We start from the raw sequence: 109395 nt of genomic DNA, 5'->3' as shown, positions 1-109395 counted from the left end.
CGTGAAGAAGCTGTACCAGGGCCAGCGCTGACCCCCATCCAGGAAAGCTTCCGCTCATGATCGAGATCCCGTCCGACCTGCACAAGGACCTCGTCCCCCTCGCCTTTCTGCTCGGCACATGGGCCGGCGCGGGCGTGCACGACTTCCCCGGCTCGGAGAAGTGCAACTTCGGACAGGAGGTCACCTTCGGCCACGACGGCCGGGACTTCCTGGAGTACCACTCCCGCACCTGGGTGCTGGACAAAGACGGCAACAAGGTCCGCCCACTGGAGACGGAGTCCGGTTTCTGGCGGATCGACGCCGACCGCAAGGTCGAGGTCACGATGACCCGCGACGACGGTGTCATCGAGATCTGGTACGGCGAGATGGCCGACAAGAAGCCGCAGATCGACCTGGTGACGGACGCCGTCGCCCGCACCGCCGCCTCCCAGCCGTACAGCGGCGGCAAGCGGCTGTACGGGTACGTGAAGAGCGACCTGATGTGGGTCGGCGAGAAGCAGACCCCCGAGGTCCCGCTGCGCCCCTACATGTCGGCCCAGCTGAAGAAGGTCGTCACCCCGGAGGACGTCGAGCGCTGGGCCAAGGCCCTGCCGGACGATATGCCGGACGACGGCATCGCCTTCTTCAAGTAGTCCTAGACTCGGCGGTGTGGTGACCACCGATTGGAAGAGCGACCTCAGGCAGCGCGGCTACCGGCTGACGCCGCAGCGACAGCTTGTCCTCGAAGCCGTCGACACCCTTGAACACGCGACCCCCGACGACATCCTCGTGGAAGTGAGGAAGACGGCGTCGGGGGTCAACATTTCCACCGTCTACCGGACGCTGGAGCTGCTGGAGGAGCTGGGCCTGGTCAGCCACGCCCACCTCGGGCACGGTGCGCCCACCTATCACCTCGCCGACCGTCACCACCACCTGCACCTGGTCTGCCGGGACTGCGAGGACGTCATCGAGGCGGACGTGGAGGTGGCCGCGGAGTTCACGGCCAAGCTGCGGGAGCAGTTCGGGTTCGACACGGACATGAAGCACTTCGCGATCTTCGGCCGGTGCCAGGACTGCTCCCGGAAGGGTTCAAGTACCACGTCGTAGGCTTGCCATATGAAGAGCCCCCTGCTGTCCCTGCCCGGCGCCGTCCCCGCCGAGGGCGTGGACGAAGGTGTCGCCGCCCATTACGGCGACTTGTTCCGTGAGCAGCGCGCACTCGCCGACGGCAACGGTTTCGTCGACCTCTCGCACCGCGGTGTCGTCACCGTCACCGGCGAGGACCGGCTGAGCTGGCTGCACCTGCTGCTCACCCAGCACGTCAGCGAACTGCCCGTGGGAGAGGCCGCCGAGGCCCTGATCCTCTCCGCGCACGGGCACATCGAGCACGCGCTGTATCTCGTGGACGACGGTACGACCGTATGGGCGCACGTGGAGCCCGACACCCAGGACGCACTGATCGCGTACCTGGAGTCGATGAAGTTCTTCTACCGGGTGGAGGTGGCCGACCGGACCGCCGAGTACGCGGTCGTCCAGCTGCCCGCCGGGTCCATCGCCGAGGTGCCGGAGGGCGTCGTCGTACGCGAGACGGCGTACGGCCGGGACCTGTTCCTGCCGCGCGCCGGCCTGGAGTCCTTCGCCGCGAGCCACGGTCCCGCGGCCGGGCTCCTCGCGCACGAGGCACTGCGGGTGGAGCACCACCGCCCCCGCCTCGGCTTCGAGACCGACCACCGCACCATCCCGCACGAGCTGGGCTGGATCGGCACGGCGGTGCACCTCCAGAAGGGCTGCTACCGGGGTCAGGAGACGGTCGCCCGGGTGCAGAACCTGGGCAAGCCGCCGCGCCGGCTGGTCTTCCTGCACCTGGACGGCAGCGACGTCCATCTGCCGGTGGCCGGTACCGGGATCCGGCTCGCGGACGAGGGCCCGGAAGGCCGCAAGATCGGCTTCGTGACGACGTCGGTACGGCACCACGAGCTGGGCCCGGTGGCGCTGGCGCTGATCAAGCGGAACGTGCCGGTCGACGCCAGGCTCCTGGCCGGCGAGACGGCAGCCGCGCAGGAGGTCGTGGTCGAGCCGTAGCGCTGCGCCGCGCGGGCCGTCCCGCGGCGCCGTCGCGGTCCGGCGGGTCGCCCGGCCGGCGGGTCCGTCATGGCCGGCCGCGCGGTTCCTGAGTGGCCCCTGGGGGCGCTCAGATCTCCAGCAGCACGGTGAACGGGCCGTCGTTTGTCAGGGACACCCTCATCTGCGCGCCGAACCGGCCCGTCGCCACTGTCGCGCCCAGGGCGCGCAGCTGGGCCACCACCTCGTCGACCAGCGGCTCGGCGATGTCCGCGGGGGCCGCCGCGTTCCAGGTCGGACGGCGGCCCTTGCGGGCGTCGCCGTAGAGGGTGAACTGGCTGATCACCAGCAGCGGGGCGGCGATGTCACTGCACGACCTCTCGTCGTGCAGCATGCGGACCGACCACAGCTTGCGGGCCAGCTGGGCCGCCTTCTCCTTGGTGTCCTCATGGGTCACACCGACGAGGACGCACAGCCCCTCGCCCTCGATCGCGCCCACCGTCTCGCCGTCCACGACGACGCTCGCGCCGTCCACCCTCTGCACCACCGCACGCATGCGGACCATCATGCCCGGTGCTCGGCGCCCGTCCGCAGGGGGCCCAATATGGCTCCGTTACCCCCCATCTAGGGCCGTTCGGGGGGACTCGGTCACATTGCGGCCAGTTGGGGTGGCACCATGCTTCCACACGCCGGTCGAGGGGACGGTCACAAGCAGATGAGCACACCGAGTACCAGCGGGCGGCCGGGAACGCAGGGGACGCACCGGCCGCCCGCGCAGCGCGCCGACGGCCCCGCGGGCGCGGCGCTGCGGGCCGAGCCGCCCGAGCACGACCTGGCCCGGCTGAGCCTGCCCGAGCTGCGCGCCCTGCGCCGGGACGCCCAGCGTGACGAGGCGGACCTCAGTTATGTGCGGCGCCTGTTGCAGGGGCGGATCGACATCCTGCGCGCGGAGTTGGGCCGGCGCGGCCGGACGTCCCTGCCGGCGCCGGCCGACGGCTCGGTGGTCGACCGGCTCCCGGAGATCCTCCAGGACGCCCCGGCCAGACAGCGCTCCTCGGCCCGCCATGTCACGCTGGGCACCCCGCACAACGAGGAGTACCGGCGGCTGGCCGCCGAGATGCTCGGCGAGGTCGAGCTGTCCGACCTGACGGCGCGCACCGATCCCGAACTGACCGCCGGGATGGGGAGACTGGTGTGTTACGAGCAGGAGGTCTCGCGGTGCCGGCAGCGGTTGCAGCGTACGGCCGACGACTGCAGCGGGGAGATCGCGCGGCGGTACCGGGTCGGCGAGGCACAGGTGGACGACCTGCTGACGTGACGTGACGCGACCGGCCGCGGACGGGGCGAGCGTGGGCGCACGAGAGGGCGCCGCCTCCGAGGAGGCCGACGCCCCGGTGTGCCCGTCCGGGCGGCTGTGCTGCCCGGACCCTCGCCGCAGCTCTCCCTTCCGGCGACACTGACGGTGTATCCGTAGCGAGCTGTTCAGTTGTGGCTGTGCGATGGTGCCCGTCTTCAGTTGTGGCTGTGCCGTGCCGGGCGTCCGGCTCCCCTCCGGAGAGGACCCCCGGCCAACCGTCGCTGACTCCGACCACGTCGGAGGACTTGGTCACCAAGTTAGGCAACACGGCGCCCGGTTGGAAGTGTCCGGTAACCATCTGACGCACAACTATAGGAACCTGGCGAAAAGTTGTACGGTTCGCTCGTGGACCCGAAGCACGTCTTGGCCAGTGGACGTACGAGGTCGCAGCGGCCCCGCTCGTCCCACCGCGAGATAGCCGACGAACTGCGCAGCCGGATCAGGTCCGGGGTGCTGCGGCCGGGTGCGCGCATGCCCACGCAGGCCGCGCTGGCCGACGAGTTCGGTGTCGAGCGGGGCGCCGTGCGGCAGGCGTTGCGCATCCTCCAGTCGGAGCACCTGCTCACCAACGTCTCCAAGGGCAGTCCCGCCACCGTGGCGGCGGCGCCGGGGCCGACGCGCCCCCGGGCCGGTCCCGCGGCGCCGCCGGAGCCCACCATGGTGGGTCTCGCCCCGCGCATCGCCGCCGCCTTCGCCGCCCCGCACGTGCGGATCGACGCGCTCTGTCTGACCTCGGTCTCCCTCACGCTGGCGATCGGCGAGCCGCTGCGGCGGATTCACGCGGGGCAGTTGCAGCCGGCCCGGATCGACGTCCGGTTGCTGCTGCCGAGCCGGGACATCGACCTCGCCTTCCCGGCGCCGGTGGACGCCGACGACGGCGGCCTGCTGCACCGGCGCTGGCTGGCCCAGCGCAACGCCCAGGGCATGGTGCTGCGACAGAACCTGCTGGCGTTGCGCGGCTCGCACGACATCGACGTACGGGTCTGCTTCCGGGCCCTGCCGTTCACCCCGCCGGTGAAGCTGTACCTGCTCAACGGCGCGGAGGCGCTGTTCGCGTACTACACGCTGGGGCGCAGCGAGCGGGAGATCGAACACGAGCACGTGGAGCTGTACGACGCCGACGGCACCCGGTCCATGCTGTTCGCCTTCGAGCAGCCCGCCGGGCAGCGGGACGTGGCGTTCGTGGAGCAGTCGCAGAAGTGGTTCGACGCGCTGTGGCAGACGATCAGCTCGGATCTGGTATTCACTCCGTGACCGCCCGCACGGCGCGGAGTCGTGGTTTGTCCACCTGACCCAGGAGCGTGCGGCAGTGACGGACAGCAGAAGGCTCACCCCCCAGGAGATCACCGGCACCCTGCGGGAACGCATCCGCACCGGTGAACTGAAGGCGGGCGAGCGCCTGCCGACCCAGGCCGAGCTGGCCGAGGAGTTCGGCGTGGAGCGCGGTGCCGTACGGCAGGCGCTGCGGACGCTGCGAGAGGACGGCCTGCTCAGCGTCGTCAGCAAGGGCAGCCCACCGCGGGTCGCCGCGCCGGCTCCCGCGCACGAGGAGCCGCAGCCGACCATGGTGGCCCTCGCCCCCCGGCTGGCCGAGGCGTTCTCCGCGCCCCACGTGCGCATCGACGCCCTCTGCCTGACCGCGCAGAGCCTGCTCCCCGCCCTCGGCGAGCCGCTGCGCCTGATCCACGAGGGGCGCCTCCGCCCCGAGCGGGTCGACGTCCGGATCCTGCTCCCGTCCCGGGACATCGACCTCGCCTTCCCGGTCCCGGTCGACGCCGGCCCCGGCGGCGATGCCGTCCACCAGCGCTGGCTGCAGATGCGCAACGCCCAGGGCCAGGTGCTCCAGTACAACATCCAGGCCCTGCGCAGCACCCACGACATCGACACGCACGTCTGCTTCCGGGCCCTGCCGTTCACCCCGCCGGTGAAGCTGTACCTGCTCAACGGCACGGAGGCGCTGTACGCGTACTACCTGGTCACGCGCCGCGAGGAGGCCACCGAGTGCGGAACGCTGGAGATGTACGACACGCTCGGCTCCACATCCCTCCTCTTCTCCTTCGACCAGCGGACCGGGCAGCGGGACGCGGCGTTCGTGGAGCAGTCGCAGAAGTGGTTCGACGCCCTCTGGGAAACCATCACCACGGACCTGACACTTTCCTAGTGACGTCAGACGCGCCTTCCGCCGCGAGAGAGATCGAGCAACTCCGGGAACTGGTCGCCCCCGCCCGGGTCGTGCTGTGGGACTTCGACGGGCCGATCTGCCGCCTCTTCGCCGCGCACAGGGCCGAACAGGTGGCCGTCGACCTCGTGGAATGGCTGGAGCGGCAGGGACCGCGCGGGCTGCTCACCGAGTCCGAACGCGAGACGCCGGACCCACAGGTCGTCCTGCGCGCCCTGGCACGCCGGCAGCCGGGCGGCGGCCTCGTCGCCGCTCTGGAGGAACGGCTCACCCGGGAGGAGCTGCGGGCCGTCGCCTGCGCGCTGCCGACCCCCTACGCCGACCCGCTGATCCGCACCTGGACGGCCGTCGGTGTCCGGCTGGCCGTCACGACCAACAACTCGCCCTGCGCCGTCCGCGCCTATCTGGAGTCCCGGGGCCTCGTCGGCTGCTTCGCCCCTCATCTGTACGGCCGCACGCGGCACCTGGACCACCTCAAGCCGCACCCGCACTGCCTGCACCGCGCCCTGAACGCGATGGGCGCCGCCCCCGCCACGGCCCTGATGCTCGGCGACGCCCCCTCGGACCTGGCCGCCGCCCGCGCGGCCGGAGTGCCGTTCCTGGGGTACGCGCGTCATGAAGGCAAGGCGAGAGCGCTGCGCGCGGCGGGCGCTGGGCACGTCGTACGGTCGCTGGAGCCGTTGCTGCACGTTCTCCGCGGTGACCGGCCCGTACGGTAGGCCGTACGCGGCCGGCCGGGTGTGTCGGGGCTTGCCCCCGGCACCGCGGACGCCGAGGCTGTTCGGGGTCCCCGGCGCGGGCGACCCGTCCGAGGAGTGGATGGAACGGCATGGCTGGTGCGTACGACGACGTCAGGGAGGCGTGGGAACTCCTGAGCGCCGGGTCCGGCCCGGGTTGTGTGCTCTTCGACTTCGACGGGCCGCTGTGCCGGTTGTTCCCGTACGACCGCTCCATGCCGCTGGCGAAGGCCCTGCGGAGCACCGTCGAGGCCGCCGGCCTGCTGGACGTCCTCTCCGCGGACGAACTCACCGACAAGGACCCGCACGTGGTGCTGCGCGCCGTCCACCGCGCGCGGCGGGACCGGGACCTGGGCGACCTGGTGGCGCGGCTGGACCGGCAGGTCGGCGAGGGCGAGCGGATCGCGGCCCGGAGCGCGTTGCCCACCCCCGGCGCGGACGGGCTCGTCGCACGGCTGGCCGAGCGCGGCATCCGGCTGGCCGTGGTCACCAACAACGCCGCGGTCGCGGCCGACGACTACCTGCGCGCCAGGAACCTGCGGACGAGTTTCGCGGCCGTCCACGGCCGCGCCGCCGACCCCGACCTGATGAAGCCGCACCCGGACGTCCTGCACCGCGCCCTGCGGGGCCTGGGCCTGCCGCCGGAGGAGGCGGTGATGATCGGGGACACCCCGACGGACTTCGTGGCGGCGGAGCAGGCGGGTGTCCGGTTCATCGGCATCGGGCGCAATGCCCTCAAGCGGCGGCGGATGCGCGACGGCGGGGCGAAAGTGGTGCTGGGGTCGTACCAGCCGCTGCTGGAACTGATCTCGCGCTGAGCGGGGTCCGGTGCGCCCCTCTTCCTGAGCGGACCTGCGAGCGGGCACCATGAACGGTACGGTTGCAACGCGCCTGCCGGCGGGGGGATTTGGTGGCGGAGAGAACTCTGCGGAACAGGGTGGCGGCCGGCTGGGCGCGGGCCGAGGGCACGGTGTCGAAGATCGTGCTGCTGGCCGTGTTCGGCGTGAACCTGATCGCTCAGTTCGTGAAGCCGGTGGGCGACGCGCTCCAGGACAACGTCTACATCGGTGGGGCGCTGCTCAGCCTGGTGGGTTTCCTGCTGTACAGCGAGGTGCAGCGGCTGAACGCGGCGCATGAGACCCAGCGGGAGACCACGGAGAGCCTGCGGGACTCCCTCCGGGCCCTGACCGAGCAGCTCTCCCGGCTCGGTGACGCCCAGAGCGCGGTGGCCGGGGTGCCGATCCTGCAGAGCCAGGTGCTGGAGGAGTTCCACAGCGCGCTCCAGGACAAGGAGAAGGTCAAGTTCCGCATCATGTGTTTCACCGGGGAGACCGTCGTCACCAGCCTCAAGGAGTCCCTCCAGGCCCTGCCCGCCAACGAGCGGCGCGAGGTGACCGTGCGGTTCCTCGTCCCCGACTTCCTCCAGCGGATGGACGTGCCCGGTCAGGTGGTCGACGGTCACGCCTGCGACTCGCCCGCTTTCCGCGCCAGTCTGGACGATCAGGTCCGCCGCTACGAGAGGGACCTGAAGCAGGCGCGGTTCCGGATGCGCGACCGCCGGCAGGGGACCCTGGCGGTCGAGTTCCGGGTACTGCACTTCACGCCGGGGGAGAAGCTGTATCTGATCGACGACAGCTTCATGAGCCGGGGCTCCTACGACAAGGTCGTGCTGTGGCCCGACGGCAACGGCACGACCGTGGTCGACCTCATCGGCAACGAGGTGATGCTCACCTGCTGGCGCTGGGGCGACGGGCGGCGGGCGCGGGACACCATCAGCCGCAAGCGGGAGTTCTTCGACCTTCTGTGGAGCACGGCCCGGTCACTGACGGAATCCGCGCCGCTCCCCGCACCCCGCACCGGCCGGACCGGCGACTGACCCGGTTCTCTCCCGGCTGCGTAGGCTCCCCCCATGGGTGAGATGGGCCTGCGCGAGCGCAAGAAGCGGCAGATGTACCAGGACGTGTCGGACATCGCCGTACGGCTGTTCCTGGAGCGGGGCTTCGACGCGGTGTCCGTGGCGGAGATCGCCGCCGCGGCCGGGATCTCCAAGCCGACCCTGTTCCGGTACTTCCCGGCCAAGGAGGACCTGGTCCTGCACCGGATCGCCGACCACGAGACGGAGGCCGCGCGGGTGGTCGCCCAAGTGGCCGACCCGGTGGACGCGCTGCGCCGGAACTTCCTGGCCGGCCTGGAGCGGCGCGATCCGGTCACCGGGCTGAACGACCACCCGCAGGTGCTGGCCTTCCACACCCTGCTCTACGGCACCCCGTCCCTGGTGGCGCGGGCGTACGCCCATCAGGAGCGGTCGGAGGCGGCGCTCGCCGGGGCGCTCGGGGGCGGGCTGGACGCGCGGCTGGCCGCCGGGCAGATCATCGCCGTCCAGCGCATCCTCGCCCAGGAGAACTGGCGGCGGATCGCGGCGGGGGAGCCGGTCGAGGAGGTGGCGCCGGACGCGGTGCGGGACGCCGAGCGGGCGTTCCGGCGGCTGGCGGAGGGGCTTCCGGGACTGAGGCCGACGGTATGAGACTCGGTTAAAAATGTAACTCGGTAACGTTTCGCCGGTAAGCTGGCGCCATGACGTCACTCGAGCCCGCCCTCACGGACACCCTGCACACCGAGCGCGCCTACCACGACACCTGCCGTACGGCCCTCACCGCGATGGTCGAGGGAGCCGCCGAACAGGTCGTCGTCGGCGAGGACGTCTCCGCCTCCGGAGCCGACGCCGAAGTCCTCGGCCACCGCCTGCGCAGCCAGGCCAAGGCCATGCGCGAACTCCCCGCCGGGCCGCTGTTCTTCGGCCGCCTGGACTTCGCCGGCGGCGACCCCGAGCACGGCGGGCAGAGCTACCACGTGGGCCGGCTCAGGATCACCGAGGACCCCACCGCCCCGCCCCTGGTGGTCGACTGGCGGGCCCCGGTCTCCCGTGCCTTCTACCAGGCGAGCGCCCGCGACCCCCGGGGCGTCGAGGTGCGGCGCCGGTTCGGCTGGGCACCGGGCAGCCGCGGCGAGTCCGCCGACCTCACCGGGCTGGAGGACGAGCACCTGGGCCGGGGCGAGTCACGGACCAGCGACATCGTGGCCCGCGAGATCGAGCGGCCCCGCGTCGGGCCCATGCGGGACATCGCCGCCACCATCCAGCCCGAGCAGGACGACCTCGTACGCGCCGCCCTCGGCGCATCGGTGTGCGTCCAGGGCGCGCCCGGCACCGGCAAGACCGCCGTCGGCCTGCACCGCGCCGCCTACCTCCTGTACACCCACCCCAAGCGGCTCCAGCGCACCGGACTGCTCATCCTCGGCCCCAACCGCACCTTCCTCCACTACATCGCCGAGGTGCTGCCCGCACTCGGCGAGACCGGCGTACGCCAGTCGACCCTGCTGGACGAGATCGCCCGGCACCCGGCGACCGGCTCCGACCCCGTCGCCACGGCCACCGTCAAACACGATCCGCGCATGGCCGAGGTGCTGCGCCGGGCGCTGTACGCGCGCGTGACCACCGACGGCGTGACCGACCTCGCCGTACCGGACGGCTCCTACCGGTGGCGGGTGCCCGCCGGTGAACTGGCGGCGATCGTCGCGGAGGTCCGCGCCGAGGAACCGCCGTACGCCGTCGGCCGCGAGCGGGTGCGCACCCGGGTGGTACGGCGGCTGCGCGAGCGGGCCGAACGGCGCTCCGGGACGCTGCCCGCCTCCTGGGTGCGCCGCATCGAACGGGCCCGGCCGCTCACCGCCCAGCTCGACGCGGTCTGGCCGAAGGCCCGCCCCGAGGAGGTCCTCGCCGAACTCCTCACCAACGGCGCGGTGCTGGCCCGGGCCGCCGACGGCCTGCTGGACCCCGAGGAGCAGGCGGCGCTGCGCCGGCCGCGCCCGCCGCGCTCGGACAAGTCGGCCCGCTGGTCGGCGGCCGACCTGGTCCTGCTCGACGAACTCGCCGGGCTGATCGAACACCCCGAGGGCCACGGTCACATCGTCGTGGACGAGGCGCAGGACCTGTCACCGATGGAGTGCCGGGCCATCGCCCGCCGGGCGGTCTTCGGCTCGCTGACCGTCCTCGGCGACCTCGCCCAGGGCACCACCCCGTGGGCCGCCCGGGACTGGTCCGTACAGCTGCGCCACCTCGGCCGGCCGGACGCGGCGGTGGTGCCGCTGACCACCGGGTTCCGGGTACCGGCGGCCGTCGTGGAGCTGGCCAACCGGCTGCTCCCCCGCCTCGGCGTCGCCGTACCCGCCGCCACCTCCCTGCGCACGGACGGGGAGCTGACCCTCCGGCCCGCCGAGGACGTGCTCGGCACCACCGTCGTCGCCGTACGCGCCGCCCTCGCCCGGGAGGGCTCCGTCGGGGTGGTCACGGCGGACGCGGACACGGACCGGGTCCGGGCGGCCCTCACCGGGGCCGGCCTCGACCCGGCCGGACCGGACACGCTCGGCGCCCGGCTGACCGTCGTACCCGCGAGCATGGTCAAGGGCCTGGAGTACGACCATGTCGTCGCCGTGGAACCGGCCGCCGTCGTGGAGGCGGAGGAGCGGGGCGCGCACCGGCTGTACGTCGTGCTGACGCGGGCGGTCTCCCGGCTGGACGTCGTCCATGCCCGACCGCTGCCGTTCTGACGGCTGCGGCATGCGGCCGGCGGAGCCGTGCAGCCGACGGCGCCGCGAAACCCCGCCCGCCGGACGGCTCGCGCCCCGGACGGCTCACGCCCCGACGTACGCCGCCAGGTGCTCACCCGTGAGGGTGGAGCGGGCTGCGACGAGGTCGGCCGGGGTGCCCTCGAAGACGACGCGACCGCCGTCGTGGCCGGCACCCGGACCGAGGTCGACGATCCAGTCGGCATGGGCCATGACCGCCTGGTGGTGCTCCACGACGATCACCGACTTGCCGGAGTCGACCAGACGGTCGAGGAGGCCGAGGAGCTGCTCGACGTCGGCCAGGTGCAGGCCCGTGGTCGGCTCGTCCAGAACGTAGACGCCGCCCTTGTCGGCCATGTGCGTGGCCAGCTTGAGGCGCTGGCGCTCACCGCCGGAGAGGGTGGTGAGCGGCTGGCCCAGGGTGAGGTAGCCGAGGCCCACGTCGGACATCCGCTGGAGGATCCTGTGGGCGGCCGGGGTGCGCGCCTCCCCGGTGCCGAAGAACTCCTCGGCCTCGGTCACCGACATCGCCAGCACCTCCGCGATGTTCCGCCCGCCGAAGGTGTACTCCAGCACCGAGGTCTGGAAGCGCCTGCCCTCGCACTCCTCGCAGGTCGTCGTGACACCGGCCATCATCGCCAGGTCGGTGTAGACGACACCGGCGCCGTTGCAGGTGGGGCAGGCGCCCTCGGAGTTGGCGCTGAACAGGGCGGGCTTCACGTCGTTGGCCTTGGCGAACGCCTTGCGGATCGGTTCCAGCAGCCCGGTGTACGTCGCCGGGTTGCTGCGCCGTGAGCCGCGGATCGGGGCCTGGTCGACGGACACCACCTCCGCGCCGGCCGGGATCGACCCGTGCACGAGCGAGCTCTTGCCGGAGCCGGCGACCCCGGTGACGACACACAGCACGCCCAGGGGGATGTCGACGTCGACGTTCCGCAGGTTGTGCGCCGTCGCCCCGCGGATCTCCAGGGAGCCCGTCGGCTTGCGCACCGTGTCCTTCACCGCGGCCCGGTCGTCGAGGTGACGGCCGGTCAGGGTGCCGCTCGCCCGCAGCTCCTGCACGGTGCCCTCGAAACAGACTGTGCCGCCCGCCGTACCGGCGCCGGGGCCGAGGTCGACGACGTGGTCGGCGATCGCGATGGCCTCCGGTTTGTGCTCCACGACCAGCACCGTGTTGCCCTTGTCGCGCAGCCGCAGCAGCAGCTCGTTCATCCGCTGGATGTCGTGCGGGTGCAGCCCGATGGTGGGCTCGTCGAAGACGTACGTCACATCGGTGAGCGAGGAGCCGAGGTGGCGGATCATCTTCACGCGCTGCGCCTCACCGCCCGACAGCGTGCCCGCCGGCCGGTCCAGGGAGAGATAGCCGAGCCCGATCTCCACGAACGAGTCGAGGGTGTGCCGCAGCGACGCGAGCAGTGGCGCCACCGACGGTTCGGCCAGGGACCGCACCCACTCGGCCAGGTCGCTGATCTGCATGGCGCAGGCGTCGGCGATGCTGACGCCCTCGATCTTCGAGGACCGGGCCGCCTCGGTGAGCCGGGTGCCCTCGCACTCCGGGCACACGGCGAAGGTGACCGCACGGTCCACGAACGCCCGGATGTGGGGCTGCATGCCCTCCCGGTCCTTGGCGAGCATCGACTTCTGGATCCGCGGGACCAGCCCCTCGTAGGTCATGTTGATGCCCGCGATCTTCATCCGGGTCGGCGCGCGGTACAGGAAGTCGTCCAGCTGCCGCTTGGTGAACGTGCGGATCGGCTTGTCCGGGTCGTACAGCCCGCACTCGGTGTAGAGGCGGTGGTTCCAGCCGCCCGTCTTGTAGCCGGGGACGGTGAGCGCGCCCTCGTTGAGGGACAGCGAGTCGTCGAACAGCTGGGTGAGGTCCAGGTCGGAGACCGTGCCCCGGCCCTCGCAGCGCGGGCACATCCCGCCGGTGACGCTGAACTCGCGGCGCTCCTTCACCGTCTTCCCGCCGCGTTCCACGCTGACCGCGCCGGCTCCGCTGATCGAGGCGACGTTGAAGGAGAACGCCTTGGGCGAGCCGATGTGCGGGGTGCCGAGCCGGCTGAAGAGGATGCGCAGCATCGCGTGGGCGTCGGTGGCGGTGCCGACCGTGGAGCGCGGGTCGGCGCCCATCCGCTGCTGGTCGACGATGATCGCGGTGGTCAGCCCGTCGAGCACGTCGACGTCGGGCCGGCCCAGCGTGGGCATGAAGCCCTGGACGAACGCGCTGTACGTCTCGTTGATCATCCGCTGCGACTCCGCGGCGATGGTGTCGAACACCAGCGAGCTCTTGCCCGAGCCGGACACGCCCGTGAACACGGTCAGCCGCCGCTTGGGGATCTCGACGCTGACGTCCCTGAGGTTGTTCTCGCGCGCGCCGTGCACGCGGATCAGCTCGTGGCTGTCGGCGACGTGCGGGTCGTTCGCCGGTGCGTCGGTCCTCATGGTCATGTTCATCGTCTCTCCGTCCGGGGGCCGCCTCCGCCACGCTAACCGCGACGGCCCGATCGGGGCTTCTCGATTCCTGACCGGATCGCCGATTGCGGCCGGGGAGGGGCCGGGAGAGGCCGGGTGCGGCCGGGGCCGGCTCCGCGAGGCCGCGTCGGGCCCGGATCTCCGGCAGACGCCGTACAGGGATCCGCGCCTACATCCTGAGCGCGAGTTCTCGTGCGTGGTCGGCTGCCGCCGGTCCACGGCTCGGGTCCGGCGCCTCGCAGAGGAAGACGAGCGCCAGCATCAGCGCGGCGTCCAGCCGGCACACGGACAGGCACGGATCACTGTCGGGCGGAACCGGTGCCGTCCTCGCGTATCCGCTGCGGATCGCTTCCACGTCGAGCTCGTTCTCCGGGTACCGGGCGTACTCGACCAGGCGCCCGAACTCCAACGAGGGAGCCCCGAGCAGGGCGTTCGACCAGTCCAGCAGGGCGACGGGCCGCCCCTGCCGGCACCGGACGTTGTCGCTGCGGACGTCGAGGTGGACGAGGCTGTTCTCGGTGAGGCCGGCGAGTCGTCCGGCGATCAGGGACGCGTCCGGCGGTTCGGGCCAGTCGTCGACGACGCGCCCGATCCGGGCCCAACGGCGCCCGATCCGTTCGGTGATCGCACGCGCCGTGGAGACGCCCTCCGACGCGACGGGCGTCAGCGGCGGCGGCGGCACCCGATGGAGCCGGGCGAGGAGTCGCCCGAGCGCGTAGGAGTCAAGGCCCGTCCCGTCATCAGGGACGTAGGCGGACAGCAGCACGTCAGGGGAGGCCGGCTCGTCCGCCAGGAAGAGTTCCCTCGCCTCCGCCACCGGCAGCCCGTGGGCGGCCAGGTGCCTCGCGATCTCGTACTCCTGACGGAGCAGGGCCCGGGTGTCCACCTGGGCGTCATTGGCGTTCGAGTCGAATCGCCGGTGCGCCAGACGTAGCGCGACGGGCCGCCCGTCGCGCCCCCGGGCCCGGTAGACGGAGAATTCCAGCCCCTGGCCGACCAGTTCCAGGCCGCTCAGGCCCCACCGTCCGGCCAGACTCTCCAACCTGGCGAAGCGCTCACTCATCACGGGTCACCATCGTGCTCGCACTCCCCTCGTCCCGTCTCAGTGAAGGTGGATCACGTCGAGGCCGTCACCAGCGGTGGGCCGTCTTGAGTGAGACGCGGTGCGGCCCGGCGTCTTCGGTCAGTCCGAGAAGGGCGCGCCCTGCGCCGTCTCGCGCTCGGCGGCGAACTCGTGGGGGGAGCTCGAACAGGACCTGGTGCCGACGAACAGTACTTCGCCGCTGCCGCATGCGCCTTGGTATCCGGCATGTCCCTCATCGATCACGATGCGGGCGGTTCGTGAGGGTCACTGCGGAAGAGCCGCGCCGGTTTCACCAGAGACTGCCTTAACTCCGCAGAGACGGGACACCAGCGCACAGGAGCCTTCGCGACCCCGGGCGACACACTCTTGCAAGCGGGTGCTTGCAATTGTTAGCGAGGGTGGGGCAAGGTGGAGGCATGGCATCGCTGAACGTCGGCAACCTCGGTGAGTACCTGCGCGAGCAGCGGCGGAACGCCCAGCTGTCGCTGCGGCAACTCGCCGACGCCGCCGGGGTGTCCAATCCGTACCTGAGCCAGATCGAGCGCGGGCTGCGCAAGCCCAGCGCGGAGGTGCTCCAGCAGGTCGCCAAGGCCCTGCGCATCTCCGCCGAGACGTTGTACGTCCGCGCCGGCATCCTCGACGCCGAGCGGGACCGTGACGAGGTGGAGACGCGCGCCGTCGTCCTCGCCGATCCCTCGCTCAACGAGCGGCAGAAGCAGGTGCTGCTCCAGATCTACGAGTCCTTCCGCAAGGAGAACGGATTCGGGATCGGCGAGAGCACCGCGGGCGAGGCGGACGGGGACGGAGCCGTGCACCAGGGGACCGGCGGCGCCGGCCGTACGGCCGGCGGAGGCGATGCCGCCGTGAATGACACGGACGCCGGTCCGCGGCGGACGGCCGGGTAACGCCGGACCAGGGCTCCGGACGCCCGCCGCGGACCACACCAACCCAGTCGAACGCGAATCCGATCCGGGAGGACCCTCACCATGGCCATCACCGACGACCTGCGCAAGACCCTCAGCGACCCGACCCCGTTCTACTTCGCCGCCGGCACCGCCGACCTGGCGCTTCAGCAGGCCAAGAAGGTGCCGGCCCTGGTCGAGCAGCTGCGTGTCGAGGCCCCGGCCCGCATCGAGGCCGTGCGCAACACCGACCCGAAGGCCGTGCAGGAGAAGGCCGCCGCACGTGCCAAGGAGGCCCAGGAGAGCCTCCAGACCAAGGTCAACGAGTTCATCGGCGCCCTCGACGTCGACCTGAAGAAGCTCGGCGAGACCGCCCAGGACCTCGCCCTGCGCAGTGTCGGCGTCGCCGCCGAGTACGCCGTCCGGGCCCGCGAGACCTACGAGAAGGTCGCCGAGCACGGCGAGCAGGCCGTGAAGACCTGGCGCGGCGAGGCCGCCGAGGAGATCGAGGACCTGGCGATCGTCGTCGAGGGCAAGCCCGAGCCGGTCGAGCTCAAGGACGACGAGCCGAAGCCGGGCGAGGTCAGGGCCGAGTCGGCCGCGGACAAGAAGCCCGTGGCGAAGAAGGCGCCGACCACCCGCAAGACCACCGCCACCACGAAGAAGCCCACCCCGCCGGCCATGTGACCGGGACCGGCGAGACGCGTGCGGGCCGGGCACCTTTGGGGTGTCCGGCCCGTTCTATGGGTACGGTGGCGGCGTATCAGGGATCGGGATTCAACGGGCGGTGGGCAGCATGCTGATGTTGGGCTTCGCGGGGTTCATGGGCATCCTGAAGATCATTTTGATGGCCCTGGCCGCGTTCGGGCTGTTCGACGCCGCGTTCCGGCGTGAGGACGCCTTTCGCGCGGCCGGCAAGCAGAACAAGGTCTTCTGGCTGATCATCCTCGGCATCGCGCTCGTGGTCAGCTATCTGTTCTCGCTCCTGTCCATCCTGCCGATCGCCGGCGCGGTCGCGAGCATCGTGTACATCGTGGACGTACGCCCCGCGCTCACGCAGGTCGGCGGAGGCCGTGGCTGGGGCCGCCGCGGAAGGGGCAGCAGCAGTGACGGTCCCTATGGGCCGTGGAACGGTGGCCGTTAGCGGCCTCCCGCCGAGGGGGTGCTTCGCCGTCGCCGGCCGCGGGCCGTCCGTGGCTTGTCGCGCCGTTACCCACGCCCCTGAGGCGAGCCGCCGCTCGCCTGCCCGAGGGGCGTGGGCGCGGGGCCCGGGGAACGCGCGCAGAGCCCCGCTCACCGGCGCCCCGGGTGAGTCCCGCTCGCCGGTACCTCGGGGCGCTCGCCCGTGTCCCGGGTGAGTCCCGCTCGCCGGTACCCCGGGCGACTCCCGCTCACCGGCGACCGGTGAGGGTGGGGCTCCCCTAGGGCTCGACCCCGCTCACGCCGCCCGGTCCAGCAGTACGACCGCCACGTCGTCGGTCAGCTCGCCGCCGTTGAGATCGCGGACCTCACTGACCGCCGCCCGCAGCAGCTCCTCCCCGCGCAGCCCCTCGGAGAGCTGGCGGCGGATCATCGCCAGCATGCCGTCCTGGCCGAGCCGCTCGCCGTCCGTGCCGACCCGGCCCTCGATCAGGCCGTCGGTGTAGAGCATCAGGCTCCACTCGGCGCCCAGCTCCACCTGCATCCGCGGCCAGCGGGCACCGGGCAGCAGACCCAGGGCGGGGCCGTTGTTGTCGTACGGGAGCAGCCGCGCCGGCCGGCCCGGGCGGGCGATCAGCGGAGCCGGATGGCCGGCCAGGCACAGGCCCGCGCGGCGGCCGTCGGGGGCGATGTCCACCGTGCACAGCGTCGCGAAGATCTCGTCGTCGGCGCGCTCGTGCTCCAGCACCTGCTGGAGGGTGTTCAGCAGCTCGTCCCCGCACAGCCCGGCCAGGGTCAGCGCCCGCCACGCGATGCGCAGCTCCACCCCGAGCGCGGCCTCGTCCGGGCCGTGCCCGCAGACGTCGCCGATCATGGCGTGCACGGTGCCGTCCGGGGTGCGGACGGCGTCGTAGAAGTCGCCGCCGAGCAGGGCCCGGGAGCGGCCCGGGCGGTAGCGGGCGGCGAACCGCAGCGCGGAGCCCTCCAGCAGCGGGGTGGGCAGCAGGCCACGCTCCAGGCGACGGTTCTCCTGCGCACGCAGCTTGCCCTCGGCGAGCCGCCGCTCGGCCGTGTCGGAACGCTTCCGCTCCACCGCGTAGCGAATGGCGCGGCTGAGCAGCCTGCCGTCCAGCTCGTCCCGGAACAGGTAGTCCTGGGCGCCGACGCGCACGGCCTCGGCGCCGCGCTCGGCGTCGCCGGAGGCGGTCAGCGCGAGCACGGCATGCCGGGGCGCGAGCTGGAGGACGTGCTTGAGCACGGCCAGCTCGTCGTCGGTGTCCCTGCCACCCGGCGCCGGGAGCGCCAGGTCCAGCAGGATGCAGTGGACGTCGTCGGTGAGCAGCCGCTCGGCCTCGGTGAGGTTGCGGGCGGTGCGCACGCGGATCGGCTTGCCGGCCGGGTCCAGCAGTTCGGGCACGATCGGCGAGCCGGCCGGATCGTCCTCGATCAGCAACAGGGTGAGAGTGGCGCCGGTGCCGTTCACGGCCGCGGCGTCGCGGTGGGCCTCTTCCTTGAGGGGGCCGCCTGCTGTGTGGGCGGCCTGCGCCTGACCACTCTCCACGGCCGGGATCGCTCTCTGCCGCGGTACGGGTACGGGCATCGTCTTGGGTTCCTTCCCTCCCCCCGAGGGCACGGCGGTGTCGAGGGGTCTCGACCCACCGACCGGGACCATAGCGGCTACGACCGCCCCGATGGAATGGTGTGAGCCGCGTCGCTCCGGCGCCCGCCGCTGTCATATGCCGCGTTCCATACCGCAGTTGGACACGTCGACGGCCCGAAGGGGATGACGAAGCTCACGTCCGGGGGGAGTTTGGGTGAGAAGGGCCGTGCGGTGGGTCACATGACGTGCGTCACCGGGCACATGGGCGAACGCCCACGCCGTGCCGCGCCGCCGCACGGCACGCACGGTCAGGTCACACCTCACGCCTCATGCGTCCGGTCACGCCTCACGCGTCACGCCTCATACGTCCGGTCACGCCTCACGCGTCCGGTCGTACGACCCCCAGGATGGGCATCGAGCCGGCGCCCGCGATCGTCACCGTGCGCCCGGGGCGGGGAGCGTGGATGATCGCGCCGTCACCGATGTACATCGCGACATGGCTGGCGTCGCCGAAGTAGATGATGAGGTCACCGGGGCGCATGTCCTTGACGTCGACGTGCGGGAGCTGCTTCCACTGCTCCTGCGAGGTGCGCGGGACGGCGTGGCCGGCCGTCGCCCAGGCTTGGGAGGTCAGGCCCGAGCAGTCGAAGGAGTCCGGCCCCTCGGCGCCCCACACGTACGGCTTGCCGAGCTGCTCGGTGGCGTACTTCACGGCCTTCTCGCCCTGCACGGACGCCTTGCCGCCGACGTCCTTGAGGGCGCCGGTGTCCAGCCAGGCGGTCTGCGCCTTGTCCGCGGCCTCCCGCTCCAGTTGGGCGAGCCGCTCCTTCTCCTTCTTCTCCAGCTGGGATTCCAGCTTCTCCGCCGCGTCGATCTGCTTCTCGATCTTCTTCTTGGCGGCGGCCTTGGCCTTGCGGTTGGCGTCCAGCTTCTTCCACCGGGCGGAGGCGTCGGCGGCGTACTCCCGCAACTCCTTCTGCGTGCGGTTCATTTCGGCCATCAGTTTGGTCGCCGCCTGCTGGCCCTGGAGCACCCGGCCGGCGCCGTCCAGGAACTGCCCCGGGTCGTCGCTGAGCAGGAACTGGGCGGTGGACGACAGGCCGCCGGTGCGGTACTGGTCCCGGGCCGCGGCGCCCGCCTGGTTCGTGAGCCTGTCCAGGTGCTGCCGGCCCTGGTCGATCTTCTTCGCCAGCGCCACGATCTCGGTGGACTGCTTCTCGGCCTTCTCCTCGGCCGCGTTGTAGGCGTCGGTGGCCACGGCGGCGTCGTGGTAGAGGGTGTCGAGCTTCTCGCGGATCTCCTCAAGGTCCTTGCCGGGCCGCGGAGTCGGTGCGGGCGTCGGCGAACCGCCGGTCGTCGGTGTGGGGGTGGGAGCGGGGGCCGCGAACGCCGTGCCCGGTGCCGCGAGGACGGTCACCGCGCACACCACGGTCAGGGCGGCCGTGAGGAGGCCGCGCTTGCCCGAACCCATACCTCTTCCCCCAAACTGATTTACCGTCAGTAACTTGGTCGTCCGAGGGATCGTGCCATGGCCGCGCGCAAAGCGACAGAGGCCGTCGGAAACCGGAATTCCCCCACCGACCGCCGGATATGACGATCTCTCTTCGGTGTGACGAACGACGCACGCGGAGCGTTCCCCGGGTCCGCCGGCGGGCGCGGGGCGCCGACGCGTCCGCGGGGCACCCCGCGCGCCGGCGCCGGGCGGTCAGCGGGCCGGCGCCAACGCCTCCCAGGCCACGGTGACTTCGCCCTGCCGCCAGCGGGCCGGGGAGTCCGTCACCGGCCAGTCGGCCGTCAGGTCCCGTACCGCGCGGATCCAGCGCTGCCGGGCGCCGTAGGAGGCGTAGGGGGCGGCGGCGGCCCAGGCGCGGTCGAAGTCGCGGAGGAAGGCGTGCACCGGCTCACCCGGGACGTTGCGGTGGATCAGCGCCTTCGGCAGGCGCTCGGCGAGGTCGGAGGGGCGGCCCAGCGAGCCCAGCCGGGTGGCGAAGGTGACCGTGCGGGGGCCTTCGGGGCCGAGCGCCACCCACACGTGGCGGCGGCCGATCTCGTCGCAGGTGCCCTCCACCAGCAGGCCGCCGCGCGAGCCGCCGCCCGCCGGGGCGAGCCGCGCGCACAGCCGCTCCCACACCGCGGCGACCTCGGCCTCGTCGTACTGCCGCAGCACGTTGGCGGCCCGGATGAGCGGCGGGCGCCCGGGCACCGGTATCTCGAAGCCGCCGTGCCGGAAGGTGAGCCCCTCCCGCTCGTACGGTCGCGCCGCCGCCACCCGTTCCGGTTCGATCTCGATGCCGACCACGCGCGCGCGGGGAGCGGCGGTGCGCAGCCGGCCGAGCAGTTCCACGGCGGTCCAGGGCGCGGCGCCGTAACCGAGGTCGATCGCCACCGGGTCGGCGGCGCGCCGCAGCTCGGCGCCGTGCACGGCCGCGATCCAGCGGTCCATGCGGCGCAGCCGGTTGGGGTTGGTCGTCCCGCGCGTCACCGTTCCCACGATGGGGGTCCCCCCGGCCGAGCGAAGCCGGGAGTGACGGAGGGTCGCTGCGCGGGCTGTCATACGTACGAGGGTAGGCGGGGCGCGGGCCCCTGACGCCCGGACCGATGGCGGCCCCGGCGGGGCGGTTGAGCCCCGCCTGGTAATGGTTCGGTAAAGACGCTTGATCGGGAAATGGCAGGGCACCCCCTCGCTGTTGCACCCCCTTGGAGGGCGCGGTGGGCCCTCCCGAGGCATGCCCGCAGCAAGGAGGACCGCCACGTGAGCCAGTACGTCAGCAGGCTCGGGCGCCGCTCCCCGTCGGCCGCCGGGCGGCTCCGGCTGTACCGCAGGCCCCGGCGGGTCGCCATGCTCTCCGTGCACACCTCGCCGCTCCACCAGCCCGGCACGGGCGACGCGGGCGGCATGAACGTCTACATCGTGGAGCTGGCCCAGCGGCTGGCCGCGATCAACATCGAGGTCGAGATCTTCACCCGGGCCACGGCCGGCGGCCTGCCCCCGGTCGTGGAGCTGGCTCCCGGCGTCCTCGTCCGGCACGTCGACGCGGGGCCCTACGAGGGCCTCGCCAAGGAGGACCTCCCGGCCCAGCTGTGCGCCTTCACACACGGCGTCATGCAGGCGTGGGCCGGCCACCGCCCCGGCTACTACGACCTCGTCCATTCCCACTACTGGCTCTCCGGCCACGTCGGCTGGCTGGCCGCCCAGCGCTGGGGAGTCCCCCTGGTGCACGCCATGCACACCATGGCCAAGGTCAAGAACGCCAACCTCGCCGACGGCGACACCCCCGAACCGGCCGCCCGGGTCATCGGCGAGACCCAGATCGTGGCCGCCGCCGACCGGCTCATCGCCAACACCGCCGAGGAAGCCGACGAGCTGGTCCGGCACTACGCGGCCGACCCCGCCAAGGTGGCCGTCGTCCACCCCGGGGTGAACCTGGAGCGCTTCCGCCCCCTCCCCGGAGCCGGCCCGCAGGGCTCCACCGCGCCCGGCTCCCGCGCCGCCGCCCGCGCCCGCCTCGGGCTCCCGCAGGACGCCCTCATCCCGCTCTTCGCGGGCCGCATACAGCCCCTGAAGGCGCCGGACGTCCTGCTGCGCGCCGTGGCCGTCCTGCTGGAGGAGCGCCCCGAACTGCGCTCCCGTATCCAGGTCCCGGTCGTCGGCGGTCCCAGCGGCAGCGGGCTCGCCAAGCCGGAGGGCCTGCAGAAGCTCGCGGCCCGGCTGGGCGTCGCGGACGTCGTGCGGTTCCGTCCGCCGGTCGGCCAGGAGCAGCTGGCGGACTGGTTCCGGGCCGCGTCCGTCCTCGTCATGCCGTCGTACAGCGAGTCCTTCGGTCTGGTCGCCATAGAGGCGCAGGCGGCGGGGACCCCGGTGCTCGCCGCCTCGGTCGGCGGTCTGCCGGTGGCCGTGCGCGACGGTGAGACCGGCTTCCTCGTCGAGGGTCACGATCCGGCCGACTACGCGCGCGTGCTGGCCCGTTTCGCCGACGAGCCGGCTCTCTCGGCGCGCATGGGGCAGGCCGCCGCCCGGCACGCCCAGTCCTTCGGCTGGGACACGGCCGCCGGTGCCACCGCCGACGTCTACACGGCCGCGACCCAGTCCCACCGTCGTCGCGTACGCTCCCACCATGGGTGATGTCGAGAAGGCCGGACAGGTCCTGGAGGGCGTCCTGGAGGACGCCGAACTGGAGTGGGAGAGCTCCGGGCCCGGGAACTACGTGGTCAAGCTCCCCGGTACCCGCAAGCTGTCCACGACGGTGTCCTTCCTCGTCGGACGGCACTCCTTGTCGCTGAACGCCTTCGTCATCCGCCACCCCGACGAGAACGAGCCGGGCGTCCACCGCTGGCTGCTGGAGCGCAACCTCAAGCTGTACGGCGTGAGCTACGCCGTCGACCGCCTCGGTGATATCTACGTCACCGCCCGCCTGCCCCTCGCCTCCGTCACCCCCGACGAGATCGACCGCATCCTCGGCCAGGTCCTGGAGGCGGCCGACGGCGCCTTCAACACCCTGCTGGAACTGGGCTTCGCCTCCTCGATCCGCCGGGAGTACGAGTGGCGGGTGTCCCGGGGCGAGTCGACACGGAACCTGGACGCGTTCGCGCATCTGACGCGGCGTCCGGCCGACTGACCCCGGGCCGGCGGGACGGTCAGGAGGGGTCCGGCTCGGGCTGCGCGCTGCCGCCGCTCTTGTCGAGTGCGTCGGCGAAGGCCCTGAGGGCGTCGGCCAGTTCCTTCTTGGTCGGCAGCTGATCGACCTTCTTGTCGAGTTCCGTGATGCGCCGGTTCAGCTCGGCCAGATCGCCGGAAGAGGTGGGCGCCGGGCTCGGCCCGGTGCCTCCGGTGCCGTCGCCGTCAGTGCCACCGCTGCCGGCGGAGCCCCCGCCGACGGTGGAGCCGTCGCCGTCGGTCCCGCCGCTGCCGGTGGAGCCCCCGCCGATGGTGGTGCCCCCGTCGTCGGTCCCGCCGTCGCTGCCGTTCACGCCGACGGTGCCCCCGTCGTCGGTGCCCGCGGAGTCCCCGTCCGGCGGGACGGTGCTCGTGACCCCGTGCCGGGGGCGGGAGTCGTCGCCCGACGTCGCCGCCAGGGCCACCCCGACGCTCAGGCCGACCAGGGCCACGGCACCCGCGACGGCGGTCGTGAGCCGTCTCAGCGGCAGGGGACGGGACTTGATGGATGGATCGCGAGGAGTCTGCGCTTCCTGTGCTTTCTGTAGGTCATCCATGGCGGGGACGCTAACCCGTCGCGATCACCGGACGGAGGACTTCCGCGCGACTCTTCCCCGCCGAGGCCCGCTGATGGCATGCTCACCGCCAACGCACTCCTGAACCGCATTCACATCCATGAATTGAGGCGGGTGGACATGAGCAACGCGCACCTCCCCAGACGGGCCCTGCTCGCGGGCGCGACCGCGGTGGCGCTGGGCGCCGCGACCGGCACCGCCCGGGCAGCGCGACCGCCGAGCCTCTGGCGGGAGTTCACCCGCACCCCGCTCACCCACCCGCAGATCCCCTACATCGGCCGGGCGGGCTACCGGGGCGGAGCCACCCGCTTCACCCGGCCCCGGACCGTCGCCGACGTCACCGAGTACGGCGCCGTACCCGACGGCACCACGGACTGCGCCCCCGCCATCAACCGTGCCATCGCCGCAGCCGGAAGGGCCGGCGGTGGCACGGTCACCATCCCGCCCGGCACCTTCCGGATCGACGACGTCATCCGCATCGGCGACTCGAACGTGGTCCTGCGCGGTGCCGGCAGCGGCCGTACGACGCTGTACGCGACGAAGAACCTCACCGAGCTGATCGGCGCCTACGGCTCCCGCTACGGCGGCGACAAGTCCTCCTGGTCCTGGGCGGGCGGCCTCCTCTGGCTGGCCCCGCGCGCCCGCTACGACTCCCTGACCGCCGCCATCAAGGCCCGGGCCTGGCCCTTCGAGGGCTGGACCGGCAACCGGCGGGACGAGTGGACCACCCTGACGACCGTCGCACCGGCCAGGCAGGGCTCATGGACGGTCACGGTCGCCGACGCCTCCGCGCTGCGCCCGGGCCGGCTCGTCCTGCTCCGCCTCGCCGACGACCCCGCCCACACCCTCCTCCAGCACATGGCGGGCGGCGGCCCCGGTCCGGCGTCGTACGTCTGGGACGACAAGACGAAACTGACGTCCTACGTCCCCTACGAATGGCCCGTCCGCGTCACCCGCGTCCACGGCCGCCGCGTCACCTTGGAACGCCCCCTCCCGCTGGACCTCCGCCCGGCATGGGACCCCCGGCTGACCACGCACGCGGGGGAGTTGACCGGGTCGGGCGTCGAGGGCCTGACCCTGGAGGCGGTCGAGACCCCGCAGTCGCCCCACCTGCTCGACAAGGGCTACAACGGCGTCGTCCTGCAGTGCGCCTACGACTGCTGGGTGGACGACGTCACGGTCCGCCACGTCGACAACGGCTTCGGCCTGGTCGCCGCCTCCGCCTGCACCCTGCGCCGCACCCGGGTCGCCGGTCGCGGCTCGCATCACCCGTACTTCTGCCGCGAGGGCTCCCACGACAACCTGATCGAGGACTTCACCATCGAGGAGCGCACGGTCCCCGCACCCGCGGGCACCCAGCTGCACGGCATCAACGTCGAGGGCCTGTCCTCCTACAACGTCTGGTCGCGCGGCGACATGCGGATGGGCACCTTCGACAGCCACCGGGGTCTGCCCTTCGCCGACGTCCGCACCGACATCACGGTGAACAACGACGGCCGGCACGGCGGGGACGCCAGCGCCGGACCGCTGTTCGGCGCACGCTTCACCCACTGGAACATCCGGGTCACCAACGGCCGGGCCGGACTGATGAGGATCGACGGTCTCGCCCCGTACTCGGCGACGGTGGGACTGAACGAGGTCCGGGAGTTCGACCAGATCGACGTCCCCGACTTCACCGGCGACCTGCACTCCCGCCTGGAGCTGTACGGCACCACGGACGCCGTGCGCCCGCGCAACCTCCACGAAGCTCAGCGGGCCCTGCTCCGGTAGCGCCCCGGGGTGACCCCGACCAGTTTCTTGAAGTGCCGGGTGAGATGGGCCTGGTCGTAGAACCCGGTCAGCGACGCCACCTCGCCCGGGGGCACCCCGTCCAGGAGCAGCCGCCGGGCGCGGCCGACCCGCCGTGACATGAGGTACTGATGCGGGGCTATGCCGTACGCCCCGCTGAACGCCCGGACCAGATGCGCCGGATGGGCGTGCAGCAGGGCGGCGGCCTCCTCCAGCGCCACCCCTTCGACGACCCGCGTGTCCAGCAACTCCCGCAGCTCCCGGGCGACGACCGGGTCCTGGGACCGGCGCGGTGGACCGGTGCGGCGCCGCAGATGCCCGCGCAGCCGCTCCGCGACGAGGGTGAGCCTGCTCTCCGCCTCCAGTTCGTCACCGGGCCGGGCGAGGGCGGCGTGCAGCCGGCCGACGCGCAGCCGGAGCAGGGGATCGCGCAGATCGGGCGTGTCCACGGCCGGGCCGATCAGCTCGTCCCCGAGCCGGCTGCCGTCCAGGTAGACGACCCGTTTCCGGAAGCCGCCGGGAGTGGCCGGCGAGCCGTTGTGCGGAACGTGCGGTGGCAGCAGGGACACGGTGTCGTGCGGGGTGCCGTGCTCGTGCCGGTCCAGGTCGTACCGTACGGCCCCGTCGTCCACGATGAGCAGCGTCCAGGCGTCGTGGACGTGCATCGGATAGGCGTACTCGGTGAAGCGGGCGTGAAAGACCTCGGTGACGCCCGGGACCCGGGGACGCCACGCGGTGACTTCCTGCCCGGTGGCCATGCAAAGAACGTACAAGACGCCACCGCACGCCGACCGGCAGTCTCAGTCCATGAACGAGCCCCTGCACGAGTCGGTGAGCGCGCCCATGAGCACGGAACCCGTCCGCTTCGACACCAAGATCGCCGTACTGCTGCGTGCGGACCTGGAGTCCTGGCAGCGCCTGAACGTCACCGCGTTCCTGGTCAGCGGCCTGGGTACGACGGTCCCCGAGGTGATCGGGGAGCGGTACGAGGACGCGGACGGCGTCTCCTACCAGCCGATGTTCCGGCAGCCGGTGCTGGTCTTCGAGGGCACGAAGGAGACCCTGAAGGCGGCCCACGGCAGGGCACTGACCCGCGCCCTGCCGTGTGCGGTGTTCACGTCGGACCTGTTCGCCACGGGCAACGACCGCGACAACCGCGCGGCGGTCCGGGCCGTCCCGACGGCCGACCTGGACCTGGTGGGGCTGGCGGTGTACGGCCCCCGGAACGGCGTGGACAAGGTGCTGAAGGGCGCGCGGATGCATCCGTGAGTCCGGCTGACCCGTGAGTCCGGGTGCGTCCGGCGCCGGGGTGCGTCCGTGAGTCGGGGTGCGTCCGGCGCCGGGGTGCATCCGCGCGTCCGGCTGCACCCGTGAGCGCCGCTGTCCTTCCTCAGCCGAACATGCCGGGCACGTAGTCGCCCGCGGGCTGCTGGACCATGACGTTCACCCGGTTGTAGGCGTTGATCAGGGCGATGATGCCCACCAGGGCGGCGAGTTGCTCCTCGTCGTAGTGCTTGGCGGCGTTCGCCCACGCCTCGTCCGTGACCCCGCCGGCCGCGTCGGCGATGCGGGTGCCCTGCTCGGCCAGCTCCAGGGCGGCCCGCTCGGCGTCGGTGAAGACGGTGGCCTCGCGCCAGGCCGCGACCAGGTGCAGCCGCGTGGCCGTCTCACCGGCCGCGACGGCGTCCTTGGTGTGCATGTCGGTGCAGAACCCGCAGCCGTTGATCTGGCTGGCCCGGAGCTTGACCAGCTCCTGGGTGGCGGCCGGCAGCGGGGAATCGGCGATGGCCTTGCCCGCCGCGTTGAAGTGCTTGAAGACCTTGCCGACGACGGGGCTGGCGAAGAGGTTGAGGCGAGCGTCCATGACCTGCTCCTGGGTGGGTGCGGCTGCTTGCACCTCTCTGACGGACAGGCGCGGCCGGATGTGACACGGCCGGGAGTGAGCTGGATCACTGCCGCCCGGGTGACGCTGCCCCCCCGGGCGGTACGGACCGCCGCTCCCGTGCCGTTCAAGCGGTCCGGGCCGCCGCTCCCGTGCCGTTCAGGCGGTACGGACCTCCACCCCCGTGTCCGCCGGCACCGGCGCCGGGGCGGGGTGCTCCGGGGGCAGGCGCCGCATGAGGAGGCCGTAGCCGACCGCGGCCGCCGTGCCGACCGCCGCGCACATCCCCCACAGCCACTCCGCGCCGAGGCGGTCGATGACCGTGCCCGACATCAGCGGGGCGACCAGGGCGGCGACGGACCAGGACAGGGTGTACATGCCCTGGTAGCGCCCGCGGCCGTGCACGGGGGAGAGGCGGACGACGAGGCCGGTCTGGATCGGGGCGTTGACGATCTCGGCCAGGGTCCACACGCACACGGTCAGCATGAAGACACCGACCGACCCGGCGAACGCGGTCAGTCCGAAGCCGTACCCGGCCAGGAGCGAGGAGGCGACCAGCAGCGTGCGCGGGTCGCGGTGCTCGATGAAGCGGGTGACGGGGAGCTGGAGCGCGACGATCAGGATGCCGTTGACGGCGATGGCCAGGCCGTAGTCGGCGGGGGAGAACCCGGCCCGCCCCATGGCCACCGGCAGCCCGACCGAGCCCTGCTGGAAGACCAGGGCGGCCAGGAAGGACAGTCCGACGACGGCCATGTACCGCCTGTCCCGCAGCACCGTGCCCAGCCTGACGTCCCCCTCCGCCTGCCGGGCCGTGGCCGTGGGCCGGGACTCCGGCAGCTTGGCGAAGACGACGAGCGCGCAGGCCAGGGTCATCCCGGCCTCGATCAGGAACCCGGCGAGATAGCTGAACTCGGCGATGAACCCGGCGGCCGCGGAAGAGACGGCGAAGCCCAGGTTGATGGCCCAGTAGTTGAGCGAGAAGGCGCGCACCCGGTCCTCGGGGCGGACGATGTCGGCCATCATCGCCTGCACGGCCGGCCGGGAGGCGTTGGAGGCCATGCCGACGACGAAGGCGACGGCGGCGATGGCGACCGGGGTGGTCATGAACCCCAGCAGGGCGACGGAGCCGGCGGTGGCGGTCTGGGCGATGAGCAGGGTGGGCCGCCTGCCGAGCCGGTCGGCCATCACCCCGGCGCCCAGCGAGGAGACGACCCCGCCGAGCCCGTGCAGGGAGGCGACGAGCCCGGCGTACGAGGCGGAGTAGCCGCGGTCGAGCGTGAGGTAGAGGGCCATGAACGTGGCCACGAAGGCACCCAGCCGGTTGACGAGGGTGCTGGTCCACAGCCACCAGAACTCCCGGGGGAGTCCGGAGACGGACTCCCGGACGGCACTTCTCACACGGGCTGGTGACATCGACGATCCCCCACGTCTGTAAGCGGCTCAAGCGGCAGCCACAACTTACAAACGGCGGTCTCCGCGCCGCCAGTCAATTAGCGGGTCGCGTCAATCGACCCGCTGCGCCTCCTCCAGCCCGGCCGGCCGTGCCTGCCTCCTGGGCCGCCCCACGCGACGTGCGGCCGGCCGTCGCCGGGACACCTCGCGCGGCTCGGCCGGGTACGAGGCGGTCGGCGGCACCCGCTCGAAGCGGCTCTGGAACGGGAACCTCCGCTCCAGGAAGGCGTGGATGGCCGCCTGGGCCGGTGCCCGGTCCTTCGGGTCGGTGTCCACGTCGTTGAGGCAGAAGAAGTCCACGTCCTCGCCGGCCGCGAGCCGCGCCAGCCGCCGCCGCATGTCCGGCGTGCCCAGCTGCACGTACCGGAAGCTGTAGTCGGCCGGCACGGCACGGCCCGTCGCGATCGCCCAGTGGTGGTGCAGCGTCGACGCCGGAGCGACGTCGGCGGTGGACCGGAAGCGGGAGTACGACGTCCGCTCCAGCTCCTCGATGCCGATGCCCTCCATCTCCCGCATGACCGACAGCAGTTGCGGGTGCGGGGTGTGCAGCGACTTGTGCGTGATGTACCTGCCGTGGAAGCGCCGGATCACCTCGCGGGTGTTCTTCCCGGCGGAGTTCGGCGCCGGCTCCAGCGGGTGCGGGGCGCCGACCCCGAGCTTGAGCGGGGACAGCGGGATGCGGGCTATGCCGCTGCCGTGGAAGAAGTGCTCGGCGCGCACCGGGCGGTTGATGAAGACGTCGTCGTTGAAGTAGAGGTAGTGCTCGGACAGGCCCGGTATGTGGTGCAGCCGGCTCTCGATCGCGTGCGAGTTGAAGACGGGCAGCGCGTCCTTCGGGAGGATGTCCCGGTGGTCGATCACGGTCAGGCCCGCCACGTCCGGATCCAGCCAGGCCGGTGTCTGGGAATCGGTCACGAGGTAGACGTGCCGGACGAATCCGGCGTACATCTCCAGCGACCGCAGCGCGTACTTCAGCTCGTCGTGGCTGGTGTAGCGGGAGGCGCCGGTCTCGCGCGGGGCGATGACGTTGTCGGAGGCCGCCTGATGGGCACGGCGCTTCGCGGCCAGCACCGGGTCGTCCCCGTCGACCCAGGTGTACACGGCGTCGACGGGGAAGCACACCTGGTCGATACCGGGCTCGGCGAACGCCGCGAAGGTCGGCACACCGCGCCGGGGCCCCGCGAACGTCGCCGGCCGCTGCTCGGCCGACGTGACCGGCTGCTGCTCTGGCGCCGTGTCCGGACGCTCACCCGCCACCGCGGCGGGTTCCCCCGCCACGGCCACCACGACCGGCTCTCCGGCCACCACGACCGACTCTCCGGCCACCGATGACGGCTCTCCCGGCACCGCGGCCGGCTGCCAGGCCGTCGCCGGGAGCACCTCGGAGACGGCGTTGCGGCGCGGAGCGACCAGCGCCGGACCGAAGTCGTCCTGGAGCCGGGTGCCGGGCACGGTGAGGTACGCGGGTTCCGCGCCCAGGTCCCGGCCGTACCGCCAGAACTCGATGTCGCAGCCCGTCTCCAGGCCGCCGAGCACCTGCCCCGCGGGCCCCAGCCGCACCACACCGGTCCGCAGGACCGGCGCCCCGCGCAGCGCCCGCGGCAGCCTCCCGTCGGCCCACAGCACCGCCCGCGTCACGGCACCGTCCGCGCCCACCGCACCGACGTACCCGGCACTGCGGGCGAGGTCCTGCCGGGCCCGGGCGAGGACCGCGCCCCGGTACGACTCCTCCACGCCGACCACCGGCCGCGGTACCCCGGGCCCCCGCTCGGCGGGGACCAGGAAGTACGGGACGCCGGCCGCCTCCAGCACCGCGCACACCTGCTCGAGGTCGGCGGCGGCGGCATCCGCGGCGGTGTACCCGGTGACCGTACGCCCGTACAGCCGCACCGGTCCGTGGCCGACGCGGCGCAGCCCCGGGACGGCGGCGCGCAGCCGGCGACGGGCCGGGGCCACGCGCAGCGCCCAGAGCCGGGCCGCCAGCCACAGCCGCAGGCCCACCAGGAGGCCACGGGCGGCCCGCAGACCGGGCGGCGTCGCCGCGAACCTGTGCCGGATGTCGATGGCCATGACCGGGCCCGTCAGTTCTGCGACTCGGAGGAACCGGAGGTGGGGTCCTGCTTCTCGAAGGGGCTCGGGAAGGGGAAGTAGTTCTCCAGGAACTCGTGCATCCGGACGCTGACCTGCTCCCGCTCCTCCGGCGGCACGTCGACGTCGTTGAGGCAGAAGAAGTCGAAGCGGCGGTTGCGGCGCAGGTCCGCCAGGCGCCGCTCGGCGTCCGGCCGGCTGATGTTCACGTACCGGAAGCTGAACTTGCCGGGCACGCCACGGCCGGTCATCAGCGCGTACTGGTACAGCAGCGGGGCCGTCATGGCGATGTCCTGCGGCGAGCGGAACCGGGACGCGGTGGTGCGGCGGACGTCCTCGGGGAACAGCTCCTCCAGCGCCTGGAGCGCCCCGCGCTGCTGCGGCAGCGGGGTGTGCATGAAGTTGTTCGTCGTCATCCGCCCGAACTTCTCCAGCAGCAGCCCCCGGACGTTCTTGCTGGCGGAGTTGGTCGCCGTCTCCTCGGCGTGCGGCTTGCCGATGCCGATCTTGAGCGGGGACACCGGCACCTTCATCAGACCGCTGCCGAAGAAGAAGTGCTCCGGGGTGACCCGGCGGCCGACGAACACGTCGTCGTTGAAGTACAGGTAGTGCTCGGACAGGCCCGGTATGTGGTGCAGCCGGGTCTCGATCGCGTGCGAGTTGAACACGGGCAGCACGTCCGCCGGGAAGATGTCACGGTGGTCGACGACCGTGATCCCCGGGGCGCTGTCGTCGAGCCAGTGCGGCTTCTGGCCGTCGGTCACGATGTAGATGTGCCGCACGAAGTCGGCGTACATCGCGAGCGAGCGCAGCGAGTACTTCAGCTCGTCGTGGCTGGTGTAGCGGGAGGCGTTGGTCTCCTTGTCCAGGATCTCGGCGATGCCGTTCTCCTGGTAGCGGGCCCGCTTGGCCCGCATCGCCGGCTCCTCGCCGTCGACCCACGTGTAGACGATGTCGACGGGGAAGGTGACCTGGTTCACGGTCGGCAGGGTGAGCGGGAGGAAGCTCGGCAGCTCGCGGTCGCCGACCCGCACGGTGGCGGGCTTCTGCTCGCTCGCCGGCAGCACGTCCGTCACCCCGTTGTTACGGGGGGTGATCAGCGACTCCGCGAAGACGTCCTCCGACGCCTGCGGCTGTACCTTGGCCAGCCGCCGGGGGCCGTCGGCGGAGGCGAGCAGCGCCGCGCCGTCCTCCCAGAACTCGATGTCGCAGGCCAGCTCGGGCCCGGCGAGCAGCTGGCCGGCGGGGCCGAGCAGGTTCTCGCCGACGCGCAGCACCGGGGCCGTGCGCAGCTGGGCGGGCAGCAGGCCGTCCAGGAACAGCGCGGGGTGCTTGAGCTGACCGCCGGGCAGGGGGCGGCCGATGAACACGGCCGTACCCGCGTTCCGCGCCTCCAGGGCGGTGAGGAAACGCTCACGGTCGACGATGTTCACACCGACCGTGTAGCGGGTCCGGGACGGCGGGACCAGGAAGTACGAAATGCCCTCCTGCTCCAGCGCGGCGACCACGATGTCCAGGTTGGACGCGGCTGCCTCGGCCGCGGTGAACCGGTCCACGACACGGCCGTAGAACCGCTGGCCACGCACGGCCACCGGGCGCAGCACCGGATCCGTGACCGCCGCCTTCCGGCGTCGCCGCATGGTACGCAGCTGCCACACCCGCTCGGCGGCCTTCCGCTCGACTCGCGGTCGTATCCGCCGCGCAAAGGAACGCACGGTCACGTTCTGTGCTCCTCTTCCTGCTGCCTGAACCCTCTGGCGATTACCAGACAGATGAATGTTCTGAAAGGTTGTACACGAGTTAACCCGATTTTGGTGAGGGGCCGACCAGCCAACAGGGCTTATGCGGCCCGGTGTGTCAGGGCCCACACGCGCGGGGCGGCTCTCAGGCCCCTTAGGTAGGCTCAAGGCCATGGCCGACGCACCGTACAAGCTGATCCTCCTCCGTCACGGCGAGAGCGAGTGGAACGCGAAGAACCTGTTCACCGGTTGGGTGGACGTGAACCTGAACGAGAAGGGCGAGAAGGAGGCAGTCCGCGGCGGCGAGCTCCTGAAGGACGCCGACCTCCTCCCGGACGTGGTGCACACGTCCCTCCAGAAGCGCGCGATCCGCACGGCTCAGCTGGCCCTGGAGTCCGCTGACCGGCACTGGATCCCGGTGCACCGCTCCTGGCGTCTGAACGAGCGCCACTACGGCGCTCTCCAGGGCAAGGACAAGGCGGCGACGCTCGCCGAGTTCGGCGAGGAGCAGTTCATGCTCTGGCGCCGCTCGTACGACACCCCGCCCCCGCCGCTGCCGGACGACTCCGAGTTCTCCCAGGCCCACGACGCGCGCTACGCGACGATCCCGCCGGAGCTGCGCCCGGACACCGAGTGCCTCAAGGACGTCGTCGTCCGCATGCTCCCGTACTGGTACGACGGCATCGTCCCCGACCTGCTGGCCGGCCGCACGGTCCTGGTCGCCGCCCACGGCAACAGCCTGCGCGCCCTGGTCAAGCACCTCGACGGCATCTCCGACGCCGACATCGCGGGCCTGAACATCCCGACGGGCATCCCCCTCTACTACGAGCTGGACGCCGACTTCAAGCCGCTCACCCCCGGCGGCAAGTACCTCGACCCCGAGGCGGCGGCAGCCGCGATCGAGGCGGTCAAGAACCAGGGCAAGAAGAAGTAGCCTGCATGATCATGCCCCCGACCTGCGCATACGGCGCGAGGCGGGGGCATTTTCACGGCCTGGGCCCCAGTGGGACCTCAGCGCGGAGGGTCCTGCGCCGGCCGGAGTGCCTGGCGGAGAGCCTTCCGGGACGGACGCGGCTGCTCGGCATGAGGTGTGCGTACACCTTCAACGTGAGTCCCGGGTCGGAGTGCCCGAGGTACTCGGTGACGGCCTTGATGCTCTCGCCCGCGTCCGGCAGCACCGACGCGTAGAAGTGCCGCAGGGCGTGCATGCCGTGCTCGCGCGCGGCGGAGTGGTCGTGTCGTCACCGTTCCGTCACAAGTAGTCGCCGCACGGAACCCTGCCGCTCTCCCGCCCTGTCTGCACTCACGTACCACGACCACGCGTACCGCGGGGCACAACCGACGACCGAAACCCGCGGACGAGACGACTCAGGGGGACGACAGCATGCGTCACAGCAACGGCATTCGCAGGGCGGCTCTGGCGACGACGGCGGTCACGGCCGTCGCGGCGGCGGTGACCGGCATCCTGCCCGGCACCGCCATGGCGGCGAGCACCACCACCTCCACCCCGCCGCCCGCCTGCCCGGCCTCCGCCCTCCAGGTCAGCGCCTGGGAGGCCGTCCACCGGCCCGTCGGGACCGGGACCGGGGCGGCGGTCGTGCAGTTCACCAACGTCTCCCGGAAGACGTGCGTCCTGAAGGGCCATCCGACGGTCGCGGGCGCCGGCAACGGCTCCCCCGCCCACAACACCCCGCTCAAGGTCACCCCCACCGGCAGGGCGGCCACCGTGACGGTCCGGCCGCACGGCAAGGCGTGGGTGAAGCTGACCTTCGTCCAGGTCCAGGGGGAGGCCGACGGCTACTGCGTGTCGGGCAAGGACCCGGTGACCTATCCGACGATGGTCATCGGGCTGCCGCACTCCGGGAAGCACCAGGTCGCCCTGAACGAAGGGGTGTGGGCCGAGTGCGACAACAAGGTGACCGTCACCCCGGTCTCGGCGGTCAAGCCTTCCTGACCCCACCGTCCCCACAAATCGACCAGCCTGCACGACGATCGGCTGAGGTTCAGACAGGGCGCATCGAGGGTGCTGGCCGTCAGCCGAGCGCGCCGAAGCTGGGCCGTCTCAGGGCCGTCCGAGGCCGCTCGGCAGTGGCCAATGACGACCAAGGACGACCACCAGGCGCACATGCCCACCGCCTCTGAGCAGCGAAAACGCAGGTCGCCGAGATCCCCGGCAAGACCCAGGGCAAGAAGAAGTAAGCCCTACTGATCAAGCCCTCCACCTGCGAGTTGTCCGCTGGTGGAGGGCTTGGTGCTGTCCTGAGACCGTGAGCTGCCGTCTCAGGCACCGGGCGTTGCGCTGCCGAAGACGGCGGCCACGGCCTTGCCGCGGCGGGGCTGCCGTTCTCAACCGGCGGAAGCCGGCCTTCAGTTGGCTCGGAAATTGACGCTCCGTCGACCCCCGCGAGTCTGCTCGACCGGGTGCCGCTGTCAGGAGGTGAGGATCGAGACGCCGTCTCCGAGCAGCTTCAGTCCGAGCACGAAGAACAGGACCGCCATCACCGCGACGTTGTGCTGGGCTGCCCAGTCCTTCCAGTTGCCGAGCGTGTTCCTGGCTCGCTCTCCGCCGAGCAGGAAGACCCCCAGTGGCGTGAGCAGACCGAGGGTGGCGATCACGACGAAGATCGCCAGGGACCCGATCTGCTGCCCGACCGGCAGTCCGGCTGAGCCGATCGCGGCGCCCGCGGCGATGGTCAGCGGGGCGTTCTTGGCGTTGAGTGCGGCCAGGGCCACTCCGAGACCGAAGATCTTGACCGGCGTGAGGCGGTCGATGGCGCTCATCCACTTCGGCAGCTGCGCCTGCGAGGGATCCTTCGGACGCCGGTGCCACTGCCGGGCACCGAAGGCGACCAGGAGCACACCCAGAGCGAGCTTGAGCGCTCCCACCCAGGTGGCCGGGTGGTTGTGAGTGGTGGCACCCGCGGGGGAGGAGATCGCCAGCATCACCGCGCCCAGTGCCGAGAGCCCCAGCAGCCAGCCGACGGTGAAGAGGACTCCGTTGAGGCGTCCGCGGGGCGTGGCGAGGATGAGGATGACGGCGATGATCGGGAGCGGGCTGATGGCCACGGCGGCCGCGAAGCCCAATATGTCACCGAGGACTTTGCCCATGGTTGCCTCTGCATCCGGGGGAAAAGGGGTTGGCGCAAGCCGGTACGCCGGCCGCCTCGTTGGCGCAACGGGTTGTCGGTGCGTTCGGCTGCGCCGCTGTCTTCTCGTCTTCTCGGCCGCGCGGACGCCGTTGCACGAGAGGGCCGCACTCATGGCCAGCCCGAGAAGGATGACGACGACGTACTCGGTACGTCGCAGCTTCCATCTTCCTGCGCCTGACTGGATCTGTCCTCGGGAGCCGCTCAGGCCGGCGGAAGCGGCACAGTACGTGATCGGCCCTGGTGCGGGGCGATGCGACGTGGTGGGGCCGGGCTCCACGGTGCGCTGAATTCCCGGGCGTTCACCCCGGTCGCCCCGAGGTCCGGGGGCCGAGATGCGTGGCAGCACGTCCCCGGTCAGGATTGAGTGGTGAGGGCGATGGCGCCCCATACGGAGGCGCCTGGCGACCCTCGCACTGATCCGTGGCAGGAGAAATCTCACGATGACTGCGACGACAGGTGCGACTCAATCAGCTCACCCCGAGCGTCCGGGCAAGTCGGACGGGGTGTCCCACGAGTTCACCGTCTTCACCAAGATCAAGCCGGGTGAGGCCGATGCGCTGCGTGAAGATCTCACCATGCTCGGCGACGCCACGAACAACGAGAGGGTCCATGAGGCGGTGCGCCAGATCGGCACGCTGCACGACGCACGGCACGTGATCTTCGACAACGACACCCGGTTCATGTTCGCCAGCGTCTTCGACGGCTCCTGGGACGCCTACATCGACGACTTCGCCCAGACGGTGGTCGGAGAGCGCTTCGACAAGGTCTTCTCGCACAGCGAAGGGTTCCCCGGCGTCAAGGATCCGGGCGTGAAGGACTGGTTCGTCGCCCACCAGGAGCCCGCGCGGGTCTTCGTCAGCGCCTACCCCGACCTGACGGTCCAGCAGATATGGAAGGACCAGCGCGTGGACGAGGCGTTCCAGCAGGTACTGGACACCCCCGAGTTCCGGGCGGCACTGGACAATCCGGCCAACGCGGAGCTGGTGGCCACGCCCGCCTTCCAGAAGCTGCTGGAAGAAGCCTCGGCCTAGAACCCGGACGCGGCCACCCGCGGGCCACCCGCAGAGCCGACCGACATCGGTGGACCGCGACGGTGGGTGCGAGCCGGCCGTTGCGGCGCTGCTCAGGCGGTAACCGACGTGGAGGCATGAACGATCATGAACGCGGTGGACAGCGGCAGTGCGGCCGACGTGCGCATCGAGATCGACGACATCCAGAGCGGGGCACTGCGGCCGCGACCCGTGCCCTACCAGGGGAAGTACGTCTTCCTGCGCGTCGACGACCGTCGGGCCGGCCGGGAGCTGGTGCGGCGGCTGCTCCCGTTGGCCTCGGGTGGTCTGCCCGACGTGGACCTGACCCAGGATGCCTGGGTGGCCGTGGCGTTCACGTACCAGGGACTGAAGGCCCTGGGAGTGCCTCAGGAGTCGCTGGACAGCTTTCCGCAGGCGTTTCGTGAGGGCATGGCCGCCCGGGCGGAGCGCATCGGTGACGTGGGCGAGAGCGCGCCGGACCACTGGGAAGCACCGTTCGGAACGGGCGACGTCCACATCGCGTTGAGCGCACTCTCCTCCGACGCGGCACAACTGAACGAGGAGCTGGAGCGGGCCCGTGTCGCCTGCGAGGAGACGCCCGGTGTCCAGGTGATCTGGCAGCAGGACGTCCACCAGCTCCCGACCGGGCGCACCACCCTCGGCTTCCGCGACGGCATCAGCCACCCGAACATCGAGGGCGTCGGCCTGCCCTGCTCCAACCCCCAGGAACCGCCCCTGAAGGCCGGCGAGTTCATCCTCGGCTACCCCGACGAGACCGGCAATCTGCCCCCCATGCCCCGTCCTGATGTGCTGGGACGCAACGGAACGTACGCGGCCGTTCGCAAGGTCCGTACCGACGTCGCGGCCTGGCGGCGGTACCTGCGCGCGAACAGTGCCGGCGCCGAGGAGGAGGCACTCCTGGCGGCGAAGATGATCGGGCGCTGGCCCAGCGGGGCACCGCTGGCGCTGGCGCCGGAGCACGATGATCCGGAGCTGGCGGCCGATCCGCACCGCGTCAACAACTTCCAGTACCGGGAGAACGACGACCGCGGGTACCGGTGTCCCGCCGGTGCGCACATCCGGCGTACCAACCCCCGCGATGCCACCATCATCGGCGACGCGCGGATGCACCGCCTCATCCGCCGCGGCACCACCTACGGCCCGCCGCTGCCCGAGGGTGTGCTGGAGGACGACGGTGCCGACCGGGGCCTGGTCGGAGTCTTCCTCGGGGCCCACCTGGAGCGGCAGTTCGAGTTCATCAAGGCCGAGTGGGTCAACGACGGCAACTTCATCGGCTACCCCGGCGAGAAGGACCCGGTGGCGGGGCACCACGGCGGGACCGGCAGCGTCACCATCCCGGCCAAGCCGGTCCGCCGTCGCCTTCAGGACCTGCCCAGCTTCGTGGTCACCCGCGGTGGCGAGTACTGCTTCGTGCCGGGTCTGCGTGCCCTGCGCTGGCTCGCCGAACTGGAGGACTGAGGGGAGATCCGGCCGCCGAGGAGGTCCGTTTCACGCTCTCCGAGGCCCGTTTCACGCTCTCGGAGGAGAGGTCGAAGTCATGGCAGCACAGTTCGTCCCCTACACGCCTGACGTCGAGGTCGAGGACCCGGACTTCGAGAAGAACGTGCAGACGGTGATCGAGAAGACCGAGAACTACATCGCCGAGTCGGTCGAGGGCGGCGGCACCGGACGGGCCCTGCGCGACGCCCACGCCAAGGGCTACGGGCTGGTCAGGGGTGAAGTGGAGATCCTGGACGGGCTGCCCCCCGAGTACGCCCAGGGCATCTACGCGACTCCGGGCATTCACGATGCGCTCATCCGCTTCTCCAACGGCTCGCCGCACGCCGGAGCCGACGCGCGACTGGGCGCCGCCACCGGACTGGCGCTGAAGATGTTCGACATCCCCGGCCCCACCCTGCTGGAGGACGAACCGGACACGGGCACGTTCGACTACGCCAACATCAACGGACCGATCTTCTTCTGCAACACGGTCGAGCACTACCTGTTCATCCAGGAACTCTTCCTGAACGCACCGGCCTACTTCTCCCAGGGCCGACCCGGCGCACACCGCTTCTTCACCGAGTTCGTGACCGGAAAGGGAACGCTGGACCAGGACAACTGGGCGTGGGACGAGTTCCTGGCCTTCCTGCGTCTGGCGAAGACCCCGCCGGCGAACGTGCTGCTGTCCAGCTACTGGACCATGGGCGCGGTCAGGCACGGGGACTACATCGCCAAGGTGCGCTTCACCCCCGATCCACGATCCGCCGCCTCGGTGGTCCGGCGCGTCATCGACCCGGCCTCGGCGGCGGAGGTCTTCCGGCCGGCCCTGGAAGGTGAACTGCAGGAGCGGCCCTACGCCTTCGACATCCAGGTCCAGCTCTGCACCGACCTGGAGCGCATGCCGGTGGAGGACACCACCGTGGAGTGGCCCGAAAAGCTCTCGCCACCGGTCACCGTGGCCCGGCTGCGGCTGCCACAGCAGGACATCTCCAGCCCGGAGAACCTGGAGAAGATGGACGCGCTGTCCTTCACGCCCTGGCGGGTGACCGCCGAGCACGCGCCCCTCGGTAACATCATGCGGGCCCGCAAAGAGGTCTACCGGCACTCGTCCATCCATCGCCACAAGCTCAACCAGCAACCGCGCACAGAGCCGCGCAGCGTCGACGAGGTGCTCGGCCCGGGCCGATGAAGCCGTCCGGTACGGCGGCGAGTGCCCACCCCGCTCACCGGTCAGCGGCGTCCCGGTCGGGGCTGCGTCCGGTGATCGAGCGGTGGCCGTCCGCTGAGCGATTCCGGCTTCCGTCCCCTCCGGCCTGCTGACGCCGGAGGCCGCGGAAAACGCGCAGATACTTTCCGCGCCCTGGGAACTCGGATGCCGGCGGGATGCCGGCGGAGCATCCCGGCCGAGCGTCTGCCGCACCGGGGGTGATCTCCATGCCGCCCGAGGGATCCGGGTCGTCGGGACTGCCGTCCGAGGCCGAGGCCGAGGCCCGAACGCGGGTCAGCGAGACCCTGGCCGCCGCCGCGCGGGGAGCCGAGGAGCCCCGTGCGGTACCGGGCGCGCTGTGCGCCGCGTGTGTGCGACTGCTGCCGGTCACCGCGGCCTCGGTGTCGATCTCCGGCGGCAAGGGCGTCCGCGTGACCTGGTGTGCCAGTGACCGGGTCGCCGCCCGGATGGCGGAACTTCAGTACACCGTGGGTGACGGCCCCTGCCAGAGCGCGCTGGACGAGGGCGCCCCCGTCCTCGCCGCCGACCTGACGCAGGGCCCCGCCGCCCGTCGCTGGCCGATCTTCGCGCACGAGGCGGTCGGCCTGGGGGTCCGCGCGGTGTTCTCGCTGCCGCTCGGCCCCGGCGGCGCCGCCGTCGGCACCCTCGACCTGTACAGCGACCGGGTGGGCGGGCTCGCGGACCTGGACCTGCGGACCGCGCTGTTCGTGCGGGACGCGGTCACCTTCGCGCTGATGGATTTCCAGTCCGCCGACCGAGCCGCGCACGGCGGCAGCGGAGAGGACACCGACGCGGACACGGAGGACAGGGTGGCGTCCTGGGTGGCGGCCTCCGAGGCCGACCACACCGAGGTCTACCAGGCGGTCGGCATGGTGATGGTGCAGCTGGACGTGGACCCCGAACAGGCCCTGGACCGGTTGCGGGGCCGCGCGTACGCCGACGGCCGCACGGTCAGTCAGCTGGCCCGGGAGGTCCTGGCCCACCGGCTGAGCTTCCGGCCGGAGGCGTACGGCGGCGATACCGGACGCTGACAGCAGCGGCTCCGGACGACACGCCCCGCCGGCTCCCGTACGCCGGGACACCCAACCCGTCCCGTACGCCGGGGCACGACCCGACCCCTGCCGTACGCCGGGGAACGCCCCGACCGGTGCCTGGCCACGCCCTGCCCGCGGGTCCGGCGCCTCACGCCTCCAGCGACACCGGATGCACCTCGTCCGCCCGGTGCCCCGCCCGTTCGTGGACGCGCTGGACGGCCTCCGCCGAGGGCGCCTCGGACAGGCAGTAGACGATGCCGGACTCCGGGTCCGCCCAGGCGTGCTCGAAGTGCACGGACTCGTCCCGCTCGATGGCGAGGTCGGCCTGGTGCGCCTCCATCAGCTGGTCGGCCGTGATGCCCTGCATACCGCGGTGGACGTCCATGAACTTGGCCATGGCCACAGCTCCTTCCCGCACGTCTTCCCCCATGTCCATGCTGCGCCCGGCGGGATGGATGGGCATCCGGTACGGCGAAGGGCCGGTGCGAACCGTGTTCGCACCGGCCCCGGGGTGGCGTTCAGCCGCACTGGCAGGGGTTGCCCGACTGGCACCCGCAGCCGCAGCCCGAGCCGCAGCCGCACGCGCCGAACAGCGGCAGGCTCCTGATCTCGGTGGGCTGCTCGGTCTCGCGCTCCTGTGTGGGGTCGGACGTGGTGCCGGGGGATTCGGCCATGGGTCCCTCCTAGACCTAGGGGCAGGGGTGCCCTCGCCCATTTCATGCCCGCCCGGCCGGGCGCATCAACGGCGCACGGAGGCGCCCGGCCGGAAAGCCCCCCGCTCCGCCGGGCGGTTACGCGCCCTCGATGCCCGTCACCGGCTGGATGTCCTGCTGAAGATCGTCCGCGTGCTCACCGGTGACCAGGTAGACCACGCGCTTGGCGACGGCCACGGCGTGGTCGGCGTACCGCTCGTAGTAGCGGCCCAGCAGGGTGACGTCCACGGCCGTCTCGATGCCGTGCTTCCAGCGCTCGTCGATCAGGTGCTGGAAGAGCGTGCGGTGCAGGAGGTCCATCTCGTCGTCGTCCTGCTCCAGCTGGAGGGCGAGGTCGACGTCCTTCGTGATGATGACCTCGGCCGCCTTGGCCATCAGGCGCTGGGCGAGCTGGCCCATCTCCAGGATGGTGGCGTGCAGGTCCTGCGGGACCGCCCGCGAGGGGAAGCGCAGCCGCGCAAGCTTCGCCACGTGCTGGGCGAGGTCGCCGGAGCGCTCCAGGTCGGCGGACATCCGCAGCGAGGTGACGACTATGCGCAGGTCCGTCGCCACCGGCTGCTGCCGGGCCAGCAGGGCTATCGCCCGGGCCTCCAGGTCGTGCTGGAGCTGGTCGACCTTCTGGTCGGCCTCGATCACGCTCTCGGCCAGCTTCAGATCGGCGTCGAGGATGGCGGTCGTGGCGCGTCCGATCGCCGATCCGACCAGCCGGGCCATCTCCACCAGTCCGTCGCCGATCGAGTCCAGTTCCTCGTGGTACGCGTCCCGCATCAGGGTTCCCTCTCGTGCGTCATCGTTCGGGGGTCGTTCGGGGGTCGTGGGGGGCCGTCACGTCACGCGTGCGCCCCCTGGCGAAACCGGCGGTACGAACCCCACGCTGCCACGCTGTGCCCCGTACGCGTCTGTTTCCGCCACCCCAAATGAACCAATGCTGGCTCCAAGGTGAACTCTGGGCGACGAGTGTTCGAGGTCGCCCTCGGACGGCTGTGGGCATCTCGCACGGCATGCCTAACCTTGAGGCATGGACGTGAACGCGGCGGTCGCCGCAGCGGCAGCGATCGCCGGGGTGCTCACCGGTGTCATCGCCGTGCTGGCGTTCCGCTGGAGCGAACGCGACCAGAAGCGACCGACCAGGACTTCTTTGCATACCGATCCCGTACTCCCGCCCGGCGTGGACACCGTGCTGTCGGTGCTGCGCTCCTCCGCTGTCGTCCTCGACGAGGCCGACGCCGTGGTCAAGGCCAGCTCCGCCGCCTACGCCCTGGGGCTGGTGCGCGGCGGCACACTCTCCGTGGAGCCGATGCTCCAGATGGCCCGGGACACCAGGAGGGACGGGGAGATACGCCAGGTCGAGCTGGACCTGCCCCGGCGCGGCACCGGACGGGGCGAGGCCCTCGCCGTCTCCGCGCGCGTGGCCCCGCTCGGCTCCCGCCTGGTCCTGCTGCTGGTCGAGGATCTGACCGAGGCCCGCAGGATCGAGGCGGTACGACGCGACTTCGTGGCGAACGTCAGCCATGAGCTGAAGACGCCCGTCGGCGCGCTCTCCCTCCTCTCCGAGGCCGTCATGGACGCCTCCGACGACCCCGAGGCGGTACAGCGCTTCGCCGGCCGTATGCAGATCGAGGCCACCCGCCTGACCAATCTGGTCCAGGAGCTGATCGACCTCTCCCGGGTGCAGAACGACGACCCGCTGGAGGACGCCGAGCCCGTCCGGGTGGACGAGCTGGTCGCCGAGGCCATGGACCGCTGTCGCCACCAGGCGGGTACGAAGCAGATCACCATGGCCGCCGGTGGCACGGCCGATCTGCATGTCTGGGGAAACCGGGGCCAGCTGGCCGCGGCCCTCGGAAACCTCGTCGAGAACGCCGTCAACTACTCCCCGGCCCGCACCCGCGTCGGCATAGCCGCCCGCCGGATCAACGCCCCAGGCGGCGACATGATCGAACTCGCCGTCACCGACCAGGGCATCGGCATCTCCGAGAGGGACAAGGAGCGCGTCTTCGAGCGCTTCTACCGCGTCGACCCCGCCCGCTCCCGGGCCACCGGCGGCACCGGTCTGGGTCTCGCGATCGTCAAGCACGTGGTCGCCTCGCACGGCGGGGAGGTCACGGTCTGGAGCGCCGAGGGTCAGGGCTCCACTTTCACCCTCAGACTGCCGGAGGCGGGCGCGGCACGCGACCGCGCGCAACAGCACCCCGATCTCGAAGACGAGGCCGGGGCCTCCGACTCATCCCCGTACGAACCGCTTCCCGCCCCGGAGGTCCTTCCGTGACCCGAGTGCTCGTCGTCGAGGACGAGGAGTCCTTCTCCGACGCCCTGTCGTACATGCTCCGCAAGGAGGGCTTCGAGGTCGCCGTCGCGGCGACCGGCCCCGACGGCCTGGACGAGTTCGAGCGCAACGGCGCCGATCTGGTCCTGCTCGACCTGATGCTGCCGGGCCTGCCCGGCACCGAGGTCTGCCGCCAGCTGCGCGGCCGCTCCAACGTCCCCGTGATCATGGTGACCGCGAAGGACAGTGAGATCGACAAGGTCGTCGGTCTCGAAATAGGAGCGGATGACTACGTCACCAAGCCCTTCTCCTCCCGCGAGCTGGTCGCCCGCATCCGGGCGGTGCTGCGCCGCCGCGGCGAGCCGGAGGAGGTCACCCCGGCCGCACTGGAGGCGGGCCCGGTCCGCATGGACGTCGACCGCCACGTGGTGACGGTGGCCGGCTCCAAGGTCGACCTGCCGCTGAAGGAGTTCGACCTGCTGGAGATGCTCCTGCGCAACGCGGGCCGCGTGCTCACCCGCATGCAGCTCATCGACCGGGTCTGGGGCGCCGACTACGTGGGCGACACCAAGACCCTCGACGTCCACGTCAAGCGCCTGCGCGCCAAGATCGAGCCGGACCCGGGCGCGCCGCGGTACCTGGTGACGGTGCGGGGGCTGGGTTACAAGTTCGAGCCGTAGACCGACCGTGTCGGCCGTGCGGTGAAGCGCTTGCGCCGGTAGCGCCGTCAACCGTCCGGTCGGCGGAGCGGCGGCGGACGCGTACGACGAAGGGCGGCACCCCGCTGCGGGGTGCCGCCCTTCGTCGTACGGCTGGTCAGTGGCCGGCGGCCGACTGCGAGGCCGAGCCGCCCGGGGTGACGGGGGAGCCGGAGGCGGAGCCGGACGGGGTCGGCTTGCCGCTCTTGCCCGGCTTGCCGCTGCTGGAGGCGCTCGCGCCCGGGGCGCCGGTGCCGGACGCCGAGGCCGACGCCGAGGCGGAGGCGGACGGGATCTGGGACGGCCCCCACTTGTCGAAGTAGCTGGTGGCCGGAACCACGAAGGCGCTCAGGCTGACCTTGCCGGTCTTGCTGAAGGTGAAGGTGATCTTCTGTGCGTTGCCGTCCTGGACGGACTCACGGCCGCTGGGCAGCGCCGCGGAGGCGTTGCCCTGGCCGCCGAGGATCAGAGAGCCGCCCGCCGGGACGGACAGGCTCTGGCCCTTGGGCGCCTTCAGCTCGGCGGACGTGCCGCTGCCCTCCAGGACGACCGACTGGAGGGTCTCGGGGCTGCTGCCGGAGTTGAACACGGTCGCGGAGATCACCGCGGGGCCCGTCGACTTCAGGTCGGGCTGGGTGATGACCAGGGCATTCTGGATCTTGATGTCGCCCACGCTGGTCGCCGCGTTGTCCGGCTTGATCTCCAGGGTCTGCGCGTCGTTGCCGGCGCCACAGGCGGCGAGCGAGGCGATCGAGAAGACGATGGCGGAGGCGGCGAGGGCGCCGCGTCGAAGGCTGCTGCTCACGGCGGCGGCAACTCCTTGAACGCACGGGCGGCTCCCTGATAAAGCCACCCTGAGTGTCTGTCAGCGGCCTTAGGTTACCGAGCCGTCCCCACGCCACCGCACCCGACCCTCCCCCAAGACCTGCCCTTCCCTCCAGGTGGGGGTACCCGCCGGGGCTCATGTGACTCCCCGGTCACATTGCTGAACCGCTCGTCTGTCATTCACATAACGCGACGGTGCGCCCTCTCATCACCCCTTGCGAAATTTCCGTGGAGGAATGCGCGGACCCCCCCCGATATCGATCACGGAGCACCCCTTCGGCAGCCGTTGATCAATTCTGGATTCGTCTCACATCCCCCTCCGGTCACCGAACGGAGTAGCGGAAGTCGTACGCTTGGGATCAGACAAATCGGGACGTTCCGCCACTTGGAACGGGCTCGCGGGGTGTGTAACGTACGCGTTTCCCCCTGCCTGGAGAGCCCCTCCGACCTGCGAATACCCGCTTCCGCAGGCTCCTCGCAGCACGTTCCGGTTGCTGTTGTCAAGCCCCGAGATATGCCCTGACCTGCGAAAACGCCATTCAGAAGACGCCGTATCCGTGTTACTCTGGATAGCCACGGAAGGGGTACCTGTCACATGACGTTCAAGGTTGGCGACACCGTGGTCTATCCCCATCACGGGGCCGCGCTGATCGAGGCTATCGAAACTCGCCAGATCAAAGGCGTGGACAAGACCTACTTGGTGCTGAAGGTCGCCCAGGGTGACCTGACGGTACGTGTGCCAGCGGACAATGCGGAGTTCGTCGGCGTGCGTGATGTGGTCGGTCAGGATGGACTGGACCGGGTCTTCGAGGTGCTGCGCGCGCCGTACGCCGAGGAGCCCACGAACTGGTCCCGTCGTTACAAGGCAAACCTGGAGAAGCTCGCCTCCGGCGATGTCATCAAGGTCGCGGAGGTCGTGCGCGACCTGTGGCGTCGCGAGCGCGAGCGCGGACTGTCCGCCGGTGAGAAGCGCATGCTCGCCAAGGCTCGCCAGATTCTGGTGAGCGAGCTGGCTCTCGCGGAGAACACGAACGAGGACAAGGCCGAGGCCCTGCTCGACGAGGTGCTCGCCTCCTGACGCGCAGCGGCAGCGAACCCTCGCTTCCGGCACGCTCAGCACAGTGAAATGCCGCGGTGCCCGATGACACTGATCCTGTCGCCGGGCGCTGCGGCATGTTCGTCCCCGCAGCGGGTGTTCTCCGGGGAACTCTTTGGATCAACCCCCTGGCACGTGACGTGCCGGGCCCGGGCGGAAGGCTCGACCAGGGTCACGGAAAGGGTCCGGTCAAGGCATCGCGCCCGGCACTCCTCAGGCCATACCCACGTAGGTCGAGCACACAAACCTGACAGGATCCGATGTCTGACGAATCACGCCCCACGCCCGTGCAGACCCCCGTCGCCGCCGTGATTCCCGCCGCCGGCCGGGGCGTGCGCCTCGGTCCGGGCGCCCCCAAGGCGCTCCGCGCGCTCAACGGAACGCCCATGCTCATCCACGCGGTCCGCGCCCTCGCCGCGTCCCGCCGTGTCTCGCTGGTGATCGTCGTGGCCCCGCCGGACGGCGCCGCCGAGGTCAGGTCCCTGCTCGACGCGCACGCGCTGCCCGAGCGCACGGACTTCCTGGTCGTGCCCGGCGGTGAGTCGCGCCAGGAGTCGGTCCGCCTCGGCCTGGACGCGCTGCCGCCGGAGCACAGGATCGTCCTCGTGCACGACGCGGCCCGCCCGCTCGTCCCGGTCGACACGGTCGACGCGGTCATCGAGGCCGTACGCGACGGCGCCCCTGCCGTGGTGCCCGCGCTGCCGCTGGCCGACACGGTCAAGGAGGTCGAGCCCGCGGCCGTCGCCGGTGACCCGGAACCGGTCGTCGCCACCCCGGCGCGGGCCCGGCTGCGTGCCGTCCAGACGCCGCAGGGTTTCGACCGGGCGACCCTGGTCCGCGCCCACGAGACGGTCACCGGCGACGTCACCGACGACGCGAGCATGGTCGAGCAGCTGGGCCTGACGGTCGTGGTCGTTCCCGGCCACGAGGAGGCGTTCAAGGTCACCCGCCCCCTGGACCTGGTCCTCGCCGAGGCGGTCCTGGCCCGCAGGAGGCTGAACGATGGCTTCTGAGCTTCCCTTCGCGCTTCCCCAGGTCGGCATCGGCACCGACATCCACGCCTTCGAGGAGGGCCGCGAGCTGTGGTGCGCGGGCCTGAAGTGGGAAGGGGAGGGGGCCGGTCTGGCCGGGCACTCCGACGCCGACGTCGTCGCCCACGCGGCCTGCAACGCGCTCTTCTCCGCCGCCGGGCTCGGTGACCTCGGGCAGCACTTCGGCACCGGCCGCCCGGAGTGGTCCGGCGCCTCCGGGGTCGCCCTGCTCACCGAGGCCGCCCGGATCGTGCGCGAGGCGGGCTTCGTCATCGGCAACATCGCCGTCCAGGTGGTCGGCCCCCGCCCGAAGATCGGCAAGCGCCGTGACGAGGCGCAGAAGATCCTCTCCGAGGCGGCCGGCGCACCGGTGTCCGTCTCCGGAGCGACGACCGACGGCCTCGGCTTCCCGGGCCGCGGGGAGGGACTGATGGCGGTGGCGACGGCACTTGTCGTGCGGGTGAGCTGACGGCGTGCGAGGGTACCCACACGACCACCAGTCATCCCTGCACTCCGGAGGGTGCCCATGTCCGCCGCTCTGTCCGACCGCCTGAAGTCCGTGCTCGACGACAAGGTGTTCATCGTCGTCGGCACCATCCAGCCCGACGGCAGCCCGCAGATGTCCCCGGTCTGGGTGAAGCGCGACGGCGACGACGTCCTCTTCTCCACCACGGTCGACCGGCGCAAGTATCTGAACCTGGAGCGCGACTCCCGGGTGACGGTCGTCGTGATGAACCCCGAGGAGCCGTACGAGTACGCCGAGATCCGCGGCATCGCCGAGCTGACGACGGACGGCGGCCCGGAACTCATCGACGAACTGAGCCGCAAGTACACCGGCAAGGACTACGCGGACTTCAACCCGGCCTCGGCCCGGGACGCTCAGCGGGTGGTCGTACGCGTCCGGCCGCGCAAGGTCGTCGGGAGTATGTGAGGGGGACGCCTCCGGGCCGGCGCGCCTCCCCCGGGACGTGAAACGCCTTCCCGCCGGGGAGGCGCATGGCACTGCCCGGCGCCCACTACCCTGGAGTGGTGACTATTCGCCTGTACGACACCAGCGCCCGGCAGATCCGTGACTTCACCCCGCTCAAGCCGGGCTGTGTCTCGATCTACCTGTGTGGCGCCACCGTGCAGGCGGCACCCCATATCGGCCACATCCGCTCGGGCCTCAACTTCGACATCATGCGCCGCTGGTTCGAGTACCGCGGCTACGAGGTGACGTTCGTCCGCAACGTCACCGACATCGACGACAAGATCATCGCCAAGAGCCGCGAGCAGAACCGGCCCTGGTGGTCGATCGGGTACGAGAACGAGCGCGCGTTCAACGAGGGCTACAGCGCCCTCGGTTGCCTGCCGCCGACGTACGAGCCGCGCGCCACCGGTCACATCACCGAGATGATCGAGATGATGCAGGGCCTCATCGAGCGCGGGCACGCCTACGAGGCCGACGGCAACGTCTACTTCGACGTGCGGTCCTTTCCCGGTTACCTCCAGCTGTCCCGGCAGGAGCTGGACAACCTGCTCCAGCCGTCCGGCGAGGGCGAGACCGGCAAGCGGGACCCACGCGACTTCGCCATGTGGAAGGCGGCGAAGCCGGGCGAGCCGACCTGGCCGACCCCCTGGGGCCCCGGCCGCCCCGGCTGGCACCTGGAGTGCTCGGCGATGGCCCACAAGTACCTGGGCACCGCCTTCGACGTCCACGGCGGCGGCCTCGACCTGATCTTCCCGCACCACGAGAACGAGATCGCCCAGGCCAGGGCCTTCGGCGACGACTTCGCCCAGTACTGGGTGCACAACGCCTGGGTCACCATGGCCGGCGACAAGATGTCCAAGTCGCTCGGCAACAGCGTCCTGGTCAGCGAGATGGTCAAGCGGTGGCGCCCGGTCGTCCTGCGCTACTACCTCGGCACCCCGCACTACCGCTCGATGATCGAGTACAGCGAGGAGTCGCTGCGCGAGGCCGAGTCCGCGTTCGCGCGGATCGAGGGCTTCGTCCAGCGGGTCACCGAGCTGACCGGGAAGACCGTCGACCCGGCCGCCGAGGTCCCCCCCGCCTTCGCCGAGGCGATGGACGACGACCTGGGCGTCCCGCAGGCCCTCGCCGTCGTGCACACCACCGTCCGGCAGGGCAACAGCGCACTGGCCGCCGACGACAAGGAAGCCGCCGTCGCCCGGCTCGCAGAGGTGCGTGCCATGCTCGGCGTCCTCGGTCTCGACCCGCTCGACCCGCACTGGGTCGGCGAGGGCGGCGACCGGGGCGAGGACCTGCACGGCGTGGTCGACAGCCTCGTCCGCCTGGTGCTGGACCAGCGCGAATCGGCCCGCGCCCGCAAGGACTGGGCCACCGCCGACGCCATCCGCGACCAGCTGGGCCAGGCGGGACTCGTCATCGAGGACGGCCCCCAGGGACCCCGCTGGAGTCTCGGCCCGCGCTGAGCTCCGGCGCTTGATCGATTGTGCCGCCCGGCCCTCCGGGCGGCACACTGCAAAGACGTACGCATCCGCACGCACCACAGAGACAGGTAGGTCATGGCCGCGAACAACCGTCGCATGTCCGGCAAGAAGGGCGCGCAGGTCGGCAGTGGCGGCCAGCGACGCAAGGGCCTGGAGGGCAGGGGGCCGACCCCGCCGGCCGAGATGCGCAAGGGCCACAAGAAGAACCGCATCGCCAACGCCAAGGCCAAGCAGGCCGTACGCCGCCCCACGGCCCGCGGGCGCGGCGGCAAGTCCGCCTCCGAGCTGGTCGTCGGCCGCAACCCCGTGGTCGAGGCGCTCCGCGAGGGCGTGCCCGCCTCGACCCTCTACGTCCAGCAGTTCATCGACAGCGACGAGCGCGTCCGCGAGGCCCTCCAGCTCACCGCCGAGCGGGGCGGCATCAACCTCATGGAGGCGCCGCGCCCCGAGCTGGACCGCATGACGAACGGCCTCAACCACCAGGGCCTGGTCCTGCAGGTCCCGCCGTACGAGTACGCGCATGCGGAGGACCTGCTCGACGCCGCGGCCGACGGGGGCGAGGACCCGCTGGTGGTCGCCCTCGACGGCGTGACCGACCCGCGCAACCTGGGCGCCGTCGTCCGCTCGGTCTCCGCCTTCGGCGGCCACGGCGTGATCGTCCCCGAGCGCCGCTCGGCCGGCATGACCGCCGGCGCCTGGAAGTCCTCCGCCGGTACGGCCGCCCGCACGCCGGTCGCCCGCGCCACCAACCTCACCAGGACTCTGGAGGCGTACAAGAAGGCCGGTCTCACGGTGGTCGGTCTGGCGGCGGACGGCGAGGTCGAACTCGGTGACCTGGAGGCCCTGGGCGGCCCGGTCGCCATCGTCGTCGGCAGCGAGGGCAAGGGCCTGTCCCGCCTGGTCGGCGAGACCTGCGACTACCGGGTCCGGATCGCGATGCCGGGCGGCGCCGAGTCGCTCAACGCCGGTGTGGCCGCGGGCATCGTGCTGTACGAGGCGGCGCGCAGGCGGAGCTGAACAAGGATCCGGACGGGACTGAACACCCGTCCGGAACTTCACCCTCACGGGGTAATTGAGGCGCCCATATGGCGCTCGGAGTGGGCTTGACGGAGCCCGGACACATCCGGCCGGTCAAAGCAGTGTCCTAACGTCACGTCACTCGGTTAGATGAGTGTGGACACCAGAACACCCCGCACACCCACGGGGGACCGCTCGTCGGGATTCGACGACGCTCCCGCGCTGAGCATGGTGAAGGTGCCGAGCGATCCGGCGCAGGTCATCGTCAATCACGCCAGCTTCCGCGTGCAGCTGGGCGCGACGGCGAGGGGCACCCAATCCCCGCGGATCTCCCGGCACCTGAGCGCCGGCCAGGAAGCCGCCCGGATGCCCGTCGTGGGCACGGCGGGCCGGGCAGCCGCCACCGGCCGCCGCCGCCCCGTCGTGTGGAGCGGCAAGTCCGCCCCCGACGACACCGGCGCCCACCGGCTTCTCCAGGCCGTGCGAGGCAGCAGCGTCCGCCACGCCGACGAGCCCGAGGCCGGCGCCACCCAGGTCATCCCGCGCGTCCAGACGGGGTACGCCGACACCTACGACGGATTCGACCAGACCGTCGAGACGCCGGTCATGGGCCACCAGCGCACCGCCCCGGACGGCACCCGCCTGCTGCCGCACATGCGCACGGTCACCGGCGCCTACGACGACCCGTCCTACACCGACGCCGGCTACGAGCCGTACGACACCTACCCGGCCGACACCGACTCCGACTCCGGCACCGACCCGGACGCCGACGACCCGCGGCCCGTCAGGCGCCAGGGCGACGACCCGGCCCGGCACGCCTACTACCCGGGCCGCCGGATGAACCTCGGCGTCGTCCTCCTGCCGCTGCGCATCTTCCTCGGCTTCATCTCCATCTACGCCGGCATGGGCAAGCTGTGCGACCCCGTCTACTTCGACGGCGGCAAGCGCGGCTCCATGGTCAAGTGGCTCAACACCCTGCACCCCTGGGACGTCGCCGAGCCGCTGCGCCAGTTCGCCCTGCAACACCCGGTCGGCTCCGGTCTGGTCATCGCCTTCCTCCAGGTCGTCGTCGGTGTCCTGACCATCCTGGGCTGCTGGCAGCGCGTGGCCGCGGTCGTGGGCGCCCTGCTCTCGGCCGCCCTGATCGTCACCGTCAGCTGGAAGACGGTCCCGGTCTACGACGCCCCCGACATCATCTACCTCGCCGCCTGGTCGCCGCTGGTCATCGCCGGCGCCCCCGTCTACTCCGTGGACGGCCGCCTCGCGGGCGGCGCCTGGCGCCGGCTCGGTCCCCGGTCCGACCTGTGGGAGCTGCGCCGCTACGTGCTGCGCCGTGGCGCGCTGATCACCGCCGTCACGGTCGGCCTCACCCTGCTCGTCGGCTCCCTGCTGGGCGGCGCGGTCCGTGACTCCAGCCGCGTGGTCGTCCCTGGCCCCGGCGAGGCGCCCCGCAACCAGCTCCCCGGCTCCCCGCTCCCGCAGAAGCCCGGAAAGCGGCACAAGGAGACCCCGGCGGCCTCCTCCTCGCCGACGGACGACGCCACGGCCGGCGCGAGCCCCTCCGGAACGGCGACGACCCCGGGGACGAGCCGTAGCACCGGCACCACCACCACGACGCCCAGCCAGACACAGGGCACCACGGGCCAGGTCCCGCCCCGCCAGACCTCTCCCACGGGGGGCGTCCCGAGCACGACGGCGGGTCCGACGAGCACGGGTGGCACGAGCACCTCCGGCGGCGGCACGACGTCGACGGGCGGCACCACCGGCTCGGGCGGCACCTCCTCCTCCGGTCAGCAGGGCCTGGTGGGCGGGCTGCTGGGCTAGTGCTGTGACCGGAAAGGTTCACCGGCTCGCGGCGCCCGGCACGGCACCTCGCCGCGTTGTCGCATCACCCGAGTACATCCAGTACGCGGGTGATGCTCCGCCTTGCGATGCACCGCACCGGACGCCGCGAGCTTTCGGCAAACCTTTCCGGCCACAGCACTAGGCGGTCGGATCGCGAAGGGCCCCGTACCGGGTAGGTACGGGGCCCTTTCGCTGCGTGATTCCCGAGAGGCGCGGGCGCTGTGCCGACAGCACCCGCGACGCGCCCGGGCTACCGTCCCAGAGCCGCCAATTCCCTGGCCGCTTCCGTCAGGTCCTTGGCCGTGTCGATGGCCCGCCAGTACGCCCCCTGCGGAATGGGGAACCCGGCCAGCTTCTTCTCCCGGGCCAGCCGCGGGAACGTCGTCCGCTCGTGATCCCCCCGCTCGGGCAGCAGGGAGGCGAACTCGGGCGAGAACACGTACACACCCGCGTTGATCTCGAACGCCGACGGCGGCGCCTCGATGAAGTCGGTGATGTGCCCGAACCCGTCGGTCTGCACCGCTCCCCACGGGATCCGCGGACGAGCCAGCGCCAAGGTCGCGAGCGCGTCCCGCTCGGCGTGGAAGTCGGCCATGTCCCGCAGGGAGAACCGCGTCCAGATGTCGCCGTTCGTGGCGTACCAGGCCCGGTCGGGATGGGGCAGATGCGCTGCCGCGTACCGCAGGCCACCGCCGCGGCCGAGGGGCTCGCTCTCCACCACGGTGGTCACGGAGACGGGCAGGTCGGCCGAGTCGAGCCACTTCTGCAGGACGTCGGCGAGGTGGCCGCAGGAGACCACCACGTCCGTCACACCCTCCTCGGCGAGCCAGGTCAGCTGGTGGCCGATGATCGGAGTGCCCGTGCCGGGGATCTCGACCATCGGCTTGGGCCGGTCGTCGGTGTACGGACGCAGCCGAGAGCCCTGGCCACCGGCCAGGACCACGGCTTGAGTGGGGCGCGACGTGGCGTTCGGATGGGTCATGACCGCACTGTACGTGGCGCCCCAGCGCTGTGCGTCGGCGGCAGCGTGCTCCGCGGGGAGCCGCTGCCGGCCTGCCGGCCGCTGCCGACCTCTCAGCCCGGCCGACCTCCCGGCCCGGTCGGCCTCTCGGCCCGGCCGGGCTCAGCTGTGCGCGGCGAGGACGCCCGAGGCGAAGGCCGTGTCGCACACCGGGCGGGCGTACGACTGGGCGCGCGAGGCGCCGTAGATGCGCACCGCGGCCGTGCCGAGGGCACGGGCGATGGAGGAGCAGTGCCGGGCCAGCGCGGGGTGCCCGTTGACGGCGCGCTGGAGGTGGGTGAGGACCACGCCGGGGTCCTTGTCCTGGAGCTCGGTCATCAGCTGGTCGCGGAGCACGTCCTGCGGGGCACGGGCGGCCGTCTTGGCGGGGAGCTCCGCCGACGAGACGTCGGAGGCGGTCAGCACCGAGCCGGCGGGGTTTCCCGTCCAGTTGACCCGGGTGACCGCGAGAGTCCCGGAGAGCACCAGGACGACGGGCAGGACGAGGGCGAGAGTGCGGCCGATCCGGCGGGCAGGGCCGCCCCGGTGGCCGCGTCGCGTCTGTGGGGTGGTGGAGTGCTTCACGCGTGTGAGGGTAGCGCCCGGTGACGACGCGAAGACCCTGTGTCACCCTTATGGGGGATGAGATCGCGCCGCTTTCTGGGTAACGGGTTGACGACCGCCGCCCGAAATGGTTGCTGTGCCGGGGTATCCGCACCCCACGCCGCGCCCCATGCGAAGGGCCCCGCGGTCCGGCCGCGGGGCCCTGTCGTCCGTCGTGGCGCGGGTCAGTCGGACAGCCGCTCGCCCGTGGTCGTGGAGAACACGTGGATCTCGCCGGGCCGCGGCACGACGTGCAGCGTGGAGCCCTTCTCCGGTACCTGGCGGCCGTTGACGCGGACGACCAGGTCCTTGACCTCGCCGCTGACCTCGGCGGTGCCGTAGACGTAGCCGTCGGCGCCCAGCTCCTCGACGACGTTCACCGAGACGGCGAGGCCCGCCGGGGCGTCCGCGCTGTCCTTCGTCAGGGACGCGGCGGCACCGCCGCCCAGCTCGACCACGTCGAAGTGCTCGGGACGGACGCCCACGGTCACCGTGCGGTCACCCTTGTCGGCGGCGGTCTTCAGGGCCTCCCGGTTGACGGGGACCACGCTGTTGCCGAACTTCACGCCGCCGTCGGTGATCGGGACCTCGACCAGGTTCATGGCGGGGGAGCCGATGAAGCCGGCGACGAAGAGGTTCGCGGGCTTGTCGTACATGTTGCGCGGCGAGTCGACCTGCTGGAGCAGACCGTCCTTCAGCACGGCCACCCGGTCGCCCATCGTCATGGCCTCGACCTGGTCGTGGGTGACGTAGACGGTGGTGATGCCGAGACGGCGCTGGAGGGACGCGATCTGGGTGCGCGTCGACACACGGAGCTTGGCGTCCAGGTTGGACAGCGGCTCGTCCATGAGGAAGACCTGCGGCTCACGGACGATCGCGCGGCCCATGGCGACACGCTGACGCTGACCACCGGAGAGCGCCTTCGGCTTGCGGTCGAGGTACTCGGTGAGGTCGAGGATCTTCGCGGCCTCCTCGACCTTCTGCCGGATCTCCGCCTTGTTGACACCGGCGATCTTGAGCGCGAAGCCCATGTTGTCCGCGACCGACATGTGCGGGTAGAGCGCGTAGTTCTGGAACACCATGGCGATGTCCCGGTCCTTGGGCGGCAGGTGCGTGACGTCGCGGTCACCGATGCGGATGGCGCCGCCGTTGACGTCCTCCAGGCCCGCGAGCATCCGCAGGGAGGTGGACTTTCCGCAACCCGACGGGCCGACCAGGACGAGGAACTCGCCGTCCTCGATCGCGATGTCGAGACCGTCGACGGCGGGCTTGGTGGAACCCGGGTAGATCCGGGTCGCCTTGTCGAACGTGACAGTGGCCATGGTGAATGGGCCCCCTTCTACCGGCAGGAACGTGCCGGACGATCCGTTGTAGGAAGGTGGTTGGTGTAGTCCACACAGGTGAACTGGGTCAGGACGGTACCTGCCGTTCACTCGCTCTGTCAGTACTTCCACCCCTGTGAACTTCGCCGAAATTTTCGACGAGGCCGCGCCGGGACGTGGGTACACTGCACAGGCACGGACGCGCCACACGCGCGTACGGGCCTCCTTAGCTCAGCTGGTCAGAGCGCCGCTCTTGTAAAGCGAAGGTCGTCGGTTCGAATCCGACAGGGGGCTCTTGGGTTGAACAGCGCGAACGCCCCGGCCGATGATCGGTCCGGGGCGTTCGACATCCACGGGTGACATCAACCGGGGCGGTCACTCACGATCGACACGGCGCCTGAGCAGGCGGTCCATGTGGCTGATGGCCTCGCGCTGCGTGTCCGAGGTGACGTGCGTGTAGACGTCCATCGTGATGCTGATCTGGCTGTGGCCCAGGATCTCCATCACGACGCGGGGCGCGACACCGGCCGCCGTGAGGAGCGTGGCGCAGCCGTGCCGGGCGTCGTGCAGACGGATGCGGCGAAGGCCGGCGGCGTCGGTGATGCGGAAGAACGACCGGTTGACGTTCTGCGGGTCGATCGGGCGGCCGGTGCGGGTCGTGAAGACGTACGCGGACGGGGACAGCTCGACCCCCTTGAGCCGCGCGGCCTCCCTCTGCCGCATCCGGTGCCAGCGGAGCGCCGCCAGGCAGATCAGGGGGAGGGGTACGGGACGCGCCCGGCCGCTCTTGGTGGTGTCCTCGTAGAGCTCCCCGCCCACGCGCTGCACCTGATTACTGATCCGCAGCACCCGATGGTCGAGGTCCACGTCCGACCAGCGGAGCCCCAGGATCTCGCCGCGCCGTAGGCCCATGGAGACCGCCAGGACGAAGGCGGCGTACAGCGGATCGCGGCGGGCCTCTTCCAGGAACCTCAGCGTTTCGTCCAGCGTCCAGGGAGTCAGCTCCCGGCGGGGCACCTTCGGGGCCTCTACGAGCGATGCGGCGTTCCGCGTCACCAGCTCCTCACGGCAGGCCGCGGTGAGGGCGGTCCGCAGCACGCGGTGCGCCTCTTTGGCCGTGGCCGGGGAGGCCCGGCGCGACACCTCGGCGACGAACGTCCGCACGTGGCGGGGGCCCAGGGCTTCCAGGCTCTTGGAGCCGAGCAGCGGCACGAGGTAGAGGCGCACGTGCATCGCGTACTTGCTGTACGTCGTCCGCTTGCGGTTGGGCTTGATGAAGTGCTCCAGCCAGTACGGCAGCCACTCGGCGAGCTTGGCCGACCGGGTGGGCACAGGCACGCCCTGGTCGACCTTAGCGAGCAGTTCCCGACGTTTGGTGTCGCACTCGGCCCAGGTCTTGCCGTAGGCGAACTTGCGGGCACGGGTGCCGTCGGGCTGGAGCACGTACACCGCGCACTGGTAACGGCCGTCCTTGCGCTTGGTGATGGTGCCGGCGCCGTTCGGGTTGCGCTTGCGCTCGCCGGCCATCAGGCGGCCTCCTCGATCTGGCCGAGGATGAAGTCCTGGACGGCGCCGGCGGGGATGCGGCGAGCACCGTCGATCTTGATCGAGGTCAGGCGGCGCGAGCGGATCAGGTCGTAGACCTTGGAGCGGCCGATCTTAAGCCGGGCCATGACCTCCGGCACGGTCAGCAGTTCCGGGACAGCGGTGGTCATTCTGCGGCTCCTTCCAAGGCGTGCAAGGCGTGTAGCTCTTCGCGGGCGATCTCGCGGTTGTGTTGGATGTCGCGGCGGATATTGGCGGCGAGCCAGGATTCGCCGGGAGTGTGGCCGTGGCCGGCGTAGGTCCAGTGGGCGAGGGTGAGGGTGGTGGCTTCCTCGTCGTCGGGGCCGGGCAGGCCGAGGGCGGCGCGTTGCTGGGCGGCGCGGTAGTCGGCGCGGACCTGGCGCAGTGCGCCGAGGGTGGTGGAGTAGCGGCGGGACTTGGTGGAGAAGTGGCCGCGGAAGCCGAGCATGTGCGCCCAGTCGCGTAACTTCCGGTCGGGGTAGAGCGGGTGGAGGTCGAGGCAGGCGGCGATGAGCCGGGCCGGGTGCTCGGGCACCTCGAGGAGGGCCAGGGCCTCTTTGTTGCCGATGCGGCGGTCCACGGTGCCGGTGGTCTCGGCGGCCTTGGTGGCGTACTTGGCGACATAGGAGGCGACGGCCTGTTCGGTGATCTCCTCACCGTGGCCGAAGGCACCGATCGGCTGGACGTCGAGCTGGGTGCCCCACCGCAGCGTGCGGGCCGGCTGAGTGCGCGCCGGCTGCTCGGGGTCGGGCTGGTAGGTGGCCGGGGGTACGTCGACGGCGACGCGGGCGGCGGCGGCATGGATGGCGTCGGTGAGCAGGTTGAGGGTTGCCCAGGCCGGGGGCGGGCTGTCGGGTCCTTCGGGGCCGTCGAAGCGGATCACGGCGTGAAAGTGGACGGCCCCGCGCTTCTGGTATTCGGCGACCTTGCCGAAGGAGACCCGCGACTGTTCGCGAGCGGCCTTCTGCGTGAGTCCCGCTCGCTTGGCGATCTCGCGGCGCAGGTAGATCGTGAAGTAGCGCCACAGATCGGAGGCGTGGTTGTTCCAGAGCACGGCGCCCGCGTAGTCGTACGTGTCGGGGTCGAGAGGGGTGCCGAGTTCGGGGGCGTCCTCCTGGTGGTGGGTGCCGCAGCGGCAGGGCCGGTTGCCGGGCCGGTTGTGGACCGGGCCGAACGAGGGCGCGGTGAGGGTGGCGAAGACCCGCGGGTGGTCCCGGATCGTTTCAGGGGTGCCCTTGGCGGGGTCGCCGACGAGGCCGGCGCGGATGAGGTGGTAGGTGTCCCCGGCGTAGGTCCAGGCGCAGGCGGGGCAGCGGGAGGCCCGCCGGTTGCCGCAGGCGACGCGGAGGATGCCGCCGGGTTCGGTGTCGGTCGAGTACGAGTGCAGGACCTGGCCGGTGGCCGCGTCGCGGGTGACGGTCGAGCCCATCAGGCGGATGGGGTCGGTGCAGCCGCCGGTGCGGCGGATCTGCTCTTGGAGAAGGTCGAAGCCGTATGACCCGGCCAGCCTCAGCACGTCGGCGAGGGTGGCCGGGTCCAGGCCCGCCATGGTGGCGGCGTCGGTCACGCGGCACCGTCCGCGGTTTCGGCGATCCGGTCGAGGACCGAGGCGGCTTCCTCGGCGACGCGAGCCAGGGCGCGCAGGGCGTCGGCAGTGCCCGGACGGGCGATCAGGGCAAGGTCGACGAACTCGCCTCCGACACGGAGGCTGATGAAGCCTTCGTCCTCGGGCGTGGGGGCGAACACGCTCAGGCGGGCGGTGGTGTCCGGCTCCAGGTGGGCGGAGGTGGTGATGGTCCTCATGGCTGCGGTCACCTCCCGACGCGGGCGAGGCAGGCGGCAGGCGCGGTGTCCGAACCCTTGCAGGCCGGGCAGGCCACGCGGAGGGTGACGCGGGTGCCGTCACGGTGGCGGCTGCCGGTGGTGATGTGGGCGGCGGCGAAGCCGTCGCAGTCGCGGCAGATCCGCGCGGGCGGCGTGTGCTGGGGCATCATGAGGTTTCCCTTTCGGGTCCGGTGGATCTGGAAGTGGTGCAGGCGCCCGGAGCGGCGGAAGTTTGGCGACCGAGGCCGCTCCGGGGGCCGTCATGGGCGGGTGTTGCGCCTGCCGTGGCCCTTGACCGCGTACATCGCCGCGTCGGCGGCGGCCAAGGCGTCGGTGAGGGTCCGCACCGGCAGGTGGGAGCAGTAGCAGCGGCCGACCGATGCCGAGACCGGCAGGGTGTGGCCGTCGTGTTCGAGGGGCCCGTTCAGGGCGAGTTGCAGGGCCTGGAGGCCGGGGGTGCGGCCGGGGTCGGTGATGATCGCAGCGAACTCGTCTCCGCCGAGGCGGCCGGCGATGCCGTAGCGGCCACACCAGGTGTTCAGCCTGCGGGCGGTGGCGGTGAGGACCGCGTCTCCGGCGGCGTGGCCGTGGGTGTCGTTGGTGGCCTTGAAGTCGTCCAGGTCGATCAGGAGGACCAGGGCTGCGGGGTGCTTGGCGAGCAGCTGTTCGGCGCGGGTGGTCCATCCGGCGCGGGTGTGCAGGCCGGTCAGCGGATCACGGCGGGCAGTGGCCAGGCGGCGGACGAGGAGACCGCCGTGGACGGCCCAGCCCAGGGTGGGTAACGCGGCGGCGATCACGTGGGTGTCCATCGTTCAGCGTCCCTTCCGCAGGTCGGTGATGAGGAAGCGGAGCACGACGGCGGTCACGGCGACCGACACAGCGGTGATGGCGACCGCCAGGAGCATCGAGACGAGGACGGCGCCGACGACCAGGACCACGGCGGTGCCGCCGCCGACGAGGGCCAGCACGGTGCCGGGGGTGAGCTGGACGGCCGGCCGCTGAGAGACCGGCGCGGGGACGGCCGGGGCCGGGGCCTGAACCGCGGGGACCTGAGCGACCATCTGCGCCGGGGTGGTGGTCGGAGCGGGGGCGGTGTCCGGGGGCGGGTACTTCGGTGTGAACACGGGGGTCTTCCTCCTGTCAGGCGGTGCAGCGGTGGGTGCGGGCGGCGAGTTCGGCGGCGGAGCGGTCGCGGTGTTCGGTAGAGAAGCCACAGCCGGGGGCGGTGCAGGCGGCGGTGTGGCGGGTCTGGCCACGGCCGTTGTTGTAGGTGCCGACCTTGACCGGCCCGATGCGGATCACGTCGTAGAAGCGGTTCGGGCGCACGGGTGGACCTCCCTGGGTCTCAGGCGAGTTGGAGTTGGGCGGCGATGGCTTGGCAGGTTGAGGCGGGCAGGCCGAGCCGGGCGGTGAGCGCGTCGGCGGTGATCTGCTCGCCCGTGCTGTTGCGGTGTGCGTCGGCGATCGAGCGGGCGTGGTCGAGCAGTGCCGGCGGAACAGCCGGGGCGACGGGAGGCTTCACAGGCGCCGGGGTCAGTTCCGGAGCCGGGGTCGGGGCTTGGACCGCCGGTTCGGGGGTGTCGCGGTGCACCTCGATTTCCGGGGCGGCCGGTTCTTCGTCCGGCTCCGGTTCCACGGCGGCCGGGGCGGGGGCGTGGACGAGGAGGGTTCCTCCGAGGAAGGCGAGGGCGGGCCATCCGGCGACGAGGATGCGCAGCCAGGCGGGCACCTGGTGCAGGTTGAGCAGTCCGGCGGTGGCGACGTTGGCGCCGAGCGAGGCCGCCAGGGCGATGGCGAACCAGGTCCAGGACGAGCGGTCCCGGCCGGCGCGGAGCCGACGCCAGGCGGCGACCAGCAGCAGGTCGACCGAGACCGGGTACGCCCACGCCTTCCATCCGGACTGCCCGGCCGCCGCAGCCAGGTCATGCAGGTGCGCGAAGGACAGGGCACCGGCGATCACGGCTTGGATGAGGACGGCATCAGGGCGCAGCGAGCGGTTCACGACGATCCCCCTACTCCGTGACCGGCAGCGGCTTGACCAGCGACGGACCTGTCTCCGGGGCGTCGGCGGGCACGTGCGGCCGGAACCGGTCCAGGGCAGGCAGGTCCGGGACGAGGTGGGCGAAGTCCCGGCACGCCGCCTTCGCCTCATCCCGGGACGTATGAGGGGTGCGGATCTTCGCCCAGCCACCGGAGGTATCGGCCGCCACAGCGGTGCCGGGGCGTTCGGCGGGGATCAGGGAGGCGGCCGCGACGGCATCCGGAGCGACGTCGGCGAGGCCCATTTCGGCGGTCTGCTTGTCGTTGACCCGGTGCACCACCCGGCCGGTGAGCTGGGCGCGGAGCATGGTCGCGCCCCTGCCCAGCTCGGAGCCGAAGCGCTGGCCGCACACCTCCAGGTAGATGCCGACCGCGCGGGCCATCTGCGCCAGCCGGATCAACGCGGTGACGATCCGCTCCCGCCGCTCCTCATCCTTCTTCGAGGAGATCAGGAACAGTTCCGCCACCTCGTCGACCAGGACGACGACGGGCACCGGCCGTAACCGCTCGGGCAGGTCCCACATGTCCGAGACGCCGTGCGCGCTCAGCAGGTCGAAGCGGGACTCCATCTCCCCCACCAGCACATCCAGCAGAGAGGCCGAGTCGTCCGGGGTGGTGACCAGGGCCGACAGCCGAGGCGCGTAGGCGGAGTGTTCGACCCCGCGCTTGCAGTCGATCCCGACCAGCGCCACCGGCAACCGGGCCAAGCCCTTGATCAGGTTGCGCTGATAGACGGACTTGCCCGAGCTGTTCGCGCCGAGCGTCAGCGCCATGGGCACCTGGCGGTAGTCCCGGACGAACGCAGTGCCGTCCTCCCGCAGCGCCACCGGCACCGCCAGCCCCTCAGGGCGAGCCCCGCGCGGCAGCCGGACCTGACGCAGCACGTCATAGCCGGTCATCCGCAGCTCGACGTACCCCGGCTTGGTTTCGGCGATGGTCACCGAGTGCACGCCCCAGGCATGCCGCAGCCGCTCCGAGGCGGCCATCAGGTCGGCAGGTTCCAGGCCGGCGGGAAGCCGCAGCGTCACCCGCAGCCCGGTTGAGGTGCCCCGGACGCGGCGCACCTTCGGCGGGACCGGCAGCACCTCACGCCGGGCCACGTTCCGGGCGAGGAAGGCCCGCATGCGCGACGGCTGCACCGTCAGCCCGCACACGTCCATCGTGGAGCGGTAGGTGAAGGTGAACCGGCCCCAGGTGACCGGCAGCCCGACCAGCGACCAGTACACGCGCGGCGCGCGGACCCTCGCGTAGCCCAGACCGCCGGCCCCTGCGAGGACTCCAGTGGTCTCCAGGACCGTGGACACGTCGGTCATAGTCAGGCCATCGGGGTGATCGCGACCGCGCGGAACGAGATGCCGTGCCGCTTCTGGCCGTTGAACTCGTTTTCCCAGTCCCGGGCCTTCAGGCCGACCACCTTCACCGGCATGCCCGGCGCCAGGCCCTCCGGGTAGCCGTTCTCGGGGACGGTGACCTGGTAGAGGTTGCCCTCCCCCTCGTCCGAGACCAGCAGGCCCACCGTCGACAGGGCGGCACCGGTCTCCCGGTCCATCGCCCGCTCACCGGTTTTGGCGTTGGCCAGCTTCGGCGTCGGCGCGGTCGCCACGAACACCACAGCGGTCGACGTGTCGATCTTGAAAGACGGCATGCAGCACTCCTTGAGTCGAGGTCTGTGGGCAGCACGAAAAAGGCCCATAGTCGTCGCTGTCCTAGGACTGCGAGCGACTTGTGGAGACTTTGGCACGCAGTCCTGGGACTGTCAACAGTCCTGGGACTGTGCTTGACTTGGTGTGTCGAGAGGAGTCGGACGATGACGCCCAAGTGGCGCGAGCTGGCGGACAAGCTGGCTGAGCAGATCAAGCGGGGTGACTACGCGCCGGGCAAGCAACTCCCGCAGATCAGGGAGCTAGTTGCAAAGGGCGAGGGCTCAAAGTCCACCGTCCACCAGGCCTACAAGGCTCTTGAGGCCGAGGGCCTGGTGACGTCCTCTCGCGGACACGGCACCGTCGTACGCGAGCGGGTACCGCTAAAGCGACTCGGCATTGCCAGGTACGACAAGGCCAAGTGGCGTGACGGCGACGAGGTGGCGTTCATCGCCGACCGCGTGGCCTCTGGCCGCAGCTACCGCCGGAACGAGCAGACGCAGACGGTCAGCCTGGTGGAAGCCCCACCAGCGGTAGCAGCTGCGCACGGCCTCCCGGAAGGCGCCGAGGTATACGCGCGAGCGAGGCTGGTGAAGGAAGGTGACCAGCCAACCCATACCATGACCAGCTACTACCGGCCCGAGCACGTCGAAGGCACACGGCTGGTGGACCCGACCCCCGGACCGGCCGGCCGAGGCGGCGGCTTCCGGGTGCTGTACGACGCGGGCTACGAGATCGACCACATGAAGGAAGAGCTGTTCGCCAGAGCTCCCACGCCCGATGAAGTGAAGCTCCTGCAGCTCCCGCCGGGCGAACCCGTCGTCGAGTTGCATCGGACGACCTACACGGCCTCTGGCACAGTGGTCGAGTTCGCGATCGGTGTGCACGCGGCTTCGCGCTTCGCCTGGGAGTACGACTTCAAGGTCCCCGACTCGGCGAAGGAGAAGGGGCAGTGATGATCTCTGCACAGGCATGGGCCGACACTCGACGCCTGTGGGACTACCACCAGATGGGCCACACCCTGCGGCCGTGCTCAGTCGCCATCGGCCTGGGCAGTCACGACCTGGGTGTGGCCGAGACCGCGGTAGACCTGTACAAGCGCGGCATGGCTCCACTGCTTGTGTTCACGGGAGCCACCAGCCCCACGACGCGGGACCGCATGCCCCGAGGTGAAGCCGTGCACTACCGAGAACGCGCGCTTGAGCTTGGCGTCCCCGACTCAGCCGTCCTTGTGGAGCCGCGTGCACGGAACACGGGGGAGAACATCCGCTTCTCCCGAGAACTGTTGGAAGAGGCCGGCGTCGACGTGTCCTCCGTCCTGCTGATCAGCAAGCCGTACGAGGAGAGGCGGGCCTACGCCACTGCGCGCAAGCTGTGGCCCGGAGTCGAGGTCGTCAGCGCTTCCAGCCCGATGACGCTGGACGAGTACGTCGACTCCATCGGGGACGCCCGGTTGGTCATCGACATGCTTGTAGGAGCGCTACAGCGACTGCTGATCTACCCGGCGCAGGGCTTCATGATTGGCCAGCCCGTGCCGGACGACGTACTCGAGGCATACGACCGACTGTGCCACGACGGCTTCACCAGTCGACTCCTGGCTACCGGCCAGCCCTCTGCCTGAGCGATCCTGCCTGTGACCGCAGCTTGATGTCGGATCCCAGCTGATGCCTGACGTTCTGGTCCCAGGTGATGCTTGACGGTGGGCCTAGACAACGTAGGGAGCCCCGTGGGGCTTGTTCGCTTTCACGTTACGGACCGGGACGTCGGTCGTGCGCCGGACCACCCGGATCTGGCCGTCCAGCTCGACGCTGATCGTCGTGTCGGACACGTGGACGGTCACGGTCTGCCCTGCGTACGGACGGCCGAGGGAGACGACCTGGCGGCAGATCATGACGGTGCCGACCGCGCTGACCCGCCGCTGCACCCGCACGGGCTCGGTGCCCGGACGCGGCGGCGGTCCGGCCGGACGCAGGCCCCGCAGCCTGCGGACTTCCTCACCGGTCAGCGGGTTGGTCCGCACCCGCAGCAGTTCCCGCGAGGACGGATCGAAGAACGACAGCGTCTCCTCGTCGATACGGATACCCACCCGGCGGCCTCCGAGGATCTCCGCCGCCAGCATCTGGTGCCCGCCCAGGCCCACCAGGCCGCTGTTGTTCACCACCCGGTCCACCTCGAACGCCGCCCCGTCGCTGGCAGGCAGCGGGGCCGGCCCCGCCGGACGTCCGCCCCGGACCGCCAGCCGTCCCAGATCCGCCACCGACAAGTGCGACCGCACGGTCTTGATCCGCGCCCCGGCGATCAGCAGATGGATCACCTGCGTGTCGGCCCAGAACGTCACCGTCAGCCCTGAGCGGGCCGGTCCCAGCCAGAACTGCTTGCCCGCGACCTGCAGATTCCCACTCGCAGGCACCACCCGCTCGAACTCCACCGGCCCACCGGGCTCCACCGGAACCGTCGCCGGGACCAGCTCAGGAAGGCTGGCCGGCTCGGGCGACACTTCAACCCGATCCAGCTCCGCAGGAGGTGTCCGCTGCTGCGGCACCAGCGCAAGCACTCCGGGGATCTTCAGGCCCAGTACGTCCCGCTCCTGCTCAGCAACCGGTGTGAACCGGTCACCCGGAGACTGCATGTCCAGCGCCTGATGCGGACGCATGGAGTTGTACTCCTCCACCCACGCATCCAGTGCCGCCTGAGCCGCCCCGATGCTCTCGAATGCACCGCAGTCGTCAAGGAGTTCACGCCGCAGCGTCTGATGGAACCGCTCGACCTTGCCCGTCGTGGTCGGCGAGGCCGGCTGGGTGAGACGGTGCGCGATCCCGTTCTCCCGGCAGATCCGGTCAAACAGCACCTCACCACCCTGCCCGAACCGGTCGGTGAACTGCTTGCCGTTGTCGGTCAGCACCTCCTCCGGCACCCCGAACGCCTGCAAGGCCCGGGCGAAAGCGGCACACACCGCCCTCCCGGTCGCCCGCTCGACCACCGACGCGATCACGCAGTACCGGGAATGGTCATCCACCCCGGTCACGACCTTGGCCTCGGTCAACTCCCCGGTCACCGGGTCGACCAGCATCACACCACCGACGATGTCCATCTGCCACAACTGCATCGGCCGATCCCGCTGCCAGCGCTTGTAATCCGACCGCTTCCGACGCCGCACCCCCGGCTCCACCAGCCCATGACGGACCAGGATCCGATACACCGTCATCCGCGACGGCGCCGGACTCACCGTCCCGGACCGCTCCAGCACATGAGCGATCCGCCGCGGACCCCAGCGAGGATGCTTGCGCCGCAACTCGCACACGGCCGCCTCGACCTCGGCGGACGCCTGATGCGGACACGACGCCGGCCTACGTGACCGGTCCGCCAGACCCGCCAGGCCCGCGGCGGCATACCGGGACTTCCACCCGCTGACCGTCTGCCGCGACACCCCGAGCTGGGCGGCGACCTCGGTCACCGTCGCACCCGCCAATACGGCCAGGACAGCCCGGTATCTCTGCTCGACAACCGACAACTCCACCAGCGCCAATCCCGGCCTCCTGCCACACGCCGCAACGACGCGCACCAGAAAAGCCGATCACGGCCACTGTCAACCATCAGCTGGGACCGAAGTGTCAAGCATCTACCGGGACCGGACATGACCGCAGCTTGAGAGCTGTTACAGGTTTCTCTACCTCATCAAGGCCCGCGCACGGCGCGGGCGCGCGCCGCCTTGTCGGCGGGGCCGCCGCCCTGTCTTCGCCAGCGGCGGCCCCGCCCGGCGGCGCGCTGCGTGCATGCGGGCGGAGGTAGGAAAACCCTCTATGGCTGGGGCCGGTCGGCTCCACGGCTTTAGGCAGCCAATTTGGCGCGAGCCTCGAAGATCATGGCCCCAACGTCGTGCTTTACCGGGCAGGTCCACAGACTGCCCGACGCGCCGGAAGCTTACGGGGCCATGATCACTCGCGCCAAATCAGCTCCAGCCCAAAGCCGCTCCACCGACCTAATCCGTTCGCCTGCTATACGGACTGACGAACTAGGTCCAGCGCTTCTTTGAACCCGGCGTGAACTCTGAATACTTCCGACGACGCGTTGAAGCGAGCCCGTGGGTCTCGGTAGCGCCACACATATTCCGACCCGCCACCCCGGCCACCCGGCTTCAAGTAGCCAACCACCGAGAATTCAAAAAGCTGTCCCAAGGCGAAGATTGGATCTACGTCTGAGAGGCTTGCGCGTCGCGCCCAAGTTGATCTGAAATCCTCTAAGGCGAACTGAAGAGAGCCCAGCTCTTTGACTACCTCCAAGTATTCCTTGTACTGAGGTACATGTTTGGCTATCTCGTCATCTAGCTCATTGAGGAGGTAGTCCGAGTAGCCCGATCGGGCCTCGTGGACAACTTGATTGTCAAATTGCTCGCCAGTGGCGAAAATTGGTTGCTTATACTGCGCCAACACTTCATTGCAGAATTTGATTATGTCTCGAGGTCGCAGAAAAGTGCGGTCGCAGATATGTTTGTACTTGGTCTGCCTGCTAGGCATCTCTCGCGTCTCATCGAAAACCATTTCCCAAGAGATCGCCTCGCTGCCGTCCCCTCCCAGGACGCGGCCGAAGCGACTCTCCATCAGGCGCTTGAGGGTCAGGCCGCCAATGCTTTCGTGCCATTGAACCAGTTCAGAGAAGTTTTCCGTGATTTTGTTCTTGTCTTCGAACTGAAGATCTTGGTAGATGTCATCGCGAAGGAAGACCACCACGTTCAGCTTCTTGCCCCGGTCTCGGGCCGCCAAGAACAGATCCCGAGCCGCAAGGATAAGGCCGATAAGTCGCTGAGAGTAGGCCGGGTCCGACTTGACGAAACCCAGGTCGAGTTGATCAAAGCAGATGTAATACGCGTTTTCGGGATTTAGTGCGCGGAGGATGTGCTCCTGGATTGCGCGATTCACCTCCTGAATATGTGGGGGGAGTTCCTTGACTCTGACTCGCTCCCCGCTTATATCAATGAAAGGAAGCTTGAACGTCCCCTTGAACCGGAGTTCCCTATCCGGGCTGAAGAGTTGCCGCACATCCGGATCGCGCGATCCGTAAGAGTCCACGACGAAGTCTTCGAGCGCCTGTACGGAATCGAAGGACTCGTCGCTCCAGGGCTGGCTTTGGTCGGAATTCAGGAGGAGCTTCGCCAATCCCATTAGAGTTAGGTACTTCCAGCTATGGAAATAGCGGCGCTCCTCGGGGACGCCAGTCTGCGCCTGAAGGTCGTGATGATGCCACGGGTAGTCGTCGAATGAGTGACCGTAGGAGAATTCGCAAGGAGAGTGTTCGGTGAGTATCCTCTTGAAAATTGCCGTTTTACCTGACCCTTTTCTGCCCAGAATCAGGAACCTCTTGTTTTGCTTAGCGGCAAGGTAAGCGGGATGATCCTGAAAGCACTCCCGTAGTAGCTCGTCGGCGTCCGCGTCGACAGCTCCGAAGTTTTCGACGTCTGCAATATTACGCACAAGCCACCCCGTAGCCGTCTCAGTAGCCTTGATCGTCGGGTCAGCTTATCTCCGCACATGGCGATATAGGGAGTGTTTCATCCATCTGGCTGCTAGGGCTCACAGCAACCGGACGCTGGCCAGCAGCCGTTTTGGCTGAATCACTCCCTTGTGTGCGGTTTTGGCGCGTGTCACACAGTTGAGAGGCGGGGTGATCGGGCGGAGGGGGACGCTGCATGTCCGTGTCGAGTGACGAGCCAGTAATGCCGTCGGCCTGGACGATCGAGAGGTTCGGGCGGCATGCCGGCGCGCTCGCGGCTGCCGTGCCGGTGCAGCTGGCCAACGCCCACGCGAAGGCTCATGCCGCACATCTTGCGGTGGGGTTGAAGAAGCGGAGTCCCTACGGTGTCGCCCTCGCAGGACTGGTGCGCGAGTACCTGGCGCAGACGGCGCGTGAGCTGGGGGAGTCCGTGCGCGACGTGCGAGGGTACGAGTACGCAGTGATCAACGATCACGCACTCTTCCCCTACAGGTACGCAGACAAGCCGAGGCCGCTTGATCGTGCACGGTTGCCTTCGAACGCGTCGCCCACCCGACGTCGACTGTTCCGGGCGCACGGGCCTCAGCCGCCAGAGGCGCTGTTCGACCTCGATGACGGGCTGGCGACGGAGGAGCACCTGGGGCTGCACGAAGCCTTCGAGGAGCTGGGGGCTTCTACCAAGCTGATCTGTGTCTTCTTCACGGCCGATGCGGAGAGCGGCATCCATGCCATTCACTGGGGAGAAGCCCACCTCGAACCGGACCGAACGTTCACGTGGCTCTATAAGGAACAGCTCCCCGTCGCTCCTGTGCCGCTTGAGTGACCTGCGAGACCCGCCGCTGTCGGCAGAAGGTCCGGCTGACATCACCAGCTGACATCAACGCTGCCGGACCAGGGCGGACGACTACGGCCTCAGCTGGAGTGCTGGGCAGCCGCGAGGGCCCGTTCCGGGAGGTGGCCTCACCCAGCGAGCGAACTTGTAAAGCGAAGGTCGTCGGTTCGAATCCGACAGGGGGCTCTGTCGGCCCAGGCGGGACACCTCCCACCTGGGCTTTTTCTTGGCCGTCGGCGGGCGGTTCCCTATGGGCGTTCCCCGGTCGGGCGGCCGTCCCCCGCGTCCCACGCCCGCCGGGGATGTCAATCACGAACCGGACGACACCGGCGTGCGTGAATCGGCTCATGGGAATCAACCGGGGCCTGAACGGGGTGTGGGCGTACGTCCGCAGTGCTCCCGGCACCTATGTGTGGCTGGGGATCCTGTTCGTCACGACCGTGGCGCTGCACCACATGCCGCCGGAGTTCGAGGAGCACTTCCTGCGGCACCGGTCGACGAACATCCATGAGCTGTCGCGCAGCCCCGTGCGGGTCCTGGTGACGAGCGCGATGTGGATCGAGAGCGGGCACTGGGTGCCGTACGCCTTCCTGTACACGGTGTTCCACGCACCGGCCGAGCGCTGGCTGGGGTCCGCCCGCTGGCTGGCGGTGTGCGCGCTCGCCCATGTGCTGGCCTCGCTGATCAGCGAGGCCATGCTGCTGGCGGCGATCCGGCAGGGCATGGCTCCGCCGGCGGCGGTCTACACGCTCGACATCGGGGTGAGCTACGCCTTGGCCGGGGTGAGCGCGGTGCTCGTGTACCGGATCGCCGCGCCCTGGCGGTACGCGTACCTGTTGGCGGTGCTGGCCGTGTGCGTGCTGCCGCTCGCCGCCGGGCCGAGCTTCACCGACGTCGGTCATTTCCTCGCGGTGCTGCTCGGTCTGGCCTGCTGTCCGCTGGTCAGGGGGCGCGGAAAAGCATGGAATCCGAAGGAGACACTGGCCGCTCTCAGGGGTTAACGTCCCGGCCATGAGCAGCTGGTCTAGCAGTGTCGTCAACGGTGGCATCTCGTTCTGGTACGCGGACGACGGCCTTCCGGCGGTGCGGGAGCCGCTGTCCGGGGACGCGTCGGCCGATGTCGTCATCGTCGGCGGCGGATACACGGGCCTGTGGACGGCGTACTACCTGAAGAAGGCGGCGCCTTTCCTGCGGATCACCGTGCTGGAGCAGAAGTTCTGCGGGTACGGCGCCTCAGGCCGCAACGGCGGCTGGCTGTACAACGGGATCGCGGGCCGCGACCGGTACGCGCGGCTGCACGGCCGTGAGGCCGCCGTGCGGTTGCAGAAGGCGATGAACGACACGGTGGCCGAGGTGATCGCGGTCGCCCGGGCGGAGGGTGTCGACGCCGACGCGCACCAGGGCGGTGTCCTGGAAGTCGCCACCACCCCGGCGCAGTTGGCGCGGCTGAAGGCGTTCCACGAGCACGAGCTGGCGTACGGCGAGAAGGACCGGGAGCTGTACGGCGCCCGGGAGACCGCCGAGCGGGTCCGGATCGCGGATGCGGTCGGCTCCACCTGGACCCCGCACGGTGCCCGGCTGCACCCGGTGAAGCTGGTCAAGGGGCTCGCGGCGGCCGTGGAGGCGCTCGGCGTCACGATCCACGAGTCGACGCCGGTGACGGAGATCCGCCCCAAGCACGCGGTCACCCCCTACGGCACCGTCCGCGCCCCTTACGTCCTGCGCTGCACCGAGGGCTTCACGGCCTCTCTCAAGGGCCAGAAGCGGACCTGGCTGCCGATGAACTCCTCGATGATCGCGACCGAGCCGCTCACCGAGGAGCAGTGGGCGGGCATCGGCTGGGCGGGCCGCGAGACCCTCGGCGACATGGCGCACGCCTACATGTACGCCCAGCGCACGGCCGACGGTCGTATCGCGCTCGGCGGCCGCGGGGTGCCGTACCGCTTCGGTTCCCGCACGGACAACGACGGCCGGACGCAGGCGTCGACCGTCGAGGCGCTTCGCGAGATCCTGACCCGCTTCTTCCCGTCCCTGGTGGGGGTGCGGATCGAGCACGCCTGGTCCGGTGTCCTCGGCGTCCCGCGCGACTGGTGCGCGACCGTCACGCTGGACCGCTCCACGGGCCTCGGCTGGGCGGGCGGCTACGTCGGCTCGGGCGTCGCCACCGCCAACCTGGCCGCCCGTACCCTGCGTGACCTGGTGCAGCAGGACTCCGGGCAGGGCGGCCGGACCGAGCTGACGGATCTGCCCTGGGTGAACCACAAGGTCCGCAAGTGGGAGCCGGAGCCCTTCCGCTGGCTGGGTGTCCAGGGCATGTACGCCACCTACCGCACGGCCGACCAGCGTGAGCGGCTGCACCCGGGCGCGGAGTCCTCGCGGCTGGCGAAGCTGGCGGACCGGGTGGCGGGGCGGCACTGACCCGTCGTGGCGGCACCGGCCCGTCGTGGCGGCGCTGGCCGGTCGTGGCGGTACTGGCCGGTCGTGGCGGTACTGGCCGGTCGTGGCGGCGCTGGCCGGTCGTGGCGGCACCGGCCCGGCGTGGCGGCAGGCGGCCGGGACGCGGCGGCCTTGCGCTTGCGGGCTCCGCACCCCGCTCCCCTCAGGGTTCCAGCACGACCTTCCCGACGGTGCCGCGCCGCTCCAGCGCGCGGTGCGCGGCGGCGGCCTCGGCGAGCGGGAAGCGGGTGACGGCCGGGCGCAGCCGGCCGTGGGCGGCCTCGGCGAGGGCGCGCAGTTCCAGCGCACGCAGGCCGCCGGCGCGTTGGAGCATCGCCGGGCCGAGCACCGACTGCGAGACGCCGTCGACGAAGTGGCCCCGGCCCTGTGCGATGCCCTCAGCCGTCCAACCGAAGACCAGGTGGCGGCCGTCGGGGCCGAGCAGGGCGACGGCCTCGCGGGCGACCTGGCCGCCGACGCCGTCGTACACGATCGTGGCGGGCGTGCCACCCAGGTGGGCGCGGACCTTGGCGGGCCAGTCGGGGTCGGTGTAGTCGACGGCGAGGTCGGCGCCGTTCGCCCGGACCCGGGCGGTCTTCTCGGGACCGCCGGCGAGCCCGATCACGACCGCGCCGGCGTTCTTGGCGTGCTGCACGAGCAGGGTGCCGATACCGCCCGCGGCGGCCGGTACGACCACCACGTCGTCCGGCCCGGGCTCGGCGAACTGCGCGATGCCCAGTGCCGTACGGCCCGTGCCGATCATGGCGACGGCCTCGGCGGGGTCCAGGTTGTCCGGGATGTCGTGCAGCCGCTCGACCTCGGTGACGGCGAGTTCGGCGTACCCGCCGGGTGCGAAGCCGAGGTGGGCCACGACCCTTCTGCCGAGCCAGATCCCGTCCACGCCCTCGCCGAGCGCGTCCACGACACCGGCGACCTCCCGGCCGGGCACGGTCGGCAGGGCGGGCAGCTCGGGCGCCGGACCCCGGTTCCCTTCCCGCAGGGCCGCGTCGAGCAGATGCACTCCGGCGGCGGCGACCGCGATGCGGACCTGGCCGGGGCCCGGTACCGGGTCGTCGGTCTCCTCGTAGGTCAGATGGTCGGCGGGCCCGAAGGCGTGCAGGCGTACGGCGTGCATGGGATCCCCCGTGATCGAGGCTCTGCGTGCCGGCCCGTGACCGGCCGGCACTCGGTGGCCCCAGCCTCCGACCTCAAGCGCACTTGAGGTCAAGGGCGGGATTGTCAGTGGCGGGGTGCAGCATGGGCGCATGGTGAGGCGAGCGACGGGAAGCCGGCCCGGGGGCCGGGCGGCGGTGCGGGGCGCGCGGCGGCCGGAGGTGCGGTTGCCGGCTCTGGAGGCGTGGGCCGGGGACGAGCTGGAGCCGGACGGCGACTACGACGGGCTGGAGTTCCGGGAGCGGGACCTGGCCGGGCAGGACGGCGTGGGCGCCCGGTTCATGGACTGTGCGCTGACGGGCTGCGCGGTGGACGAGACGGCGCTGGGCCGGGCCCGGATCCTGGACTCGGTCCTGACCGGGCTGCGGGGCGTCGGCACGCAGCTCGCGGAGTCCACGTTCCGCGATGTCGAGCTGGTCGACGCGCGGCTGGGCGGTACCCAGCTGCACGGCGCCGTGCTGGAGCGGGTCGTGATCCGGGGCGGCAAGATCGACTACCTGAACCTCCGTGAGGCCCGGCTGAAGGATGTCGTTTTCGAGTCCTGTGTGCTGGTCGAGCCGGACTTCTCGGGTGCGCGCCTGGAGCGGGTGGAGTTCGCGGACTGTGCCCTGAGGGGGGCCGACTTCGGCAATGCGACGCTGAAGGACGTGGACCTGCGCGGTGCCGTGCCGCTGGAGCTCACCCGTGGCCTGGACCGCCTGTCCGGCGCGGTGGTCAGTACGGGACAGCTGCTGGATCTGGCGCCCGCGCTGGCGGCGGAGCTGGGGATCCGGGTGGAGTAGGGGAGCGAGCCTGTCCGGCGGACGGCGGACGGCGGACGAGGGCCGGGGACGGGGGCCGCCGGGCCCGACTGTGGGGGCCGGGGGCGCCCTCCCGGACGGAGGCGCGGGCCTACGGCACCGTCCGTCGCGGGCCGCGCGGAGTCACGGCACGCGCGGAAAGCGGGCCTGGAGTGTCCACAGGGCCGGGTTCTCCGCCAGGTCCTCATGGAGGTCGGTGAGGTCCGCGATGAGGTCGTGCAGGAAGTCACGGGCCTCGCGGCGCAGTTCGGCGTGGGAGAAGGACAGGGGGGACTCCTCGGCCGGCACCCAGTCGGCGGTGACGTCCACCCAGCCGAAGCGGCGCTCGAAGAGCATCCGGTCGGTGGACTCGGTGAAGTCCAGCTCCGCCCGCTGCGGCCGGGCGGCGCGGGAGCCCATCGGGTCCCGGTCCAGTCGCTCCACGATGTCGCACAGCGCCCACGCGAAGTCCAGCACCGGTACCCATCCCCAGGCTGTGGACAGCTCCCGGTCCGTCTTCGTGTCCGCGAGATACACGTCACCGCAGAACAGGTCGTGCCGCAGCGCGTGGACGTCCGCGCGGCGGTAGTCGGTCTGCGGGGGGTCCGGGAACCGGTTGGAGAGGGCGTAGCCGATGTCGAGCACGGAAGAGATGGTGTCACGCCCGGGTGCCGGCCCCGGCACATAAGATCACTGTCATGTCCAGATCCGTACGCCGTGTACCGGCTGTCGCGGCCCTGCTCGCCCTCGCCCTCACCGGCACCGCATGCGACGGCGGAGTCCACGGCACCCCGGGCGGCTCCGGCGTACGCGACCCGTACTTCCCGAAGGCCGGCAACGGCGGCTACGACGTCGGGCACTACGACCTCACCCTGGACTACACCCCCGCCACCCGCCGTCTCACCGGCACCGCCGTCATCACCGCCCGGGCCACCCAGGACATGTCCGCCTTCGACCTCGACCTCGCCGGGCTGCGCGTCGACTCGGTCACCGTCGAGGGCAGGAAGGCCCGCTTCAACCGCGCGGGCCAGGAACTCACCGTCCGCCCGCACGACGACCTGAGCGAGGGCGAGACCTTCCGCACGACCGTCCGCTACTCCGGCGTCCCGCGCACCCTCACCGACCCCGACGGCTCCGAGGAAGGCTGGCTGCCCACCGCCGACGGTGCCCTCGGCCTCGGCGAACCCGTCGGCTCCATGGCCTGGTTCCCGGGCAACCACCACCCCGGCGACAAGGCCGCCTACGACCTCACCGTCACCGTCCCCGAGGGCCTCCAGGCCGTCTCCAACGGTGAGTTGACCGGCCGGTCCACCAAGGGCGGCCGTACGACCTACCACTGGCACACCGCCCAGCCCATGGCCGGCTACGTCGCCACGGTCGCCATCGGCCATTACGACCTCGTCCGCTCCACCGGACCGCACGGGCTGCCGGTCCTCGTCGCCGTCGACCCCAGCCAGGCGAAGGCGAGCAAGAAGGTGCTCGCGAAGCTGCCCGCGGTCATCGAGTGGGAGGAGACCAACTTCGGCCCGTACCCCTTCTCCTCCACCGGCGCGATCGTCGACCGGCCGGGCGACGCCGGATACGCCCTGGAGACCCAGAACCGGCCCGTTTTCCCCGGCGACCAGCTCGACACCGAGACGCTCGTGCACGAACTCGCCCACCAGTGGTACGGCGACTCGGTCACCCCGAGGTCCTGGCGGGACATGTGGCTCAACGAGGGCTTCGCCACCTACGCGTGGTGGCTGTACCAGGAGGACTACGGCGACAAGAGCGCCCAGCAGACCTTCATGGACCTCTATGACAGCGACGACGAGGCCATCTGGGCCTACCCGCCCGCCAGGCCGTCGAGCGCCGCCCACATCTCCGACAGTCCCGTATACGAGCGCGGCGCGATGGTCCTGCAGAAGATCCGGCAGACGGTCGGCGACGACACGTTCTACGACATCATCCAGGGCTGGGCCGCCACCCACCGGCACGGCAACGCGAGCACCGCCGACTTCACCGCGTACGTGGAGAAGAAGGCCCCGCACGAGGACTTCACCGCGATCTGGAGGGACTGGCTGTACGGGGACCGCAAACCGGACCGCCCCTGAGGACGACGCGTCGCCCGGGCGCACCGGGAACCCGGGCCGCGGTGATGCCGCGGCCCCACCTCGGGCCTTCAGCGTCGGGCCTTGAGCCCCGGGTCTTGAGCCCCGGGTCGTGACCCTCGGGCCATGAGCCTCCGGCCGTGGCCTGCCGCTCACCACAACCAGAGGCTTCCGCCGTACGGCGGCCGAACCCCGGTACGGCGTCCGTCAGACGTTCACGCCGAAGTCCTGGGCGATGCCCACCAGGCCGGAGGCGTAGCCCTGGCCCACGGCGCGGAACTTCCACTCCGCGCCGTTGCGGTACAGCTCGCCGAAGACCATGGCCGTCTCGGTGGCCGCGTCTTCGGAGAGGTCGTAGCGCGCGATCTCGGCGCCGCCGGCCTGGTTGACGATGCGGATGTAGGCGTTGCGGACCTGGCCGAAGTTCTGGCCGCGGTTCTCGGCGTCGTAGATGGAGACCGGGAAGACGATCTTGTCGATGTCGGCCGGGAGCGCGGCCAGGTTGACGTTGATCGCCTCGTCGTCGCCCGAGCCCTCGCCGGTGCGGTTGTCACCGGTGTGGACGATCGAGTTGTCCGGGGTCTGCTTGTTGTTGAAGAACACGAAGTGGGCGTCCGAGTAGACCTTGCCCTGCGTGTTCACCGCGATGGCGGAGGCGTCCAGGTCGAAGTCCGTGCCGGTGGTGGTGCGGACGTCCCAGCCGAGGCCCACGGTGACGGCGGTCAGGCCCGGAGCCTCCTTGGTGAGCGAGACGTTGCCACCCTTGGACAGGCTTACAGCCATGTTGGGAGTCCCTTCCCTTGGATATCTGTGTATCTGTGCCGACGAAGCTACCGTCACCGGGTTGAACGTCGAGGGGGGTCCCGGTGGTTCCGGATGCCTTTACCTTTTTTACCGAATCGGAAATCCGGATGACGTGCACCGTGCCGACCCGGGAACATGGGATGCATGTCCGGGCCTTACTTCATCCGTGGCTCCGTCTCGCTTCCCGAGGCCGAGCTGATGTGGCGTTTCTCCAGGTCGTCCGGGCCCGGCGGACAGCACGTCAACACCAGCGACTCGCAGGTCGAGCTGCGCTTCGACCTCGCCCGCACGGAGGCGCTGCCCCAGGTGTGGAAGGAGCGGGCGCTGCACCGGCTGGCCGGCCGCCTCGTCGACGGGGTGGTGTCCGTACGGGCCTCCGAGCACCGCTCGCAGTGGCGCAACCGGGAGGCCGCCGCCGTACGCCTCGCCGCGCTCCTCGCGGAGGCCACCGCGCCGCCGCCCAAGCCCCGCAGACCGACCCGCATCCCGCGCGGCATCAACGAGCGCCGGCTGCGGGAGAAGAAACAGCACTCGGACAGGAAGCGGGGCCGCTCCGGGCGGGACTGGACCTAGGGTCAGCGCCGTGTCACATCGGTGGGCCCTGCGGCGTCAGTGTGGTGCGGGAGCACCGCGGACGACGACGGAGAGGCCGGATCCCCGATGACCGACAACGACTTTCTCGCCGAGCGGTTCGAGGCGTACCGCGGGCATCTGCGGGCCGTCGCCTACCGGATGCTCGGCTCCGCCGCCGAGGCCGAGGACGCCGTACAGGAGGCGTGGTTCCGGCTCAGCCGGTCCGACACCCGGCAGGTGGAGAACCTCGGCGGCTGGCTGACGACCGTCGTCGGCCGGGTCTGCCTCGACATGCTCCGCTCCCGCCGCTCCCGGGGCGAGGAGCCCCTGGACAGCTGGCAGCCCGCGCCGTCCGCCGAGCCGGACCCCGCGCAGAGCGCCCTGCTCGCCGACTCCGTGGGGCTTGCCCTCCTGGTCGTCCTCGACACGCTCTCGCCGGCCGAGCGGCTGGCGTTCGTGCTGCACGACCTGTTCGGAGTGCCTTTCGAGGAGATCGGGGGCATCCTCGGGCGCGCTCCGGCCGCGGCGCGGCAGCTCGCCAGCCGGGCCCGGCGCCGGGTGCGGGGCGTCGAGGCGCCGGAGGCCGACCTCGCCCGCCGGCGGGAGGTGGTGGACGCCTTCCTGGCCGCCGCCCGGGACGGCGACTTCGACGGGCTGCTCGCGGTGCTCGACCCGGACGTGGTGGCCCGCAGTGAGAGCGGTGTGAACAGCGGTGCGGAACGGGTCGCCGCCGGTGCCACGAGCTTCGCCCATCTGGCGCGCGTCGCGCGGCCGGTGCTGGTCGACGGCGCGGCCGGCCTCGCCGTGTTCGCCGACGGCCGCCCGGAGCGGGTCCTGGCCTTCACCTTCGTCGCCGACCGCATCTCGGTCATCGACATCATCTCCGAGCCGTCCCGCCTGGCGGGCCTCACCGTCGAGGAGGTCTGAGGGGGTGAACCCGCTGGTCCGCGGCGGCAGGCAGGGCTCCCGGCTGGACCCGACCGTCGGTGTCCGCCGCGGATCCGGCCGGTCGGTGCGAGCGCCGGTGTCCGCCGCGGATCCGGCCGGTCGGTGCGAGCGCCGGTGTCCGCCGCGGAATCGGCCGGTCAGCCCAACTGCCGGTACCTGCCGCGGAAATAGAGCAGCGGTCCGCCCTCGGTGCTGGGCACGCGCGCGCTGAGGACGCGGCCGATGACCAGCGTGTGGTCCCCGGCGTTCACCCGCTGCTCGGTGCGGCACTCCAGGGTGGCCAGCGCCCCCCCGACCAGCGGGGCGCCGGTGACCTCGCCGCGAATGTAGGGGATGTCCTCGAAGAGCAGCCGGTCGCTGATCCGGCCCTTCATGGCGAAGCGGCCCGCGATGTGCCGCTGGCTCTCGGCGAGGACCGACACCGCCCACAGCGGCTGCTCGTCCAGCAGGTCGTCCATGCGGGCGCCCTCGCGCAGGCTGACCAGCACCAGCGGCGGGTCGAGGGAGACCGACATGAAGGAGGTGGCGGTCATGCCGACGTCCTCCACGCCCGGCGCCTCGGGGTCGTCCGGGTCCAGCGGCGGCTCCTGCGCGGTGACCAGGACCACGCCGGCGGCCAGCCGGGACAGCGCGGCCCGGAACTCGTCGTTGCTCACCCCCTCAGCATGCCCGGTGGGCAGGGGGGTGATGGAGGAGGGAGTCTTCAGCACGCCGGAAACGCTAGTCTCCGCCCGGTGCGGGCCGCATCGGCCCTTCGCCGGAGCCGGGTCCTAGGACCAGAGGCGCATTCATGCGTGCATCATGTGCTCACGTATGCACGCTTTGTCCTTGGTGAACGCACAGGGCAAACTCAGAAACTCCACTCAATAGTTCACGTTCTTCTGTGACTTGAGTCACAAGAGGCAGGAATTGTTGACCCTGTGTACCGAGTGGGCAGCGCGCTGTGATTCAGTGGCGGGAAGCCGCGAAGAGCACCGAAATGAGCCGCCGCGAAAGACGCGGGAGAAGCGCCGAAGACAACCCTTGATTCGCTGCGAGGTCTCGGGGGGAGGGCGAGCATGGAGACCGAGTCGGAGCCGTATGTCCGCCTTGCGTCCCTGCGACAGCTGCACCAGGTCATGGCCGACATGAACACGGCACGCAGCCTGGCGGACACACTGCAGACCGTCGCCGACGGCGTCGTGGGCGCCCTCGGGTACGAGATGGCGGCCGTCAACCTCGTACGCCCCGACGGCGACCTCGTGGTCGCCGCCTTCTCCGGCAACTCCGCCGCCGAGGCCCTGATCACCGGCCGGGCCGGCTCCCGGGAGTCCTGGGACCGGCGGCTGAACATGGGCGAGCGCTGGGGCGACCTCGTCTTCATACCGCACACCGAGGGCTGGGTCCTCGACGACGACGACGTCCCGCAGTGGTACACCGACGGGCCCGCGCCGCGCTTCGAGGACGAGTGGCACCCCTCCGACCGGCTCTTCGCGCCCATGTACACCCCGGGCGTGCAGGGCGGCTCCTCCGGCGAGCTGCTCGGCGTCATATCCGTCGACCGGCCGCGCAACGGCCGCCACCCCGGAGCCTGGGGCCGCGAGGCCCTCCAGATGTACGCCTTCCAGGCCGCCATCGCGATCAGCAACGCGCGCCTGCGCGCCAACATGCAGCGCGCCCTGGTCCGCCTGGAGCGTGAGCAGCAGGCCCTGCGCGCCAGCGAGGAATCCTTCCGACAGGCTTTCGAGTACGCCCCCTCCGGCATGGCCATCGCCGAGATGGGCGGCGACCAGCACGGTCGCATACTGCGCACCAACGACGCCCTGTGCCGCCTGCTGGGCAGGCCGGCCTCCGCGATGCGCCGCTACTCCTTCTCCGACCTCGTCCACCCCGAGGACATCGGCACCCTGCTGCGCACGTCGGCGGAGGGCGGCCGCGCGGAGCTGCGGCTCGGCCGCCGGGACGGCACGTACGTGTGGGTGTCGCTGCGCAACTCGGTCGTCGCGGACGCCGCCGACGGCCCCCGCTTCCTGCTCACCCACGTCGAGGACATAGAGGAGCGCAAGCGGCGTGAGCTTCAGCTCGCCCACCGCGCCTCCCACGACTCGCTGACCGGCCTGCCGAACTCCGCCGAGCTGCGCTCGCGCCTGTCGGCCCGGCTCTGCCAGCGTCCCGCCCACGCCGACGCCCTGGCCTCCCTGGACGCGGCCTACGGTCACCCGGCCTTCGACGCCCCCGCCGGCCACGGCTTCGACTTCGCGCCGGGCGCGGAGGCCTACGAGGCGTACGACCACCATGTGCACACCATCGCCCCCGAGGACGGCCGCGACGACGGCACCAAGGGCCTCGCGGTCCTCTTCTGCGACCTCGACGGCTTCAAGTCGATCAACGACCGCTTCGGGCACAACGCGGGCGACGCGGTCCTCATCGAGGTCGCCCGACGGCTCTCGAACGGCGTCCGCGACGGCGACACGGTGGCCCGCCTCGGCGGCGACGAGTTCGTGATCCTCGCCGACGGCCTCGGCCGGGCCGACGCGCAGGACCTCGCCGTACGGCTGCGCAACGAGATCATCCAGCCGATCCGGGCCGAGGGCCGGGCCGTGCGGGTGGGCGCGAGCTTCGGTATCGGGTGGGCGCACTGCGGCATGACGGCGGACGAAGTGCTGAAGTCCGCTGACGAGCGGATGTACATAGAGAAACGATCTCGTCCCAAACAGCACCGACGCGCCGGATGATCCGCAGGTCAGCGAGCTGATGCGGTCTGAGTCACCCGTTTGGGCGAGAGAGAGCGGGTAGGCTCGCCCTTCACTACCTGTACCGCATCCGCCCGCACCTGTTGAGGAGTACCAAGGGATGACGCCCGGCAACAACGGCGCGAGCACGCCCGAGGACGACGACCCGTTCGGCTACCTGTACGCAGACGGCCAGGCCAGAGGAGCCCAGCCGCCGTCCGGTGCCGGTGGCTACGGCTACCCGAACGCGGTCAGCAGGGTGCGCGCGGTCGGCGAGCGCTCGTACGGCCAGCAGCAGGCGCCGTACGGCCAGCCGCCGCAGGCCGCGTACGGCCAGGGCGTGCCCCAGCAGGGCGCCTACGGCCAGCCGAACGCCCACTATCAGGCGCCCGAGACCCTTCCCGGCGGCCCCCCGACCGGCCGCCAGTCCATGCCGTCGGCCGGCGGCGGCCGGCGCGGCCCGAACACCAAGGGCCTGCTGATCGGCGCGATCGCGGTGGTCGCCGCGGTCGTCATCGGCATCGGCGTCGCGATGATCAACGGCAACACGGACGACGACAAGTCCGGCGACCAGGTCGGCACGGACCCGACCCAGTCCCAGGCACACTCCCCGAGCCCGTCGGCGAGCAAGGCGGGGGACGGCGAACTGCCCAAGACGGACGCCACCGCCCTCCAGTTGGTCGGCGGCGCGACGAAGGCATCGGACGTGAAGGGCGCCCAGTCCGCGGACGGCGGCTACGTGACGGGCCTGAATCAGGCAGGCGCCTCGATGACGTGGTCGATCGACAACATCCCGGAGGAGGGGCCCTACACCCTCTTCGCGCACTTCAGCGTGGTCGGTGAGGACCAGGAGATGTCGGTCACCGTCAACGGCAAGCTGTTCGGCACGAAGCTGCCTCTGAAGAACTACACGCACACCGCCGACGGCGACCTGAGCAAGGGCTGGACCACGACCTACATCTGGCCGACCTTGGCCAAGGGCTCCAACACGATCTCCGTCTCGTGTCAGTCCGGCGACAAGTGCAATGCGTTGATCGACCAGTTCTGGATCAAGAAGGGCCAAGTCAAGCACTGAGGCAGGGCCCGAACGGAGGAGGCACCGTTCAAGGCCGTGGTCACAGGGACGCGGGGTCCGTGACAGGCTCTACGCCGCGCTGGACTCCCCGGACACCGACACCCGGTCCAGCAGTTCCTCGTAGGCCGACCGGTCGAACTCGCCCGCGGCCGTGGTCCGGACGGTCGCCGCTGACAGTGCGACCGCTCGGGTCAGCCGGTCCGGCCACGGCAGGTGTTCCACCAGGCCCGACAGCAGGCCCGCCACCGCCGAGTCGCCCGCACCGGTCGGGTTGCCGTGGACGCGGGCCGGTGGGGTGGCGCGCCAGCGGCCCTCGGGGGTGACCGCGAGCAGGCCGTCGGCGCCGAGGGAGGCGACGACCGCGTGGGCCCCGCGTCGGCGGGCGTCCTGCGTGGCGCGCAACGGCTCATGGGAGCCGGTGAGTTCGGCCAGTTCGTCGCTGTTCGGCTTGATGATGTCCGGGCGGGCGGCGACCCCCCGGCGCAGCGGTTCCCCGCTGGTGTCCAGCAGAACCGGCACGTGGGCCGACCGGGCGGTGCGGATCAGGTTGCCGTAGGCCCCCACCGGCACCCCGGGCGGCAGACTGCCGCACAGCGCCACCGCCGAGGCCCCGGCCACCAGTTCCTCGTACCGGTCGAGGAAGGCGCCCCACTCGGCCGGTGCGATCTGCGGGCCCGGCTCGTTCAGCTGGGTGGTGTCGCCGGAGAGTACGTCGGCGACGGCTATGGTGCGCCGGGTCGCGCCCGCGACGGAGACCAGCGCGTCCGTCACCCCGGGCACGGCTGACAGACGTTCGCGTACCACCTCGCCGGTGGCGCCGCCGGCGTACCCGGTGACCGTCACCTCGTGCCCGAGGGCGGCCAGCACCCGGGCCACGTTCACGCCCTTGCCGCCGGGCCGCTCGACGACCTCGGAGACGCGGTGCGTGGTGTGCGCTCGCAGCGACCGCACCCGATAGGTGATGTCGAGAGCGGTGTTCAGCGTGACCGTGAGGATCACCCGGGCCGACCTCCCTCGAAGTCCATGCGCCTGTCTCGGTTTCCGGGGTCCCGATCATGCCAAAGAGACGGCGGCGGGCCCAGTGCGCGGGCCGGCCACCGTCTTCCGGACGCCGGTACGGATCAGGGCAGTTGGGGCGCTACCACCCATTCGCCCTGCCGCATCACGCCCTTCAGCGCGAAGTTCGCGTCCAGCAGAACCAGGTCGGCGTCCTTGCCGGGCTCCAGGGTGCCGATGCGGTCGGAGAGGCCGAGGAGGCGGGCCGGGTTGGTGGAGAGAGCGGTCACGGCGTCCTCCACCGACAGCTTGTCGACGGTCACCGCCCGCTGGAACGCGCGGTCCAGGGTGAGCGTGGAGCCCGCGATCGAGCCGCCCTCCACCAGCCGTGCCACGCCCTCGCTGACCTCGACCTCCAGTGGGCCGAGCATGTAGCGGCCGTCGCCGATGCCGGCCGCGTCCATCGCGTCGGTGATGAACGCGACCCGGTCCGGGCCCGCGTGATGGAACGCCAGCTCCAGCGCGGCGGGGTGCAGATGGGTGCCGTCGTTGATCAGCTCGACCGTGACCCGCTCGTCCTCCAGCAGCGCGGCGACGGGGCCGGGGGAGCGGTGGCCCAGGGCGGGCATCGCGTTGAAGAGGTGCGTGGCGACCGTGGCGCCCGCGTCGATGGCCTGCACCGTCTGCTCGTACGTCGCGTCCGTGTGCCCGATCGCCGCGATCACGCCGTGCTCGGCGAGCAGCCGCACGGAGTCGATGCCGCCGGGCAGCTCGGTGGCGAGGGTGACCATCTTCGCCTTGCCGCGTGCCGCGTCGATCAGCTTGCGGACCTCGGCCGGTTCCGGGTCGCGCAGCAGCTTCTCGGAGTGCGCGCCCTTGCGGCACGGCGAGATGAACGGCCCCTCGAAGTGGATGCCCGCGAGGTCGCCCTGCTCGGCCAGCTCGCTGAGCAGCCCGGCCTGGCGGACCAGCAGGTCCATCTCGTCGGTGACGGTGGAGGCGACGAGCGTGGTGGTGCCGTGCGCGCGGTGCGTGTGGATGGCCTTGAGGATGTCGTCCGGCGTGCCGGAGAAGGAGGCTCCGCCGCCTCCGTGGTTGTGGATGTCGACGAAGCCGGGGACCAGCCAGTGGCCGGTCACGTCGACGAGCTGGGCGTGGGCCGGCGGTTCGGCGACGATGCGCTTGCCGTCGACGGCCACTTCCCCGTCCCGCACGGTGCCGGTGGGGAGGACCACCTTCGCGCCGGTGAGTACCAGCGGGTTCGCCGTGGCCGCTCGCGCGGTTCCCCGCGCCCCTGACGGGGCGCTGCCCGGACCCGGAGTATGACTGTCCCGCTCGCTGGCCATCAGGTGCTTACCTCCGGAGTCGTGGGGTGGGTGGTTGTCAGCAGGTCCCGTGCGAGCAGCCCCGCGCCCAGGCAGCCCGCGGTGTCGCCGAGGGCGGCGGGGACGATGGCGGGCAGTTTCTGGAAGGTCACCCGGCGCCGGACGGCGTCCCGCAGCGGCTGGAACAACACTTCCCCCGCCTCGGCCAGCCCGCCACCGATGATCAGCGTGCGGGGGTCCAGCAGGGTGAGGGCGGTGACCAGTCCGTCGGCGAGCGCGTCCACCGCCTCCTGCCAGACCCGGACGGCGTTCGGGTCACCGGACGCGACGGCCTTGGCACAGTCGGCGGCGTCCGCGTCCGGGTCCCCGCAGACCGCCGCCCAGGTCTCGCTGACGGCGGACGCCGAGGCGTACCGCTCCAGGCAGCCGTGCTGTCCGCACGGGCAGGTGGTGCCGCCGGGCCGTACGACGATGTGGCCGATCTCGCCCGCGAAGCCGTGCGCGCCCGCCTCCACCCGGCCGTCGATGCCGATGGCGCCCGCGATCCCGGTGCCGAGCGGCACGAACAGGAACCGGTCGGCGCCCTTGCCCGCGCCGATGCGGCCCTCGGCGAGCCCGCCGGTGCGCACGTCGTGGCCGAGGGCGACGGGGATGCCGAGCCGCTCGGTGAGCAGCGCGCGCAGCGGTACGTCCCGCCAGCCGAGGTTGGCCGCATAGGAGGCGATGCCGCGCTCCTCGTCGACGATGCCGGGGACCGCGATGCCGGCGGCGACGGCCGGGGCGCCGTAGTGCTCGGCGCCGTACGCGCGCAGCTCGGCGGCGAAGTCGAGGATCGTCCCGACCACCGTGCCCGGGCCGCGCTCGCGTCCGGTGGCGCGGCGGGCGCGGTGGAGCAGCTCGCCGTCGTCGCCGACGAGGGCGGCCTTCATCCCGGTACCGCCCACGTCCAGGGCGATGACATGTCTCACCACGGAGCCTAGTGTGGCCCTCCCACCCGGGAGAGGTCTAGTCCACTCGCGTGGTGTAGACCTTATGTGTCCATATATTGAACGGCCAGACAGCAGGGTTGGGGCTTTGAGCGTGCGTCGGCGTACGGCAGGAACGATCGCGGTGGTGTCCGCACTGGGCATGACGGCGGTCCTCGGCGGCTGCGGGAGTACGGGCTCCTCCGACGTGACGCTCAGACTCGTCGCCGCCGACTACGGCGACTCCGCCGCCAACAGCTCCAAGAAGTACTGGGACGCCCTGGCCAAGGACTACGAGTCGCAGCACCCCGGCGTGAACGTCGAGGTCAGCGTCTACTCCTGGAACGACGTCGACCGCAAGGTCAAGGAGATGGTCGACGCCGGCGACGCCCCCGACATGGCCCAGATCGGCGCCTACGCCGACTACGCCGCCGCCGGCAAGCTCTACCCCGTCTCGGACCTGCTCTCCATCCGTACCCAGGCCGACTTCCTCTCCCAGCTCTCCGACGCCGGCGCCTGGCGGCACACGCAGTACGGCGTCCCGTTCGCCGCCTCCACGCGCGTGCTCTTCTACAACAAGACCCTGTTCGCCCAGGCCGGCATCACCCCGCCCACCACCTGGGACGACCTGGCCGCCGATGCCGAGGCGCTCAAGAACAAGGGCGTGAAGTACCCCATCGCGCTGCCGCTCGGTCCCGAGGAGGCGCAGGCCGAGACGATGCAGTGGCTGCTCAGCGGCGGCAACGGCGGCAGCGGCTACACCGACGACATCGGCACCTACACGATCGACTCCCAGGCGAACGTCTCGACCTTCACCTGGCTCAAGGACGAACTGGTCGACAAGGACCTGACCGGCCCGGTCGCTCCCGGCAAGCTCAACCGCGCCGCCGCCTTCGCCGCCTTCGCGGACGGCCAGGTCGGCATGGTCAACGGGCACCCGACGCTGATCCAGCAGGCCGCCAAGAAGGGCGTGAAGTTCGGCATGGTGCCGATGCCGGGCCGCACCGGCACGGCCAGGGCCTCGATGGGCGTCACCGACTGGATGATGGGCTTCAGGCAGCACGGGCACGCCGAGCAGATCGGTGACTTCCTCGACTTCGTCTACTCGAAGAAGAACGTCCTCGAGTTCTCCCGGACGTACGGGCTGCTGCCGGTCACCGGCTCCGCCTCCAACGCCATGAGCGCGTCGGACACGGGCGCGGACAAGGCCCTGCGCCCCTTCCTTGAGCAGCTGCCCACCTCCGAGCTGTACCCCGTCGGCAAGACCTCCTGGGCGGCGGTCAGCGCTGCCGTGAAGCAGAACATCGGCCAGGCGGTGGCCCCCGGCGGCAGCCCCTCCGGCGTACTGACCCGGTTGCAGTCGACGGCCACGGCGGCCGACAGCAGCAGCGCCAACTAGGGACTGTCGGTGCCCGGCGCTACGGTGGCCCGCATGGAACTGGGCAGCCGAGAGAAGGCCATCCTCGCGCTGGAGCGCCGGGGTTTCCCCGGCGCCGGCGCGAAGGAACGGGCGATCCGCGAGGAGCTGGGCCTGGCCCCGATCCGCTACTACCAGCTCCTCAACGCCCTGCTGGACGACGAGCGGGCCCTGGCCCACGACCCGGTGACGGTCAACCGCCTACGCCGGATCCGGGAATCCCACCGCACCGAACGCTGACCGATCCACCCGAACGGATGCGTGCTTGCGGCTACCGAGCCGAACGCCAGGCGCGTCCTTCGGCTCACCGAGCCGAGCGTAGGCCACGTGTTCATGCCGACCGAGCCGACCGGAGGGCGTCTTCTTCAGCCGGCCGAGCCGACCGGAGAGCGTCTTCTTCAGCCGGCCGAGCCGACCGGAGGGCGTCTTCTTCGGCTGGCCGAGCCGACCGGAGCGTGCGTGCTTGTGTCGGTCGAGGCGGGCGGAGGGTGTCTTCTCCGGCCGGCCGAGGCGGTTGGCGGGTGCCTTTTCGGTCGGCCGAGTCGGGTGGTGGGTGGGCGGGGCGGGGTCCAGGGGCGGAGCCCCTGGCGGGGTCTGGGGCGGAGCCCCAGGCGTATCCCGGCCCGAGCCGGATAGTGTCCCGGTATGGACCCTCTGCCCACTCCGCAGACCCACCCCGGCCGAGAAGGACTCGCCGCCCTGCTCGCGCAGCCCCGCACCGCACTGATCGGCCTCGACTTCGACGGCACACTGGCCCCCATCGTCCCCGACCCCGAACAGGCCCGCGCCCACCCCGAGGCCGTACCGGCGCTCGCCGCGCTCGCCCCGAAGATCGCCTCCGTCGCGGTGATCACCGGCCGTCCGGCCGAGGTCGCGGTCCGCTACGGCGGCTTCGACGGCGTCCCCGGCCTGGAGCACCTGACCGTCCTCGGGCACTACGGCGCCGAACGCTGGGACGCGGCCACCCGCACCGTCACCGCCCCCGCCCCGCACCCCGGCGTCGCCGCCGTCCGCGCGGAGCTGCCGGGCCTGCTGGAGCGTACCGGCGCCGGTGCGGGCACGTGGATCGAGGAGAAGGGCCGGGCCGTCGCGGTCCACACCCGCCGCGCCGCCGACCCGCAGGCCACGTTCGAGTCCCTGCGGGCCCCCCTCGCCGCCCTCGCCGCCCGGCACGGCCTGATCGTCGAACCCGGCCGCATGGTCCTGGAGCTGCGCCCGCCGGGCATGGACAAGGGCGTGGCCCTGCTCGACCACGCCCGCACCACCGGCGCCGGCTGTGTCGTCTACGCCGGCGACGACCTGGGCGACCTCCCCGCCTTCACCGCGATCGAGGAACTCCGCAAGAACGGCACTCCCGGCCTGCTGGTCTGCAGCGGCAGCACCGAGGTCACCGAGCTGGCGGAACGGGCCGACCTGGTGGTGAACGGCCCGGAGGGAGTCGTGGATCTGCTGCGCCGGCTGGCCGCTCATCTCGGCTGACCGGCCCCCGCACCCGGCTCGTCCGAACGGCCGTGGCGGCCGGCGGCTCGGCTGACCGGTACCCGCACCCGGCTCGTCCGATCCTGCCGCGCCGGTCGGCCGCTCAGCTCGGTCGGCCGGTCAGCTCGGCTGGCCGGTCAGCGCGTCCAGCTGGTCCAGGAACCACCGGGCCGGCGGCAGCGCGGTCGCGGCGGCGGCCAGCCGCTTGCAGCGCGCCGCCCGCTCCTCCGTCGGCAGGCTCAGCGCCTCGTGCAGCGCCTCCGCCGTCCCGCCGATGTCGTACGGGTTCACCGTGAACGCGTCCGCGCCCAGTTCCTCGTACGCCCCGGCCTCGCGCGACAGCACCAGCGCGCAGCCCTCGTCGGAGACGACCGGGACCTCCTTGGCGACCAGGTTCATGCCGTCCCGGATGGGGTTCACCAGCGCCACGTCGGCCAGCCGGTACGCGGCCAGAGAGCGCGCGAAGTCGTCCTTCACGTGCAGCACCACCGGCGTCCAGCCCGGCGTGCCGTAGTGCTGGTTGATCTCGTCCGCGACCCGCTGCACCTCGGCGGTGTACTCGCGGTACACGGCGAGGTCCTGGCGGGAGGGGTAGGCGAACGCCACGTGGACGACCCGCTCACGCCACTCGGGGTGGTCCTCCAGCAGCTGCCGGTACGCCAGCAGTCCGCGCACGATGTTCTTCGACAGCTCCGTGCGGTCGACCCGGACGATGGTCTTGCGGTCCGCCCCGATCTCCTCCCGCAGCGCCGCCATCCGCTCGGCCACGTCCTCCTGGTGCGCCCGCTCGCGCAGGAAGTCCGCGTCCGCGCCCAGCCCGTGCACCCCGATCCGGGTGCCGGAGGGGATGCCGGGTCCGAGCACCGCGTGACAGCAGTCCCGGAACGCGCCCGCCCACCGCTCGGTGAGGAAGGCCGCCCGGTCCGCGCCCAGGATGCCGGTCAGCAGCTCGGCCGCGATGTCGTCGGGCAGCAGCCGGAAGTAGTCCGGCGGGGCCCACGGGGTGTGCGAGAAGTGGCCGATGCGCAGGTCGGGGCGGAGCCGGCGAAGCATGCGGGGGGCCAGGGCCAGGTGGTAGTCCTGGATCAGCACCGCCGCACCCTCGGCCGCCTCCTCGGCCAGCGCCTCGGCGAACGCCCGGTTGTAGGTCTCGTACGACGCCCACTGCCGCCGGAACTCCGCGTCGAAGACCGGCTCCAGCGGGGTCTGGTACAGCATGTGGTGGACGAACCAGAGCACCGAGTTGGCGATGCCGTTGTACGCCTCGGCGTGCACGGCCGCGTCGATGTCGAGCATCCGCACCCGCTGCCCGCCCGTGTCCCCGGCCGGCAGCAGCCCGCCGTCCGCGCGCCGGACGGCCGCCCGGTCGCCGTCACCCAGCGCGGCGCACACCCACACCGAGTCCGCGTCCGAGCCGATGGCGGACAGCCCCGAGACCAGCCCGCCGCCGCCCCGCCTGGAGTGCAGCGAGCCGTCCTCGCGTACCTGATAGGAGACCGGGCCGCGATTCGACGCGACCAGCACCTGAGCTTTTTCGGCAGCAGCGCGGGTGGAAGCCATACGCCTCAACCTAGCCCGGCCCGCAAACGCTCAAACGTACGTTCCGGCCGGGAAGCCGACCGTATACGGCCCGTTCACGCCACCTTCCGGTCGGCGTACTCCGCGATCTCCACCATGGGCGGCCGTTCCTCGGTGTCCACCGAGTAGGTGCGCGGCTCGAAGCCGTCCTCGCCCCGCTCGAACTGGGTCAGCGAGGGCCGGATCAGATGACCGCGGGCCAGCCGGAGCTGGGCCGTGCGGTAGATGGCGGCGGCCATCCGGCCGAGGGCCTGGCCGTCCTGGTGGCGGTGCTTGCGCACCCCCACGTCCACCTGGGCCAGCGCGTCCAGGCCGACCAGGTGCAGCGCGTCCACCAGCATGCCCAGCTCCACGCCGTAGCCGACGGGGAAGGGCAGCTGCTCCAGCAGGGAGCGACGGGCCGCGTACTCGCCGCCCAGCGGCTGCACGAAGCCGGCCAACTGCGGCCAGTGCATGTTCAGCAGCGGGCGGGCCATCAGCTCGGTGACCCGGCCGCCCTGCCCGGCGGTCCCGCCGGGGGCGAGCGGACCGGACCCGGCGGCGAGCGGACGGTCGTACATCGCCTTGACCAGGTCCACGCCCGGCTCGGTGAGCAGCGGGCCGACGATCCCCAGGACGAAGTCGGAGGAGAACTCCTTCAGATCGGCGTCGATGAAACAGAGGATGTCCCCGCCGGTGACCAGCAGGGAGCGCCACAGCACTTCACCCTTTCCGGGGACGGCCGGGAGGCGGGGCAGTATCTCGTCGCGGTGCACGACCCGGGCGCCCGCGGCGGCGGCGACCTCGGAGGTGCGGTCGGTGGATCCGGAGTCCACGACGACGATCTCGTCGACCAGCGGAGCCCGCTCCACGAGGTCGTGACGGATGGCGGTGACGATGTCGCCGACCGTCTCCTCCTCGTTGAGCGCGGGCAGCACGACGCTGATCGTCTGGCCGGTGCGCTGCTTGGCGGACAGGATCCGGTGGAGAGGGCGATCGGCCACGGACCAGGAGCGGGTGGCCAGCCAGCGCTCGACTTCTTCCAGCACGGTCTGCGGCTCCTCACTGTTCGTGACCACACGGGTGGGCCGTGTGATCCATCTCGCGGTTCGGACGACTATCTCAACTGTCCTGGCCTTCGGTTACAGTCTTGAACAACGCCGATGACCATCGCATGTCGGGGGTCGCGCGCGTTCACAACCGAATACCGCTCATCCAGAGGGGCAGAGGGACACGGCCCGATGAAGCCCCGGCAACCCTCCAGCCGGTTCTCGTAGATCATTCCTGATCATCTCCGCGAGGCTCCCGGCTAGGGAAGGTGCCAAATCCGTCTCACGGCGAGATGCGTCGTGAGGAAGATGAGGAGAAAGGGCCTCGCCTCCATGGCTGTGCAGACAGTTGCAAGCACCAGTGACTCCACCGTAGACCTCGGTCCCGCCGCCGCCCTGAGCTGTCGCGAGTGCGGTCATCGGGTGCCGCTCGGCCCGGTCTTCGCCTGCGAAGAGTGTTTCGGCCCGCTGGAGATCGCCTACGACTTCTCCGCTCACGACACCGAGGAACTGCGCCGCCGCATCGAGGCGGGCCCCGCGAACATCTGGCGGTACGCGCCCCTGCTGCCGGTCCCGGCGGACGTCGCGGAGAAGCCCAACCTCAACCCGGGCTGGACCAAGCTCGTCAAGGCCGACAACCTCGCCCGCGAGCTGGGCGTGACCGGCGGCCTGTACGTGAAGGACGACTCCGGCAACCCCACACACTCGTTCAAGGACCGGGTGGTCGCCCAGGCCCTGGAGGCCGCCCGCGCCTTCGGCTTCACCACGCTCTCCTGCTCCTCGACGGGCAACCTGGCCGGTGCCGTCGGCGCCGCCGCCGCCCGCGCCGGCTTCCGCTCGTGCGTGTTCATCCCGCACGACCTGGAGCAGGGCAAGGTCGTCATGGCCGCCGTCTACGGCGGTGAGCTCATCGGCATCGAGGGCAACTACGACGACGTGAACCGCTTCTGCTCCGAGCTGATCGGCGACCCGGCCGGCGAGGGCTGGGGCTTCGTCAACGTCAACCTGCGCCCGTACTACGCGGAGGGCTCCAAGACCCTCGCGTACGAGATCTGCGAGCAGCTCGGCTGGCAGCTGCCTGACCAGATCGTGATCCCGATCGCCTCCGGCTCCCAGCTCACGAAGATCGACAAGGGTCTCCAGGAGCTGATCAAACTGGGACTGGTCGAGGACAGGCCGTACAAGATCTTCGGCGCGCAGGCCGAGGGCTGCTCCCCGGTGTCCACGGCCTTCAAGGCCGGGCACGACGTGGTGCGCCCGCAGAAGCCGAACACCATCGCCAAGTCCCTGGCCATCGGCAACCCGGCCGACGGCCCCTACGTCCTGGACATCGCGCGCCGCACCGGCGGTGCCGTGGAGGACGTCACGGACGCGGAGGTCGTGGACGCCATCAAGCTGCTGGCCCGCACGGAGGGCATCTTCGCCGAGACGGCGGGCGGGGTGACCGTCGGCGTCACCCGCAAGCTGCTCAAGGACGGCGTGCTGGACCCGGCGAAGACCACGGTCGTCCTCAACACCGGCGACGGCCTGAAGACCCTGGACGCGGTGGCCGGGACCGGCCTCACCGCCACCATCCGCCCGACCCTGGACTCCTTCCGAGAGGCTGGCCTCGCATGAGCGTGACCGTTCGCATCCCCACCATCCTGCGCACCTACACCGGCGGCCGGGCCGAGGTCGCCGCCGAGGGCGCGAACCTCGGCGAGGTCATCGCCGACCTGGAGAAGAACCACACCGGTATCGCCGCCCGGGTCCTGGACGACCAGGGCAAGCTGCGCCGCTTCGTGAACGTGTACGTCAACGACGACGACGTCCGTTTCGAGCAGGGCCTGGAGACGGCGACCCCCGAGGGCGCCGGTGTCTCGATCATTCCGGCCGTGGCCGGAGGCTGATTATTACCTTCGGTAACCTCGGTTACCGGCTGTACATCGAATTGCCCCCTCCGTGAGAGAAGCGGAGGGGGCAATTCTGCGTGATTGAGCGCGGTAGAGTTGGGGAACGCGGTCGTGACCTTCGGGTCGCGGGCCCTGGAATCATGCCGCCCGCCCGACAAGAAGTAGCCAAAGTGTGCGGGTTATCTGCGGCTTTTGTGCCTTTCGCGGGGCCCGACTTGCCCTGACGTCGGGTGAATTCTCCCCACTTCCCGGACCGTGCGCGTCCAGAATTCTCGTCCGATTGACCTGTTGCAGACGGCAGTTGGACAGATACATTCAGCCGCGGTCGACGCGTTCCGGCGCACGCCCCCGGCCAATGGGGGGTGAGGTCTGACCCGGGTCCGCGAAGTGTGGATCTGTGCAAGGGCCAGTAATAGGGGAGTTAGGCATGGCTCAGGGCACCGTCAAGTGGTTCAACGCGGAGAAGGGGTACGGCTTCATCGCGGTCGACGGTGGTGCGGACGTCTTCGTCCACTACAGCGCCATTCAGATGGACGGCTACCGCACCCTGGAGGAGGGCCAGCGGGTGGAGTTCGAGATCTCGCAGGGCCAGAAGGGCCCGCAGGCCGACATGGTCCGCCTCAGCGCCTGAACGTTTCTTGTCCGAAGGGCCCGCACCTCGCAGAGGGTGCGGGCCCTTCGCCGTCCCCGGTCCGGTGTTCGCGGGTGGCTGACGGCGGCCCCGTTCCCGGGTGAGGCGCTTGCACTCGACCATGCCGAGTGCTAATCATTGCGTTAGCACTCTGAAGGTGAGAGTGACAACGAAGGACCGGGTCGGTGAGGCCCGCAGGCCAGGTGGGGCAAGGAACCACGCGGCCGGCGAGCCGTCCGTCGCGGGCGCGGGCGCGGTCCGAAGGAATCACCCCCAGTCCTGGAGGGACCACTTCACATGGCCAAGATCATCGCGTTCGACGAGGAGGCGCGGCGCGGCCTCGAGCGCGGCATGAACCAGCTCGCGGACGCCGTGAAGGTGACGCTCGGCCCCAAGGGCCGCAACGTCGTCCTCGAGAAGAAGTGGGGCGCCCCCACGATCACCAACGATGGTGTCTCCATCGCCAAGGAGATCGAGCTCGAGGACCCGTACGAGAAGATCGGCGCCGAGCTGGTCAAGGAAGTCGCCAAGAAGACGGACGACGTCGCCGGTGACGGTACGACCACCGCGACCGTGCTCGCCCAGGCCCTGGTCAAGGAGGGCCTGCGCAACGTCGCCGCCGGTGCCAACCCGATGGCTCTGAAGCGCGGTATCGAGAAGGCCGTCGAGGCCGTCTCCGCCGCCCTGCTGGAGCAGGCGAAGGACGTCGAGACCAAGGAGCAGATCGCCTCCACCGCGTCCATCTCCGCCGCCGACACCCAGATCGGCGAGCTGATCGCCGAGGCGATGGACAAGGTCGGCAAGGAAGGCGTCATCACCGTCGAGGAGTCCCAGACCTTCGGTCTGGAGCTGGAGCTCACCGAGGGTATGCGCTTCGACAAGGGCTACATCTCGGCGTACTTCGCCACCGACATGGAGCGGATGGAGGCGTCGCTCGACGACCCGTACATCCTGATCGCCAACTCCAAGATCTCCTCGGTCAAGGACCTGCTCCCGCTGCTGGAGAAGGTCATGCAGTCGGGCAAGCCGCTGCTGATCATCGCCGAGGACGTCGAGGGCGAGGCCCTGTCGACCCTGGTCGTCAACAAGATCCGCGGCACCTTCAAGTCCGTCGCCGTCAAGGCCCCGGGCTTCGGTGACCGCCGCAAGGCCATGCTCGGCGACATCGCCATCCTCACGGGCGGCGAGGTCATCTCCGAGGAGGTCGGCCTCAAGCTGGAGAACGCGACCCTGGACCTCCTGGGCCGCGCCCGCAAGGTCGTCATCACCAAGGACGAGACCACCATCGTCGACGGCGCCGGCTCCTCGGAGCAGGTGGGCGGCCGCGTGAACCAGATCCGCGCCGAGATCGAGAACAGCGACTCCGACTACGACCGCGAGAAGCTGCAGGAGCGCCTGGCGAAGCTCGCCGGCGGTGTCGCGGTCATCAAGGCCGGTGCCGCCACCGAGGTGGAGCTCAAGGAGCGCAAGCACCGCATCGAGGACGCCGTCCGCAATGCGAAGGCCGCCGTCGAGGAGGGCATCGTCGCCGGTGGTGGCGTGGCCCTGCTCCAGGCTTCCCAGGTCTTCGAGAAGCTGGAGCTGGAGGGTGACGAGGCGACCGGCGCCAACGCCGTGCGCATCGCCCTGGAGGCCCCGCTGAAGCAGATCGCCGTCAACGCCGGCCTCGAGGGCGGTGTCGTGGTGGAGAAGGTGCGCAACCTGACCCCGGGCCACGGCCTGAACGCCGCGACCGGTGAGTACGTCGACCTGGTCGCCGAGGGCATCATCGACCCGGCGAAGGTGACCCGTTCCGCGCTGCAGAACGCCGCCTCCATCGCCGCGCTGTTCCTCACCACCGAGGCCGTCATCGCCGACAAGCCGGAGAAGGCCGCCGCGCCGGCCGGCGGCGGCATGCCGGGCGGTGACATGGACTTCTGATCGACCCCGGTCGATCACCCGTCCTACGGACCGAGGGCGGTACCCCCAGCTTCCGGCTGGAGGTACCGCCCTCGGGCGTTCCCGTGTTCCGGTGCGTGCTCGCTCAGGGGGCGATGCGCAGGGCGGTGAACCGCGGCCGGGCGAGATCCTCCGCCTCGTCGCGGACGGCCAGCGACACGCCGCCGCTGGTGCGCGCCGACACCGGCTTGGTGGTGGCGCGGGCCGTCAGCGAGGTCCGGCCGTTGGCGGGGTGCGGGTTGATGTCGTGGTAGGCGAGGACGATCGGCGCGCTCGTGCGCGACACGGCTGCCATGGGCCGGGTGTCCGAGCCGGTGGCGGGCGGCGCGACCTGGTCGGTCACCGTGCGCCGCGTGGCGTCGTAGTGCCAGGCGGTGAGGAACGGGGGGCCCGGTCGATTCACCCGGTTGCCGGTCGGCTCGCCATATGTCGGGAGTCACACGCCACCCGCCCGGGAGGGGGAATGCGGGGGCCGCTCACCGGCATTACTTAAGGAGTTGCAACAATGCGCACGCACATACCAGCTGGTAACCCCGTCATTCGCGAGGAGCCCCCACATGACCGTCACCACGCCCCCCGTCTCCCGGGCGGCCCGTCTCCTCTCCCGCCCGATCGCGCTGAACGGCCTGACCGTCCCGAACCGGATCGTGATGGCGCCGATGACCCGCATGTTCTCCCCGGGCGGCATCCCCGGCGAGGACGTGCGCTCGTACTACGCGCGCCGGGCCGCCGCCGGCGTCGGCCTGCTCGTCACCGAGGGCACCTACGTGGGGCATGAGTCGGCGGGCCAGAGCGACCGCGTACCGCGGTTCCACGGCGAGGAGCAGCTGGCGGGCTGGGCGAAGGTCGCCGAGGACGTGCACGCGGCCGGGGGCACGATCGTCCCGCAGCTGTGGCACATCGGCATGGTTCGCAAGCAGGGCGAGCCGCCCTTCGCCGACGCCCCGGCCGTCGGCCCCTCCGGTCTGGTCACCGCGGGCGCCGAGCCGACCGGCAAGATCATGACGCAGGCGGACCTGGACGCCGTCATCGGCGCGTTCGCCCAGGCCGCGGCCGACGCCGAGCGCATCGGCTTCGACGGCGTGGAGATCCACGGCGCCCACGGCTACCTGCTCGACCAGTTCCTGTGGGAGGGCACCAACCGCCGTACCGACGCGTACGGCGGCGACCCGGTGGCCCGCACCCGGTTCGCGGCGGAGATCATCGCCGCGGTCCGCGAGGCGGTGTCCCCCGAGTTCCCGGTCATCTTCCGCTACTCGCAGTGGAAGCAGCAGGACTACACCGCCCGCCTCGCCGAGACCCCCGAGGAGCTGGAGGCCCTCCTCACCCCGCTCGCGGCGGCCGGCGTCGACGTCTTCCACGCCTCCACCCGCCGCTACTGGCTCCCCGAGTTCGAGGGATCCGACCTGAACCTGGCCGGCTGGACGAAGAAGCTCACCGGCAAGCAGGTCATCACCGTGGGCTCGGTCGGCCTGGACGGCGACTTCATCAACGCCTTCCAGGGCGAGGGCTCCCCGGTCAAGGGCATCGAGAACCTCCTGGACCGCCTGGAGGCCGACGAGTTCGACATGGTGGCCATCGGCCGGGCGCTGCTCCAGGACCCCGAGTGGGCGGCCAAGGTCCTCTCCGACCGCTTCGACGAGCTGAAGCCGTACGACGCGGCGGCGCTGAAGAGCCTGAGCTGACCGGGCCTTCCCCCGCGCCCGGCCGGCCGGCGGCCGGGCGCTAGAGGTTGCCCATGGGCTCGATGTCGACCCGCACCGGCGTCCCCCACACCCGCAGCACCTCGTAGTCCGTGAACTCGTGGACGAGCCGGTACGCCATGGCGGGCCGGGAACCGCGGCGCTGGGCCGCGAGATACGCCTCCGCCTCGTGCCGGTCCCGGCGGGGTGTACCGCACAGCTGCCACTCCTGTCCGTTCCACAGCTCCGGCAGCCATCGCTGCTGGGGCTGCGGGCGGTCGCCGCGGACGCCGTACCGGGAGGGCGCGGTGGGGACCGGCTCGTCCGGGCGGGGCCTGTTGCCCTGGAACTCCGACCGGCGCGCGGCCCGGCGCCGGGTCTCGCACAACAGGCACCGGTCGGGGGCGCTCTCGTCCACGGGCCCTTGCGGGTGCTCGGGACAGCGGGTGGCGGGAGCACCGGTGGTGACGCTGTCGTCCAGCAGATCGAGGGCCCGGCGCAGGTCGTTCCTGATCTCGTGCAGCCGGGCCTCCGGCGTGTCGGTGGTCAGGGCCTCCCCGTGCTCGCCGAGCAGCCGGAGAGCCCGTCCGAGGGCGGTGAGCTGGGCGTGGTTCATATCGGTCGGTCGCCTCCTCCCCTCCATGGTGCCCTGCCCCGCTCCGCACCGGCCGCCGAGCCTCGCACCGGCGAACCCTGGGCGGAGTCGTGAGCACGTCGACGACCCGCACGGCCCGTCCCCGTGCCGCCCTTCACCGCTTCGACGCCGGCCACCCCGGGACGACAACGCCCACCACCCATGGCCGCCACGGCAGTTGCCCCGCCGCTTCGCGGGGTCCGGCCGCCCGGGGAGGGCAAGCGAAGCCGAACAGGTACGCCGGCCGTGGTGGAGGCGCGGCCATGGCACCCGCCCCCCCGCCCCCGGCCCCCGGGCCCCGGGTCAGCGGGGCGCCTGCGCCAGCGCCGCACGCAGGTGGCCGCCGGACTCCTCCAGAAGACGGGCGGCCGTCGGGCCGTCGACGCCCGCGAGCAGGGCCAGGATCGCCTGCTTCACCTCGCCGCCGGTCTCCGTGAGGGCCTTCTCGATCTCGGCGTCAGCCGCGCCCGTGGCCTGGGAGACGATCCGGTGCGAGCGGGCGCGGAGCTTGGCGTTGGAGGCGCGCACGTCGACCATCAGGTTCCCGTACGTTTTGCCGAGCCGGATCATCGTGATCGTCGACAGCATGTTCAGCACCAGTTTCTGGGCCGTGCCCGCCTTCAGCCGGGTGGAGCCGGTGATCAGCTCCGGGCCCACGACGACCTCGATGCCGTGCTCGGCGGCGGCGCCGAGCGCGCTGTGCTCGTTGCAGGCCAGACCGATGGTCAGGGCGCCCAGGGCGCGGGCGTGTTCCACGGCGCCGACGGCGTAGGGGGTGCGGCCGGAGGCGGAGACACCGACCACGGTGTCGTCGGGTGTGAGCTTCAGCGCGTCGAGGTCCCGGCGGGCCAGCTCCGCGGAGTCCTCCGCGCCCTCGACGGAGGTGACCATGGCCGCGGGGCCGCCCGCGATCAGGCCGACGACCTGCTCGGGGTCGGTGTTGAAGGTCGGCGGGCACTCGGAGGCGTCCAGCACTCCCAGCCGCCCGGCGGTACCGGCACCGGCGTAGACGAGCCGTCCGCCGCGGGTCATGCGCTCGGCCACCGCGTCGATGGCGGCGGCGATCCGCGGCAACTGGGCCGCCACGGCGGCGGGTACGCCCGCGTCCTCGCCGTTCATCAGCCGGGCGAGGTCGAGGGTGGGCAACCGGTCGATGTCGGCGAGCTCGGGCCGGAAGGCCTCGGTGGTCAGGGAAGCCAACTGGCTGCGCAGGTCAGAGGAGGTCATTGGGGGCGGCTCTCTCCGTGACTTTCCGATCGGGGGGCGGTGAACCTACCTGAAGGCGCGGGGCTGTGTCCGGCACGCGGCTCCGATCCCGCAGACACCCACAGCACTCACTCCTGTGGTCTAGCGCGAGGCACTCCGGTGCCGGTGGGCCAACGCCTCGTACGACGCGGCCAGCGCCGGGGCCGCGGTCTCGTACGTCTGCTGCGCCACGCCCACGAACAGACAGTCCACGACCAGCAGCTGGCTCGTCCGGGAGGACATCGCGGCGGGCCGCAGCTCCGTCTCCCGCGAGGTCGACGTGGTCAGCACGAGGTCGGCGTACTGGGTGACCGGCGAGTCGGGTCTGCCGGTGATCGCGACGGTGGTCGCCCCGTGCTCGAAGGCGACCCGGAGCGGCTCGATGACGTCCCCCGTCGACCCGGAATGGGTGATCGCGATCGCCACGTCGCCCGAGCGCAGCTGCACCGCGTTGGTGACCGCGAGGTGCGGGTCGCTGTGGGCGTGGGCTATGAGCCCTATCCGCAGCAGCTTCTGGGTGAGGTCCTGGGCGACGAGTCCCGACGCGCCTATGCCGTACACATCGGTGCGCCGGGCGGCGGCCAGCGCGGTGACGGCGCCGCCCAGCTGCACGGTGTCGATTCCGGCGGCCGTGTCGGCGAGGGTCTGCTGCTCCTCGTAGGCCAGTTTGGCGACGACGTCGGCGATGGGGTCGTCCACCGCGATGTCGGTGGTGATCGCGGGTGCCCGGCCCGACTGCTGCTGGGCGGCCAGGCCGGCGAGGGCGAGCCGCAGGTCGCGGTAGCCCGGATAGCCGAGCAGCCGGGCGGTGCGTACGACGGTGGCCTCGCTGGTGCCGGTGAGTTCGGCGAGGCCGGTCACCGTGAGTGCGGCGCAGCCGGCCGGGTCGTTCGCGACGGCCTCGGCGACGCGCTGCATGGACCGGGTCATGGAAGGGGCGAGCGTGCGCACCTTGGCGGCGAGCGAGCCGCCGGGACTGCCGAAACTTTCCTTCATGTCCTGGGTCACGAATGAAAGATATTTTCGGTTCGGTGTCGCGGTCAAGAGTGCGCACAATGGGGTGCATGGACCCCATCACCCCCCTGGAGCAGGCGTTGCACGCGGCCCGCGCCCTGGTACTCGCGGATCTGGTCGCGGGCCAGGTCGCCGAGGCGGACGTCGTCTCACTGGTGGAGGACGCCGTCGCCCAGCGGCGCTGGTGGGTCGAGCAGTGGCCGGAGGGCGCGACCTTCGTCGCCGGGCTGGTCGCCCAGGACGTGCAGGACGCGCTGCTGGACCGGTACGGCCGCTGGCCGCTGTGCCCGGTGTGCGGCTCCGGCGACCCGCACGCGCTGGACGTGGAGCCGGAACTGGGCCCCGACCCGCACTGGGTGTGCCACAAGGCGGGCGTGAAGGTCGCGTCCGTGGGTTCGCTGGGCTCGGCCACCGGCGGGATGGCCTCGTCGTGACGCTCTACATCGACCCGCCCTCCTGGCCCGGCCACGGCCGCATGTGGTCGCATCTGGTCAGCGATGCCTCGTACGACGAACTCCACGCGTTCGCCGCCGGGTTGGGCGTGCCGAAGCGGGCCTTCGAGCGCGATCACTACGACCTTCCCGCACACCGCTACCCGGACGCGGTGGCCGCCGGAGCGGTGGAGGTCAGCAGCCGCGAGGTGGTGCGGCTGCTGCGGGCGTCGGGCCTGCGCCGGCGGAAGAGGCGACAGGCTTCCTGACCCTCAGCTCCGGCGGACGTAGAGCAGGAGGGCGGCGTCCAGGTCGTGCTCGTTCTGGGCGATCCGTTCCTCCTCCACGGTCGCCCGGGTGAACCCGGCGCGGGTCGCCACGCCCTGGGAGGGCGCGTTGTCGTGCTCGATGGTCAGGGAGACCTGGTCGACGTCCTCCCGGGCCAGCGCCCACGCCGTCAGCGTGCGCAGCGCCTCGGTCGCGTAGCCGTTGCCGCGGGCGCCCACGGCGAGGTCGTAGCCGATCTCCACCCGCCCCTCCTCGTCCGGGGCGCCGTGGAAGCCGATGCCGCCGACGGCCCGGCCGTCCTCGGGCCGTACGAGGGCGAAGACCCCGAACTCCGGCCGGTGCGCACCGGCTTCGTACGCCTTCATCAGATGGGAGCAGGCTTCCCGAGTGCCCTCGTACGGGCCGCCGTCGATCCAGTCGAAGCCGCCCGTGCCGCCCAGGCGCAGATCGTCGGCGGCGGCCGGTCGGATCCCGGTCAGGATGACGCGTTCGGCGGGGACGACCAGGTTGTTGCGCCAGCGCCACCGGGTGACCGGGGCGCGGCCGGGCAGCTCACCGCGGCCGGTCGCCCACAACAGGGTGGGCCAGGGTGCGGGGCCGGGCTGGACGTGCGGGAAGAGCCAGGTCAGGACCGACTCGGCCAGCTCGGCGGGCGGCTCGTAGGCGAGGCCCAGTGCCCGGGTCATGTCGTGCGTGTGCAGCAGGACTTCGGCGACGCCCATGGCGGCGAAGCCGACCCGGTCGGCGCTGCCGAAGGGGTAGGGGTGGAAGCCGCGGACGCCGGGCGCGGCGGTGCGGACCGCCGCGGCGAGCAGCGCGCCGGTCGCCTCGACGACATGCAGCAGGCCGGTGTTGTCGGTGCCGTCGTCGAGGGTCAGGGCGAAGGGGACGTAGCCGGTCTGGGCCCGCGCCGCCAGGTTGGCCGCGTACGCGACGAGATCGTCGGCGACATGGACCGCCGTGTCATGGCAGGTCCACTCCAGTCCGGCGGCCTTCACCCCTTTCCAGTCCCGGTCCACCGCCGGCCGCAGTGCCGCCACGCAGCCCGCGACCGCCTCTTCCACCTGATCCCCGCCCATGACACGCATGGGTCGCACACTAGGCGGCCCGGACCGCTCAGGTCGACAGCATTTCCAGCTCGCCGGCGAGGTTGTGGCGGGCCGTCGCCTCCCACTTCTCCTGTCCGTAAGGGGTCCTGAACAGGCGTGGCAGATCCAGGAGTTGGCGCAGGACCGCGGCCCGCCCCGCGCGGAAGGCGTCGTTGGGGACGAAGTGGTACTCCGCACGGACCTCGGCGGTGTAGACGGCGTACGCCGACGGGGGCGTGGCCAGGATCGCGAGGTCGGCGTCGCACAGCACCTGGCCGTCGCGGTCGTCGTCGGCCGGGTCGTGGGTGACGGTGAGCCGGACCAGCCGGGCCACCTCGGCCGTGGTGCCGTCCGGCACGCCGGCCTCCGGCAGGGCGCGCTCGGCCAGCCGCGCGGACCGTTCCTCGTTCTCGGAGCGTTCGGGCAGGTAGACGGCGTCGTGGAACCAGGCGGCCAGGCGGACCACGTCCGGGTCGGCCGCGTAGGTCTCCAGGACGTCCACGTGGTCGAGTACGGCGGTGAGGTGGGCCACCGTGTGGTAGTGGCGTTGCGGCTCCTGCCAGCGGGCCAGCAGCGCGTCGGCGTAAGGGGCGGGGTCGGGGCCGCCGCCGGGGGCGCGGGCTGCTTCCAGGGTGCGGGCGAAGCGGAGACGCAGGGCGTCGAGGTCGGCCATGGGCCCCATTCTTCCGCGCCGGCCGACGACCGGCCTCCACCGGCCCGGCGGTCAGCCGGTGCCTTCCGTGCCGGCTCTTCGGGGCGGTTGCCCGCGGTGCCTTCCGTGCCGGCTCTTCGAGGCGGTTGCCCGCGGTGCTTTTCGTGAGGGCCTTCCGGGGCGGTTGCCCGCGGTGCCTTTCGTGCCGGCCCTTCGGGGAGGTTGCCCGTCGTTCAGCTCGTGACGGACGCCCGGACGCGCCCTTAGCGTGATCTCCATGACGGACATGCTGGAAGTGCGCGATCCCGAACTCCCCGGACGGCTGCTGGCCGCCGAACGCGACGCCCTCGTACCGCTGCTGCGTTCCCGCCCCGACGCCGATTTCTCGCTGCCGACGGCCGCGTGCCCCGGGTGGACGGTGCGGGATGTGCTGGCGCACTGTTCCGCCGCGCTGATGCGGGTGGTGGAGGGCCGGCTCGGGAAGGGGGCGTTCTCGCCGGAGTCGAACGACCGGGACATAGCCGACCGGGCCGACTGGACGAACGCGCGGGTCGTGACGGAGCTGGAGCGCGGGATGACCGAGGCCGGGCCGGTGATCGCCCGCGGGGACGGGGAGCTGGACGTGATCGCGCTGGGGGAGTGGGTGCACGCCGGGGACGTGCGGGAGGCGTGGGGGGCGCCGGGGGCCTACGCGGGGGCCGGACTGCCGGACGCGCTGACCTTGCTGGCGCGGGTCACCCGGGAGAGGGAGCGCGTGCCGCTGCACGCCGACCTCACCGATGTGGACGAGCCGCTGCGGCTCGGGGCGGTGGCCGCCGGCGGTCCGCCCGCCCGGTACATAGGGGACGCCGCCACGCTCGTACGTCTGTACGCGGGACGGCCGGTGACAGATGGGACGTATGAGCTGGCCGGGGCCCGTGAGGCGGAGTTGAACATCTTCGGGTGAGTGGTGGATCCGTGGCACTCCGGGACCCGCGTACTCTTAAATTGGACTAGACCTATAGTCGCCCGATGAATGCCGATGAATGGGGTGCCATGAGCAAGCGTGCAGTCCTGGAGGTGATCGCCCTCGACGTCGAGGACGCGGTCGCCGCCCAGGCCGGAGGCGCGGACCGGCTGGAGCTGGTCACCGAGATGGCGGCCGACGGGCTCACCCCCTCGCCCGCCACCGTCGCCGCGATCCGTGCCGCCGTCGACATCGACCTGCGCGTGATGCTCCGCCTCGCGGACGGGTTCGCGGCCGGAGACGTGGACCGGCTGGTCGGGGTGGCCGGTGAGCTGCGGCAGGCCGGGGCCGACCAGTTCGTGCTCGGCTTCCTGGCCGCGGACGGCGGTGTCGACCTGGCCGCGGTGGAGCGGGTCGTCGGCGCGCTGGGCGGCTGCCGGTGGACCTTCCACCGGGCGATCGACCGGGCCGCCGACCGGGACGCCCTGCGCAAGCAGCTCGCCGACCTGCCCGGCCTGGACACCTACCTCACCGCCGGCTCCGCCGCGGGCGTGGACGACGGCCTGCCCACCCTGCTCGCGGAGGCGACGCACGACGGCGAGCCCGGGTACGAGCAGCAGATCCTGGTCGGCGGCGGACTGCGCCTCGACCATGTGCCGCGGCTCCGGGGCGGCCGGATCGAGGCGTTCCACATCGGTGGCGCGGCCCGCCCCGACGGCTGGCGTGGGCCCGTCTCGGCGGTCGCGGTCGCGCAGTGGCGTACGGCGCTCGACGGGGACGCCGGCTAGTCCTTCACCGGGTGCAGGCACACGGTGGACATGCCGTCCACGCTGTACTGGAGGTAGGCGATGTAGTCCCCGGTCGCGCAGTAGCCGTTCTTCGGCTCGGTGATGAGGTACTGGGCGTCCGCGGAGTCGCAGGGGACGTTTCTGAGGTCCTGGTGGGGCCACTCGCGGTCGTTGTGCGCGCACGCACCGATGGAGAGCGGCTCGCGGTTCTTCCTGGGCTGGAAGTGGACGCCGCTCGGCTCGGTCGAGGAGCCGATGGACATCAGGACGGGCACGGCGATCACCAGCGCGGCGAGCGCGCCGAGCGGGAGGAGCCCGATCAGGCCGGCCGGCCGCCTCAGCACCGGGCGCCCGGGGTCCAGCGGCGGGCGCCAGGCGGCCGTCGCCGGTGCCGGGAGTTTGCGGATCCGGGCCAGGGCGCCGAGGTTGACCAGCAGGGTGACCGGGGTGATGAGCATCGACAGCGCACCCCACCAGCCCCGCGCCAGGGTGTCCGACTGCATCTGCCGGAACACGGCGAGTCCGCAGGTGCGGCACAGCACGCCCCGCCGCCGCAGGAACCGCATGACCACCACCATGCCCTGGTGCCCGCGGACCGTCACCGGCGCGGCGGGCAACGCCCCGCACACCTCGCACCCGGGTCCGGGGCCAGGTCCGGGCCCGGGGCCAGGACCGGCGACGGGCGGATACGGCGCCGGGGGTTGCTGGTGCGAGCCGGGGGGCTGTTGGTACGCGGGGGGTTGCTGGTGCGAGCCCGGGAGCTGTTGGTACGCCGGGGGCTGCTGATACGAACCTGGAGGCTGTCGGTAGGCGCCCGGGGGCTGGTGGTACGTACCCGGGGGCTGTCGGCAGGCGCCCGGGGGCGGCTGCTGCGGTCCCGGCTGCTGCTGGTCGGGGTACGCGGAGTGCGGAGGCGGCGAGCTCAACGGGTGCCTTTCCAGGGGGACATGCCGGAACGGCACAGCACCCTACTCGGCGAGCTGCGCGGGCAGCGGCGCCGAGTGCGTCACGGTCAGGCCGGACACCGCGCGGGTCAGCGCCACGTACAGGCGCCGCAGCCCGGTGCGTTCGTCCGGCTCGCCGGCCACCACCGCCTGCGGCTCGTCCAGCACCACGTAGTCGTACTCCAGGCCCTTGGCGAGCGAGGCCGGGACGAGGGTCAGCCGCGTCTCGCGGGTGGTCTCCTCGCCGGGTGCGAGGAAGGGGATACCGGCCGCCGTCAGGGCCTCGGCGAGGTCCGGAATCCGGGCGTCGGCGGCGATCAGGCCGGTCGACCCCTCGTTGCGCAGCGACTCCGCGCACGCGGCGACGACGTCGGTGGTCCCCGTGGCCGCGCGGACCTCGAAGAACCCCGGGTTCTCCCGGACGGAGGCGACCGGGGTGAGACCGGGCGCGATGTGCGGCAGCAGCCGGGAGGCGTACGCGATGACGTCCGTCGGCACGCGGAAACCGGCCGTCAGCTCCTCGACCGCCCCCTCCGGCTTGCCGAGGTGGTCCAGCGCCTCCGCCCAGCTCCGGGTCGCCCACGGGGTCGTGCCCTGCGCGAGGTCGCCCAGCACGGTCGCGCTGCCGGTGGTGCAGCGGCGGCCGACGGCCCGGTACTGCATCGGGGACAGGTCCTGCGCCTCGTCCAGCACGACATGGCCGAGCGAGTGGGTGCGCTGGACCAGGTCGGCCACCTCGTCGATCAGCACCGCGTCCGCCGCCGACCACTTGGCCGACTTCACACTGCGCACCGGCTTGGCCCACAGGATCGTCTGCCGCTCGTCCTCGTCCAGGATCCCGGCGGCGTGCTCGGCGAGGAACTCCGGCTCACCGAGCAGCCGCAGCACCAGCTTCGCCGGGTCCACGGCCGGCCAGACGGCCTTCACGGCCGCCTTCACCGCGCTGTTGCGGGCGACCGCGTCCTGCACCCGGTCGTCCGGGGCCTCCCCGGACCGCTCCATCTGCACCAGCACCGCGTGCGCGATGCGCTGCGGCAGGGCCTCGCGGGCCGCGCCGTAGCGGATGTCCCGGGCCAGCAACTCGCGGACGATCTGCTCCAGTTCGTACGCCGGAACCCGCCAGCGGCGCGAGCCGCGCACGACCACGACCGGTTCGGTGGGCATGGTCACGTGCGCGTACAGGGCACGCCTGAGGACCTCGGCCATCCGGGCGTCGCCCTTGACGAGCGCGGCGGCCGCGTCGTCCGTGCCGCGCACCTCGACCGTGGCGACGAGGTCGTCCACCGTCGCCTGCCGGACGCTCAGCTCGCCGAGCGCGGGCAGGACCTGCTCGATGTAGTGCAGGAAGGACCGGTTCGGTCCGATGACCAGGGTGCCGGTGCGGGCGAGCCGTTCCCGGTGGGCGTAGAGCAGATACGCCACCCGGTGCAGGCCGACGGCGGTCTTCCCGGTGCCGGGGCCGCCCTGCACACAGACCGTGCCGGACAGACCGGAGCGGACGATCTCGTCCTGCTCGGGCTGGATGGTGGCGACGATGTCCCGCATCGGGCCGACGCGCGGCCGTTCGATCTCCCGCTGGAGCAGCTTGCTGGTGGTGGCGGCCTCCGACGGATCGGCCGGGTCGGAGAGGTGCTCGTCCTCGTACGCGGTCAGGTCGCCGCCGGTGTAGCCGAAGCGCCGGCGCAGTCCGACGTCCATGGGGTCCTTCTTGGACGCCCGGTAGAACGGCTGCGAGACCGGTGCGCGCCAGTCGATGACCATGGGATCGCCGCCGGCGTCGTGCACATGCCGCCGCCCGATGTAGAACTGCTCTCCCTCGGCGCCCTCGGCCTCTTCCGCCGCCGGGGCGTGCAGGTAGTCGAGCCGGCCGAAGAACAGCGGGGTGTGACTGAGGTCCGCCAGCGCCTTGATGCGCTCGTCGATCTGGCGGGCCAGCACCTCGGCGTTGACCCAGTTCGCGGTGACGTCGCGGATGTCCAGGGCCTCCACGTCCTCGCGCATGGCACGCAGGGCGGCGCGGGACGCGGCGAGGTGGGAGCGCTCTCGGGAGAGGGGGTCGGCCGACTGGTCGGCCGGCCGGCCGACGGACGATTCGTGGGCTGGCGCGGACAAGGGGGTGCCTCCGGTGGGCCTGCTGTGTGGCGACGACGACGATGCCGTCCGGTTTCCGGCCGGGCGGCGGCGCTCCGAGGGGGAGGCGGGCAAGAGCGAGGATTCTAGTGAGGCGGCGGGACGCGCGCCAATGAGTTTCCGTCCGGCCGTCCCCTAGGGGACGGGGGCCTTCCGGCCTAGGGGCGGGGTCCATCCGGAGATCTACTGGGACCCATGGACCGATGCACGTCTTATGTCCGACGTTCCACCATGGAGGCATGAGCGCAGCGACCATCACTCCAGCTTCCGTCCGGCCGCCGACCGGGGCCACGGCCGTGGACGGCCCGCACCACCATCCGCTGGGCAACGCCCTGCGAGCCATGAAGGTGTTCGTCGAGGCGGCGTTCAGCGTCGTCATCCTCGGCGAGTACGGCGAGGAGGCGGGCATACGCCGCAGATGACGGCATAGGGTCGCGTCCGTGCGGAAACGGATGGCCCTGCTCCTTCTCGCCCTCTCCCTCGCCTCCTTCGTCACGCTGTGCGCCCTGCGCGGCGCACCCATGGCCGATCTCCTCGTCTACCGGGCCGAGGGCGCGGCCGTGGCCCACGGCACCGATCTCTACGGGTTCACCATCACCGAGTGGCGGCTCCCCGCGACCTATCCGCCCTTCGCGGCGATCCTCTTCGTCCCGGCGTCCTGGCTCCCCGCACCAGTCGTGAAAGCGGCGTTCCTGGCGGGCAACGCGCTCCTGCTCGCCGTCTTCGTCATCCTCTCCGCCCGTCTGGCCGCGCGCTCCCTGCCCCTGCCCCTGCCCCTGCTCTGCACGGCCACCGCGGGCGCGCTCTGGCTGGAGCCGGTCTTCCAGACGCTCCTGTTCGGCCAGATCAACCTGGTCGTCGCCTGCCTGGCCCTGTGGGACCTGACCCGGCCGCCGGGCGCCCGCGCCAAGGGCCTCGCCCTCGGGATCACGGCCGGCATCAAGCTCACCCCGGCCGTGTTCGTGGCCTACCTGCTCCTGCGCGGCCGGATACGGGAGGCGGCGACGGCGACGGCGGCCTTCGGCGCGACGGTCGCGCTGGGTGCCGTCCTGCTCCCGTCCGCGAGCGCCGACTTCTGGACCCGGCGCCTGTACGAGACCGGCCGGGTGGGCAAGGCGTGGATCGTGGACAACCAGTCCCTGCGGGGGCTGGTCGCACGCGCCCTGGGCGACCCCGAGCCGGGCCTCGTCTGGGCGGTCCCGGCGGCGGCGGTCGCGGTGACGGGCCTGGTACTGGCGGCCCGTGCCCGCCGGGACAGCCACGGCATCCTGCTGACCGCGTTCACGGCCCTGCTGATCTGCCCGATCAGCTGGACCCACCACTGGGTGTGGTGCGTGCCGCTGCTCGCCGTGCTGCTCGCGGAGGGGCGCATCCGTACGGCCGCACTGGTGGCCCTCGTCTTCACTGCCCGCACGATGTGGCTGGTGCCCCACGAGGGCCCCCTGGACCTGGAACTGCCGTGGTGGCAACAGCCGTTGGCGGCCGCATACCCTCTTGTGGCGCTCGGACTGCCCTTCTCGTGCGACGCCGTGATCAGCCGTCGTCCGATCGTGTCGACCGAGCCGACGGAAAAACCGGCCCCGGCCCCGAGCCCGAGGTGAAGGAGTTCCGAGCCCGAGGAGACCGAGGAGACGAGGAGACCGAGGAGAAGGAGTCCGGACCGGCCTAGCCGTCGGCCAGGATCTCGTCCGCGTCCACGATGCGGTAGGCGTAGCCCTGCTCGGCCAGGAAGCGCTGCCGGTGGGCGGCGAAGTCCTGGTCGAGGGTGTCGCGGGCGACGACCGAGTAGAAGTGCGCCTGGTGGCCGTCGGCCTTGGGGCGCAGCACCCGCCCGAGCCGCTGGGCCTCCTCCTGCCGGGAGCCGAAGGTGCCGGACACCTGGATGGCGACCGTGGCCTCGGGCAGGTCGATGGAGAAGTTGGCGACCTTGGACACCACCAGCACGCTGATCTCGCCCTGACGGAAGGCATCGAAGAGCTTCTCGCGCTGGGCGTTGGAGGTCTCGCCCTTGATGACGGGGGCGTTCAGGTGCTCGCCCAGCTCGTCCAGCTGGTCGATGTACTGGCCGATGACGAGGATCTGCTGCCCGGCGAAGCGGCGGACGATCGCCTCCGTGACCTTCCGCTTGGTCGCGGTGGTGGCGCAGAAGCGGTACTTCTCCTCCGTCTCGGCCGTCGCGTACGCCAGCCGCTCGGAGTCGGTCAGATTCACCCGGACCTCGACGCAGTCGGCCGGTGCGATGTAGCCCTGCGCCTCGATCTCCTTCCAGGGCGCGTCGAACCGCTTGGGTCCGATGAGGGAGAACACGTCCGACTCCCGGCCGTCCTCCCGCACGAGGGTGGCCGTGAGCCCCAGCCGGCGGCGCGCCTGGAGGTCGGCCGTGAACTTGAAGACCGGCGCGGGAAGCAGGTGCACCTCGTCGTAGAGGATCAGCCCCCAGTCCCGGGAGTCGAACAGTTCCAGGTGCGGGTAGACGCCCTTCCGCCTGGTCGTCAGCACCTGGTAGGTGGCGATGGTGACGGGGCGGATCTCCTTCTTCGTGCCGCTGTACTCGCCGATCTCGTCCTCGGTCAGCGAGGTCCGCTTCACCAGTTCGTGCTTCCACTGCCGGGCGGAGACGGTGTTGGTGACGAGGATCAGCGTGGTCGACTTCGCCTGGGCCATGGCCCCGGCACCGACCAGCGTCTTCCCGGCGCCGCAGGGCAGCACGACGACACCGCTGCCGCCGTGCCAGAAGTTCTCCACGGCCTGCTTCTGGTACGGGCGCAGCGCCCAGCCGTCCTCCAGCAGCTCGATCGAGTGCGCCTCACCGTCGACGTACCCGGCGAGGTCCTCGGCCGGCCAGCCCAGCTTCAGCAGCGTCTGCTTGATCTGCCCGCGCTCGGAGGGGTGCACCACGACGCTGTCCGGGTCGATCCGGGCGCCGACCAGCGGGGCGATCCGCTTGGACTTCAGCACCTCTTCCAGCACCGGCCGGTCGGTGGTGGTGAGGACGAGTCCGTGCGCGGGATGCTTGCTGAGGGTGAGGCGGCCGTAACGGTCCATCGTCTCGGCGATGTCCACCAGCAGCGCGTGCGGCACGGGGTAGCGGCTGTACTGCACGAGGGCGTCGACGACCTGCTCGGCGTCGTGCCCCGCGGCCCGCGCGTTCCACAGGCCGAGGGGGGTGACCCGGTAGGTGTGGATGTGCTCGGGCGCCCGC

General features: G+C 71.3%; 109 protein-coding genes, 1 tRNA gene, 1 pseudogene and 1 riboswitch (1 of these 112 running past the window's edge). Of the genes and pseudogenes, 59 read left to right on the top strand and 52 right to left on the bottom strand.

Features of this window, described 5'->3' with window-relative positions:
• Positions 1–56 precede the first annotated feature (56 nt).
• Genes ACIGYR_RS32140 through ACIGYR_RS32130 form a run of 3 tightly spaced genes read left to right on the top strand, consistent with a single transcriptional unit; the run spans position 57 to position 2061 of the window.
• Positions 57–632: an FABP family protein gene (locus tag ACIGYR_RS32140; RefSeq protein WP_391846411.1), complete on the top strand. Its 576-nt coding sequence runs from the start codon at positions 57–59 to the stop codon at positions 630–632.
• Between the two features lie 16 nt (positions 633–648).
• A complete protein-coding gene (locus tag ACIGYR_RS32135) occupies positions 649–1086 on the top strand; it encodes a Fur family transcriptional regulator (protein ID WP_399605853.1) in 438 nt (145 codons plus the stop codon).
• A gap of 9 nt (positions 1087–1095) precedes the next feature.
• A complete protein-coding gene (locus ACIGYR_RS32130) occupies positions 1096–2061 on the top strand; it encodes a YgfZ/GcvT domain-containing protein (protein WP_399605855.1) in 966 nt (321 codons plus the stop codon).
• 109 nt (positions 2062–2170) lie between these two features.
• On the opposite strand, the gene dtd is transcribed toward ACIGYR_RS32130, so the two are convergent.
• A complete protein-coding gene (gene dtd / locus ACIGYR_RS32125; protein ID WP_391846417.1) occupies positions 2171–2596 on the bottom strand; it encodes a D-aminoacyl-tRNA deacylase in 426 nt (141 codons plus the stop codon).
• Positions 2597–2755: 159 nt separating this feature from the next.
• On the opposite strand from dtd, the gene ACIGYR_RS32120 reads away from it, so the two are divergent.
• The 8 genes from ACIGYR_RS32120 to ACIGYR_RS32085 all read left to right on the top strand — a co-directional run bounded on the left by ACIGYR_RS32120 (position 2756) and on the right by ACIGYR_RS32085 (position 10918).
• Positions 2756–3358, top strand: a complete 603-nt coding sequence (locus ACIGYR_RS32120) for an aerial mycelium formation protein (protein ID WP_399605857.1) — start codon at positions 2756–2758, stop codon at positions 3356–3358.
• 384 nt (positions 3359–3742) lie between these two features.
• Complete coding sequence (locus ACIGYR_RS32115; protein ID WP_399605859.1) at positions 3743–4651, top strand: winged helix-turn-helix domain-containing protein; 909 nt, start codon at positions 3743–3745, stop codon at positions 4649–4651.
• A gap of 55 nt (positions 4652–4706) precedes the next feature.
• Positions 4707–5558: a winged helix-turn-helix domain-containing protein gene (locus ACIGYR_RS32110; RefSeq protein ID WP_399605860.1), complete on the top strand. Its 852-nt coding sequence runs from the start codon at positions 4707–4709 to the stop codon at positions 5556–5558.
• Positions 5558–6295, top strand: a complete 738-nt coding sequence (locus ACIGYR_RS32105) for an HAD family hydrolase (RefSeq protein ID WP_399605863.1) — start codon at positions 5558–5560, stop codon at positions 6293–6295. The genes ACIGYR_RS32110 and ACIGYR_RS32105 overlap by 1 nt, the downstream gene beginning before the upstream one ends.
• A 110-nt stretch (positions 6296–6405) precedes the next feature.
• Positions 6406–7131, top strand: coding sequence for an HAD family hydrolase (locus ACIGYR_RS32100; protein WP_399605866.1), 726 nt, complete (start codon positions 6406–6408; stop codon positions 7129–7131).
• 92 nt (positions 7132–7223) lie between these two features.
• Positions 7224–8189, top strand: a complete 966-nt coding sequence (locus ACIGYR_RS32095) for an ATP/GTP-binding protein (RefSeq protein ID WP_399605868.1) — start codon at positions 7224–7226, stop codon at positions 8187–8189.
• Positions 8190–8222: 33 nt separating this feature from the next.
• On the top strand, positions 8223–8837 hold the full coding sequence (locus ACIGYR_RS32090) for a TetR family transcriptional regulator (protein WP_399605871.1): 615 nt from the start codon (positions 8223–8225) through the stop codon (positions 8835–8837).
• 50 nt (positions 8838–8887) lie between these two features.
• Positions 8888–10918 (top strand): HelD family protein, encoded by a 2031-nt coding sequence (locus ACIGYR_RS32085; RefSeq protein WP_399605874.1) that lies wholly within the window; start codon positions 8888–8890, stop codon positions 10916–10918.
• Positions 10919–11002: 84 nt separating this feature from the next.
• Here ACIGYR_RS32085 and ACIGYR_RS32080 read toward each other — a convergent pair whose 3' ends face one another.
• Positions 11003–13393 (bottom strand): ATP-binding cassette domain-containing protein, encoded by a 2391-nt coding sequence (locus ACIGYR_RS32080; protein WP_399605877.1) that lies wholly within the window; start codon positions 13391–13393, stop codon positions 11003–11005.
• Positions 13394–13580: 187 nt separating this feature from the next.
• Positions 13581–14474, bottom strand: a complete 894-nt coding sequence (locus ACIGYR_RS32075; RefSeq protein ID WP_399605879.1) for a phosphotransferase family protein — start codon at positions 14472–14474, stop codon at positions 13581–13583.
• Between the two features lie 437 nt (positions 14475–14911).
• Here ACIGYR_RS32075 and ACIGYR_RS32070 point away from each other — a divergent pair, with 437 nt between their 5' ends.
• From ACIGYR_RS32070 to ACIGYR_RS32060, 3 genes are all read left to right on the top strand, one after another.
• On the top strand, positions 14912–15400 hold the full coding sequence (locus ACIGYR_RS32070; protein ID WP_399605881.1) for a helix-turn-helix domain-containing protein: 489 nt from the start codon (positions 14912–14914) through the stop codon (positions 15398–15400).
• Between the two features lie 81 nt (positions 15401–15481).
• Positions 15482–16084, top strand: coding sequence for a hypothetical protein (locus ACIGYR_RS32065; protein ID WP_399605883.1), 603 nt, complete (start codon positions 15482–15484; stop codon positions 16082–16084).
• Positions 16085–16193: 109 nt separating this feature from the next.
• A complete protein-coding gene (locus ACIGYR_RS32060; RefSeq protein WP_391846443.1) occupies positions 16194–16541 on the top strand; it encodes a DUF2516 family protein in 348 nt (115 codons plus the stop codon).
• 294 nt (positions 16542–16835) lie between these two features.
• Here ACIGYR_RS32060 and ACIGYR_RS32055 read toward each other — a convergent pair whose 3' ends face one another.
• The 3 genes from ACIGYR_RS32055 to ACIGYR_RS32045 form a co-directional block, all read right to left on the bottom strand.
• A complete protein-coding gene (locus ACIGYR_RS32055; protein WP_399605886.1) occupies positions 16836–18137 on the bottom strand; it encodes a PP2C family protein-serine/threonine phosphatase in 1302 nt (433 codons plus the stop codon).
• A gap of 379 nt (positions 18138–18516) precedes the next feature.
• Positions 18517–19608: an NlpC/P60 family protein gene (locus tag ACIGYR_RS32050; protein ID WP_399605888.1), complete on the bottom strand. Its 1092-nt coding sequence runs from the start codon at positions 19606–19608 to the stop codon at positions 18517–18519.
• Positions 19609–19842: 234 nt separating this feature from the next.
• Positions 19843–20628: a class I SAM-dependent methyltransferase gene (locus ACIGYR_RS32045; RefSeq protein WP_391846448.1), complete on the bottom strand. Its 786-nt coding sequence runs from the start codon at positions 20626–20628 to the stop codon at positions 19843–19845.
• A 261-nt stretch (positions 20629–20889) separates the two neighbouring features.
• Between ACIGYR_RS32045 and mshA the strand changes: the two genes are divergently transcribed.
• Together mshA and ACIGYR_RS32035 are read left to right on the top strand one after the other, a co-directional pair.
• Positions 20890–22260, top strand: coding sequence for a D-inositol-3-phosphate glycosyltransferase (gene mshA / locus ACIGYR_RS32040; RefSeq protein ID WP_399605891.1), 1371 nt, complete (start codon positions 20890–20892; stop codon positions 22258–22260).
• The gene (locus tag ACIGYR_RS32035; protein ID WP_391846451.1) at positions 22253–22753 is read left to right on the top strand and encodes a YbjN domain-containing protein; all 501 of its coding nucleotides are present in this window, start codon (positions 22253–22255) and stop codon (positions 22751–22753) included. The genes mshA and ACIGYR_RS32035 overlap by 8 nt, the downstream gene beginning before the upstream one ends.
• Before the next feature lie 19 nt (positions 22754–22772).
• Here the strand turns inward: ACIGYR_RS32035 and ACIGYR_RS32030 are convergent, their stop codons facing one another.
• A complete protein-coding gene (locus tag ACIGYR_RS32030; protein ID WP_399605894.1) occupies positions 22773–23348 on the bottom strand; it encodes a hypothetical protein in 576 nt (191 codons plus the stop codon).
• Between the two features lie 138 nt (positions 23349–23486).
• Here ACIGYR_RS32030 and ACIGYR_RS32025 point away from each other — a divergent pair, with 138 nt between their 5' ends.
• Complete coding sequence (locus ACIGYR_RS32025; RefSeq protein ID WP_399605897.1) at positions 23487–25136, top strand: glycosyl hydrolase family 28-related protein; 1650 nt, start codon at positions 23487–23489, stop codon at positions 25134–25136.
• On the opposite strand, the gene ACIGYR_RS32020 is transcribed toward ACIGYR_RS32025, so the two are convergent.
• Positions 25115–25912 carry an AraC family transcriptional regulator gene (locus ACIGYR_RS32020; protein ID WP_399605899.1) on the bottom strand — a complete coding sequence of 266 codons (798 nt, stop codon included), beginning with the start codon at positions 25910–25912 and terminating at the stop codon, positions 25115–25117. The two genes, ACIGYR_RS32025 and ACIGYR_RS32020, sit on opposite strands and share 22 nt — an antisense overlap.
• A gap of 49 nt (positions 25913–25961) precedes the next feature.
• On the opposite strand from ACIGYR_RS32020, the gene ACIGYR_RS32015 reads away from it, so the two are divergent.
• Positions 25962–26423 (top strand): DUF2000 family protein, encoded by a 462-nt coding sequence (locus ACIGYR_RS32015; protein WP_399605902.1) that lies wholly within the window; start codon positions 25962–25964, stop codon positions 26421–26423.
• A gap of 121 nt (positions 26424–26544) precedes the next feature.
• Here the strand turns inward: ACIGYR_RS32015 and ACIGYR_RS32010 are convergent, their stop codons facing one another.
• From ACIGYR_RS32010 to ACIGYR_RS31995, 4 genes are all read right to left on the bottom strand, one after another.
• Positions 26545–27018: a carboxymuconolactone decarboxylase family protein gene (locus ACIGYR_RS32010; protein ID WP_391846460.1), complete on the bottom strand. Its 474-nt coding sequence runs from the start codon at positions 27016–27018 to the stop codon at positions 26545–26547.
• A 177-nt stretch (positions 27019–27195) separates the two neighbouring features.
• Complete coding sequence (locus ACIGYR_RS32005) at positions 27196–28449, bottom strand: MDR family MFS transporter (protein ID WP_399605905.1); 1254 nt, start codon at positions 28447–28449, stop codon at positions 27196–27198.
• Positions 28450–28539: 90 nt separating this feature from the next.
• Positions 28540–30558, bottom strand: a complete 2019-nt coding sequence (locus ACIGYR_RS32000) for a stealth family protein (protein ID WP_399605907.1) — start codon at positions 30556–30558, stop codon at positions 28540–28542.
• 11 nt (positions 30559–30569) lie between these two features.
• Positions 30570–32297, bottom strand: a complete 1728-nt coding sequence (locus tag ACIGYR_RS31995; protein ID WP_399605909.1) for a stealth family protein — start codon at positions 32295–32297, stop codon at positions 30570–30572.
• A gap of 190 nt (positions 32298–32487) precedes the next feature.
• Here ACIGYR_RS31995 and ACIGYR_RS31990 point away from each other — a divergent pair, with 190 nt between their 5' ends.
• Positions 32488–33249, top strand: a complete 762-nt coding sequence (locus ACIGYR_RS31990) for a phosphoglyceromutase (RefSeq protein WP_391846467.1) — start codon at positions 32488–32490, stop codon at positions 33247–33249.
• 77 nt (positions 33250–33326) lie between these two features.
• On the opposite strand, the pseudogene ACIGYR_RS31985 reads toward ACIGYR_RS31990, so the two are convergent.
• Positions 33327–33550 (bottom strand): annotated as a pseudogene (locus ACIGYR_RS31985) (tyrosine-type recombinase/integrase); the annotation flags it as partial.
• Positions 33551–33699: 149 nt separating this feature from the next.
• Here ACIGYR_RS31985 and ACIGYR_RS31980 point away from each other — a divergent pair.
• Complete coding sequence (locus ACIGYR_RS31980; protein ID WP_399605911.1) at positions 33700–34269, top strand: DUF4232 domain-containing protein; 570 nt, start codon at positions 33700–33702, stop codon at positions 34267–34269.
• 476 nt (positions 34270–34745) lie between these two features.
• On the opposite strand, the gene ACIGYR_RS31975 is transcribed toward ACIGYR_RS31980, so the two are convergent.
• On the bottom strand, positions 34746–35423 hold the full coding sequence (locus tag ACIGYR_RS31975) for a GAP family protein (RefSeq protein WP_399605913.1): 678 nt from the start codon (positions 35421–35423) through the stop codon (positions 34746–34748).
• Between the two features lie 481 nt (positions 35424–35904).
• Here ACIGYR_RS31975 and ACIGYR_RS31970 point away from each other — a divergent pair, with 481 nt between their 5' ends.
• The 4 genes from ACIGYR_RS31970 (at position 35905) to ACIGYR_RS31955 (ending at position 40254) form a co-directional block, all read left to right on the top strand.
• A complete protein-coding gene (locus ACIGYR_RS31970; protein ID WP_399605916.1) occupies positions 35905–36495 on the top strand; it encodes a hypothetical protein in 591 nt (196 codons plus the stop codon).
• Positions 36496–36621: 126 nt separating this feature from the next.
• Positions 36622–37974 (top strand): Dyp-type peroxidase, encoded by a 1353-nt coding sequence (locus tag ACIGYR_RS31965; RefSeq protein WP_399605918.1) that lies wholly within the window; start codon positions 36622–36624, stop codon positions 37972–37974.
• A 79-nt stretch (positions 37975–38053) separates the two neighbouring features.
• Positions 38054–39184 carry a catalase family protein gene (locus tag ACIGYR_RS31960; protein ID WP_399605921.1) on the top strand — a complete coding sequence of 377 codons (1131 nt, stop codon included), beginning with the start codon at positions 38054–38056 and terminating at the stop codon, positions 39182–39184.
• 245 nt (positions 39185–39429) lie between these two features.
• A complete protein-coding gene (locus ACIGYR_RS31955) occupies positions 39430–40254 on the top strand; it encodes a GAF and ANTAR domain-containing protein (protein WP_399605924.1) in 825 nt (274 codons plus the stop codon).
• Between the two features lie 151 nt (positions 40255–40405).
• On the opposite strand, the gene ACIGYR_RS31950 is transcribed toward ACIGYR_RS31955, so the two are convergent.
• From ACIGYR_RS31950 to phoU, 3 genes are all read right to left on the bottom strand, one after another.
• Positions 40406–40654 (bottom strand): SCO4226 family nickel-binding protein, encoded by a 249-nt coding sequence (locus tag ACIGYR_RS31950; RefSeq protein WP_391846480.1) that lies wholly within the window; start codon positions 40652–40654, stop codon positions 40406–40408.
• 121 nt (positions 40655–40775) lie between these two features.
• Complete coding sequence (locus ACIGYR_RS31945) at positions 40776–40931, bottom strand: hypothetical protein (protein ID WP_399605927.1); 156 nt, start codon at positions 40929–40931, stop codon at positions 40776–40778.
• Between the two features lie 117 nt (positions 40932–41048).
• A complete protein-coding gene (phoU, locus tag ACIGYR_RS31940; protein ID WP_399605928.1) occupies positions 41049–41738 on the bottom strand; it encodes a phosphate signaling complex protein PhoU in 690 nt (229 codons plus the stop codon).
• 250 nt (positions 41739–41988) lie between these two features.
• On the opposite strand from phoU, the gene ACIGYR_RS31935 reads away from it, so the two are divergent.
• Positions 41989–43239, top strand: coding sequence for a sensor histidine kinase (locus tag ACIGYR_RS31935; protein WP_399605930.1), 1251 nt, complete (start codon positions 41989–41991; stop codon positions 43237–43239).
• Positions 43236–43916, top strand: a complete 681-nt coding sequence (locus tag ACIGYR_RS31930; protein WP_030342036.1) for a response regulator transcription factor — start codon at positions 43236–43238, stop codon at positions 43914–43916. The genes ACIGYR_RS31935 and ACIGYR_RS31930 overlap by 4 nt, the downstream gene beginning before the upstream one ends.
• A 136-nt stretch (positions 43917–44052) precedes the next feature.
• Here ACIGYR_RS31930 and ACIGYR_RS31925 read toward each other — a convergent pair whose 3' ends face one another.
• Positions 44053–44739 carry a DUF461 domain-containing protein gene (locus ACIGYR_RS31925; protein ID WP_399605933.1) on the bottom strand — a complete coding sequence of 229 codons (687 nt, stop codon included), beginning with the start codon at positions 44737–44739 and terminating at the stop codon, positions 44053–44055.
• Between the two features lie 615 nt (positions 44740–45354).
• Here ACIGYR_RS31925 and ACIGYR_RS31920 point away from each other — a divergent pair.
• The 7 genes from ACIGYR_RS31920 to ACIGYR_RS31890 all read left to right on the top strand — a co-directional run bounded on the left by ACIGYR_RS31920 (position 45355) and on the right by ACIGYR_RS31890 (position 52178).
• Positions 45355–45837: a CarD family transcriptional regulator gene (locus tag ACIGYR_RS31920; RefSeq protein ID WP_003953493.1), complete on the top strand. Its 483-nt coding sequence runs from the start codon at positions 45355–45357 to the stop codon at positions 45835–45837.
• 278 nt (positions 45838–46115) lie between these two features.
• A complete protein-coding gene (gene ispD, locus ACIGYR_RS31915) occupies positions 46116–46868 on the top strand; it encodes a 2-C-methyl-D-erythritol 4-phosphate cytidylyltransferase (protein WP_399605936.1) in 753 nt (250 codons plus the stop codon).
• Entirely contained in the window at positions 46858–47355 is a 498-nt protein-coding gene (ispF, locus tag ACIGYR_RS31910; RefSeq protein ID WP_391846491.1) for a 2-C-methyl-D-erythritol 2,4-cyclodiphosphate synthase, read from the top strand. Before ispD ends, ispF begins: the two co-directional genes overlap by 11 nt.
• Before the next feature lie 57 nt (positions 47356–47412).
• A complete protein-coding gene (locus ACIGYR_RS31905; protein WP_399605940.1) occupies positions 47413–47817 on the top strand; it encodes a PPOX class F420-dependent oxidoreductase in 405 nt (134 codons plus the stop codon).
• A gap of 98 nt (positions 47818–47915) precedes the next feature.
• Positions 47916–49319: a cysteine--tRNA ligase gene (cysS, locus tag ACIGYR_RS31900; protein WP_391846494.1), complete on the top strand. Its 1404-nt coding sequence runs from the start codon at positions 47916–47918 to the stop codon at positions 49317–49319.
• A gap of 93 nt (positions 49320–49412) precedes the next feature.
• Positions 49413–50354: a 23S rRNA (guanosine(2251)-2'-O)-methyltransferase RlmB gene (gene rlmB, locus ACIGYR_RS31895; RefSeq protein ID WP_399605944.1), complete on the top strand. Its 942-nt coding sequence runs from the start codon at positions 49413–49415 to the stop codon at positions 50352–50354.
• 150 nt (positions 50355–50504) lie between these two features.
• The gene (locus ACIGYR_RS31890) at positions 50505–52178 is read left to right on the top strand and encodes a DoxX family protein (RefSeq protein ID WP_399605947.1); all 1674 of its coding nucleotides are present in this window, start codon (positions 50505–50507) and stop codon (positions 52176–52178) included.
• 271 nt (positions 52179–52449) lie between these two features.
• Here ACIGYR_RS31890 and ACIGYR_RS31885 read toward each other — a convergent pair whose 3' ends face one another.
• The 3 genes from ACIGYR_RS31885 to ACIGYR_RS31875 all read right to left on the bottom strand — a co-directional run bounded on the left by ACIGYR_RS31885 (position 52450) and on the right by ACIGYR_RS31875 (position 55124).
• Complete coding sequence (locus ACIGYR_RS31885; RefSeq protein ID WP_391846500.1) at positions 52450–53181, bottom strand: NDP-sugar synthase; 732 nt, start codon at positions 53179–53181, stop codon at positions 52450–52452.
• A gap of 141 nt (positions 53182–53322) precedes the next feature.
• Entirely contained in the window at positions 53323–53784 is a 462-nt protein-coding gene (locus tag ACIGYR_RS31880) for a hypothetical protein (RefSeq protein ID WP_399605951.1), read from the bottom strand.
• A gap of 203 nt (positions 53785–53987) precedes the next feature.
• Entirely contained in the window at positions 53988–55124 is a 1137-nt protein-coding gene (locus tag ACIGYR_RS31875) for an ABC transporter ATP-binding protein (protein WP_391846503.1), read from the bottom strand.
• Between the two features lie 220 nt (positions 55125–55344).
• On the opposite strand from ACIGYR_RS31875, the gene ACIGYR_RS31870 reads away from it, so the two are divergent.
• Positions 55345–55418, top strand: a tRNA-Thr gene (locus ACIGYR_RS31870).
• Positions 55419–55499: 81 nt separating this feature from the next.
• On the opposite strand, the gene ACIGYR_RS31865 is transcribed toward ACIGYR_RS31870, so the two are convergent.
• The 11 genes from ACIGYR_RS31865 to ACIGYR_RS31815 form a co-directional block, all read right to left on the bottom strand.
• Complete coding sequence (locus tag ACIGYR_RS31865) at positions 55500–56651, bottom strand: tyrosine-type recombinase/integrase (RefSeq protein ID WP_399605955.1); 1152 nt, start codon at positions 56649–56651, stop codon at positions 55500–55502.
• On the bottom strand, positions 56651–56839 hold the full coding sequence (locus ACIGYR_RS31860) for a helix-turn-helix domain-containing protein (protein ID WP_399605958.1): 189 nt from the start codon (positions 56837–56839) through the stop codon (positions 56651–56653). Before ACIGYR_RS31860 ends, ACIGYR_RS31865 begins: the two co-directional genes overlap by 1 nt.
• Positions 56836–58257, bottom strand: a complete 1422-nt coding sequence (gene repSA, locus ACIGYR_RS31855; RefSeq protein ID WP_399605960.1) for a replication initiator protein RepSA — start codon at positions 58255–58257, stop codon at positions 56836–56838. Before repSA ends, ACIGYR_RS31860 begins: the two co-directional genes overlap by 4 nt.
• Entirely contained in the window at positions 58254–58493 is a 240-nt protein-coding gene (locus ACIGYR_RS31850) for a hypothetical protein (protein WP_399605963.1), read from the bottom strand. Before ACIGYR_RS31850 ends, repSA begins: the two co-directional genes overlap by 4 nt.
• An 8-nt stretch (positions 58494–58501) precedes the next feature.
• Positions 58502–58681 carry a hypothetical protein gene (locus ACIGYR_RS31845; RefSeq protein WP_399606352.1) on the bottom strand — a complete coding sequence of 60 codons (180 nt, stop codon included), beginning with the start codon at positions 58679–58681 and terminating at the stop codon, positions 58502–58504.
• Between the two features lie 93 nt (positions 58682–58774).
• Entirely contained in the window at positions 58775–59323 is a 549-nt protein-coding gene (locus ACIGYR_RS31840; protein ID WP_391846513.1) for a GGDEF domain-containing protein, read from the bottom strand.
• Positions 59324–59326: 3 nt separating this feature from the next.
• On the bottom strand, positions 59327–59638 hold the full coding sequence (locus tag ACIGYR_RS31835; RefSeq protein WP_399605966.1) for a SpdD protein: 312 nt from the start codon (positions 59636–59638) through the stop codon (positions 59327–59329).
• 16 nt (positions 59639–59654) lie between these two features.
• Positions 59655–59840 carry a mobile element transfer protein gene (locus tag ACIGYR_RS31830; RefSeq protein ID WP_391846516.1) on the bottom strand — a complete coding sequence of 62 codons (186 nt, stop codon included), beginning with the start codon at positions 59838–59840 and terminating at the stop codon, positions 59655–59657.
• A gap of 19 nt (positions 59841–59859) precedes the next feature.
• Positions 59860–60516, bottom strand: coding sequence for a DUF2637 domain-containing protein (locus ACIGYR_RS31825; protein ID WP_399605969.1), 657 nt, complete (start codon positions 60514–60516; stop codon positions 59860–59862).
• Between the two features lie 10 nt (positions 60517–60526).
• On the bottom strand, positions 60527–61867 hold the full coding sequence (locus ACIGYR_RS31820; protein ID WP_399605972.1) for an FtsK/SpoIIIE domain-containing protein: 1341 nt from the start codon (positions 61865–61867) through the stop codon (positions 60527–60529).
• A 2-nt stretch (positions 61868–61869) separates the two neighbouring features.
• Positions 61870–62199: a hypothetical protein gene (locus tag ACIGYR_RS31815; protein WP_391846521.1), complete on the bottom strand. Its 330-nt coding sequence runs from the start codon at positions 62197–62199 to the stop codon at positions 61870–61872.
• Between the two features lie 162 nt (positions 62200–62361).
• Between ACIGYR_RS31815 and ACIGYR_RS31810 the strand changes: the two genes are divergently transcribed.
• A complete protein-coding gene (locus ACIGYR_RS31810) occupies positions 62362–63150 on the top strand; it encodes a GntR family transcriptional regulator (RefSeq protein ID WP_399605975.1) in 789 nt (262 codons plus the stop codon).
• Positions 63150–63815 carry a YdcF family protein gene (locus tag ACIGYR_RS31805; protein ID WP_391846525.1) on the top strand — a complete coding sequence of 222 codons (666 nt, stop codon included), beginning with the start codon at positions 63150–63152 and terminating at the stop codon, positions 63813–63815. The genes ACIGYR_RS31810 and ACIGYR_RS31805 overlap by 1 nt, the downstream gene beginning before the upstream one ends.
• 84 nt (positions 63816–63899) lie before the next feature.
• Here ACIGYR_RS31805 and ACIGYR_RS31800 read toward each other — a convergent pair whose 3' ends face one another.
• Entirely contained in the window at positions 63900–65648 is a 1749-nt protein-coding gene (locus ACIGYR_RS31800; RefSeq protein ID WP_400014365.1) for an IS481 family transposase, read from the bottom strand.
• Between the two features lie 541 nt (positions 65649–66189).
• Positions 66190–67662: a P-loop ATPase, Sll1717 family gene (locus ACIGYR_RS31795; RefSeq protein ID WP_399605981.1), complete on the bottom strand. Its 1473-nt coding sequence runs from the start codon at positions 67660–67662 to the stop codon at positions 66190–66192.
• A 215-nt stretch (positions 67663–67877) separates the two neighbouring features.
• Between ACIGYR_RS31795 and ACIGYR_RS31790 the strand changes: the two genes are divergently transcribed.
• The 3 genes from ACIGYR_RS31790 to ACIGYR_RS31780 all read left to right on the top strand — a co-directional run bounded on the left by ACIGYR_RS31790 (position 67878) and on the right by ACIGYR_RS31780 (position 70931).
• Positions 67878–68504 carry a hypothetical protein gene (locus ACIGYR_RS31790; RefSeq protein WP_399605983.1) on the top strand — a complete coding sequence of 209 codons (627 nt, stop codon included), beginning with the start codon at positions 67878–67880 and terminating at the stop codon, positions 68502–68504.
• 356 nt (positions 68505–68860) lie between these two features.
• Complete coding sequence (locus tag ACIGYR_RS31785) at positions 68861–69514, top strand: rhomboid-like protein (protein WP_399605986.1); 654 nt, start codon at positions 68861–68863, stop codon at positions 69512–69514.
• A 10-nt stretch (positions 69515–69524) separates the two neighbouring features.
• On the top strand, positions 69525–70931 hold the full coding sequence (locus ACIGYR_RS31780; RefSeq protein WP_399605989.1) for an NAD(P)/FAD-dependent oxidoreductase: 1407 nt from the start codon (positions 69525–69527) through the stop codon (positions 70929–70931).
• Between the two features lie 181 nt (positions 70932–71112).
• Here ACIGYR_RS31780 and ACIGYR_RS31775 read toward each other — a convergent pair whose 3' ends face one another.
• Positions 71113–72084 carry a zinc-binding dehydrogenase gene (locus ACIGYR_RS31775; protein ID WP_399605992.1) on the bottom strand — a complete coding sequence of 324 codons (972 nt, stop codon included), beginning with the start codon at positions 72082–72084 and terminating at the stop codon, positions 71113–71115.
• A 130-nt stretch (positions 72085–72214) separates the two neighbouring features.
• Between ACIGYR_RS31775 and ACIGYR_RS31770 the strand changes: the two genes are divergently transcribed.
• Positions 72215–72904: a pentapeptide repeat-containing protein gene (locus tag ACIGYR_RS31770; protein ID WP_399605994.1), complete on the top strand. Its 690-nt coding sequence runs from the start codon at positions 72215–72217 to the stop codon at positions 72902–72904.
• A gap of 141 nt (positions 72905–73045) precedes the next feature.
• Here the strand turns inward: ACIGYR_RS31770 and ACIGYR_RS31765 are convergent, their stop codons facing one another.
• Positions 73046–73546: a hypothetical protein gene (locus ACIGYR_RS31765; RefSeq protein ID WP_391846537.1), complete on the bottom strand. Its 501-nt coding sequence runs from the start codon at positions 73544–73546 to the stop codon at positions 73046–73048.
• 53 nt (positions 73547–73599) lie between these two features.
• On the opposite strand from ACIGYR_RS31765, the gene ACIGYR_RS31760 reads away from it, so the two are divergent.
• On the top strand, positions 73600–74994 hold the full coding sequence (locus ACIGYR_RS31760) for a M1 family metallopeptidase (RefSeq protein WP_399605997.1): 1395 nt from the start codon (positions 73600–73602) through the stop codon (positions 74992–74994).
• Positions 74995–75198: 204 nt separating this feature from the next.
• Here ACIGYR_RS31760 and ACIGYR_RS31755 read toward each other — a convergent pair whose 3' ends face one another.
• Positions 75199–75774 carry a TerD family protein gene (locus ACIGYR_RS31755; RefSeq protein WP_353598814.1) on the bottom strand — a complete coding sequence of 192 codons (576 nt, stop codon included), beginning with the start codon at positions 75772–75774 and terminating at the stop codon, positions 75199–75201.
• A gap of 156 nt (positions 75775–75930) precedes the next feature.
• On the opposite strand from ACIGYR_RS31755, the gene arfB reads away from it, so the two are divergent.
• Together arfB and ACIGYR_RS31745 are read left to right on the top strand one after the other, a co-directional pair.
• A complete protein-coding gene (gene arfB, locus ACIGYR_RS31750; RefSeq protein ID WP_391846541.1) occupies positions 75931–76368 on the top strand; it encodes an alternative ribosome rescue aminoacyl-tRNA hydrolase ArfB in 438 nt (145 codons plus the stop codon).
• A gap of 87 nt (positions 76369–76455) precedes the next feature.
• Positions 76456–77295, top strand: a complete 840-nt coding sequence (locus ACIGYR_RS31745; RefSeq protein ID WP_399606001.1) for a sigma-70 family RNA polymerase sigma factor — start codon at positions 76456–76458, stop codon at positions 77293–77295.
• A gap of 158 nt (positions 77296–77453) precedes the next feature.
• Here ACIGYR_RS31745 and ACIGYR_RS31740 read toward each other — a convergent pair whose 3' ends face one another.
• On the bottom strand, positions 77454–78026 hold the full coding sequence (locus tag ACIGYR_RS31740) for a flavin reductase family protein (RefSeq protein ID WP_391846545.1): 573 nt from the start codon (positions 78024–78026) through the stop codon (positions 77454–77456).
• 348 nt (positions 78027–78374) lie between these two features.
• On the opposite strand from ACIGYR_RS31740, the gene cdgB reads away from it, so the two are divergent.
• Positions 78375–80030 (top strand): diguanylate cyclase CdgB, encoded by a 1656-nt coding sequence (cdgB, locus tag ACIGYR_RS31735; RefSeq protein WP_391846547.1) that lies wholly within the window; start codon positions 78375–78377, stop codon positions 80028–80030.
• A 118-nt stretch (positions 80031–80148) separates the two neighbouring features.
• Positions 80149–81102, top strand: coding sequence for a carbohydrate-binding protein (locus ACIGYR_RS31730; protein WP_399606005.1), 954 nt, complete (start codon positions 80149–80151; stop codon positions 81100–81102).
• 69 nt (positions 81103–81171) lie between these two features.
• Here the strand turns inward: ACIGYR_RS31730 and ACIGYR_RS31725 are convergent, their stop codons facing one another.
• The 3 genes from ACIGYR_RS31725 to ACIGYR_RS31715 all read right to left on the bottom strand — a co-directional run bounded on the left by ACIGYR_RS31725 (position 81172) and on the right by ACIGYR_RS31715 (position 84391).
• Complete coding sequence (locus ACIGYR_RS31725; RefSeq protein ID WP_399606007.1) at positions 81172–82101, bottom strand: 1-phosphofructokinase family hexose kinase; 930 nt, start codon at positions 82099–82101, stop codon at positions 81172–81174.
• Between the two features lie 122 nt (positions 82102–82223).
• Complete coding sequence (gene nagA, locus ACIGYR_RS31720; protein WP_399606009.1) at positions 82224–83444, bottom strand: N-acetylglucosamine-6-phosphate deacetylase; 1221 nt, start codon at positions 83442–83444, stop codon at positions 82224–82226.
• On the bottom strand, positions 83444–84391 hold the full coding sequence (locus ACIGYR_RS31715; protein ID WP_399606355.1) for an ROK family protein: 948 nt from the start codon (positions 84389–84391) through the stop codon (positions 83444–83446). Before ACIGYR_RS31715 ends, nagA begins: the two co-directional genes overlap by 1 nt.
• 142 nt (positions 84392–84533) lie before the next feature.
• On the opposite strand from ACIGYR_RS31715, the gene ACIGYR_RS31710 reads away from it, so the two are divergent.
• The 3 genes from ACIGYR_RS31710 (at position 84534) to otsB (ending at position 87284) form a co-directional block, all read left to right on the top strand.
• Entirely contained in the window at positions 84534–85787 is a 1254-nt protein-coding gene (locus ACIGYR_RS31710; protein ID WP_399606358.1) for an ABC transporter substrate-binding protein, read from the top strand.
• Between the two features lie 33 nt (positions 85788–85820).
• On the top strand, positions 85821–86045 hold the full coding sequence (locus tag ACIGYR_RS31705; RefSeq protein ID WP_391846553.1) for a DUF3263 domain-containing protein: 225 nt from the start codon (positions 85821–85823) through the stop codon (positions 86043–86045).
• Positions 86046–86450: 405 nt separating this feature from the next.
• Complete coding sequence (otsB, locus tag ACIGYR_RS31700; RefSeq protein ID WP_399606012.1) at positions 86451–87284, top strand: trehalose-phosphatase; 834 nt, start codon at positions 86451–86453, stop codon at positions 87282–87284.
• Between the two features lie 120 nt (positions 87285–87404).
• Here otsB and ACIGYR_RS31695 read toward each other — a convergent pair whose 3' ends face one another.
• Both ACIGYR_RS31695 and ACIGYR_RS31690 read right to left on the bottom strand, forming a co-directional pair.
• Positions 87405–88844 (bottom strand): trehalose-6-phosphate synthase, encoded by a 1440-nt coding sequence (locus tag ACIGYR_RS31695; RefSeq protein WP_399606015.1) that lies wholly within the window; start codon positions 88842–88844, stop codon positions 87405–87407.
• Positions 88845–88918: 74 nt separating this feature from the next.
• Positions 88919–89890, bottom strand: a complete 972-nt coding sequence (locus tag ACIGYR_RS31690; RefSeq protein WP_399606017.1) for a glucosyl-3-phosphoglycerate synthase — start codon at positions 89888–89890, stop codon at positions 88919–88921.
• Positions 89891–90049: 159 nt separating this feature from the next.
• A riboswitch (SAM riboswitch) is annotated at positions 90050–90206 on the top strand.
• Positions 90207–90223: 17 nt separating this feature from the next.
• Here ACIGYR_RS31690 and thrC point away from each other — a divergent pair.
• The 4 genes from thrC (at position 90224) to groL (ending at position 94333) form a co-directional block, all read left to right on the top strand.
• Complete coding sequence (gene thrC / locus ACIGYR_RS31685; protein WP_391846561.1) at positions 90224–91507, top strand: threonine synthase; 1284 nt, start codon at positions 90224–90226, stop codon at positions 91505–91507.
• Positions 91504–91779 carry a MoaD/ThiS family protein gene (locus tag ACIGYR_RS31680; RefSeq protein ID WP_391846563.1) on the top strand — a complete coding sequence of 92 codons (276 nt, stop codon included), beginning with the start codon at positions 91504–91506 and terminating at the stop codon, positions 91777–91779. Before thrC ends, ACIGYR_RS31680 begins: the two co-directional genes overlap by 4 nt.
• A gap of 430 nt (positions 91780–92209) precedes the next feature.
• Complete coding sequence (locus ACIGYR_RS31675; protein WP_004929928.1) at positions 92210–92413, top strand: cold-shock protein; 204 nt, start codon at positions 92210–92212, stop codon at positions 92411–92413.
• A gap of 297 nt (positions 92414–92710) precedes the next feature.
• The gene (gene groL, locus ACIGYR_RS31670) at positions 92711–94333 is read left to right on the top strand and encodes a chaperonin GroEL (RefSeq protein ID WP_391846565.1); all 1623 of its coding nucleotides are present in this window, start codon (positions 92711–92713) and stop codon (positions 94331–94333) included.
• Positions 94334–94436: 103 nt separating this feature from the next.
• On the opposite strand, the gene ACIGYR_RS31665 is transcribed toward groL, so the two are convergent.
• Positions 94437–94754: a hypothetical protein gene (locus ACIGYR_RS31665; RefSeq protein WP_399606023.1), complete on the bottom strand. Its 318-nt coding sequence runs from the start codon at positions 94752–94754 to the stop codon at positions 94437–94439.
• A 154-nt stretch (positions 94755–94908) separates the two neighbouring features.
• On the opposite strand from ACIGYR_RS31665, the gene ACIGYR_RS31660 reads away from it, so the two are divergent.
• On the top strand, positions 94909–96036 hold the full coding sequence (locus tag ACIGYR_RS31660) for an NADH:flavin oxidoreductase (protein WP_399606026.1): 1128 nt from the start codon (positions 94909–94911) through the stop codon (positions 96034–96036).
• Between the two features lie 40 nt (positions 96037–96076).
• On the opposite strand, the gene ACIGYR_RS31655 is transcribed toward ACIGYR_RS31660, so the two are convergent.
• The 3 genes from ACIGYR_RS31655 to ACIGYR_RS31645 form a co-directional block, all read right to left on the bottom strand.
• Positions 96077–96649 (bottom strand): hypothetical protein, encoded by a 573-nt coding sequence (locus ACIGYR_RS31655; protein ID WP_399606028.1) that lies wholly within the window; start codon positions 96647–96649, stop codon positions 96077–96079.
• 321 nt (positions 96650–96970) lie between these two features.
• A complete protein-coding gene (murQ, locus tag ACIGYR_RS31650) occupies positions 96971–97894 on the bottom strand; it encodes an N-acetylmuramic acid 6-phosphate etherase (RefSeq protein ID WP_399606031.1) in 924 nt (307 codons plus the stop codon).
• 120 nt (positions 97895–98014) lie between these two features.
• Positions 98015–98920 carry a MurR/RpiR family transcriptional regulator gene (locus tag ACIGYR_RS31645; RefSeq protein ID WP_391846573.1) on the bottom strand — a complete coding sequence of 302 codons (906 nt, stop codon included), beginning with the start codon at positions 98918–98920 and terminating at the stop codon, positions 98015–98017.
• Positions 98921–98976: 56 nt separating this feature from the next.
• Here ACIGYR_RS31645 and ACIGYR_RS31640 point away from each other — a divergent pair, with 56 nt between their 5' ends.
• Together ACIGYR_RS31640 and ACIGYR_RS31635 are read left to right on the top strand one after the other, a co-directional pair.
• Positions 98977–99360: a hypothetical protein gene (locus ACIGYR_RS31640; RefSeq protein WP_391846575.1), complete on the top strand. Its 384-nt coding sequence runs from the start codon at positions 98977–98979 to the stop codon at positions 99358–99360.
• On the top strand, positions 99357–99626 hold the full coding sequence (locus ACIGYR_RS31635; RefSeq protein ID WP_391846577.1) for a DUF4031 domain-containing protein: 270 nt from the start codon (positions 99357–99359) through the stop codon (positions 99624–99626). Before ACIGYR_RS31640 ends, ACIGYR_RS31635 begins: the two co-directional genes overlap by 4 nt.
• 3 nt (positions 99627–99629) lie before the next feature.
• On the opposite strand, the gene ACIGYR_RS31630 is transcribed toward ACIGYR_RS31635, so the two are convergent.
• Together ACIGYR_RS31630 and ACIGYR_RS31625 are read right to left on the bottom strand one after the other, a co-directional pair.
• Positions 99630–100724, bottom strand: coding sequence for a GNAT family N-acetyltransferase (locus ACIGYR_RS31630; RefSeq protein ID WP_399606360.1), 1095 nt, complete (start codon positions 100722–100724; stop codon positions 99630–99632).
• Between the two features lie 37 nt (positions 100725–100761).
• A complete protein-coding gene (locus ACIGYR_RS31625; RefSeq protein WP_391846579.1) occupies positions 100762–101406 on the bottom strand; it encodes a hypothetical protein in 645 nt (214 codons plus the stop codon).
• A 265-nt stretch (positions 101407–101671) separates the two neighbouring features.
• Here ACIGYR_RS31625 and ACIGYR_RS31620 point away from each other — a divergent pair, with 265 nt between their 5' ends.
• Both ACIGYR_RS31620 and ACIGYR_RS31615 read left to right on the top strand, forming a co-directional pair.
• Entirely contained in the window at positions 101672–102331 is a 660-nt protein-coding gene (locus tag ACIGYR_RS31620; RefSeq protein ID WP_399606362.1) for a maleylpyruvate isomerase family mycothiol-dependent enzyme, read from the top strand.
• Between the two features lie 89 nt (positions 102332–102420).
• The gene (locus tag ACIGYR_RS31615) at positions 102421–103119 is read left to right on the top strand and encodes a copper homeostasis protein CutC (RefSeq protein WP_399606036.1); all 699 of its coding nucleotides are present in this window, start codon (positions 102421–102423) and stop codon (positions 103117–103119) included.
• On the opposite strand, the gene ACIGYR_RS31610 is transcribed toward ACIGYR_RS31615, so the two are convergent.
• Together ACIGYR_RS31610 and ACIGYR_RS31605 are read right to left on the bottom strand one after the other, a co-directional pair.
• Complete coding sequence (locus ACIGYR_RS31610; protein ID WP_391846582.1) at positions 103116–103736, bottom strand: hypothetical protein; 621 nt, start codon at positions 103734–103736, stop codon at positions 103116–103118. The genes ACIGYR_RS31615 and ACIGYR_RS31610 overlap by 4 nt on opposite strands.
• A 351-nt stretch (positions 103737–104087) precedes the next feature.
• Positions 104088–106175, bottom strand: coding sequence for a HelD family protein (locus tag ACIGYR_RS31605; protein WP_399606038.1), 2088 nt, complete (start codon positions 106173–106175; stop codon positions 104088–104090).
• Positions 106176–106432: 257 nt separating this feature from the next.
• Between ACIGYR_RS31605 and ACIGYR_RS31600 the strand changes: the two genes are divergently transcribed.
• Together ACIGYR_RS31600 and ACIGYR_RS31595 are read left to right on the top strand one after the other, a co-directional pair.
• Positions 106433–106615: a hypothetical protein gene (locus tag ACIGYR_RS31600; protein WP_399606041.1), complete on the top strand. Its 183-nt coding sequence runs from the start codon at positions 106433–106435 to the stop codon at positions 106613–106615.
• Between the two features lie 30 nt (positions 106616–106645).
• Entirely contained in the window at positions 106646–107794 is a 1149-nt protein-coding gene (locus ACIGYR_RS31595) for a glycosyltransferase 87 family protein (protein ID WP_399606365.1), read from the top strand.
• 64 nt (positions 107795–107858) lie between these two features.
• Here the strand turns inward: ACIGYR_RS31595 and ACIGYR_RS31590 are convergent, their stop codons facing one another.
• Positions 107859–109395, bottom strand: the 3' portion of a protein-coding gene (locus tag ACIGYR_RS31590) for a DNA repair helicase XPB (protein WP_399606043.1). Its footprint extends 107 nt past the window's final position; the window shows 1537 of its 1644 coding nt (coding positions 108–1644); its start codon lies off the right edge, out of view; its stop codon occupies positions 107859–107861.

It is taken from the genome of Streptomyces sp. NPDC053076, from assembly GCF_044546845.1.
GTDB lineage: Bacteria > Actinomycetota > Actinomycetes > Streptomycetales > Streptomycetaceae > Streptomyces.
Note: the sequence above shows the minus strand (reverse complement) of the source record. Positions and strands in the feature narration are given on the sequence as shown.

Bases quoted from the DNA above. Each gene is read 5' to 3' on its own strand.
- ACIGYR_RS31705 (WP_391846553.1), top strand. From the start codon at position 85,821: ATGGAACTGGGCAGCCGAGAGAAGGCCATCCTCGCGCTGGAGCGCCGG.
- phoU (WP_399605928.1), bottom strand. From the start codon at position 41,738: ATGCGGGACGCGTACCACGAGGAACTGGACTCGATCGGCGACGGACTG.
- ACIGYR_RS31980 (WP_399605911.1), top strand. From the start codon at position 33,700: ATGCGTCACAGCAACGGCATTCGCAGGGCGGCTCTGGCGACGACGGCG.
- arfB (WP_391846541.1), top strand. From the start codon at position 75,931: ATGGGATGCATGTCCGGGCCTTACTTCATCCGTGGCTCCGTCTCGCTT.
- ACIGYR_RS31965 (WP_399605918.1), top strand. From the start codon at position 36,622: ATGAACGCGGTGGACAGCGGCAGTGCGGCCGACGTGCGCATCGAGATC.
- ACIGYR_RS31775 (WP_399605992.1), bottom strand. From the start codon at position 72,084: ATGCACGCCGTACGCCTGCACGCCTTCGGGCCCGCCGACCATCTGACC.
- ACIGYR_RS31675 (WP_004929928.1), top strand. From the start codon at position 92,210: ATGGCTCAGGGCACCGTCAAGTGGTTCAACGCGGAGAAGGGGTACGGC.
- ACIGYR_RS31760 (WP_399605997.1), top strand. From the start codon at position 73,600: ATGTCCAGATCCGTACGCCGTGTACCGGCTGTCGCGGCCCTGCTCGCC.
- ACIGYR_RS31810 (WP_399605975.1), top strand. From the start codon at position 62,362: ATGACGCCCAAGTGGCGCGAGCTGGCGGACAAGCTGGCTGAGCAGATC.
- cdgB (WP_391846547.1), top strand. From the start codon at position 78,375: ATGGAGACCGAGTCGGAGCCGTATGTCCGCCTTGCGTCCCTGCGACAG.
- ACIGYR_RS31960 (WP_399605921.1), top strand. From the start codon at position 38,054: ATGGCAGCACAGTTCGTCCCCTACACGCCTGACGTCGAGGTCGAGGAC.
- ACIGYR_RS32090 (WP_399605871.1), top strand. From the start codon at position 8,223: ATGGGTGAGATGGGCCTGCGCGAGCGCAAGAAGCGGCAGATGTACCAG.
- ACIGYR_RS32000 (WP_399605907.1), bottom strand. From the start codon at position 30,558: ATGGCCATCGACATCCGGCACAGGTTCGCGGCGACGCCGCCCGGTCTG.
- ACIGYR_RS31865 (WP_399605955.1), bottom strand. From the start codon at position 56,651: ATGGCCGGCGAGCGCAAGCGCAACCCGAACGGCGCCGGCACCATCACC.
- ACIGYR_RS31745 (WP_399606001.1), top strand. From the start codon at position 76,456: ATGACCGACAACGACTTTCTCGCCGAGCGGTTCGAGGCGTACCGCGGG.
- ACIGYR_RS32025 (WP_399605897.1), top strand. From the start codon at position 23,487: ATGAGCAACGCGCACCTCCCCAGACGGGCCCTGCTCGCGGGCGCGACC.
- ACIGYR_RS31595 (WP_399606365.1), top strand. From the start codon at position 106,646: ATGGCCCTGCTCCTTCTCGCCCTCTCCCTCGCCTCCTTCGTCACGCTG.
- ACIGYR_RS31905 (WP_399605940.1), top strand. From the start codon at position 47,413: ATGTCCGCCGCTCTGTCCGACCGCCTGAAGTCCGTGCTCGACGACAAG.
- nagA (WP_399606009.1), bottom strand. From the start codon at position 83,444: ATGGCCAGCGAGCGGGACAGTCATACTCCGGGTCCGGGCAGCGCCCCG.
- ACIGYR_RS32130 (WP_399605855.1), top strand. From the start codon at position 1,096: ATGAAGAGCCCCCTGCTGTCCCTGCCCGGCGCCGTCCCCGCCGAGGGC.
- ACIGYR_RS31770 (WP_399605994.1), top strand. From the start codon at position 72,215: ATGGTGAGGCGAGCGACGGGAAGCCGGCCCGGGGGCCGGGCGGCGGTG.
- ACIGYR_RS31615 (WP_399606036.1), top strand. From the start codon at position 102,421: ATGAGCAAGCGTGCAGTCCTGGAGGTGATCGCCCTCGACGTCGAGGAC.
- ACIGYR_RS31730 (WP_399606005.1), top strand. From the start codon at position 80,149: ATGACGCCCGGCAACAACGGCGCGAGCACGCCCGAGGACGACGACCCG.
- ACIGYR_RS32075 (WP_399605879.1), bottom strand. From the start codon at position 14,474: ATGAGTGAGCGCTTCGCCAGGTTGGAGAGTCTGGCCGGACGGTGGGGC.
- ACIGYR_RS31785 (WP_399605986.1), top strand. From the start codon at position 68,861: ATGGGAATCAACCGGGGCCTGAACGGGGTGTGGGCGTACGTCCGCAGT.
- ACIGYR_RS31755 (WP_353598814.1), bottom strand. From the start codon at position 75,774: ATGGCTGTAAGCCTGTCCAAGGGTGGCAACGTCTCGCTCACCAAGGAG.
- ACIGYR_RS32005 (WP_399605905.1), bottom strand. From the start codon at position 28,449: ATGTCACCAGCCCGTGTGAGAAGTGCCGTCCGGGAGTCCGTCTCCGGA.
- ACIGYR_RS31860 (WP_399605958.1), bottom strand. From the start codon at position 56,839: ATGACCACCGCTGTCCCGGAACTGCTGACCGTGCCGGAGGTCATGGCC.
- ispD (WP_399605936.1), top strand. From the start codon at position 46,116: ATGTCTGACGAATCACGCCCCACGCCCGTGCAGACCCCCGTCGCCGCC.
- ACIGYR_RS31975 (WP_399605913.1), bottom strand. From the start codon at position 35,423: ATGGGCAAAGTCCTCGGTGACATATTGGGCTTCGCGGCCGCCGTGGCC.
- ACIGYR_RS31655 (WP_399606028.1), bottom strand. From the start codon at position 96,649: ATGAACCACGCCCAGCTCACCGCCCTCGGACGGGCTCTCCGGCTGCTC.
- ACIGYR_RS31950 (WP_391846480.1), bottom strand. From the start codon at position 40,654: ATGGCCAAGTTCATGGACGTCCACCGCGGTATGCAGGGCATCACGGCC.
- ACIGYR_RS31660 (WP_399606026.1), top strand. From the start codon at position 94,909: ATGACCGTCACCACGCCCCCCGTCTCCCGGGCGGCCCGTCTCCTCTCC.
- ACIGYR_RS31820 (WP_399605972.1), bottom strand. From the start codon at position 61,867: ATGACCGACGTGTCCACGGTCCTGGAGACCACTGGAGTCCTCGCAGGG.
- ACIGYR_RS31805 (WP_391846525.1), top strand. From the start codon at position 63,150: ATGATCTCTGCACAGGCATGGGCCGACACTCGACGCCTGTGGGACTAC.
- ACIGYR_RS32060 (WP_391846443.1), top strand. From the start codon at position 16,194: ATGCTGATGTTGGGCTTCGCGGGGTTCATGGGCATCCTGAAGATCATT.
- ACIGYR_RS31625 (WP_391846579.1), bottom strand. From the start codon at position 101,406: ATGGCCGACCTCGACGCCCTGCGTCTCCGCTTCGCCCGCACCCTGGAA.
- ACIGYR_RS31970 (WP_399605916.1), top strand. From the start codon at position 35,905: ATGACTGCGACGACAGGTGCGACTCAATCAGCTCACCCCGAGCGTCCG.
- ACIGYR_RS32065 (WP_399605883.1), top strand. From the start codon at position 15,482: ATGGCCATCACCGACGACCTGCGCAAGACCCTCAGCGACCCGACCCCG.
- ACIGYR_RS31695 (WP_399606015.1), bottom strand. From the start codon at position 88,844: ATGGCTTCCACCCGCGCTGCTGCCGAAAAAGCTCAGGTGCTGGTCGCG.
- ispF (WP_391846491.1), top strand. From the start codon at position 46,858: ATGGCTTCTGAGCTTCCCTTCGCGCTTCCCCAGGTCGGCATCGGCACC.
- ACIGYR_RS31630 (WP_399606360.1), bottom strand. From the start codon at position 100,724: ATGGGCGGGGATCAGGTGGAAGAGGCGGTCGCGGGCTGCGTGGCGGCA.
- ACIGYR_RS32015 (WP_399605902.1), top strand. From the start codon at position 25,962: ATGAACGAGCCCCTGCACGAGTCGGTGAGCGCGCCCATGAGCACGGAA.
- ACIGYR_RS31885 (WP_391846500.1), bottom strand. From the start codon at position 53,181: ATGACCCATCCGAACGCCACGTCGCGCCCCACTCAAGCCGTGGTCCTG.
- ACIGYR_RS31780 (WP_399605989.1), top strand. From the start codon at position 69,525: ATGAGCAGCTGGTCTAGCAGTGTCGTCAACGGTGGCATCTCGTTCTGG.
- ACIGYR_RS31840 (WP_391846513.1), bottom strand. From the start codon at position 59,323: ATGGACACCCACGTGATCGCCGCCGCGTTACCCACCCTGGGCTGGGCC.
- ACIGYR_RS31945 (WP_399605927.1), bottom strand. From the start codon at position 40,931: ATGGCCGAATCCCCCGGCACCACGTCCGACCCCACACAGGAGCGCGAG.
- otsB (WP_399606012.1), top strand. From the start codon at position 86,451: ATGGACCCTCTGCCCACTCCGCAGACCCACCCCGGCCGAGAAGGACTC.
- ACIGYR_RS32140 (WP_391846411.1), top strand. From the start codon at position 57: ATGATCGAGATCCCGTCCGACCTGCACAAGGACCTCGTCCCCCTCGCC.
- ACIGYR_RS32035 (WP_391846451.1), top strand. From the start codon at position 22,253: ATGGGTGATGTCGAGAAGGCCGGACAGGTCCTGGAGGGCGTCCTGGAG.
- ACIGYR_RS31680 (WP_391846563.1), top strand. From the start codon at position 91,504: ATGAGCGTGACCGTTCGCATCCCCACCATCCTGCGCACCTACACCGGC.
- ACIGYR_RS31875 (WP_391846503.1), bottom strand. From the start codon at position 55,124: ATGGCCACTGTCACGTTCGACAAGGCGACCCGGATCTACCCGGGTTCC.
- dtd (WP_391846417.1), bottom strand. From the start codon at position 2,596: ATGCGTGCGGTGGTGCAGAGGGTGGACGGCGCGAGCGTCGTCGTGGAC.
- ACIGYR_RS31935 (WP_399605930.1), top strand. From the start codon at position 41,989: ATGGACGTGAACGCGGCGGTCGCCGCAGCGGCAGCGATCGCCGGGGTG.
- ACIGYR_RS31955 (WP_399605924.1), top strand. From the start codon at position 39,430: ATGCCGCCCGAGGGATCCGGGTCGTCGGGACTGCCGTCCGAGGCCGAG.
- ACIGYR_RS32020 (WP_399605899.1), bottom strand. From the start codon at position 25,912: ATGGCCACCGGGCAGGAAGTCACCGCGTGGCGTCCCCGGGTCCCGGGC.
- ACIGYR_RS31845 (WP_399606352.1), bottom strand. From the start codon at position 58,681: ATGCCCCAGCACACGCCGCCCGCGCGGATCTGCCGCGACTGCGACGGC.
- ACIGYR_RS31850 (WP_399605963.1), bottom strand. From the start codon at position 58,493: ATGAGGACCATCACCACCTCCGCCCACCTGGAGCCGGACACCACCGCC.
- ACIGYR_RS31600 (WP_399606041.1), top strand. From the start codon at position 106,433: ATGAGCGCAGCGACCATCACTCCAGCTTCCGTCCGGCCGCCGACCGGG.
- ACIGYR_RS31920 (WP_003953493.1), top strand. From the start codon at position 45,355: ATGACGTTCAAGGTTGGCGACACCGTGGTCTATCCCCATCACGGGGCC.
- ACIGYR_RS32030 (WP_399605894.1), bottom strand. From the start codon at position 23,348: ATGGATGACCTACAGAAAGCACAGGAAGCGCAGACTCCTCGCGATCCA.
- ACIGYR_RS32100 (WP_399605866.1), top strand. From the start codon at position 6,406: ATGGCTGGTGCGTACGACGACGTCAGGGAGGCGTGGGAACTCCTGAGC.
- ACIGYR_RS32085 (WP_399605874.1), top strand. From the start codon at position 8,888: ATGACGTCACTCGAGCCCGCCCTCACGGACACCCTGCACACCGAGCGC.
- thrC (WP_391846561.1), top strand. From the start codon at position 90,224: ATGGCTGTGCAGACAGTTGCAAGCACCAGTGACTCCACCGTAGACCTC.
- ACIGYR_RS32120 (WP_399605857.1), top strand. From the start codon at position 2,756: ATGAGCACACCGAGTACCAGCGGGCGGCCGGGAACGCAGGGGACGCAC.
- ACIGYR_RS31790 (WP_399605983.1), top strand. From the start codon at position 67,878: ATGTCCGTGTCGAGTGACGAGCCAGTAATGCCGTCGGCCTGGACGATC.
- ACIGYR_RS32070 (WP_399605881.1), top strand. From the start codon at position 14,912: ATGGCATCGCTGAACGTCGGCAACCTCGGTGAGTACCTGCGCGAGCAG.
- ACIGYR_RS32055 (WP_399605886.1), bottom strand. From the start codon at position 18,137: ATGCCCGTACCCGTACCGCGGCAGAGAGCGATCCCGGCCGTGGAGAGT.
- ACIGYR_RS31620 (WP_399606362.1), top strand. From the start codon at position 101,672: ATGCTGGAAGTGCGCGATCCCGAACTCCCCGGACGGCTGCTGGCCGCC.
- rlmB (WP_399605944.1), top strand. From the start codon at position 49,413: ATGGCCGCGAACAACCGTCGCATGTCCGGCAAGAAGGGCGCGCAGGTC.
- groL (WP_391846565.1), top strand. From the start codon at position 92,711: ATGGCCAAGATCATCGCGTTCGACGAGGAGGCGCGGCGCGGCCTCGAG.
- ACIGYR_RS32050 (WP_399605888.1), bottom strand. From the start codon at position 19,608: ATGGGTTCGGGCAAGCGCGGCCTCCTCACGGCCGCCCTGACCGTGGTG.
- ACIGYR_RS31815 (WP_391846521.1), bottom strand. From the start codon at position 62,199: ATGCCGTCTTTCAAGATCGACACGTCGACCGCTGTGGTGTTCGTGGCG.
- ACIGYR_RS32080 (WP_399605877.1), bottom strand. From the start codon at position 13,393: ATGAACATGACCATGAGGACCGACGCACCGGCGAACGACCCGCACGTC.
- ACIGYR_RS31640 (WP_391846575.1), top strand. From the start codon at position 98,977: ATGGACCCCATCACCCCCCTGGAGCAGGCGTTGCACGCGGCCCGCGCC.
- ACIGYR_RS31890 (WP_399605947.1), top strand. From the start codon at position 50,505: ATGAGTGTGGACACCAGAACACCCCGCACACCCACGGGGGACCGCTCG.
- murQ (WP_399606031.1), bottom strand. From the start codon at position 97,894: ATGACCTCCTCTGACCTGCGCAGCCAGTTGGCTTCCCTGACCACCGAG.
- ACIGYR_RS31990 (WP_391846467.1), top strand. From the start codon at position 32,488: ATGGCCGACGCACCGTACAAGCTGATCCTCCTCCGTCACGGCGAGAGC.
- ACIGYR_RS32010 (WP_391846460.1), bottom strand. From the start codon at position 27,018: ATGGACGCTCGCCTCAACCTCTTCGCCAGCCCCGTCGTCGGCAAGGTC.